Annotated in this window: 109 protein-coding genes, 1 tRNA gene and 1 riboswitch; of the genes, 37 read left to right on the forward strand and 73 right to left on the reverse strand. The window is 69.8% G+C overall.

The genetic code is table 11. From position 1 onward, the window contains the following. Positions 1–404 precede the first annotated feature (404 nt). The 4 genes from ptsP to VPH43_RS13615 form a co-directional block, all read right to left on the reverse strand. A complete protein-coding gene (gene ptsP / locus VPH43_RS13600; RefSeq protein ID WP_328578260.1) occupies positions 405–2,189 on the reverse strand; it encodes a phosphoenolpyruvate--protein phosphotransferase in 1,785 nt (594 codons plus the stop codon). Between the two features lie 106 nt (positions 2,190–2,295). Continuing rightward, complete coding sequence (locus VPH43_RS13605; RefSeq protein ID WP_328578261.1) at positions 2,296–2,565, reverse strand: HPr family phosphocarrier protein; 270 nt, start codon at positions 2,563–2,565, stop codon at positions 2,296–2,298. Further along, entirely contained in the window at positions 2,534–2,983 is a 450-nt protein-coding gene (locus VPH43_RS13610) for a PTS sugar transporter subunit IIA (RefSeq protein WP_328578262.1), read from the reverse strand. The genes VPH43_RS13605 and VPH43_RS13610 overlap by 32 nt, the downstream gene beginning before the upstream one ends. Before the next feature lie 24 nt (positions 2,984–3,007). Further along, positions 3,008–3,532, reverse strand: a complete 525-nt coding sequence (locus VPH43_RS13615) for a hypothetical protein (protein WP_328578263.1) — start codon at positions 3,530–3,532, stop codon at positions 3,008–3,010. Positions 3,533–3,583: 51 nt separating this feature from the next. On the opposite strand from VPH43_RS13615, the gene VPH43_RS13620 reads away from it, so the two are divergent. The 3 genes from VPH43_RS13620 to VPH43_RS13630 all read left to right on the forward strand — a co-directional run bounded on the left by VPH43_RS13620 (position 3,584) and on the right by VPH43_RS13630 (position 6,732). Continuing rightward, a complete protein-coding gene (locus VPH43_RS13620; protein WP_328578264.1) occupies positions 3,584–4,825 on the forward strand; it encodes a CaiB/BaiF CoA transferase family protein in 1,242 nt (413 codons plus the stop codon). Positions 4,826–5,004: 179 nt separating this feature from the next. Continuing rightward, a complete protein-coding gene (locus tag VPH43_RS13625; protein WP_328578265.1) occupies positions 5,005–6,159 on the forward strand; it encodes a hypothetical protein in 1,155 nt (384 codons plus the stop codon). Between the two features lie 57 nt (positions 6,160–6,216). Further along, positions 6,217–6,732 (forward strand): TlpA disulfide reductase family protein, encoded by a 516-nt coding sequence (locus VPH43_RS13630; RefSeq protein WP_328578266.1) that lies wholly within the window; start codon positions 6,217–6,219, stop codon positions 6,730–6,732. A 19-nt stretch (positions 6,733–6,751) separates the two neighbouring features. On the opposite strand, the gene VPH43_RS13635 is transcribed toward VPH43_RS13630, so the two are convergent. The 4 genes from VPH43_RS13635 to VPH43_RS13650 form a co-directional block, all read right to left on the reverse strand. Further along, positions 6,752–7,585 carry a DMT family transporter gene (locus VPH43_RS13635; protein WP_328578665.1) on the reverse strand — a complete coding sequence of 278 codons (834 nt, stop codon included), beginning with the start codon at positions 7,583–7,585 and terminating at the stop codon, positions 6,752–6,754. 102 nt (positions 7,586–7,687) lie between these two features. Continuing rightward, positions 7,688–8,392, reverse strand: coding sequence for an AraC family transcriptional regulator (locus tag VPH43_RS13640; protein ID WP_328578267.1), 705 nt, complete (start codon positions 8,390–8,392; stop codon positions 7,688–7,690). Positions 8,393–8,411: 19 nt separating this feature from the next. After that, positions 8,412–9,482 carry a ribosome small subunit-dependent GTPase A gene (gene rsgA, locus VPH43_RS13645; RefSeq protein WP_328578268.1) on the reverse strand — a complete coding sequence of 357 codons (1,071 nt, stop codon included), beginning with the start codon at positions 9,480–9,482 and terminating at the stop codon, positions 8,412–8,414. Positions 9,483–9,614: 132 nt separating this feature from the next. Beyond that, entirely contained in the window at positions 9,615–9,782 is a 168-nt protein-coding gene (locus VPH43_RS13650) for a hypothetical protein (RefSeq protein WP_328578269.1), read from the reverse strand. A gap of 97 nt (positions 9,783–9,879) precedes the next feature. Here VPH43_RS13650 and VPH43_RS13655 point away from each other — a divergent pair, with 97 nt between their 5' ends. From VPH43_RS13655 to VPH43_RS13685, 7 genes are all read left to right on the forward strand, one after another. Beyond that, positions 9,880–11,259, forward strand: a complete 1,380-nt coding sequence (locus VPH43_RS13655; protein ID WP_328578270.1) for an MdtA/MuxA family multidrug efflux RND transporter periplasmic adaptor subunit — start codon at positions 9,880–9,882, stop codon at positions 11,257–11,259. Then, positions 11,256–14,390: an efflux RND transporter permease subunit gene (locus tag VPH43_RS13660; RefSeq protein ID WP_328578271.1), complete on the forward strand. Its 3,135-nt coding sequence runs from the start codon at positions 11,256–11,258 to the stop codon at positions 14,388–14,390. The genes VPH43_RS13655 and VPH43_RS13660 overlap by 4 nt, the downstream gene beginning before the upstream one ends. Next, positions 14,387–17,632 (forward strand): efflux RND transporter permease subunit, encoded by a 3,246-nt coding sequence (locus tag VPH43_RS13665; protein ID WP_328578272.1) that lies wholly within the window; start codon positions 14,387–14,389, stop codon positions 17,630–17,632. The genes VPH43_RS13660 and VPH43_RS13665 overlap by 4 nt, the downstream gene beginning before the upstream one ends. After that, a complete protein-coding gene (locus VPH43_RS13670) occupies positions 17,629–19,023 on the forward strand; it encodes an efflux transporter outer membrane subunit (protein WP_328578273.1) in 1,395 nt (464 codons plus the stop codon). The genes VPH43_RS13665 and VPH43_RS13670 overlap by 4 nt, the downstream gene beginning before the upstream one ends. Continuing rightward, complete coding sequence (locus VPH43_RS13675; protein WP_328578274.1) at positions 19,020–19,535, forward strand: hypothetical protein; 516 nt, start codon at positions 19,020–19,022, stop codon at positions 19,533–19,535. Before VPH43_RS13670 ends, VPH43_RS13675 begins: the two co-directional genes overlap by 4 nt. Positions 19,536–19,626: 91 nt before the next feature. Beyond that, positions 19,627–20,076, forward strand: a complete 450-nt coding sequence (locus VPH43_RS13680; protein ID WP_328578275.1) for a GyrI-like domain-containing protein — start codon at positions 19,627–19,629, stop codon at positions 20,074–20,076. Between the two features lies 1 nt (position 20,077). Then, a complete protein-coding gene (locus VPH43_RS13685; protein ID WP_328578276.1) occupies positions 20,078–20,935 on the forward strand; it encodes an AraC family transcriptional regulator in 858 nt (285 codons plus the stop codon). Positions 20,936–21,264: 329 nt separating this feature from the next. Here VPH43_RS13685 and lipA read toward each other — a convergent pair whose 3' ends face one another. Genes lipA through VPH43_RS13700 form a run of 3 tightly spaced genes read right to left on the reverse strand, consistent with a single transcriptional unit; the run spans position 21,265 to position 23,632 of the window. After that, on the reverse strand, positions 21,265–22,260 hold the full coding sequence (lipA, locus tag VPH43_RS13690; protein ID WP_328578277.1) for a lipoyl synthase: 996 nt from the start codon (positions 22,258–22,260) through the stop codon (positions 21,265–21,267). Positions 22,261–22,271: 11 nt separating this feature from the next. Beyond that, positions 22,272–22,979 (reverse strand): lipoyl(octanoyl) transferase LipB, encoded by a 708-nt coding sequence (lipB, locus tag VPH43_RS13695; protein ID WP_442909287.1) that lies wholly within the window; start codon positions 22,977–22,979, stop codon positions 22,272–22,274. Next, positions 22,937–23,632, reverse strand: coding sequence for an ArsR/SmtB family transcription factor (locus VPH43_RS13700; protein ID WP_328578279.1), 696 nt, complete (start codon positions 23,630–23,632; stop codon positions 22,937–22,939). The genes lipB and VPH43_RS13700 overlap by 43 nt, the downstream gene beginning before the upstream one ends. A gap of 51 nt (positions 23,633–23,683) precedes the next feature. Here VPH43_RS13700 and VPH43_RS13705 point away from each other — a divergent pair, with 51 nt between their 5' ends. Both VPH43_RS13705 and VPH43_RS13710 read left to right on the forward strand, forming a co-directional pair. Continuing rightward, on the forward strand, positions 23,684–24,706 hold the full coding sequence (locus VPH43_RS13705; RefSeq protein ID WP_328578280.1) for a cytochrome P450: 1,023 nt from the start codon (positions 23,684–23,686) through the stop codon (positions 24,704–24,706). 2 nt (positions 24,707–24,708) lie between these two features. Next, positions 24,709–25,053 carry an antibiotic biosynthesis monooxygenase family protein gene (locus tag VPH43_RS13710; RefSeq protein ID WP_328578281.1) on the forward strand — a complete coding sequence of 115 codons (345 nt, stop codon included), beginning with the start codon at positions 24,709–24,711 and terminating at the stop codon, positions 25,051–25,053. 22 nt (positions 25,054–25,075) lie between these two features. Here the strand turns inward: VPH43_RS13710 and VPH43_RS13715 are convergent, their stop codons facing one another. From VPH43_RS13715 to VPH43_RS13745, 7 genes are read right to left on the reverse strand one after another with little or no spacing between them, the layout of a single operon-like run. Next, positions 25,076–25,348, reverse strand: a complete 273-nt coding sequence (locus VPH43_RS13715) for a YbeD family protein (protein WP_328578282.1) — start codon at positions 25,346–25,348, stop codon at positions 25,076–25,078. A gap of 10 nt (positions 25,349–25,358) precedes the next feature. Next, the gene (locus tag VPH43_RS13720) at positions 25,359–26,249 is read right to left on the reverse strand and encodes a D-amino acid aminotransferase (RefSeq protein WP_328578283.1); all 891 of its coding nucleotides are present in this window, start codon (positions 26,247–26,249) and stop codon (positions 25,359–25,361) included. Between the two features lie 28 nt (positions 26,250–26,277). After that, a complete protein-coding gene (locus tag VPH43_RS13725; RefSeq protein ID WP_328578284.1) occupies positions 26,278–27,426 on the reverse strand; it encodes a D-alanyl-D-alanine carboxypeptidase family protein in 1,149 nt (382 codons plus the stop codon). Positions 27,427–27,434: 8 nt separating this feature from the next. Then, a complete protein-coding gene (locus VPH43_RS13730) occupies positions 27,435–28,070 on the reverse strand; it encodes an alpha/beta hydrolase (protein ID WP_328578285.1) in 636 nt (211 codons plus the stop codon). A 4-nt stretch (positions 28,071–28,074) separates the two neighbouring features. Beyond that, positions 28,075–28,398, reverse strand: a complete 324-nt coding sequence (locus tag VPH43_RS13735; RefSeq protein ID WP_328578286.1) for a (2Fe-2S) ferredoxin domain-containing protein — start codon at positions 28,396–28,398, stop codon at positions 28,075–28,077. Between the two features lie 30 nt (positions 28,399–28,428). Continuing rightward, entirely contained in the window at positions 28,429–29,556 is a 1,128-nt protein-coding gene (locus VPH43_RS13740) for a VanZ family protein (RefSeq protein ID WP_328578287.1), read from the reverse strand. Between the two features lie 12 nt (positions 29,557–29,568). Further along, positions 29,569–30,009 (reverse strand): CopD family protein, encoded by a 441-nt coding sequence (locus VPH43_RS13745; RefSeq protein WP_328578288.1) that lies wholly within the window; start codon positions 30,007–30,009, stop codon positions 29,569–29,571. 444 nt (positions 30,010–30,453) lie between these two features. On the opposite strand from VPH43_RS13745, the gene hemB reads away from it, so the two are divergent. Both hemB and VPH43_RS13755 read left to right on the forward strand, forming a co-directional pair. Beyond that, positions 30,454–31,461, forward strand: a complete 1,008-nt coding sequence (hemB, locus tag VPH43_RS13750) for a porphobilinogen synthase (RefSeq protein WP_328578289.1) — start codon at positions 30,454–30,456, stop codon at positions 31,459–31,461. A 20-nt stretch (positions 31,462–31,481) separates the two neighbouring features. Beyond that, positions 31,482–32,537 (forward strand): magnesium transporter CorA family protein, encoded by a 1,056-nt coding sequence (locus VPH43_RS13755; protein WP_328578290.1) that lies wholly within the window; start codon positions 31,482–31,484, stop codon positions 32,535–32,537. Positions 32,538–32,581: 44 nt separating this feature from the next. On the opposite strand, the gene ybeY is transcribed toward VPH43_RS13755, so the two are convergent. Beyond that, entirely contained in the window at positions 32,582–33,040 is a 459-nt protein-coding gene (ybeY, locus tag VPH43_RS13760) for an rRNA maturation RNase YbeY (RefSeq protein ID WP_328578291.1), read from the reverse strand. After that, positions 33,040–34,008, reverse strand: a complete 969-nt coding sequence (locus VPH43_RS13765) for a PhoH family protein (protein WP_328578666.1) — start codon at positions 34,006–34,008, stop codon at positions 33,040–33,042. The genes ybeY and VPH43_RS13765 overlap by 1 nt, the downstream gene beginning before the upstream one ends. A gap of 95 nt (positions 34,009–34,103) precedes the next feature. Here VPH43_RS13765 and VPH43_RS13770 point away from each other — a divergent pair, with 95 nt between their 5' ends. The 3 genes from VPH43_RS13770 (at position 34,104) to ruvA (ending at position 37,344) form a co-directional block, all read left to right on the forward strand. Further along, on the forward strand, positions 34,104–35,933 hold the full coding sequence (locus VPH43_RS13770; protein WP_328578292.1) for a sensor histidine kinase: 1,830 nt from the start codon (positions 34,104–34,106) through the stop codon (positions 35,931–35,933). 71 nt (positions 35,934–36,004) lie between these two features. Next, the gene (locus VPH43_RS13775; RefSeq protein WP_328578293.1) at positions 36,005–36,652 is read left to right on the forward strand and encodes a response regulator transcription factor; all 648 of its coding nucleotides are present in this window, start codon (positions 36,005–36,007) and stop codon (positions 36,650–36,652) included. 119 nt (positions 36,653–36,771) lie between these two features. Beyond that, entirely contained in the window at positions 36,772–37,344 is a 573-nt protein-coding gene (gene ruvA, locus VPH43_RS13780; RefSeq protein WP_328578294.1) for a Holliday junction branch migration protein RuvA, read from the forward strand. Between the two features lie 3 nt (positions 37,345–37,347). Here ruvA and VPH43_RS13785 read toward each other — a convergent pair whose 3' ends face one another. From VPH43_RS13785 to VPH43_RS13795, 3 genes are all read right to left on the reverse strand, one after another. Beyond that, positions 37,348–37,833 (reverse strand): copper chaperone PCu(A)C, encoded by a 486-nt coding sequence (locus tag VPH43_RS13785; RefSeq protein WP_328578295.1) that lies wholly within the window; start codon positions 37,831–37,833, stop codon positions 37,348–37,350. A gap of 11 nt (positions 37,834–37,844) precedes the next feature. Continuing rightward, positions 37,845–40,103, reverse strand: a complete 2,259-nt coding sequence (locus VPH43_RS13790) for a TonB-dependent receptor (RefSeq protein ID WP_328578296.1) — start codon at positions 40,101–40,103, stop codon at positions 37,845–37,847. An 88-nt stretch (positions 40,104–40,191) separates the two neighbouring features. Continuing rightward, positions 40,192–40,584, reverse strand: coding sequence for a DUF2946 domain-containing protein (locus VPH43_RS13795; protein ID WP_328578297.1), 393 nt, complete (start codon positions 40,582–40,584; stop codon positions 40,192–40,194). Between the two features lie 35 nt (positions 40,585–40,619). On the opposite strand from VPH43_RS13795, the gene ruvB reads away from it, so the two are divergent. Then, positions 40,620–41,678 (forward strand): Holliday junction branch migration DNA helicase RuvB, encoded by a 1,059-nt coding sequence (ruvB, locus tag VPH43_RS13800; protein ID WP_328578298.1) that lies wholly within the window; start codon positions 40,620–40,622, stop codon positions 41,676–41,678. Between the two features lie 9 nt (positions 41,679–41,687). On the opposite strand, the gene VPH43_RS13805 is transcribed toward ruvB, so the two are convergent. The 8 genes from VPH43_RS13805 to VPH43_RS13840 all read right to left on the reverse strand — a co-directional run bounded on the left by VPH43_RS13805 (position 41,688) and on the right by VPH43_RS13840 (position 49,623). Then, entirely contained in the window at positions 41,688–42,095 is a 408-nt protein-coding gene (locus VPH43_RS13805; RefSeq protein WP_328578299.1) for a hypothetical protein, read from the reverse strand. 54 nt (positions 42,096–42,149) lie between these two features. Then, positions 42,150–43,247: a sterol desaturase family protein gene (locus tag VPH43_RS13810; RefSeq protein WP_328578300.1), complete on the reverse strand. Its 1,098-nt coding sequence runs from the start codon at positions 43,245–43,247 to the stop codon at positions 42,150–42,152. A 63-nt stretch (positions 43,248–43,310) separates the two neighbouring features. After that, positions 43,311–43,952: a histidine phosphatase family protein gene (locus VPH43_RS13815; RefSeq protein WP_328578301.1), complete on the reverse strand. Its 642-nt coding sequence runs from the start codon at positions 43,950–43,952 to the stop codon at positions 43,311–43,313. Between the two features lie 3 nt (positions 43,953–43,955). Further along, the gene (locus tag VPH43_RS13820; RefSeq protein ID WP_328578302.1) at positions 43,956–44,579 is read right to left on the reverse strand and encodes a YbhB/YbcL family Raf kinase inhibitor-like protein; all 624 of its coding nucleotides are present in this window, start codon (positions 44,577–44,579) and stop codon (positions 43,956–43,958) included. Positions 44,580–44,588: 9 nt separating this feature from the next. Beyond that, positions 44,589–44,915, reverse strand: a complete 327-nt coding sequence (locus VPH43_RS13825) for a DUF1840 domain-containing protein (RefSeq protein ID WP_328578303.1) — start codon at positions 44,913–44,915, stop codon at positions 44,589–44,591. Continuing rightward, the gene (locus VPH43_RS13830; protein ID WP_328578304.1) at positions 44,912–46,162 is read right to left on the reverse strand and encodes a cyclopropane-fatty-acyl-phospholipid synthase family protein; all 1,251 of its coding nucleotides are present in this window, start codon (positions 46,160–46,162) and stop codon (positions 44,912–44,914) included. The genes VPH43_RS13825 and VPH43_RS13830 overlap by 4 nt, the downstream gene beginning before the upstream one ends. Before the next feature lie 90 nt (positions 46,163–46,252). After that, entirely contained in the window at positions 46,253–48,343 is a 2,091-nt protein-coding gene (locus VPH43_RS13835; protein ID WP_328578305.1) for a putative bifunctional diguanylate cyclase/phosphodiesterase, read from the reverse strand. Further along, positions 48,340–49,623, reverse strand: coding sequence for an HD-GYP domain-containing protein (locus VPH43_RS13840; RefSeq protein WP_328578306.1), 1,284 nt, complete (start codon positions 49,621–49,623; stop codon positions 48,340–48,342). Before VPH43_RS13840 ends, VPH43_RS13835 begins: the two co-directional genes overlap by 4 nt. A gap of 178 nt (positions 49,624–49,801) precedes the next feature. Here VPH43_RS13840 and VPH43_RS13845 point away from each other — a divergent pair, with 178 nt between their 5' ends. From VPH43_RS13845 to VPH43_RS13865, 5 genes are all read left to right on the forward strand, one after another. Further along, entirely contained in the window at positions 49,802–50,488 is a 687-nt protein-coding gene (locus VPH43_RS13845; RefSeq protein ID WP_328578307.1) for a 3-oxoacid CoA-transferase subunit A, read from the forward strand. Beyond that, a complete protein-coding gene (locus VPH43_RS13850; protein WP_328578308.1) occupies positions 50,488–51,135 on the forward strand; it encodes a 3-oxoacid CoA-transferase subunit B in 648 nt (215 codons plus the stop codon). The genes VPH43_RS13845 and VPH43_RS13850 overlap by 1 nt, the downstream gene beginning before the upstream one ends. A gap of 9 nt (positions 51,136–51,144) precedes the next feature. Continuing rightward, positions 51,145–52,347, forward strand: coding sequence for a 3-oxoadipyl-CoA thiolase (gene pcaF / locus VPH43_RS13855; protein ID WP_328578309.1), 1,203 nt, complete (start codon positions 51,145–51,147; stop codon positions 52,345–52,347). 333 nt (positions 52,348–52,680) lie between these two features. Next, complete coding sequence (gene pobA / locus VPH43_RS13860; protein WP_328578310.1) at positions 52,681–53,862, forward strand: 4-hydroxybenzoate 3-monooxygenase; 1,182 nt, start codon at positions 52,681–52,683, stop codon at positions 53,860–53,862. Positions 53,863–53,930: 68 nt separating this feature from the next. Further along, positions 53,931–55,094: an ABC transporter substrate-binding protein gene (locus tag VPH43_RS13865; protein WP_328578311.1), complete on the forward strand. Its 1,164-nt coding sequence runs from the start codon at positions 53,931–53,933 to the stop codon at positions 55,092–55,094. A 14-nt stretch (positions 55,095–55,108) separates the two neighbouring features. Here the strand turns inward: VPH43_RS13865 and VPH43_RS13870 are convergent, their stop codons facing one another. The 15 genes from VPH43_RS13870 to VPH43_RS13940 all read right to left on the reverse strand — a co-directional run bounded on the left by VPH43_RS13870 (position 55,109) and on the right by VPH43_RS13940 (position 70,509). After that, the gene (locus tag VPH43_RS13870; protein WP_328578312.1) at positions 55,109–56,245 is read right to left on the reverse strand and encodes a GGDEF domain-containing protein; all 1,137 of its coding nucleotides are present in this window, start codon (positions 56,243–56,245) and stop codon (positions 55,109–55,111) included. Further along, on the reverse strand, positions 56,245–56,724 hold the full coding sequence (locus VPH43_RS13875; RefSeq protein WP_328578313.1) for an MSHA biogenesis protein MshP: 480 nt from the start codon (positions 56,722–56,724) through the stop codon (positions 56,245–56,247). Before VPH43_RS13875 ends, VPH43_RS13870 begins: the two co-directional genes overlap by 1 nt. Further along, the gene (locus VPH43_RS13880; protein WP_328578314.1) at positions 56,721–57,593 is read right to left on the reverse strand and encodes a prepilin-type N-terminal cleavage/methylation domain-containing protein; all 873 of its coding nucleotides are present in this window, start codon (positions 57,591–57,593) and stop codon (positions 56,721–56,723) included. Before VPH43_RS13880 ends, VPH43_RS13875 begins: the two co-directional genes overlap by 4 nt. Positions 57,594–57,598: 5 nt before the next feature. After that, positions 57,599–58,066, reverse strand: coding sequence for a prepilin-type N-terminal cleavage/methylation domain-containing protein (locus VPH43_RS13885; protein WP_328578315.1), 468 nt, complete (start codon positions 58,064–58,066; stop codon positions 57,599–57,601). Then, positions 58,056–58,475 (reverse strand): pilus assembly FimT family protein, encoded by a 420-nt coding sequence (locus VPH43_RS13890; RefSeq protein ID WP_328578316.1) that lies wholly within the window; start codon positions 58,473–58,475, stop codon positions 58,056–58,058. The genes VPH43_RS13885 and VPH43_RS13890 overlap by 11 nt, the downstream gene beginning before the upstream one ends. A 34-nt stretch (positions 58,476–58,509) precedes the next feature. Then, positions 58,510–61,911 carry a LamG domain-containing protein gene (locus VPH43_RS13895; protein WP_328578317.1) on the reverse strand — a complete coding sequence of 1,134 codons (3,402 nt, stop codon included), beginning with the start codon at positions 61,909–61,911 and terminating at the stop codon, positions 58,510–58,512. A gap of 50 nt (positions 61,912–61,961) precedes the next feature. After that, positions 61,962–62,354, reverse strand: coding sequence for a type II secretion system protein (locus VPH43_RS13900; protein WP_328578318.1), 393 nt, complete (start codon positions 62,352–62,354; stop codon positions 61,962–61,964). A 26-nt stretch (positions 62,355–62,380) separates the two neighbouring features. After that, positions 62,381–62,824, reverse strand: coding sequence for a hypothetical protein (locus VPH43_RS13905; RefSeq protein WP_328578319.1), 444 nt, complete (start codon positions 62,822–62,824; stop codon positions 62,381–62,383). Positions 62,825–62,896: 72 nt separating this feature from the next. Further along, positions 62,897–64,132, reverse strand: coding sequence for a type II secretion system F family protein (locus VPH43_RS13910; protein WP_328578320.1), 1,236 nt, complete (start codon positions 64,130–64,132; stop codon positions 62,897–62,899). Between the two features lie 9 nt (positions 64,133–64,141). Further along, the gene (locus VPH43_RS13915) at positions 64,142–65,851 is read right to left on the reverse strand and encodes a GspE/PulE family protein (RefSeq protein ID WP_328578321.1); all 1,710 of its coding nucleotides are present in this window, start codon (positions 65,849–65,851) and stop codon (positions 64,142–64,144) included. A 333-nt stretch (positions 65,852–66,184) separates the two neighbouring features. Continuing rightward, positions 66,185–67,768: a pilus (MSHA type) biogenesis protein MshL gene (gene mshL, locus VPH43_RS13920; RefSeq protein ID WP_328578322.1), complete on the reverse strand. Its 1,584-nt coding sequence runs from the start codon at positions 67,766–67,768 to the stop codon at positions 66,185–66,187. After that, entirely contained in the window at positions 67,765–68,217 is a 453-nt protein-coding gene (locus VPH43_RS13925) for a hypothetical protein (protein ID WP_328578323.1), read from the reverse strand. Before VPH43_RS13925 ends, mshL begins: the two co-directional genes overlap by 4 nt. Further along, positions 68,217–68,978: a hypothetical protein gene (locus VPH43_RS13930; RefSeq protein WP_328578324.1), complete on the reverse strand. Its 762-nt coding sequence runs from the start codon at positions 68,976–68,978 to the stop codon at positions 68,217–68,219. Before VPH43_RS13930 ends, VPH43_RS13925 begins: the two co-directional genes overlap by 1 nt. After that, positions 68,975–69,628 carry a PilN domain-containing protein gene (locus VPH43_RS13935; protein WP_328578325.1) on the reverse strand — a complete coding sequence of 218 codons (654 nt, stop codon included), beginning with the start codon at positions 69,626–69,628 and terminating at the stop codon, positions 68,975–68,977. Before VPH43_RS13935 ends, VPH43_RS13930 begins: the two co-directional genes overlap by 4 nt. Beyond that, the gene (locus tag VPH43_RS13940) at positions 69,625–70,509 is read right to left on the reverse strand and encodes an agglutinin biogenesis protein MshI (RefSeq protein WP_328578326.1); all 885 of its coding nucleotides are present in this window, start codon (positions 70,507–70,509) and stop codon (positions 69,625–69,627) included. Before VPH43_RS13940 ends, VPH43_RS13935 begins: the two co-directional genes overlap by 4 nt. Before the next feature lie 199 nt (positions 70,510–70,708). Between VPH43_RS13940 and VPH43_RS13945 the strand changes: the two genes are divergently transcribed. Next, complete coding sequence (locus VPH43_RS13945) at positions 70,709–71,611, forward strand: ion transporter (protein ID WP_328578327.1); 903 nt, start codon at positions 70,709–70,711, stop codon at positions 71,609–71,611. Between the two features lie 351 nt (positions 71,612–71,962). On the opposite strand, the gene VPH43_RS13950 is transcribed toward VPH43_RS13945, so the two are convergent. From VPH43_RS13950 to VPH43_RS13970, 5 genes are all read right to left on the reverse strand, one after another. Further along, positions 71,963–72,038: transfer RNA gene (locus VPH43_RS13950), tRNA-Phe, on the reverse strand. Positions 72,039–72,078: 40 nt separating this feature from the next. Further along, entirely contained in the window at positions 72,079–72,816 is a 738-nt protein-coding gene (locus VPH43_RS13955; RefSeq protein WP_328578328.1) for a response regulator, read from the reverse strand. Positions 72,817–72,823: 7 nt separating this feature from the next. After that, entirely contained in the window at positions 72,824–75,142 is a 2,319-nt protein-coding gene (locus tag VPH43_RS13960) for an ATP-binding protein (RefSeq protein ID WP_328578329.1), read from the reverse strand. A gap of 96 nt (positions 75,143–75,238) precedes the next feature. Continuing rightward, positions 75,239–75,823: a DUF4390 domain-containing protein gene (locus tag VPH43_RS13965; protein WP_328578330.1), complete on the reverse strand. Its 585-nt coding sequence runs from the start codon at positions 75,821–75,823 to the stop codon at positions 75,239–75,241. 106 nt (positions 75,824–75,929) lie between these two features. Beyond that, positions 75,930–77,408 (reverse strand): 16S rRNA (cytosine(967)-C(5))-methyltransferase RsmB, encoded by a 1,479-nt coding sequence (locus VPH43_RS13970; RefSeq protein WP_328578331.1) that lies wholly within the window; start codon positions 77,406–77,408, stop codon positions 75,930–75,932. A gap of 103 nt (positions 77,409–77,511) precedes the next feature. On the opposite strand from VPH43_RS13970, the gene folE reads away from it, so the two are divergent. Both folE and VPH43_RS13980 read left to right on the forward strand, forming a co-directional pair. Further along, positions 77,512–78,222 (forward strand): GTP cyclohydrolase I, encoded by a 711-nt coding sequence (gene folE / locus VPH43_RS13975; protein WP_328578332.1) that lies wholly within the window; start codon positions 77,512–77,514, stop codon positions 78,220–78,222. 5 nt (positions 78,223–78,227) lie between these two features. Continuing rightward, the gene (locus VPH43_RS13980; protein ID WP_328578333.1) at positions 78,228–78,653 is read left to right on the forward strand and encodes a BLUF domain-containing protein; all 426 of its coding nucleotides are present in this window, start codon (positions 78,228–78,230) and stop codon (positions 78,651–78,653) included. 7 nt (positions 78,654–78,660) lie between these two features. On the opposite strand, the gene VPH43_RS13985 is transcribed toward VPH43_RS13980, so the two are convergent. The 10 genes from VPH43_RS13985 to VPH43_RS14030 all read right to left on the reverse strand — a co-directional run bounded on the left by VPH43_RS13985 (position 78,661) and on the right by VPH43_RS14030 (position 86,216). Further along, a complete protein-coding gene (locus tag VPH43_RS13985) occupies positions 78,661–79,902 on the reverse strand; it encodes a hypothetical protein (RefSeq protein ID WP_328578334.1) in 1,242 nt (413 codons plus the stop codon). A gap of 88 nt (positions 79,903–79,990) precedes the next feature. Continuing rightward, positions 79,991–80,287 (reverse strand): hypothetical protein, encoded by a 297-nt coding sequence (locus tag VPH43_RS13990; protein WP_328578335.1) that lies wholly within the window; start codon positions 80,285–80,287, stop codon positions 79,991–79,993. A 209-nt stretch (positions 80,288–80,496) separates the two neighbouring features. Beyond that, complete coding sequence (locus VPH43_RS13995) at positions 80,497–81,147, reverse strand: hypothetical protein (RefSeq protein WP_328578336.1); 651 nt, start codon at positions 81,145–81,147, stop codon at positions 80,497–80,499. Positions 81,148–81,163: 16 nt separating this feature from the next. After that, positions 81,164–81,400, reverse strand: coding sequence for a hypothetical protein (locus tag VPH43_RS14000; RefSeq protein ID WP_328578337.1), 237 nt, complete (start codon positions 81,398–81,400; stop codon positions 81,164–81,166). Positions 81,401–81,477: 77 nt separating this feature from the next. Next, a complete protein-coding gene (gene sctT, locus VPH43_RS14005) occupies positions 81,478–82,278 on the reverse strand; it encodes a type III secretion system export apparatus subunit SctT (protein WP_328578338.1) in 801 nt (266 codons plus the stop codon). Then, complete coding sequence (gene sctS, locus VPH43_RS14010; RefSeq protein ID WP_328578339.1) at positions 82,278–82,550, reverse strand: type III secretion system export apparatus subunit SctS; 273 nt, start codon at positions 82,548–82,550, stop codon at positions 82,278–82,280. The genes sctT and sctS overlap by 1 nt, the downstream gene beginning before the upstream one ends. 16 nt (positions 82,551–82,566) lie before the next feature. After that, positions 82,567–83,211: a type III secretion system export apparatus subunit SctR gene (gene sctR / locus VPH43_RS14015; RefSeq protein ID WP_328578667.1), complete on the reverse strand. Its 645-nt coding sequence runs from the start codon at positions 83,209–83,211 to the stop codon at positions 82,567–82,569. A 121-nt stretch (positions 83,212–83,332) separates the two neighbouring features. Continuing rightward, entirely contained in the window at positions 83,333–83,608 is a 276-nt protein-coding gene (locus tag VPH43_RS14020; protein WP_328578340.1) for a GlsB/YeaQ/YmgE family stress response membrane protein, read from the reverse strand. A gap of 166 nt (positions 83,609–83,774) precedes the next feature. Beyond that, entirely contained in the window at positions 83,775–84,980 is a 1,206-nt protein-coding gene (locus VPH43_RS14025; RefSeq protein WP_328578341.1) for an alanine racemase, read from the reverse strand. Between the two features lie 6 nt (positions 84,981–84,986). Beyond that, positions 84,987–86,216, reverse strand: coding sequence for an MFS transporter (locus tag VPH43_RS14030; protein ID WP_328578342.1), 1,230 nt, complete (start codon positions 86,214–86,216; stop codon positions 84,987–84,989). Positions 86,217–86,295: 79 nt separating this feature from the next. Between VPH43_RS14030 and VPH43_RS14035 the strand changes: the two genes are divergently transcribed. Next, positions 86,296–86,961, forward strand: a complete 666-nt coding sequence (locus tag VPH43_RS14035) for a TetR/AcrR family transcriptional regulator (protein ID WP_328578343.1) — start codon at positions 86,296–86,298, stop codon at positions 86,959–86,961. Here the strand turns inward: VPH43_RS14035 and VPH43_RS14040 are convergent. From VPH43_RS14040 to VPH43_RS14050, 3 genes are read right to left on the reverse strand one after another with little or no spacing between them, the layout of a single operon-like run. Beyond that, positions 86,958–87,875: a hypothetical protein gene (locus tag VPH43_RS14040; protein WP_328578344.1), complete on the reverse strand. Its 918-nt coding sequence runs from the start codon at positions 87,873–87,875 to the stop codon at positions 86,958–86,960. The two genes, VPH43_RS14035 and VPH43_RS14040, sit on opposite strands and share 4 nt — an antisense overlap. Before the next feature lie 29 nt (positions 87,876–87,904). Continuing rightward, positions 87,905–88,330 (reverse strand): DUF2147 domain-containing protein, encoded by a 426-nt coding sequence (locus VPH43_RS14045; protein WP_328578345.1) that lies wholly within the window; start codon positions 88,328–88,330, stop codon positions 87,905–87,907. Then, positions 88,327–89,724: a D-arabinono-1,4-lactone oxidase gene (locus tag VPH43_RS14050; RefSeq protein ID WP_328578346.1), complete on the reverse strand. Its 1,398-nt coding sequence runs from the start codon at positions 89,722–89,724 to the stop codon at positions 88,327–88,329. The genes VPH43_RS14045 and VPH43_RS14050 overlap by 4 nt, the downstream gene beginning before the upstream one ends. Positions 89,725–89,878: 154 nt before the next feature. On the opposite strand from VPH43_RS14050, the gene VPH43_RS14055 reads away from it, so the two are divergent. From VPH43_RS14055 to VPH43_RS14065, 3 genes are all read left to right on the forward strand, one after another. Continuing rightward, positions 89,879–92,497, forward strand: a complete 2,619-nt coding sequence (locus VPH43_RS14055) for an excinuclease ABC subunit UvrA (protein ID WP_328578347.1) — start codon at positions 89,879–89,881, stop codon at positions 92,495–92,497. Positions 92,498–92,581: 84 nt separating this feature from the next. Continuing rightward, the gene (locus VPH43_RS14060; RefSeq protein ID WP_328578668.1) at positions 92,582–93,517 is read left to right on the forward strand and encodes an ABC transporter ATP-binding protein; all 936 of its coding nucleotides are present in this window, start codon (positions 92,582–92,584) and stop codon (positions 93,515–93,517) included. 2 nt (positions 93,518–93,519) lie between these two features. Beyond that, positions 93,520–94,281, forward strand: a complete 762-nt coding sequence (locus VPH43_RS14065; RefSeq protein ID WP_328578348.1) for an ABC transporter permease — start codon at positions 93,520–93,522, stop codon at positions 94,279–94,281. A 24-nt stretch (positions 94,282–94,305) separates the two neighbouring features. On the opposite strand, the gene VPH43_RS14070 is transcribed toward VPH43_RS14065, so the two are convergent. Further along, positions 94,306–94,713, reverse strand: coding sequence for a GNAT family N-acetyltransferase (locus tag VPH43_RS14070; protein WP_442909299.1), 408 nt, complete (start codon positions 94,711–94,713; stop codon positions 94,306–94,308). Between the two features lie 264 nt (positions 94,714–94,977). On the opposite strand from VPH43_RS14070, the gene VPH43_RS14075 reads away from it, so the two are divergent. The 4 genes from VPH43_RS14075 (at position 94,978) to VPH43_RS14090 (ending at position 100,113) form a co-directional block, all read left to right on the forward strand. Next, a complete protein-coding gene (locus VPH43_RS14075) occupies positions 94,978–96,522 on the forward strand; it encodes an AMP-binding protein (protein ID WP_328578350.1) in 1,545 nt (514 codons plus the stop codon). A 192-nt stretch (positions 96,523–96,714) separates the two neighbouring features. Further along, positions 96,715–98,274 (forward strand): M28 family metallopeptidase, encoded by a 1,560-nt coding sequence (locus VPH43_RS14080; RefSeq protein WP_328578351.1) that lies wholly within the window; start codon positions 96,715–96,717, stop codon positions 98,272–98,274. Between the two features lie 29 nt (positions 98,275–98,303). Next, entirely contained in the window at positions 98,304–99,317 is a 1,014-nt protein-coding gene (locus tag VPH43_RS14085; RefSeq protein WP_328578352.1) for an esterase/lipase family protein, read from the forward strand. A gap of 52 nt (positions 99,318–99,369) precedes the next feature. Beyond that, positions 99,370–100,113 (forward strand): GDSL-type esterase/lipase family protein, encoded by a 744-nt coding sequence (locus tag VPH43_RS14090; protein WP_328578353.1) that lies wholly within the window; start codon positions 99,370–99,372, stop codon positions 100,111–100,113. A 21-nt stretch (positions 100,114–100,134) separates the two neighbouring features. On the opposite strand, the gene VPH43_RS14095 is transcribed toward VPH43_RS14090, so the two are convergent. Both VPH43_RS14095 and VPH43_RS14100 read right to left on the reverse strand, forming a co-directional pair. Further along, positions 100,135–100,506, reverse strand: a complete 372-nt coding sequence (locus VPH43_RS14095; protein ID WP_328578354.1) for a hypothetical protein — start codon at positions 100,504–100,506, stop codon at positions 100,135–100,137. Positions 100,507–100,757: 251 nt separating this feature from the next. After that, positions 100,758–101,084 carry a hypothetical protein gene (locus VPH43_RS14100; RefSeq protein WP_328578355.1) on the reverse strand — a complete coding sequence of 109 codons (327 nt, stop codon included), beginning with the start codon at positions 101,082–101,084 and terminating at the stop codon, positions 100,758–100,760. Positions 101,085–101,458: 374 nt separating this feature from the next. On the opposite strand from VPH43_RS14100, the gene VPH43_RS14105 reads away from it, so the two are divergent. Then, positions 101,459–102,151: a class I SAM-dependent methyltransferase gene (locus tag VPH43_RS14105; protein ID WP_328578356.1), complete on the forward strand. Its 693-nt coding sequence runs from the start codon at positions 101,459–101,461 to the stop codon at positions 102,149–102,151. 222 nt (positions 102,152–102,373) lie between these two features. Here VPH43_RS14105 and VPH43_RS14110 read toward each other — a convergent pair whose 3' ends face one another. Next, positions 102,374–103,648: a D-amino acid dehydrogenase gene (locus VPH43_RS14110; RefSeq protein WP_328578357.1), complete on the reverse strand. Its 1,275-nt coding sequence runs from the start codon at positions 103,646–103,648 to the stop codon at positions 102,374–102,376. A 153-nt stretch (positions 103,649–103,801) separates the two neighbouring features. After that, positions 103,802–103,900, reverse strand: a riboswitch (glycine riboswitch). A 208-nt stretch (positions 103,901–104,108) separates the two neighbouring features. Between VPH43_RS14110 and VPH43_RS14115 the strand changes: the two genes are divergently transcribed. After that, complete coding sequence (locus tag VPH43_RS14115; protein ID WP_328578358.1) at positions 104,109–104,846, forward strand: hypothetical protein; 738 nt, start codon at positions 104,109–104,111, stop codon at positions 104,844–104,846. 138 nt (positions 104,847–104,984) lie between these two features. Here VPH43_RS14115 and creD read toward each other — a convergent pair whose 3' ends face one another. Beyond that, a complete protein-coding gene (gene creD / locus VPH43_RS14120; protein ID WP_328578359.1) occupies positions 104,985–106,391 on the reverse strand; it encodes a cell envelope integrity protein CreD in 1,407 nt (468 codons plus the stop codon). Between the two features lie 129 nt (positions 106,392–106,520). On the opposite strand from creD, the gene VPH43_RS14125 reads away from it, so the two are divergent. Then, on the forward strand, positions 106,521–106,667 hold the full coding sequence (locus VPH43_RS14125) for a hypothetical protein (protein ID WP_328578360.1): 147 nt from the start codon (positions 106,521–106,523) through the stop codon (positions 106,665–106,667). On the opposite strand, the gene creC is transcribed toward VPH43_RS14125, so the two are convergent. From creC to VPH43_RS14145, 4 genes are read right to left on the reverse strand one after another with little or no spacing between them, the layout of a single operon-like run. After that, positions 106,664–108,127, reverse strand: coding sequence for a two-component system sensor histidine kinase CreC (gene creC, locus VPH43_RS14130; RefSeq protein WP_328578361.1), 1,464 nt, complete (start codon positions 108,125–108,127; stop codon positions 106,664–106,666). The genes VPH43_RS14125 and creC overlap by 4 nt on opposite strands. After that, positions 108,124–108,846, reverse strand: a complete 723-nt coding sequence (gene creB / locus VPH43_RS14135) for a two-component system response regulator CreB (RefSeq protein WP_328578362.1) — start codon at positions 108,844–108,846, stop codon at positions 108,124–108,126. The genes creC and creB overlap by 4 nt, the downstream gene beginning before the upstream one ends. 17 nt (positions 108,847–108,863) lie before the next feature. Further along, a complete protein-coding gene (locus VPH43_RS14140; protein WP_328578363.1) occupies positions 108,864–109,250 on the reverse strand; it encodes a type II toxin-antitoxin system RelE/ParE family toxin in 387 nt (128 codons plus the stop codon). Further along, positions 109,243–109,566: a type II toxin-antitoxin system Phd/YefM family antitoxin gene (locus VPH43_RS14145; RefSeq protein ID WP_328578364.1), complete on the reverse strand. Its 324-nt coding sequence runs from the start codon at positions 109,564–109,566 to the stop codon at positions 109,243–109,245. Before VPH43_RS14145 ends, VPH43_RS14140 begins: the two co-directional genes overlap by 8 nt. Positions 109,567–109,614 lie beyond the last annotated feature (48 nt).

Below are 109,614 nucleotides of genomic sequence, written 5' to 3' on the forward strand. Positions count from 1 at the left end.
CCAGCGTTCAATCTGAGCCAGGATCAAACTCTTCAGTTCGATCTTGATAAATTACTCAAAGAATTGAAGTGAACTTCACTTCTATGAGCGTTTAAGGTCCATCAGACCTCGAGAAACCTTTCGATTCCTCTTGGCCTCTCGCCCTCAAACGCCCACGCTTATCGGCTGTATGTTTTTAAAGAACTTCGCTGCAAACCGTTGCTTGCTGCGCTTGCTGAATTTGTGTTCAGCAGAGAGATGAGATTATGACGCGTTTCTTAAAAACCTGTCAAGCACTTCGGCTCTCTTTTTCGCTGACCGTTTTGTTTGCTGCTGGCCTTGCCCGCGTCAAACGCTGTGATCAGCGAAGCCCTCGACTATAGCACCACGTTTTGCGGCCTGTAAAGCACTCTCGCAAAAATTGTTCAGATCGTCACGGCCGCCGGCTGCTCGCTGCGCTGGAAGGCGAGGCGACACTCAGTCTCCGCATCGTCCGCGGCCAGCACGCGCTGCAGCACGCTGGCATGGCGCCGCGTGTCGGCGCGCAGCACACGCTGCTTGATCGCCGCGATCTGCGCGGGATGCATCGAGAAGCTGCGGAGCCCCATGGCCAGCAAGAGTTCGGTGAACTGCGGGTCCCCCGCCATCTCGCCGCAGACGCTCACGTCCTTGCGCGCCGCGTTGGCTTGCGCAATGGTTTCGGCGATGAGGCGCAGCACTGCCGGGTGCCAGGGGTCGTACAGGTGCGCCACCGCTTCGTCCGCGCGGTCAATGGCCAGCGTGTACTGGATCAGGTCGTTGGTGCCGATCGACACGAAGTCGAAGTAGCGCAGGAACGTGGGCAGCATCAGCGCGGCCGCCGGCACCTCGATCATCGCCCCGACTTCCACGTCGACGAACGGCCGGCCGGCATCCGCCAGCTGCTGCTTGGCGCGGGCCAGCGCCTCCAGGGTGAGGCGGATCTCGCTGAGGTGGGCCACCATGGGCAGCAGCAGACGGACCTTGCCGAAAGCACTCGCACGCAGGATGGCGCGCAGCTGCTGGCGGAACATGCTGGGCTCCGACAGGCTCCAGCGGATGGCCCGCAGACCGAGTGCGGGATTGAGCGCATGTTCGTGGCGCAACTCCTGCACCGACATGCGGTCCAGCGGTTTGTCCGCACCCACGTCCACCGTGCGGATGGTGACCGGCAGGCCCTTCATCGACTGCACCACGGTGCGATAACACTCGAATTGCTCCTCTTCCCCGGGCAGGTCGCCGGTGCGGTTCATGAAGAGGAACTCGGTGCGGAACAGGCCGACGCCCACGGCCCCAGCCTCCAACGCCGCCGGCGCATCGCCAGGCAGCTCGATGTTGGCCATCAGCTGCACCGGCTGGCCGTCCAGCGTGACGGCGGGCGTGTGGCGCAGGCGGTTCAGGCGCGCGCGCTCTAGCTCGCTCTGGCGCTGGCGGAAGCGGTATTCCTCCAGCACGATGGGCGAGGGGTCCACGATCACCAGGCCGGCGTCGCCGTCGATGATGACCCAGTCGTCCTGCCGGATCAGGTGGCTGGCCTCGCGCGCGCCCACCACGGCGGGAATGTCCATGCTGCGGGCGACGATGGCGGTGTGGGAGGTCTTGCCACCCACGTCGGTGACAAACCCAGTGAACACGCTGCGCTTGAACTGCAGCATGTCGGCGGGCGAGATGTCGTTGGCCACCAGCACCAGCGGATCCTCGCCACCGAAATCGCGCGCCTGTGCCGCGGCCGGCACCAGCGCGCTGCCGCCACCGCGCGCCAGCGCCCGCAGCAGGCGCTCCGCCACCTGCTCCAGGTCGGCCTTGCGCTCGCGCAGGTACTCGTCCTCCATCTCGTCGAACTGGCGTGCCAGCACTTCCAGCTGCGCCGACAGCGCCCACTCGGCGTTGTAGTGGCGTTCGCGGATCCAGTGCTTGGTGGCGCCGGTGAGCGTCTCGTCATGCAGCAGCATCAGGTGCACATCGAGCAGGGCCGAGAGCTCGGGCGGCGCCTCCGCCGGCAAGTCGCGCTGCAGCACGGTCAGCTCCCCGGCCACGAGGTCGCGCGCCGTGCGCAGGCGCTCGATCTCACCCTCGATCTGCGATCCGTCGACGAAGTAGTGGGCGACGTCGACACGGCTGGATGCGATCAGCACCGCGCGGCCGATGGCCACGCCCCGGGACACCGGCAAGCCGAACACCTGAATGCTCATGCAAACGACTGTAGCAGCGGGCGCGGCCACGGGCCCTCGGGTTGCACCTCAGCGCGGGCCCACCTGCAAACCTTTGCAGGGGCCGGCAGCCGCTCAGTTCACAGGCTCACTCGCCTTCGCCGAACTTGTCGCTGATGAGTGCCAGCAGGCCGTCCATGGCCGCCTGCTCGTCCGCACCCTCGGTTTCGATCTCCACCTCGGCGCCCAGCCCGGCGGCCAGCATCATCACGCCCATGATGCTCTTGGCATTGACCCGCCGGCCGTTGCGGCTCATGTGGATGTCGCTGCTGAAGCTGCTGGCCAGCTTGGTGAGCTTGGCCGATGCCCGGGCGTGCAGGCCGAGCTTATTGCTGATGGTGATGCTGCGCTTGATCATGGGCTCCGGGGGAAAAAGCCTGGTTCTGCGGCCGGGACACGGCCACCTGCATCACGCCCTGGGTGGCACCGGCCACCGCGCGGGCCACCACCGCGTCCAGCGGCTCGGCGGCATAACACAGCGCACGCCACAACATGGGCACGTTCACGCCGGTGACCACCTTCACCAGCAGGCCGTCGGCCAGGCGCTGGGCCACGTTGCAGGGCGTGGCGCCGAACACGTCGGTGAAGATCAGGGCCTCGGGCTGGCGCACCTGGTTCAGCAGCACCCTCGCCTGGGCCTCGATGTCGTCGGGCGTCATCGCCGGCGCCACGTCCAGCACCTGCAGGGAGGCTGCACAGTCCGGGAACGCATGCTCCGCAACGGCCTTCAGCGAGGAAGCCAGCGGGGCATGGGCAATGATGAGCAGGCCGGTCATGGTGCAATGCAGCGATTATCGAGCTTACGGCAATCGCAGGCCGCCGAAGAAGGTTTCGGTGGCTTCCGCATCCAGGGCCGCGCCAAACATCGTGACCTGGAACACACGGGTGCCTTTCGAGAAGAACGCCAGGCGCTCGTGCACGGCCCGGCCATCGGGCAGGCGCCCCTGCACCTCCAGCGCCTGGGCCTGGGGATTGGGCGTCATGCCGGGCACCATCACACGATGCTCGGACGCCACGGCGCCGTTCAGGTTGGACAACGCCGCCGCCCGCAGCGCCTGCAGCGCCGGCCCCACGCGGGCGGGCTCCGCCACATCGCCATGGCTCACGGCGAACATCACATCGCCGCTGCGGCAGGCCACGATCGCCAGCCGCACCGGGGCACCGGCCAGCGGCACCTGGCGCACCTCATGGCTGGGCTTGCAGGGGAACATGGCCACCGCACCGCTGCCTTCAGGGTGCACCTCGCGCCAGTTGAGTTCGGGCGCGCACGCCGCCAGGGATGCGCAGGCCAGCGCGCCCCACACCCCGCGCAGGAATCTTTGCATCCGGACGATTATCAAGTGGCTGCCGCAAAGGCGCATCGCACAATCGGCGCCATGACCGTGCCTTCATCCGACACTCCGGCCGCGCTGAACGGCGTGCGCGTGCTTGACCTGTCCCGCGTGCTCGCCGGCCCCTGGTGCACCCAGACCCTGGCGGACCTGGGTGCCGACGTCATCAAGGTCGAGCGGCCCGGCTGCGGGGACGACACCCGCGGCTGGGGCCCGCCCTTCCTGAAGGACCGGGACGGGGCCGACACGGCGGAAGCGGCCTACTACCTGGGCACCAACCGCAACAAGCGCTCGATCACGGTGGACATCGCCCAGCCCGCCGGCCAGGCGCTGATCCGCACGCTGGCGGCCCAGTGCGATGTCTTCATCGAGAACTTCAAGGTCGGCGACATGGCGCGCTACGGCCTGGACGCCGCCTCGCTGCGCGAACTGAACCCCCGCCTGGTGTATTGCTCGGTCACCGGCTTCGGCCAGACCGGCCCTTACCGCGAGCGCGCGGGCTACGACTATGCGATCCAGGGCCTGGGTGGCCTGATGAGCGTGACCGGCGAACGTGACGACCTGCCCGGCGGCGGCCCGCAGAAGGTGGGCGTGGCGGTGGCCGACCTGTTCACCGGCCTGTACGCCACGGTGGCCATCCTCGCCGCACTGCGCCACCGCGACGCCACTGGCGAAGGCCAGGTCATCGACATGGCGCTGCTGGACACCCAGGTCGCCATGCTGGCCAACCTGGGCGCCAACTACCTGACCACCGGCGTGGCGCCCCGGCGCATGGGCAATGCGCACCAGAACATCGTGCCCTACCAGGTGTTCGAGGTGGCGGACGGCCACATGATCCTGGCGGTGGGCAACGACGGCCAGTTCGCCAAGTTCTGCGAAGTCGCCGGTCGCCCGGAGCTCGCGCAGGATGTGCGCTTCCAGACCAACGCCGACCGCGTGCGCCATCGTGACGTGCTGGTGCCGCTGCTGGCCGAGGTGATGAAGCAGCGCGGCCGGCAGGCCTGGCTGAGCGCGCTGGAAGCCGCCAAGGTGCCCTGCGGCCCCATCAATTCGCTGGCGGAGGTGTTCAGCGACCCGCAGGTGCAGGGGCGCGGCATGACGGTGCCGGTGCCGCATCCGCTCACCGACGAGCTGCGCCTGGTAGCCAGCCCGATCAAGCTGTCCGCCACGCCGGTGCAGTACCGGCAGGCGCCGCCGCTGCTGGGCGAGCACACCGAGCAGGTGCTGGCCGAGTTCGGGGTGAGCGCTTCCGAACTGTCCGCCTTGCGGCAGCAGCGCGTGGTGTGATGGCACCGCGGCTGGCGGCATGGCCGTTGCCCCCGACTCCGGGGATGGACGCCTGCCTGGGGCGGCGCACAGCATCGACGCCCGCGCAGCCACGGCCGGCGACCCGCCGCAGGCCCTGCCACCGCAGCGGCCGCCACCGGAGCGCCTGATGTCCTTGGCGTCCAGGGAAGTGCACCCACATGTTCGAATCTGACCGCAGCCGCGACGCATCGGCCAACGAGGCCCACATCACCGGAGCGCCCGTGGCGCCGCCAGCGGACGCCGCCGGGGCGGAACGCTGGCGTGCGCTGCTCACCCTGGTGGGCAGCGAGATCGCGGGCCCGCTCACCGCGGCGATGGAACGCATCACCGCCTTGACCACCACCGGCAAGATCGACCGGCAGAGCCTGCGTGCCCTGCGCGACGAGGTCGAAGCCGCGCGCCGGGCCGGCATGGTGGGCCAGCAGCTGGCGCGTTTTGCGTCCGGCCGGGTGCGGCAAAGCCATGAGCGCCTGAACCTCACCCAGCTGCTGAAGGACGTGCTGGTGCAGCGCGGCCGCGACTTGCAGGCCCGCGGCCTGCCGCTGCGCCAGGCGCTCAAGCCGGCCGAAGTGATCGCCGACGCCTCCTTGCTGTTCGCCATGTTCAACGCCCTGCTCGACTGGTGCGCAGAACATGCCCGCTCCACCATCGACCTCCGGCTGGACCACACCACCTGGCCGGTGCAGGCGCGGCTGGCATGCCGCTTCGCCTTCCGCCCGGCCGGTGACCTGCCACCCGACGAACCCTTGCCCTCGCTGGACAGCCTGGCCTGGCACCTGGTGCAGCAGGCAGCGTGGACCATGGGGCTGAAGGTCGAGCGCGAGGAAACCGGCATCGAAAGCACGGCCACGCTGGTCTTCCCGCGCACCGTGAACCGCGAGCTGGAAGGCGTGAGCGCGGTGGAGATCGACCACGGTTTCCCGTCCTCGCTGAACTCCAAGCCGCTGGCCGGCAGCCACGTGCTGGTGGTGGCGTCGCGGCGCGAGGTGCGCAGCCAGGTGCGCGAAGCGATCGCCCACATGGGCCTGATCCTGGACTTCGTCACCTCCATCGACGAGGCGCGCGAGTTCTGCAGCGGCGGCCTGCCGCACGCGGTGGTCTACGAGGCGGTGCTGGGCGGCGAACGCCTGGAGCACCTGCGCCAGGAGATCCAGCAGGAAGTGCCCGACCTGGTGTTCGTGGAGATCGTTGAAGAAGGGGACGTCTTCCAGGTGTCCGGCTTCGGCGGCCCGCCGGTGGCGCGGGTGGGGCGCGAAGGGCTGCACAGCGCCCTGCCCTCGGTGCTGGTCTTCGAGCTCTCCAAAGGCCTGTAGGCGCCCCCAATACAGCGGCTGCCGTAAACTGGCCGGCTGCTGTACAAGGCGTTTCACATGAAGCTTTCTCCCCGCATCCTGACCGCCGCGGCGGTGGTCGTCGCCCTCGGCGTGGGGGGCGCGCTCACCTACAAGTCGCTCAACAGCTACGACCCCGTGCCGGCGGTGAACTACACCCTGCTCGACGGCACCCAGGGCAACACCGCCCAGCTGCGCGGCAAGGTGACGCTGGTGAACTTCTGGGCCACCAGCTGCTCGACCTGCGTGCACGAGATGCCGCAGATCGTGGCCACGCACCAGAAGTACAAGGCACGCGGCTTCGACACCCTGGCCGTGGCGATGAGCTACGACCCGCCGGCGTATGTGGCCAACTTCGCGGAAAGCCGCAAGCTGCCGTTCAAGGTGGCCATCGACAACACCGGCGACATCGCCAAGGGCTTCGGCGACGTGCGCCTCACGCCCACCACCTACGTGGTGAACAAGCGCGGCGAGATCGTCAAGCGCTTCGTCGGCGAACCGGACTTCAACGCCCTGCACGTGCTGCTGGAGCAGCTGCTGGCCGAACGCGCCTGAGAACCGGCAGCGCGCGGCCTCAGTCCGCGCGCAAGGCCAGCCCCGCGGCACCGACGATCATGGCCGCCGCGGCCGCCAGCACCAGCGTGAGCGGCCTGCCGCTGGTCAGCGCCAGCAAGGCGGTGGACGCCAGCGGCGTGAGGTAGCTCAACACGCCGATCGTGCGCGGATCGCCGCCCTTCAAGGCCTTGTCCCAGAGGAAGAACGCGGCGCCCAGCGGGCCCAGGCCCATGGCCGCCACCAGCAGCCCGTCACGCAGCGACAGCTCGGCCGCCGGCTCCAGCGCCACGTGGCAAGCCAGTGACAACACGCCCGACACGGCGCCGAAGAGTCCGATGGCGGCGGTCGGAAACGACCGGCCTTGCTCTGCCAGGCGCCGGGTGCCCAGCGAATAGCTGGCCCAGATGAAGGCCGAGCCCAGCGCCGGCAGATAACCCCAGGCGAGGCCCCCTTCTAGCGAGCGCCCGCCCACGATGGCCAAGGCCGCGCCGGCAAACCCCAGCAGCCCGGCCAGCCAATGCACCGGACGCAGCCGCACGCCGGGCAGCCACAGCGGCGCCATCACCACGATCAGCAGCGGCCACAGGTAATTGACCAGGTTGGCCTCCACCGGCGGCGCATGGCGCAGCGCGATGAACAGCAGGAAATGGAAGCCGAACAGGCCGTACACGCCAAGCGCGAGCGCGCCACGGCTCACCTTCCACGCGCGCCAGTGCGGCCAGGCCGGCACGCTGCCGATCAGCAGGGCCAGCCCGGTGAGCAGAAACGGCGGCACATGGGCCAGCGACACGCCGAGCGAGGCCAGGCTGGCCCACAGGGCGATGGCGCCCAGCGCAAACAGGTTGGCATGCAGGCGCGACGAAGGCAGGGGGACGGCGGACATGCGCCCAGCGTAGCGGCAGCGCGGGCGGCGCGGTGTCGCGCCACACCGGCCGGCTGTCGCGCGACGCCGGTTTCAGCCGGCGCGGCGCAAAGCGGCGATCAGCGCGGATGCGGATCGGTAGCCGCAGCGCGCGGCCACCTCGTCCACCGGCAGGCCTTGCTGGCGCAGCGAGCGTGCGCATGCGAGGCGGCGTTCGCGCACCCACGCCAGCGGCGGCAGGCCGTGCTGCGCCACGCAGCGCGCGGCGAACTGGCTGGGGCTCAGGTGCACTTGCGCCGCCAGCGCGGCGACGTCCAGTGGCAGCGACAGGTGCGAGTCCACCCAGTGCTGCAGCTGCGGCCAGTCGATCCGGCGCCCGCGCGCCGCCCCCGCCGGCGCCGATCCACCTGCCCACAGGGACTGCAGCAGCAGCGGTGTGGCCGCCTGCAGCCAGGCATCGTCGGCCTGCAGCGCCTGCAGGAAACCGAGCAGCCCGGGCAAGCCGGCAGGCGTGTCCAGCACCCGGCCGGCCAGGCGCTCCAGCCGCGGATCGCTGCTGTCCAGCACGAAGCATTGCGCGTGCGGACCGCGTGGCCGGCGGCCGGCCCAGAAATCATGGCGCGCGCCGGGCGGAATCACCGCCACCCGGCCGGCCGTCATGCGCGCCCCGCGGCCTTCGATGTCCAGCTCCAGCACGCCCTGCCAGCCCCACAGCACCTGGAAGTGTTCGTGCGCATGGCTGCCGGGAGATGCGCCGTAGTGGCGCAGGCTCAGGCGAGTGTCGGGCAGCGGTTGCATGGCGCCCAGCATACGCGCCTCACTCACCGCGCTTGGCCCGCAGGTTGGCCCGCCCGGCCCGGCCACGCGCCTTCCATTCGCTGAGCTGCTGGCGCCGCTCCAGCGCGGTGAGGGTGTCGCGCCGCATCTCGCGTTGCAACTTGTGGAAGTTGTTCAGGCGGTCGCCGTCCACCCCCTCGCGCACCGCGCAGCCGGGTTCGCCCCGATGCTGGCAATCGCGGAAGCGGCATTGCAGCGACAGCCGGGCCACGTCGTTGAAGCTGGCCGCGAGGCTGGCCTCACTGGCATCCGGCCGCAAGGTGCGCACGCCCGGCGTGTCGATCAGGCAGGCGCCGCCGGGCAGGCGGTGCAGCGAACGTGACGTGGTGGTGTGGCGGCCGCGGCCATCGCCCTCGCGGGTGGCGCCGGTCTCCTGCACGGCATGGCCCATGAGGGTGTTGGCGAGGGTGGACTTGCCGGCGCCGCTGGAGCCCAGCAGCACCAGCGTCTGCGCCGGCGCGAGCCAGGGCGCCAGCACTTCGGCCGCTGCGGCGTTGCGGCCGTCGAGCACCACATGCGGCACGTCGGCCGGCAGGCGGGCCTGCAACTGCGCCAATGCCCGCGGCATGTCGGCACACAGGTCCGGCTTGCTCAGCACCACCACCGGGCGCACGCCGCTGGCCTGCACCAGCGCGAGGAAGCGCTCGATGCGGCGCAGGCTGAAGTCCAGGTCCAGCCCCATCACCAGCAAGGCGGTGTCCACGTTGCTCACCACGATGTGGCGCAGGCCGTCCCCATCGCGCCGCACCAGTGCGCTGAAGGGCTGCAGGCAGTGGGTGAGCCACCAGTCGCCATGGGCGTCGCAACGCGCCAGGCCCCAGTCGCCCACGGCGACCGCGTCGTCCTGGTCGGCCAGGCCGCGCGCCAGGCTGGGCATGCGGCGCGCGGGGAGGTCTTGTGTGCCGTCGTCCAGGCGCACCGTTTCGCGGTGCACCTCGGTCACCCGCACGGGGATGCAGCCGGGATGCTGCTCCAGCAGGTGGATCAGTTCCTGCGCCACGGCCAAGGTCAGGCCGATGCGGCGCAATGCTTCGAATTGCAGTTTCTGCATGTCAGGTCAATTCCTGGAGAAATCCATCGTGCTGCGCGCGCAAAGGCGGGCAGCGTCACAAGGGTGATGACGGAAGGCTCCCGGAACAACCGGGCAGTCAGAAATGCGAGCCCTGCGTGGCAGGGCGGCTCGTCAAGGCGCGGTGGCCGAGAGCATTCCGGTGAGGCCAAGCTCAGGCGTCGTATAGGCATCCATGGCGGTCCCCTTTCCGGAAGTTGAAGGTTGAAAAAGAGCGCGCAGTGTGGCAGCCGGAGCGGGCGCGGTCAACGCCTGCACAAAGCCGATGCGCAACAGCAACATGCCGGCAACCTTGCCGGGTTGGAATGGTTGAACACAACGACAAGTGGGCGCAACGATTGCCGTTGAGCGCAGGGCGCCGCCGAGAAGGAAAGCCTGAATGGAACAACAGACCCGAGAGCCGGCTGCGCCAGCCGGCCGGCCCCGCCGGAGCCACTGGCTGGGCTCGCTGATCGCACTGGTGGCGCTGCTCGGCGTGGGCGCGTTGGCCTGGCACCTCACGCACCGGCCGGCCTCGGGTGCGCCGGGCGCCGGCCCGGGCCCGGGCGGCGCGGCGCCAGGCGCGCGTGCCGGTGGACCGGGCGGCCGGGGCGGTCCGCCCAGCACGGTGGGTGTGGCGGTGGCGGAACGGGCTGACATTCCAGTGTGGCTGGAAGCGCTGGGCACGGTGACACCGGCCGCCACGGTGACCGTGCGCCCGCAGGTGTCCGGCGTGCTGAAGCAGGTGCTCTACCGCGAAGGCGAAACCGTACGTGCGGGCCAACTGCTGGCCACCATCGACCCACGGCCTTTCGAGATGGCGCTGATGCAGGCACAGGGCCAGCGCCAGCGCGACGAGGCGCAGCTGGAAAACGCGCGCCTCACCCTGCAGCGCTACCGCACGCTGCTGCAGCAGGATTCGATCGCGCGCCAGGATGTGGACACGCAGGCCGCGCTGGTCAAGCAGCTGGAAGGCACCGCCATCACCGACCGGGCCGCCGAAGGCACCGCGCGGCTGAACCTCGCCTACACCCGCATCACCGCGCCGGTGGCCGGCCGCGTGGGCCTGCGCGTGGTGGACGCGGGCAACCTGGTGAACACCGGCGATGCCAACGGCATCGCGGTCATCACACAGGTGGCGCCGATCGACGTGAGCTTCGCGGTGCCGCAGGACCGGGTGCCGGAGGTGCAGGCGCGGGCGTCGCAAGGCGCCCAGCTGCCAGTGACGGCGCTGGACCGCAGCCGCACCGCCGAGCTGGACCAGGGCCACTTCCTCACGCTGGACAACCAGGTCGACGTCACCACCGGCACGGTGCGCGCGAAGGCGCGTTTCACCAACGCGAAGGGCACCCTGTTTCCCAACCAGTTCGTCAACGTGCGCCTGCTGGTGAACACCCTGCAGGGCGCGGTCACCGTGCCGGTGACCGCCGTGCGGCAGAGCCCCAATGGCGACTACGTCTACGTGCTGAAGGAGGACCGCACCGTCAGCCAGCGCAGCATTACGCGCGGCCTCACCACTGCCGAGCGTGCGGTCATCACCACCGGCCTGCAGGCCGGTGAGAAGGTAATCACCGAAGGCGCCGATCGGCTGCGCGACGGCGCCCGCGTGGTGCTGCCGGGTGACCGGCCCGCGAGCGGCGCGGCGATGGGCGGACGCCGGCGCGCATCCGGTGCCGGCGCGGGCGGCGCCAGTGACAGCCCCGCTGCCGCCACACCGGGCGAGCGGCCAGCCTCCGGCGCCTGGGGCCGACGCCAGCGCGCCTCGGCGCCCAGCCCATGAGCCCGTCCCGCCCTTTCATCGAGCGCCCGGTCGCCACGGCGCTGCTGATGCTGGCCATCGTGCTGGCCGGCCTGGTGGGGCTGAAGTTCCTGCCGCTGTCGGCCCTGCCGCAGGTGGACTACCCGACCATCCAGGTGCAGACGCTCTACCCGGGGGCCAGCCCGGAGGTGATGGCGCAAACCGTCACCGCGCCGCTGGAGCGCCAGTTCGGCCAGATGGCCGGGCTGCAGCGCATGAGCTCCAGCAGTGCGGCCGGCGTGTCCATCGTCACCCTGCAGTTCAGCCTCGGCCTTGCGCTCGATGTGGCCGAGCAGGAGGTGCAGGCGGCGATCAACGCCGGCGGCTCGCTGCTGCCGGCGGACCTGCCGGCGCCGCCGGTGTACGCCAAGGTCAACCCGGCCGATGCGCCCGTGCTCACGCTGGCCATCACCTCCACCAGCGTGCCGCTGACCGAAGTGCAGAACGTGGTGAACACGCAGTTGGCGCAGAAGATCTCGCAGGTGTCCGGCGTGGGCCTGGTCACCCTGGCCGGGGGCCAGCGGCCGGCCGTGCGCATCCAGGCCGACACCCAGGCGCTGGCCTCCTACGGCATTGCGATGGACACCCTGCGCAGCGCGATCACCGCGGCCAATGCCAACAGCGCCAAGGGCAGCTTCGACGGGCCGACGCGCTCTTACACCATCAATGCCAATGACCAGCTGCTCACCGCCGCCGAGTACCAGAACCTGATCGTGGCCTACCGCAACGGCGCACCGATCCGCTTGAGCAACGTGGCGCGGGTCGTGAGCAGTGCGGAAAACGTGAAGCTGGGCGCCTGGTCCGGGCTGCAACCCGCCATCATCGTGAACGTGCAGCGCCAGCCCGGCGCGAATGTGATCGCTACGGTGGACGCGATCAAGCAGCGTCTGCCCGAATTGCAGGCCGCGCTGCCACCCGCGCTGCAGGTCAGCGTGCTGAGCGACCGCACCTTCGGCATCCGCGCATCGGTGCAGCATGTGGCGATCGAACTGGTGCTCGCGGTGGTGATGGTGGTGCTGGTGATCTTTGCCTTCCTGCATGACCTGCGCGCCACCGTGATCGCGAGCCTGGCGGTGCCGATCTCGCTCATCGGCACGCTGGGCGCGATGTACCTGCTGGGTTACAGCCTCAACAACCTGAGCCTGATGGCGCTGACCATCGCCACCGGCTTCGTGGTGGACGACGCGATCGTCATGATCGAGAACATCGAGCGCCACATCGAGCTGGGCCTGCGGCCGCTGGACGCCGCACTCAAGGGCGCCAGCGAGATCGGCTTCACCATCATCTCGCTCACGGTGTCGCTGATCGCCGTGCTGATCCCGCTGCTGTTCATGGGCGACGTGGTGGGGCGGCTGTTCCGTGAGTTCGCCGTCACCTTGGCGATCACCATCCTGATCTCGGCGGTGGTGTCGCTCACCCTGGTGCCGATGATGGCGGGCCGCTGGCTGAAAGGCCATGCCGCAGACCACGCGCCACCACGGGGCGTCAGCGGCCGCCTGCAGCGCGGCTTCGAGTGGGTGAACGCCCGCTACGACCGCGGCCTGCGGTGGGTGCTGGCGCGCCAGGGCCTGACGCTGCTGGTGGCCTTGCTCACCCTCGCGCTCACCGTGCTGCTGTACCTGGCGATCCCCAAGGGCCTGTTCCCGGTGCAGGCCACCGGGCAGCTGCAGGGCCGGGTGGAAGCGGCGCTCGATGTGTCCTACAGCCGCATGGCGGCCTTGCAGCAGGCCGTGGTGCAGGCGGTGGTGGACGACCCCGACGTGGAGAGCGTGGCCTCCTTCGTGGGCGTGGACGCGCAGAACAACACCATGCTGCACACCGGCCGGCTGCTCATCCAGCTCAAGCGCACCCGCATCGGCGAGCAGGAGGCCGTCATGCAGCGCCTGCAGCAGCGCGCGCAGCAGGTGGCCGGCGTCACGCTCACGTTGCAGCCCACGCAGGACCTCACCATCGACGCCGAAAGCGGCCCCACGCCCTACCGCGTGTCCATCGAAGGCGCCGACGACAGCACGGTGCGGCGCTGGGCCCAGCAGCTGGCGGGCGCGATGCAGGGCGTGCCGGCGCTGCGCCACATCGTGTCCGATGCCTCGGCGCAAGGCCAGGCGGTGCAGATCGTGCTGGATCGTGACACGGCGTCCCGCCTGGGCATCACCGCCTCCGCAGTGGACGATGCGCTGTACAGCGCCTTCGGCCAGCGCATCGTGTCCACCATCTTCACCGAGACCAACCAGTACCGCGTGATCCTGGAGGCGCGGCCTGACCTGGCGGTCACCCCGCAGTCCCTGGGGCTGCTGCACCTGCGCACCAGCTCGGGCGACGCCACGCCGTTGTCGGCGGTGGCGACGGTGCGCGAGGTGCAGGCACCGCTGCAGATCACGCACGTGGCGCAGTACCCGGCCACCACCATCGGCTTCGACACCGCACCCGGCGTGGCGCTCGGCGATGCGGTGAAGGCCGTGCGCGCGGCCGCCCGCGAGATCGCGCTGCCCGACAGCGTGACCCTGAGCTTCCTGGGCGCGGCCAGTGCCTACGAAAGCTCGCTCAGCAACGAGCTGTGGCTGATCCTGGCCGCGGTGGTGTGCGTGTACATCGTGCTCGGCGTGCTGTACGAGAGCTATGTGCACCCGCTGACCATCCTGTCCACCCTGCCCTCGGCCGGCGTGGGCGCGTTGCTGGCGCTGATGATCGCCGGCCACGACCTGGGCGTGATCGGCATCATCGGCATCATCCTGCTGATCGGCATCGTGAAGAAGAACGCGATCATGATGATCGACTTCGCGATCGACGCGGAGCGCACGCAGGGCAAGGCGCCACGAGAGGCCATCCACCAGGCCGCGCTGTTGCGCCTGCGCCCGATCCTGATGACCACCGCGGCCGCGCTGTTCGCCGCCGTGCCGCTGATGTTCGGCTTCGGCGAAGGCGCCGAGCTGCGCCGCCCGCTGGGCCTGGCGATCTTCGGCGGGCTGGTGGTGAGCCAGCTGCTCACCTTGTTCACCACGCCGGTGATCTATCTGGCGTTCGACAGGATGGGCCGCCGGTTCGGGCGCCGCCCGGCGCAGGGCTCGGCGGACTACCGCGGCCCGAAGGACGCCACCGGGGACGAGCCGGCATGAACCTGTCGCGCCCCTTCATCGAGCGGCCGATCGCGACCGTGCTGCTGACCATCGGCATCGCGCTGGCCGGCATCGCGGCCTTCTTCGTGCTGCCGGTGTCGCCGCTGCCGCAGGTGGACTTCCCGGTCATCTCGGTGTCCGCGCGCCTGCCCGGCGCCAGCCCGGAGACCATGGCCACCAGCGTGGCCACGCCGCTGGAGCGCCGCCTGGGCGTGATCGCCGGGGTGAACGAGATCACCTCGTCCAGCGGCAACGGCTCCACCCGGGTGAGCCTGCAGTTCGACCTGGAGCGCAAGATCGACAGCGCCGCACGCGAGGTGCAGGCGGCCATCAACGCGTCGCGAGCCGACCTGCCGGCCACGCTGCGCAGCAACCCCACCTACCGCAAGATGAACCCGGCCGACGCGCCGGTGATCATCCTCGCACTCACGTCGCGCACGCGCTCGCCGGGGCAGATCTACGACGCGGTTTCCAACGTGGTGCAGCAGAAGCTCGCCCAGGTGGACGGTGTGGGCGACGTGGAGATCGGCGGCGGTTCCCTGCCTGCCGTGCGGGTGGAGCTGAATCCACTGGCGCTGGCGCGTTACGGCGTGGCGCTGGACGACGTGCGTGCCGCCCTGCAGTCGGCCACCGCCAACCGACCCAAGGGCAGCGTGGACGGCCCTGAGCGCCGGCTGCAGATCTACACCGGCATGCCGCGCGACCTGCAGGCCGCACCAGGCAGCGCCGCCATCTCCAGCACCGTGGACCGGGTGGCTGCCGACTACCGGACGCTGGTGGTCGCGTGGCGTGGCAACGCGCCGATCCGCCTGGGTGATGTGGCGGACGTGCAGTCCGGTGCGGAAGACCGGCGCACCTTGGGTTTGTTCAATGGTGAGCCGGCGGTGATCGTGCTGGTGACGCGGCAACCCGGCGCCAACATCATCGAGACGGTGAACGGCGTGCGCGCCCTGCTGCCGCAACTGCGCGCCCAGCTGCCATCGGACATCAACCTGCAGGTCGCCTCCGACAGCACCAACTCCATCCGCGCCTCGCTGCACGAAGTGGAGATCACGCTGCTGATCTCGATCGCGCTGGTCGTGGTGGTGGTGAGCCTGTTCCTGCGCAGCGTGCGCGCCACCGTGGTGCCGGCGGTGGCCACCATCGTGTCGCTGCTGGGCACGTTCGGGGTGATGCACCTGCTGGGTTTCAGCCTCAACAACCTGAGCCTGATGGCGCTCACCGTGGCCACCGGTTTCGTGGTGGACGACGCCATCGTGGTGCTGGAGAACACCAGCCGCCACATCGAGCAGGGCATGGACCGTTTCAAGGCCGCACTGCTGGGCGCCCGCGAGGTGGGTTTCACGGTGCTGTCCATCTCGCTCAGCCTGGTGGCCGTGTTCATCCCGCTGCTGTTCATGGGCGGCCAGGTGGGGCGGCTGTTCCGCGAGTTCGCGGTCACCTTGTCGGCCGCGGTGATGATCTCGCTGGTGATCTCGCTCACCACCACGCCGATGATGTGCGCCTGGCTGCTCAAGCCCGGCCATGCGCGCCGGCCACCAGGCCGCCTGGGGCGCGCCAGCGACTGGGCCTACCAGCGCGTGCTGCGGGTGTACGAACGCAGCCTGGACTGGGCGCTGGACGCAAAGTGGCTGGTGATGCTGATCCTGCTGGCGGTGATCGGGCTGAACGTGTACCTGTTCAGCGCGGCGCCCAAGGGCTTTTTCCCGCAGCAGGACACCGGCCAGCTCAACGGCGGCCTGCGCGCCGACCAGAGCATCTCCTTCGAGGCGCTGCAGGCCAAGCTGCGCCAGCTGGTGCGCATCATCCAGAGCGACCCGGCGGTGGACACCGTGGTGGGTTTCACCGGCGGCGGCCGCGCGGGCGGCGGCTTCATGTTCGTGAACCTCAAGCCCAAGGGCGAGCGCACCGAAGGCGGCCAGGCCGTCATCGCCCGCCTGCGGCCGAAGCTGCAGCAGGTGACCGGCATCAGCCTGTTCCTCAACCCGGTGCAGGACCTGCGCATGGGCGGGCGCCAGAGCAACGCCAGCTACCAGTACACGCTCAAGAGCGACAACCTGGCCGAGCTCAAACGCTGGGCCGCGCGGCTGGCCGAGCAGATGAAGCAGCACACCGATGTGATGACCGACGTGGACACCGACCAGCAGGACAACGGCGTGGAGGCGTACGTGGACGTGGACCGCGACAGCGCGGCGCGCATGGGCATCACCGCCCGCGACGTGGACAACGCGCTCTACGACGCCTTCGGCCAGCGCCAGGTGGCCACGCTCTACGACGAGCTGAACCAGTACAAGGTGATCCTGGAAGCAGCGCCGCAGTACACCCGCAGCCCGCTGGCGCTCAACGACGTGCAGGTGCCCTCCAAGGGCGCCACCGGCGGCACCGGCACGGCGACCAGCAGCAGCCCCAACCCGGCGCTGCGCGACGCCTCCGGCGGCCAGGCGCTGAACACGGCCTCCACCACCATGGTGCCGCTGCCGGCAGTGGCGCGCTTCAGCGAACGTGCCACGCCGACCTCGGTGAACCACCAGGACGGCGAGCCCGCCACCACGGTGTCCTTCAACCTGGTGGAAGGCAAGTCGCTCGGCGACGCCCAGGCCGCGATCGCGCAGGCCGAAGCGGAGATCGCGATGCCGACCCAGGTGCGCGGCAGCTTTCAGGGCACGGCGCGCAGCTTCCAGCAGAACCAGGGCCAGCAGCCGCTGCTGATCCTGGCCGCGCTGGTGGTGATCTACCTGGTGCTGGGCGTGCTGTACGAAAGCCTGGTGCATCCGCTCACGGTGCTGTCGACCCTGCCCTCGGCCGGCGTGGGCGCGGTGCTGGCCCTGCTGATGTTCGACCTGGAGTTCTCGCTGATCGCGCTGATCGGCGTGTTCCTGCTCATCGGCATCGTGAAGAAGAACGCCATTCTGATCATCGACTTCGCGCTCGACGCGGAGCGCGGCCGGGGCCTGACGGCCTTGCAGGCGGTCCGCGAGGCCTGCCTGCTGCGCTTCCGCCCCATCCTGATGACCACGCTGGCCGCCGCGCTGGGCGCCTTGCCGCTGGCCATCGGCTTCGGCGAAGGCGCGGAGCTGCGCCGGCCGCTGGGCATCGCCATCATCGGCGGCCTGATCGCCAGCCAGCTGCTCACCCTGCTCACCACGCCGGTGGTCTACCTGTTGCTGGATCGCTGGCGCCGCCGCGGGCGCGATGAGCGGCACCTGAGCCGCATCGTGGCCACGCAGGAAGCAACTTCATGAACAGATTCATCCCTTTTTTCGTGGCCGCGCTGGTGCTGGCCGGCTGCGCCACGGCACCGCCCTCCACGCCGCCCGACACGCCGATGCAGGTCGCCTACAAGGAAGCGCCGCCCGGCTGGATCAATGCCGCACCGGCGGACGCGCTGGAACGCGGCCCGTGGTGGACGCTGTTCGGCGACCAGCAGCTCAACGCGCTGGCGCAGCGGGTGCAGGTGTCCAACCAGAACATCGCGGCCTCGGTGGCGGCGTATGCCCAAGCCCAGGCACTGGTGCGCGAGCAACGCGCCAGCCTGTTCCCGCAGGTGGGCCTGGACGCCAGCGCGTCACGCTCCGGCGGCAGCGGCGCCAACACCGGCAACCGCCACCAGTTGAGCCTGGGCGCGAGCTGGGCGCCCGACCTCTGGGGCCGGTTGCGCGGCAGCGTCGCCGCGGCTGGGGCGCGTGCCGAAGCGAGCGCCGCTGATCTCGCGTCGGCCCGCCTGTCGATCACCGGCGAGCTGGCGGCCAACTACTTCAGCCTGCGCGAGACCGACGCCGAGCGCGAGCTGCTGCGCGCCACCATCGAGGGCTACGAACGCTCGCTGCAGATCGCGCGCAACCGCTATGACGCCGGCGTGGTGCCCAGGAGCGACTTGCTGCAGGCCCAGACGCAGCTGGCCAATGCGCAGGCCGACCTGGCCGGGCTGGACCGCCAGCGTGCGCAGCTGGAGCACGCCATCGCCGTGCTGGTGGGCGAAGCGCCGGGCAACTTCAGCCTCGCCCCGGCCGCCTGGCGCGCCGAGGCCTTGCCCGCCGTGCCGCTGGGCCTGCCGTCGGCGCTGCTGCAGCGCCGGCCCGACGTGGCGGCGGCCGAGCGCCGCATGGCGGCCGCCAATGCGCAGATCGGCGTGGCGCGCGCCGGCTACTTCCCCGACATCGGCTTGAGCGCCAGCACCGGCTTCAGCGCCGCCCGCCTGGCCGACCAGTTCAGTGCCAACGTGTGGTCGCTGGGCCTGTCGCTGGCGCAGACGGTGTTCGACGCCGGCGCCACCCGCGCCCAGGTGGACCAGGCGCGCGCCGCCTGGGAGCAGGCGGTGGCGCAGTACCGGCAGACCGTGCTCGAAGCCTTCCGCGACGTGGAAGACCAGCTGGCCGCCACGCGGGTGCTGGAGCGGCAATACGCCCTGCGCCGCCAGGCGTCTGAAGCGGCGGACCAGACCGAGCAGCAGGTGATGAACCGCTACCGTGCCGGCCAGGTGAGCTACAGCGAGGTCGTTGCTGCGCAGGCTTCCGCACTCAGCGCGCGCCGGACGCTGGTGCAACTCACCGCCAGCAGGCAGACTGGCGCGGTGGCCTTGATCCAGTCGCTCGGCGGCGGCTGGCAGGCCGACCCCAGGAGCCCATCGCCATGAACCTCCCGACCCTTCTTCGCCTTCGCGCTCCCCTGGTCGCGCTGTTCGCCGCGCTGGCCGCCATCAGCATGCCGGCCGAGGCACAGGCGCTGTATGTGGGTGCACCCCGGGTGTCGGCCTCGCTGAACATCGGCATCGGCTACTACGGCGGGTACTACGGCGGCCATCGCTACCACCGTGGCCCGCGCGGCGGGTTGTGGTGGGGGCCGGTGTGGCCGGGCGCGGTGTGGGTGGTGCCCGGCCCGGTGGTGTCCGTGCCGCCGGCGGTGATGGTGAGCCCGGCGCCGCACGCCCAGGCGAGCGACAAACCGGAGCCGGTGCTGTCCGCGCGGGCCGCGGCACCCGACCCCATCGTCTACCCCCGCAACGGCCAGAGTGCGGAACAGACCGAGGCCGACCAGCGCGAGTGCAACCGCTGGGCCACCACGCAGCGCAATGCGATGAACGACGCCAGCGTCTTCCATCGTGCCGTGCTGGCCTGCCTGGACGGGCGCGGCTACACCGTGCGGTAGCCGCCCCCGCGGTGCGGCACGCAAGTCCGCAAGACTTGTCAAACGCCCCCATGCCACGATGCGTTCACCCCATTACCGCAGGAGCGAACGCATGAAAACCATCGAGCAGACCCAACCGATCACCATCGTGGGCATCGAGCTGCGCACGTCGAACGCCGAGGCCTTCAACACCATCCCGCCGCACTGGCAGCGCTTTACCAGCGAAGGCGTGCTCGCGCGCATCCCGGCCAAGGCGTCGGACGAGGTGGTCGCGGTGTACACCCACTTCGAACACGAAGGCATCGACAACGAGGGGACGTATTCCTTGATCATCGGCGCCCCGGTGGACGGCCTGCGCGAGGTGCCCGCCGGCATGGTCTCCGCGGTGATCCCCCCGTCGCGCCGCGTGGTGTTCCCGGTGGAGCGCGGCCGCCACGACCTGGTGGGCGCTGCATGGCAGCACATCTGGGCCCAACCCGGCCTGGCCAAGACCTTCATTGCCGACTACGAACGCTACCAAGCGAATGGCGACATCGACATCTGCATCGGCGTGCACCGCTGAAATGCACGCGCCCGCGCCGGCCCTCACCGGCCGGGTGGACTACCGCGAGCGCCTGAGGCGCGTCACGCACTACATCCACGACCACCTGGACGACCCCCTGGACCTGAACCGCCTGGCCGACGTGGCCTGCCTGTCGGCCTGCCACTGGCACCGGGTGTACCACGCGGTGCATGGCGAAACCATCGCCGCCACGGTGAAGCGCCTGCGCCTGCATCGTGCGGCCGGTTTCATCGCCCACACGGCACTGCCGATGAGCGAGGTGGCGCGCCGCAGCGGCTATGACAACCTGCAGTCCTTCACCCGCATCTTCAAGTCGGTGTACGGCCTGCCGCCGGCGCGCTACCGCGAGCGCGGCAGCCATGCGGCGTTCCAGTCGGCTGACGGCCACGCCGACGCAGCCCCGGCTCACCCGGTGGCTGTGCGCGAGCTGCCGGCCCTGCAGGCGGTGAGCCGCGACCATCGCGGCGCCTACATGGAGATCGGCCGGGCCTTCGAGCTGCTGTATGGCGAGCTGGCGGCACAAGGCCTGCTTCAGCCACCGTTCCGCTCCTTCGGCGCCTACTTCGATGATCCGGCATCGGTGGACACGGCCGCCCTGCGGTCAACTGCGTGCGTGGTGCTGCCGGCGCACGGCGGCCTGCCCACGACACGCATCGGCGGTGGACCCTACGCCGTGCTGCGCTATCGCGGCCCCTACGCCACCATGCACAGCGCCTACCGCTGGCTGTATGGCCACTGGCTGGTGCAGTCGGGTTACGAGGCGGCCGATGCGCCGGTGCTGGAGGAGTACCTGAACGACCCGCGCACCACGCCACCGACCGAGCTGCTCACGGACATCTGCCTGCCGTTGCGCGGGTGAAGCCCTTTTCGGAGTACGGAGCGAGATCGGGCCGCTGGGGCGCTCTGCTGCGCTCATGTCCCCCGTCTCGGGCTTCGCCCGAGCCTCCTCCTTTACTTCGCTCCCCAGAACGCCCCACCGTCCCGATCGACCACCACCGCGGCTGTTCGACGGTGGAACAACTCCAGCGGGTCCTGCCAAGGGTGGCGTGGGGCCCACGTAGCGAAGTAAAGGAGGAGGGGTGGGCGAAGCCCGCCCCGGGGGACACGAGCGAAGTGGGCCCCGCGCCGCCCTTGGCACGCGCCAGCCTTAGCACGGGCCGTCCGCGGCGCGCACCACCGTTCGCAGTACTACGCCGTCACGTTCGCCACGCCGGCCGCATGCGCCTGCTGGTCCGCGTGGTAGCTCGACCGCACCAGCGCACCGACAGCGGCGTGCGTGAACCCCATCTTGTAAGCCTCGGCTTCGAACATCTTGAAGGTGTCCGGGTGCACGTAGCGGCGCACGGGCAGGTGGTGGCCGCTGGGGGCCAGGTACTGGCCGATGGTGAGCATGTCGATGTCGTGCGCGCGCATGTCGCGCATCACCTGCAGGATCTCTTCATCGGTTTCGCCCAGGCCCACCATGATGCCGCTCTTGGTGGGCACGCCGGGGGCGAATTCCTTGAAGCGCTTGAGCAGGTTGAGGCTGAACTGGTAGTCCGAACCCGGGCGTGCTTCCTTGTACAGGCGTGGCGCGGTCTCGAGGTTGTGGTTCATCACGTCGGGCGGCGCGGCCTTCAGGATGTCCAGCGCGCGGTCCATGCGGCCGCGGAAGTCGGGCGTGAGGATCTCGATGCGGGTCTCGGGCGACAGCGCGCGCGTCTGGCGGATGCATTCCACGAAGTGGGCAGCGCCGCCATCGCGCAGGTCGTCGCGGTCCACGCTGGTGATCACCACGTACTTCAGCTTCAGCGCGGCGATGGTCTTGGCCAGGTTCGCCGGCTCATCCACATCCAGCGGATCGGGGCGGCCGTGGCCCACGTCGCAGAAGGGGCAGCGGCGGGTGCACTTGTCACCCATGATCATGAAGGTCGCCGTGCCCTTGCCGAAACATTCGCCGATGTTGGGGCAGCTGGCTTCCTCGCACACCGTGTGCAGCTTGTGCTCGCGCAGGATCTGCTTGATCTCGTAGAAGCGCGTGGTGGGCGAGCCGGCCTTCACGCGGATCCAGTCGGGCTTCTTCAGCGTTTCGGCCGCCACCACCTTGATGGGGATGCGCGAAGTCTTGGCCTGCGCCTTCTGCTTCGCGGTGGCGTCGTAGTCGGCGCCCGCCTGGGCCTGGTGGACGGTGTTCTCGGTGGGCATCGTGGGCCGTTCTAGGGCGCCAATTGAGACGCGAGCCGCTGTGCCAGCTCCTGCGCCACCGTCGCCCAATCCGTGGAAACCCCGATTTTAGCCAGGTCGACCGTTTCCAGCCCGGCATAACCGCAGGGGTTGATCCAGGCAAAGGGCTGCAGGTCCATTGCCACATTCAGCGCCACGCCGTGGTAGGTGCGGTGGTTGCTGACCTTGATGCCCAAAGCGGCGATCTTGCCCAGGCCGCGGAAGGGTTCGTCGGCGGGGCGTGGGCCGGTGAGTGCGCTGTGGCCGAAGGGATCGTCCAGCTTCACGTAGATGCCGGGCGCGCCGCCCACGCGATGGCCGGTGACCTCGAAGTGCGCCAGCGTCTTCAGCACCGCGTTTTCGATGCGGAACACGTATTCCTTGACGAAGTAGCCCAGGCGCTTCAGATCCACCAGCGGATAGGCCACCACCTGGCCGGGGCCGTGGTAGGTGACCTGACCGCCGCGGTTGGTGGCGACCACCGGGATGCCGTGCGCGGCCAGCACATGCTCCGGCTTGCCGGCGAGGCCTTGCGTGAACACCGGCGGGTGTTCGCACAGCCAGAGCTCGTCGGGTGTGTCCGGCGTGCGCGCTTCGGTGAAGGCGCGCATCGCGTCATAGGTGGCCGCGTAGTCCACGCGCCCCAGGGTCTTGATGATCACGCCGTGCCTTCCATCGCCACGCCCAGCGGCGCCAGCCATTCACGCTCGCCCTTGGGCGTGGGCCGCACGCCGCGGCCTTCCAGGTCCTGCGTGAGCCAGCGCCGGCGCAATGCGGCCTGGAACACGGCTGCGCCCAGTGCGCCGCCCAGGTGCGAGCGGCGCTCGCTCCAGTCGAGGCAGGCGCAGGCAAAACGGCGGCGCTGCGTGCGCACCGCCGCGAGGTCGACGCCCCAGTCGTCCAGCGCACGTTCACCGGCCGGCAGCAGGCGGTATTCACGCGCGCCGTCGGGCTGCAGCCAGCGCGACTTCAGCAGGCGTTCATGCAGGCCGACCGCCAGCGTGCCGGCCAGGTGGTCGTAGCAGGTGCGCGCCAGGCGCAGGCGTTCGGGTGCGCGCGGCCGCGGCGGCTCCACCGGCCGGCCGGCGATCACCAGCAGCGACTCCAGCGCCGCACCCACCTCGTCGCTGGCCAGCGCGTAGTAGCGGTGCCGGCCCTGCGGCACGCAGGCCAGCAGCTGCTGCTCCACCAGGCGGGCCAGGTGCGTGCTGGTGGTGGACGCCGCCAGCTCGGTGGTGGCGCACAGCTCGGTGGCCGTGCGGGCACGCCGGTCCATCAGCGCGCACAGCATGCGCGCCCGTGCCGGCTCGGCGATCGCCGCGGCGATGGCGGCCAGGCGCTGTTCCACATCCATGGTTCGTTCCACATCGAAGCGTGAGATCCGCAGTGTCGCAAACTCCGGCGCATGACGCATCAGCCCTGCACCCTCGCCACCGCCTGCTGGCATCCGGACCCGTATCCCTTTTATGCCGATCTGCGCGCGCGCCACCCCGACGGCCTGTTCTTCGACGAGGAACAAGCGCTGTGGGTGGCCTGCAGTGCCGCGGCGGTGGACGCGGCACTGCAGGCACCGGAGCTGGTGGTGCGCCCGCCTGCCGAAGCGGTGCCGCGCGCGCTGCGCGGCAGGCCCAGCGGGCAGGTGTTTGGCGGTTTGATGCGCATGAACGAAGGCCAGGCGCACCAGCAGCCCAAGGCCGAAGCGCTGCCGTTCCTGGCGCGGCTGGAGGCCGCGCTGCCGGCCGCCGTGCAGCAGGTGATGGCCGCGGGATTCAGCCCGCGCCGGCAACCGATCGACGAGCTGCTGTTCGACGCGCCGCTGGGGCTGCTGGCCGCCCTGCTCGGCCTGCCGGCCGGCCAATGGCGGCCGACGGCCCGCGCGGTGCGCCGCCTGGTGGCCGCCTGGTCGCCGATGGCCGACCACGCGGCGCACCATGCCGGCGACGCGGCAGCCAACGAACTGCTGGCAGCCTTCGACGGCCAGGTGAACCGCATCGGCTTTTTCACCCAGACCTGCGACGCGACCGCCGGGTTGATCGGCAACGCGCTGGTCGCCTGGCAGCGCGACGCGGCTGCCGCCTTTGACGTGCCCTGGCTGCAAGACACCGCCCGCCAGGACCCTGCGGTGCAGAACACACGCCGCTGGGCCACCGCGCCGGTGCGCCTGTGCGGCCAGGCGCTGCAACCCGGCGACGCGATGCTGGTGCTGCTCGCCTCGGCCAACCACGACACCGTGGCGCCCCAGTCCGGCTTCGGCTGGGGCCGTGGCCGCCATGCCTGCCCGGGCGAGCGCCTGTCGCAGGCCATGGCCATCGCGCTGCTGCGCGCCTGGCGCGACGAGGACGAACACGGTCTTCACCAGTTCACCGCACGATGGCACTACCGGCCGTCGCCCAACGCCCGCATTCCCCGTTTCGACCAAGGAGCCTGATCATGATGGCCGTGATCTTCGAAGTGGTGCCCGCCGAAGGCCGGCGCCAGCAGTACCTGGACACTGCGGCGGCGCTCAAGCCGCTGCTGGAGCGCATCGACGGCTTCATCTCGATCGAGCGCTTCCAGAGCCTGGCCGATCCGGGCAAGCTGCTGTCGCTGTCGTTCTGGCGCGATGAAGCCGCGGTGCGCGAATGGCGCGCACAGGAGGCCCACCGTGGCGCCCAGGCCGCCGGCCGCTCGGGCGTGTTCGAGGACTACCGCCTGCGTGTGGCCGCCGTGGTGCGCGACTACGGGCTGCACGAACGCGAGCAGGCACCCGAGGACAGCCGCGGCGTGCACGGCTGAAGGGCGCCGATGGTGCTGCGCGCTACAGCACCACCTTCACCATCGGATGGGTGGACAGCGTGCGGTAAAGCTCGTCGAGCTGCTCGCGGCTGGTGGCGGTGATGGTGACCGTCACCCCCAGGTAGTTGCCGCCGCTGCTGGCGCGCGTTTCCACCGTCCCCGCGTCGAAACCGGGGTCGAACTGGCGTGCGATCGCCACCACCGCGTCGGCAAAACCATCGACATTGGCGCCCATCACCTTGATCGGAAAGGCGCTCGGGTACTGGATCAGCGAATCTTCGGCGGGCAGGGGCATGGCGGGGGGATCAGATCGATTGCGCCAGCTTGGCGCGCTGGTAGGCCTCGTACAGGCGGGCATACACCGGGCCCGGCTTGCCGCGCAGGGCGCCGTGGCCCACGGGCTCGCCGTCCAGCGAGGTGACGGGCAGCACTTCCTTGGTGGCCGAGCTCAGCAGCACCTCGTCGGCGGTGAACACGTCGGCTTCGGGAATCGGCCGCAGGTTGTAGGCGATGCCCACTTCCTCGCACAGCTCGCGCAGCAGCTCCACCCGGATGCCCTCGAGCAGCAGCTCGCTCTTGGGCGGGCCCAGCAGGGCGCCTTCATGCACGATCCACACGTTGCTGGCCGAGGCCTCGCTCAGGTACTTGATGCCGTTGCTCGCCTCGCGGAACAGGATGGTCTCGGTGGCGCCCTTGTCGGCGGAGATCTGGCGTGCCAGCACGTTGGGCAGCAGCGAGGTGGCCTTGATGTCGGCGCGCTCCCAGCGGAAATCCCGCGCGGTGATGCAGGCCACGCCATGGTGGCGCTGCTCCGCCGTGGCTGGCTTCATGGCGCTGCACATCATGAACACCGTGGGCTCCAGGTCCACCGGCATCGCATGGTCGCGCAGCGCCACGCCGCGCGTGACCTGGATGTACACCAGCTGGTCTTCGGCGGAGTGCGCCGCGCTCAGGCGACGCGCCCGCTCCAGCCATTCGGCTTCGGCATGCGGGTTGGGAATGCGCACCTTGGCCAGGCTGCGCGCCAGGCGCGCCATGTGTTCCTCGAAGCGGAACAGTCGCCGGCCGTAGACCGGCACCACTTCATAGATGCCGTCGCCGAAGATGAAGCCGCGGTCCAGCACCGAGACCTTGGCCTGGTCCAGGCGCGTGTACTCACCGTTGAGGTAACACAGGGTGTCGGGTAGGGACTGCATTTCGGACTCCCTGAAGTGGGCGGTCAGCTTACTTGATCCACAGGCGCAGTGCGTCCCAGGCGCGGCCGACGATGCCGGCCTGCTCCACCGGCTCCATCACCACCAGGGGCACCTCGGCCACCGGCACACCTCCGGTCGTGCTGACCTTGATGGTGCCCACGCGCTGGCCCTTGGGCAGCGGCGCCACCAGCGGATCGGTGCGCTCCACTTTGGTCTGCAGCTTGTCGCCTTCGCCCTTGGGCATGGTGACGAACACCGGGCCGGCGGCGCCGAGCTTGGCTTCCTTGGCCACGCCCTTCCACACCGGCACCGTAGCGACCGGCTTGCCGGCGTCGAACAGCTTGATCGCATCCCAGGCCGCAAAGCCCCAGTTGAGCAGCTTCTGGCTCTCGGTGGCGCGCGCCTCGCGCGACGCGGTGCCCATCACCACGCTCACCAGCCGGCGTTTGCCGTTGGGGAAGTCGCGGATCGCGCTGGCCACCAGGCAGTAGCCGGCGGCGTCGGTGTAGCCGGTCTTCATGCCGTCCACCGTGGGGTCGCGGCGCAACAGCAGGTTGCGGTTGTCCTGCTTGATGTTGTTGTACTTGTACTCCTTGATGGAATACAGCGGGTAGTACTCGGGGTGGTCCTTCACGATGTGCATCGCAATCACCGCGATGTCGCGCGCGCTGCTGCGATGCCCCGGCTGCGTCATGCCGGTGGGATTGGTGAAGCTGGTGTTCTTCAGGCCCCAGGCCTGGGCCTGGCGGTTCATCATCGCGACAAAGTTCTCCACCGTGCCGCCCACGGCTTCGGCGATGGCCACCGAAGCGTCGTTGCCCGATTGGATGATCACGCCGTGCAGCAGTTCGTCCACGGTGGGCGTCATCGTGGTGTCGATGAACATCAGCGACGGGTCGCCCTTGCGCTCGCTCCAGGCACGCACCGACACCGGCACCTTCTGCTCCAGCGTGAGCTTCTTTTCCTTCAGCGCATTGAAGGCCAGGTAGGCCGTCATCAGCTTGGTGAGCGAGGCCGGGTCGTTGGGCGCATCGGCCTCGCGCTCGGCCAGCACCTTGTTGCTGGACAGGTCCATCAGGATGTAGCTCCTGGCCGCCACTTCGGGCGGCTGGGGTGCCTGCGCAAGGGCAGACATGCTGCCGGCCACGGCCAGCACCAGGGCAATCAGTCGTTTCATTCGTTGGGTCAGGAAGAAGAGGTGGAAGGGTTCAGGCTCCAGGCGCGCAGCACCAGGGACTTCAGCAGCGCGAGCTGCCCATGGAAGAAGTGGCCGACGCCCGGCACCACCAGCACCGGCAGGTGCTGCGGCCGGGCCCAGTCGAAAGTGGCCTGCAGGGGCACCACCTCGTCGGCTTCGCCGTGGATCACCAGCGTGTCGGCCGGCACGGGCGCCACCGTGAAATTCGAGGTGGCCGGCCCCACCAGCACCAGGCGCTCGGCCTGCTGGCCCTGCGGCAATCGCTGGGCCGCCTGGGACGCCACGTAGCCGCCGAAGGAAAAACCGCCCAGCACCAACGGCAGGCCGGGGTCGCGCAACGCCGCAATCACCGCCAGCGCATCGTCCACCTCGCCGCGGCCCTCGTCCCACTGGCCGGCCGAGCCGCCGATGCCGCGGAAGTTGAAGCGCACGCTGCGGTAGCCGAGCTGGACGAAGGCGCGTGCCAGTGTCTGCACCACCTTGTTGTCCATGGTGCCGCCGTAGACGGGATGCGGATGGCACAGCACCGCCACGCCACGCGGCGCACCCTCGGGCCGATCCACCGCGCACTCGATGGTGCCTGCAGGGCCGGCCACCTGCAGCCGCTCGGTGTGGGCGTTCATCGTGTCAACGGCCCACGTTGGGCGGCAGCAGCAGGCGCTCCACCACCTGGCCGTTCTTGAGATGCGACTCGACGATCTCGTCGATGTCGGCCTGGTCCACGTAGGTGTACCAGACGGCCTCGGGGTACACCACCGCCACCGGGCCGCCGGCACAGCGGTCCAGGCAGCCGGCCTTGTTGACACGCACGCCGCCCGGGCCGGTGATGCCCGCCTGCTTCACCCGCGCCTTGCAGTGCTTGTACGCACCTTCGGCATCGTGTTCGGCACAACTCGGTTCGTCGGCCCGTTCGTTCAGGCAGAAGAAGATGTGGCGCTCGTAATAGCTCATCGGCGGATTGTAGGCAGCGTGGCTCCGAGATCAGGGCTTACCCTCGCTGTCCGCATCGCGTGCGCCCAGGCGCATCAGCAGCCACACGCCGGCGGCATACGGCCACAGCCAGCCCACCCACTGCGCCAGCCCGTTGAAGCGGATGAAGCGGCCCTGCTGCCAGCCCTGCAGGCTTTCGGCGAAATAGGGGTCGGCGGGCGCCTGGGCGACCAGCACCACCAGCGCGCTCAAGGCCACCAGCGCCAGCGCGGCCGCCATGCGCCGCCCCAGCCAGGCGGTGGCCACCGCTGCCAGCAGCGCGGCGCCCATGGCCGGCAGGGTGTTGGGCGTGAGCCAGGTGAACGCATGCGCCGGGCCGAAGCTCAGCGTGGTGGACAAGGTGGTGGTGGCGAGGCCGGCCGCTGCCGTGGCCACGGCCACCGCGATGCGGCGCAGGCCCGGGCGCAAGGCGGAATGGGCCAGCAGGCAAGGCCCGAGCAAGCCCAGCGCGACCGTGAACCATTCGGACAGCGGCGTGAGGGGAGGCACCTCCAGCGCGGGCGCCAGCCAGTCCGCCGCCCGCTCCGCCCAGGGTGTGCCGCTGACGGCCGCCAGCGCGAGCTCGCGCAGCGCATCGCCGACCTGGCCCAGGCCGAGAGGCACCGGCGTCGGGAACAGCAAGGCGGCCGGCCACAGCAGCAACAGGGCCCGCGCGCCCGCGCTGCCGCCCAGGAACCAGCGGTCGCGCAGCGCCTGCCAGCGCGCCAGGTGGCCGCTCGCCTGCAGCAGCGCGGCCAGAGTGGCCCCGAGCAGGGCACCGCCAGAATTCAGCAGCCAGTCCAGCAACGAGGGCACCCGTTCGGGCAGGAAGTTCTGCGTCACCTCCAGCGCGAACGACAGTGCGGCCGGTGCCAGCGTGCCCACCACCAGCGCCGGCAGCAGGCGCCAGCCGCTGTGCAGCGCGGCCACGCAGGCCAGTGCGCCCAGCGGGAAGTAGCCCACCAGGTTGGCAAAGAGGTCGAAGCGGGGAAAGTAGCGCGGCCAGGGCAGCTGCATCAGCTGCTGCAGCTCATGGCCGGGTGGCCAGCGCCAGTCGGAAAACGGATACAGGCTGGCGTAGATCACCAGCGCCGCAAAGGCCAGGGCCAGCGGAACGGCCGAGCTGCGGGCACGGGCCATGCGGCGGTGCTTTTAGAACGGCTTGACGATCACCAGGATCACGATGGCCGCAAACAGCAGCACCGCCGATTCATTGAAGATGCGGAACCAGCGGTCGGTGCGCTGGTTGGCCACCTGCTCGAAGCGCCGCAGCAGGCTGCGGCAGGCATGGTGGTAGCCGATCACGCCCAGCACCAGCAGCAGCTTCAGGTGCAGCCAGCCGCTGTGCGGGCCCTTGCCCACGCCGTAGTAAAGCCACAGCACCAGCCCCAGCGCCAGGGCCGGCACCATCAGCAGGCTGGAAAACCGGTACAGCTTGCGCGCCATGACCAGCAGCCGCTCGCGTTCCGCATGGCTGTCCGGGCTGATCATCGCCAGGTTCACGAACAGCCGCGGCAGGTAGAACAAGCCCGCGAACCAGCTGGCCACGAAGATGAGATGGAAGGCCTTGACCCACAGATAAGCGCTGCTCATGCGCGGGATTATGTGGGCCGCCCACCGCGCGCGCATCGACGCAGGGGCTGGGGCTGGGGCACGGCACCCCCTCCCCCGGCAAGCGCCCGTCCCTCGGGACAGACCGCGCAGCGGTCAGGGGAGCGGCGTGGCAGGCGGGCGGAACGCGGACGGGTTGCCCGGCCGCGTTTCGAGCCCCCACGGGGGGCCGCCGTCCGACGGCGGGGGGCTCACATGAAGAAAAGCCCCGGCCAAGGCCGGGGCTGCAAAGCCTTATCGCTGTCATCACGTTAAGGCGCCTGCTCAGGGAGGAAAAGCAGGGAATGACACCCTTGCGGATATCATTCAACCCCTACTTTAGCAGAGGCTGGGCGTTTGTGACAATTGAGTAACACGCCGGCCGGCCAAGTTTCACGACGAGCGTGAACTATTGCGTTCCGCAACGTCGCAGCCAAGGAACTCCGCGTGCGCACTCCCCCGCCCTTCCCGCTCAGCCGCCCGCGGCGCCTGCGCCGAGACAGTTTCACCCGCGCCCTTGTACGCGAGCACACACTCACCGCCAGTGACCTGATCCTGCCGGTGTTCCTGCTCGACGGCAGCCAGCAGCGGCAGGCGGTGGGCAGCATGCCGGGGGTGGAGCGCATGAGCGTGGACCTGCTGTTCGGCGTGGCCGAGGAGTGCGTGACGCTCGGCATCCCGGTGATGGCGCTCTTCCCTGTGATCGACCCCGGGCTCAAAACCCCCGACGGACGTGAGGCCACCAACCCGGAAGGCCTGGTGCCGCGGGCGGTGCGCGCGCTGAAGCAGCGCTTTCCGCAGCTGGGCCTGCTGACCGACGTGGCGCTGGATCCGTTCACCACCCACGGCCAGGATGGCGTGCTGGACGACAGCGGCTACATCCTCAACGACGAGACCGTGGCCGTCCTGGAGCAGCAGGCCCTGGTGCAGGCCGATGCCGGCGTGGACATCGTGGCGCCCAGCGACATGATGGACGGCCGCATCGGCGAGATCCGCACCGCGCTGGAAGAAGCCGGGCACATCCACACCCGCATCATGGCCTACAGCGCCAAGTACGCCAGCGCCTTCTACGGCCCCTTCCGCGACGCGGTGGGCAGCAAGGGCAACCTGGGCAAGAGCGACAAGAAGACCTACCAGATGGACCCAGGCAACAGCGACGAGGCCTTGCGGGAGGTGGCGCTGGACCTGGCCGAGGGCGCCGACATGGTGATGGTCAAGCCCGGCCTGCCCTACCTGGACATCGTGCGGCGCGTGAAGGACGAGTTCCGCGTGCCCACCTTCGCCTACCAGGTGAGCGGCGAGTACGCGATGGTCAAGGCCGCCGCCGCCAACGGCTGGCTGGACCACGACGCGGTGATGATGGAGTCGCTGCTGGCCTTCAAGCGCGCCGGCGCCGACGGCGTGCTGAGCTACTTTGCGCTGGAGGCCGCGCGCCTGCTGCGCCGCCCGGTCTGACGCAGGGCGCACACCAGCGCATGCGGGTCGCCAGCATCAGCGCGGACAGCGTTGCCGAACTTCCGGCGCCGCCGGACGCGCTGCCGCCCAGCGGTTTTGTCTGGCTGGCCTGCAGCCGGGCGGAATTCGAAGCCCAGGCGGCCGAGCTGCAGGCGCTGCTGCAGCGCTGGACCGGCGGCCAGCTGGTGGACCTGCATGTGTCCGACCTGCTGAACCGGCAGTTGCCTTCGCACTTCGACTACACCTCCTGGTACGACGTGCTGGTGTTCCGGCGCCTGGTGGCGGCCGGGCCGGAAGGCTCGCCGATGACCACCATCGACACCAGCCCGGTGGGTTTTGCGGTGTTCGACCGGGTGCTGCTGACCATCCACCCCGACGACTGCACCGTGCGCGACCACTTCTTCGCGCGGCTGCAGCAGATGACCCAGGGCGCCGATGTGCGCAACGGCTCGCGCCTGCCGGCCAGCCCGGCCGACCTGATGCTGCGCATGGTGAACCACATCGTCGACAGCTACCTCGACCTGCGGCGCCGCCTCACGCGCCAGCTGGGCGAGATGCAGAGCTCGCTGCTGGACCCGAAGAACCGGGTGCATGACTGGCAGGTGCTGCTGGACGCGCGCAATGTGCTGCACGTGCTGGAAGACACCTGCGAGGACCAGCGCAGCGCGGTGCAGGAATGGATAGACGCGGCCGACGAATGGCCGCCCGTGGGGGATGCCCAGGCCATGCGCGAGCGTGAGCTGCTGCGGGTGCGCGCGCGCGACGTGCTGGAGCACATCGAACGGGTGCTCACCCATGTGCGGCGGCTGGAGTCCTCGGCGGAGACCGCGGTGCAAATGCACTTCTCCGCCGTGGGGCAGCGCACCAACGACATCATGCGCACGCTCACCGTGCTGACCGCGATCTTCCTGCCGCTGAACCTGATCACCGGCGTGTTCGGCATGAACTTCGATGCGTTGCCGCTGATCCACCGGGAAACCGGCTTCTGGATCGCCTTTTCGGCGATGGTTGGCGTGGGCCTGGCGTTGGGCGCGTTCTTCTGGCGCAAGCGCTACCTGGGCACCCACCCGCGCTGAGGGTGCTGCAAAAAATCGACCGGCGACCAGCCGCGCGCCCCGCCCTAGCGGCGAGCGGCCGCCGGCCTGTACGGATCGGCAAAGCCCAGCGCAAGCAGCAGCTCGCTTTCGCGCGCCTCCATCACCTGGGCGTCTGCCTCCTCTTCATGGTCGTAGCCCTGGGCATGCAGCGCGCCATGCACCAGCAGGTGCGCATAGTGGGCGTGCAGGCTGATGCCCTGCTCGGCCGCCTCCTGCGCCACCACCGGTGCGCACAGCACCAGGTCGGCCACGACCACCGGCTCATGCTGGTAGTCGAAGGTGAGCACGTTGGTGGCGTAGTCCTTGTTGCGGAAGCCGCGGTTGAGCTCCCGGCCCTCGTCCTGGCCGACGATGCGCACGGTGATCTCGGCCGGCGCCTCCAGCGCCGCGCGGATCCAGCGTGCCACCTTGTGGCGCGGCAGTACGGCGCGATGCGACGGGTCGGCGAACTGCAACGACAGCGTGAGCTCGGGCCGCGCCATCAGGCGTCCGCCTTCTTCGCCTGGGCCGCGTCGTAGGCCTCGACGATGCGCGCCACCAGCGGATGCCGCACCACGTCGGCCGCGGTGAACCGTGTCATCGCGATGCCACGCACCTTCTGCAGGATGCGCTCGGCTTCCACCAGGCCGCTCGCCGTGCCCTTGGGCAGGTCGATCTGGCTCACGTCGCCGGTCACCACGCACTTGCTGCCGAAGCCGATGCGCGTGAGGAACATCTTCATCTGCTCGGAGGTGGTGTTCTGCGCCTCGTCGAGGATCACGAATGCATGGTTGAGCGTGCGCCCGCGCATGAAGGCCAGCGGCGCGATCTCGAGCGCGCCGCGCTCGAAGGCCTTGGTCACGCGGTCGAAGCCCATCAGGTCGTAGAGCGCGTCGTACAGCGGCCGCAGGTACGGGTCCACCTTCTGCGTCAGGTCGCCCGGCAGGAAACCCAGGCGCTCGCCGGCTTCCACCGCGGGGCGGGTGAGCACGATGCGCTGCACCGCGCTGCGCTCCAGCGCGTCCACCGCGCAGGCCACCGCGAGAAAGGTCTTGCCGGTGCCGGCCGGCCCGATGCCGAAGGTGATGTCATGGGCCAGGATGTGGCGCAGGTAGGCGATCTGGTTGTGGGTGCGCCCCACCAGGTCGGCCCGCCGGGTGTGCAGCACGATCTCGCCGTCGGCGCCGGCCGGCGCCGCCGTTGCGGGCGCGGCATCCTGGGTGGCCTCCACCAGCGCGAGCTGGAAGGTCTCTGCCGGAATCGGCTTGCGGGCGCGGTCGTACAGATGCTGCAGCAGCACCACCGCACGCTCGGCCTTGTGCTTCGCCCCTTCGACACGGAACGACTCATTGCGCCGGCTGATGCTCACATCGAAGGCCGCCTCGATCGCGCGCAGGTTTTCGTCCAGGGTGCCGCACAGGTGGGCGAGCCGGTTGTTGTCCAGGGGGATGAAAGCGTGGCGCAGGATCACAGCGGGCTGGCGGGCAAAGCCGCCGGTGAGGACGGGAATACCGCACATTGTGGCGGGATCGCGCGCCAGGGTGCTTCCTGCACAATCCCGGGTCCATGCGCCGCCTGTGCCTCGTCCTGCTTGCCCTCGTGCTGTGGCTGCCCGCCGCGCAGGCCCAATTGACGCAGGCCATCCGCTTCAGCTCGGCCTGGAGCCTGGAATCCCCGGCAGCCCACTTCCCCACCGACGTACCGGCGCGCCTGGTGCCGCTGCCCGACGACTGGGCGGTGTCGCGGCCTGGCCATGCGGGGCCGGTGTGGTACCGGGTGAGCTTCGACGCGCCGGGCGCGCGCGACAGCAGCGAGCTGCTCGCGCTGTACATCGACCGGGTGTGTTCCAGCTTCGAGGTCTACCTCAACGGCCAGCTGGTGCACCGCGACGGCAGCATGACACCGCCAGTGCGGCGCAACTGCCAGCGCCCGCAGCTGATCGCCCTGCCCAGCGGCCTGATGCAACACGGCAACAACACGCTGGACCTGCGTGTGCTGGGCCGGCCGCTGGAACACGTGGCCTCGCACCAGCGCGCCGGCGGCGTGTCGGTGCTGGACCTCGGGCCCTACGCGCAGCTGGCGGAGGTGCACGCCCGCCGCATCGCGTGGCGGGTGACCTTGCCGCAGGTGGTGAGTGCGACCTTGCTGCTGCTGGGCTGCTTCATGTTCGTGATGGGCTGGCGCCATCGCAAGGCCAGCTACCTCGCGTACTTCGGCGCCCTGTGCGCCACCTGGTCGGTGGTCACGGCGCGCCTGTGGTTGCGCAACGTGCCGCTGCCCGCGCCCTGGAGCGAGGTGTTCATCACCGCCCTGCTGCCTTTCGTGGTGCTGTGTGCGGTGCAGTTCCTGCTGCGTTATGCCGGCCGGCGCGACACCCGGGTGACGGTGGCGCTGTGGCTGCAGTGCCTGCTGCTGCCGGCGGCGGTGCTGCTGTTCGGCGAAGAGCATGTGTACCAGGTGGCCAGCGCCTCCTACGGGCTGCTGGCGCTGGAGACCACTACCGTGGTGGCGTTCTACCTGCGTTGGACACGCGCGGAGCGGCCGTCGGAATTCCCGATCATGGTGTTCTGGCTGGGGCTGATGGTGGTGCTGATCGCGGCCGAGTTCGCGTCGCAGCAGGGCCAGGCGATCGGGCTGGCCGGTGACTTCGCTCATGTGGCGATCCCGGTGGTGTTCGTGGCGATCGGCCTGCGCCTGGTGCAGCACTACGCCCGCGCATTGCAGACCGCCGAGGAAGGCCGTGTCACGCTGGAAGCGCGCATCCGCGAGGCCACGGCCGAGATCGAGCGCAACTTCGCCCAGCTGGCCGAACTGCGGGTGGAGCAGGTGACCGAGCGCGAGCGCAAGCGCATTGCCGCCGACCTGCACGACGACCTCGGCGCCAAGCTGCTGACCATCGTGCACACCAGCGAATCGGAGCGCATCTCCACCCTGGCGCGCGAGGCACTGGAAGAGATGCGCCTGTCGGTGCGCGGCCTGACCGGCAAGCCGGTGCGCCTGATCGACGCCCTGGGCGACTGGCGTGCGGAGGTGGTGTCGCGCCTGGCGCAGGCGGGCATCGAGGCGGATTGGAACTCGCCCACCGACGACGTGCCGCAGACGCTGTCGGCGCGCGCCTATGTGCAGACCACCCGCATCCTGCGCGAGGCGGTGAGCAACATCATCAAGCACAGCGCCGCCTCGCACTGCACGGTGGCCTGCACCGTGGCCGAAAGCGACTTCCAGCTGATCGTGCAGGACAACGGCCGCGGCATCCCGCTGGAGCTGGACGGCCGCCTGGACCGCGGGCACGGCATGTCGAGCATGAAGCACCGGGCCAAGCAGTTGCAGGGGCAATGCCTGGTGGAGTCCGGCCCCGGCTATGGAACCGTGATCCGCCTCACGCTTCCCTTGTAGGCTTTGCGGCACGCAGCAGAAGCGGCTGCTAGTATCAGCCGCCCCCTTGTTGCTCGCCCTGCGCCGCCGCCATGAAGAACATCCTGCTGCTCGAAGACCTGCCCGAGATCCGCGCCTGGCTCAAGACGCTGGTGCTGCAGGTGTTTCCCGCGGCCCACATCTCGGAGAGTGCGCGCGTGCACGACGCGCTGGAGATGGTGTCGGCCGTCAAGTTCGACCTGGCCCTGGTGGACCTCGGCCTGCCCGACGGCTCGGGTGTGGACGTGGTGAGCGCGCTGCGCGAGAACCAGCCGGATGCGCAATCGGTGGTGGTGACCATCCATGACGACGACGAACACCTGTTCCCCGCGCTGCAGGCCGGCGCTTTTGGCTACCTGCTGAAGGAACAGGCGCGCGAGCTGCTGATGGAGCAGCTGCAGCGCATCAGCCAGGGCGAGCCGCCGCTGTCCCCCTCGATCGCGCGCCGGGTGATCGCCTACTTTGCCGCTCAGGCCAAGCCGCAGGCGTCGATGATGCCGCACGTGTCGCTCACCGAACGCGAAAGCGAAGTGCTGCTGCGCGTGGCCAAGGGCTTCACCCTGCCGGAGATCGGCGTGCAGCTGAACCTGTCGCGCCACACGATCGCCGACTATGTGAAGCAGATCTACCGCAAGCTCAATGTGAGCTCGCGTGCCGAAGCGGCGCTGGAAGCGCAACGCCTCGGACTGTTCCGACGCTGAGGAATGTTGGCCCCCCGTCGCTGAGTACCGCGACGCGTCCCCCGAGGGGACTGACCCCAAGAGCTCGGGGCGGCCCGGCGCTCTTGGGGACCCCGCTGCAGCGCCCGGATAATCAGCAGATGATCGGTCGCCTCACCGGGCTTCTCGCGGAAAAGTCGCCCCCGCTCGTGCTCGTCGACGTCAACGGCGTCGGCTATGAAGTCGACGTGCCGATGAGCACCTTCTTCAACCTGCCCGGCCTGGGCGAACGCGTGAGCCTGCTCACTCACTTCGTGGTGCGCGAGGACGCGCAGCAGCTGTTCGGCTTTCTCACCGCGGAGGAGCGCAGCACCTTCCGGCTGCTGGTCAAGATCAGCGGCGTGGGGCCGCGCACCGCGCTGTCCATCCTGTCCGGCCTGTCGGTGAGCGAGCTGGCGCAAGCCATCGCGGCGCAGGAAAGCGGCCGCCTGGTGAAGGTGCCTGGCATCGGCAAGAAGACCGCCGAGCGCCTGCTGCTGGAGCTCAAGGGCAAGCTCGGCCCGGACCTGGGCGCCCCGGCCCAGGTGACCAGCGATGCCCAGGCCGACATCGTGCAGGCGCTGGTGGCGCTGGGCTACAGCGAGAAGGAAGCGGCCGCGGCGCTGAAGGCGCTGCCCGCCGACGTGGGCGTGAGCGAGGGCATCAAGCTCGCGCTCAAGGCGCTGGCGCGCTGAAGCTCAGTGCTGGTGGCCGCCGCCGCTGGCCGCGCTGCCGGGCACCATCGACTCCACCTTCACTTCCACCTTCACCTCACCCGCCTTCTCAAACTTCAAGGTGAGCGGGATCTTGGCGTCCGCGGCCAGCGGTGCCTTCAGGCCCACCAGCATCAGGTGGAACTGGCCGGGCTTCAGCTCCACCGTCTGGCCGGCCGGGATGTCGATGGCGGGCACCTCGCGCATGCGCATCACGTTGCCCTCCATGGACATGCTGTGCAACTCCACCCGCTCGGCCGCCGGCGTGCTGCCGCCCAACAGGCGATCGGGCGTGCTGCCGGTGTTTTCCAGCTTCAGGTAGGCGCCGCCGGTGGCCTGGCCCGCCACGGTGGCGCGGGCCCAGGGGTGGCCGATCTTCAAGGCGCCGGCCGTGTAGCCGTGCGCCAGCGCGGCGACAGCGGCACTGCCCAGCAGGGCCGCGGCGCACCAGGTCTTCAGGGTGGTCTTCATGAGGTGGGCTTTCAAAGGTCGAACGCAAGCTCGGCGCTGGTGGTGCGCTGAGGATAGGGGTGGAAGTTCCAGGTGCGGGCGTTGTTGAGGTTGTCGATGCCCAGCGAGGCTGTCCACTGGCGGGCGATGCGGTAACGGACCCGCAGGTCGGTGATCCAGTACTTCGACACGCCCTGGTAGGCCGATCCGTTGACATCGCTGTTGTCCAGCGTGTTGTAGGCCCGGCTGCCATAGCGGGCACCGGCACTCAGCGTCCAGCGCTCACCGGCACGCCAGGTCGCCGACGCACTCGCGCGCCAGCGCGGCACGCGCGGCTGCTGCTTGCCCACGGTGTCACCCGGCACGCTGACGTAGCCCGCGTTGTCCAGGATGCGGGAGTCGGCATAGGTCGCGCTGGCGTTGAGATCCAGGCGCCGGTCCAGCAGGCCATCGATCTGCAGCGCGGCCTCCAGGCCGTTGGTGCGGATGCGGCCCACGTTCTGCACGGTGTTGGCGTTGGTCGCCGGGTTGAGCTGCGAATACAGCGCATCGTGCGTGTTTTCATGGAACGCCGTGGTGCGCCACAGGAGATGGTCCCCGCCCCACTCGGCGGTCAGCTCGCCGGTCCAGGACCGTTCGGGCCGCAGGCCGGGATCGTTGTTGATCGCCTGACCCTGGGCGTTGAAGCCGCCCTGGTACAGCTCGGCCACGGTGGGAAAGCGCAGCGCGCGGCCGGTGGAGGCCTTGAGCACCCAGTGATCCGACACCTGGTGCGACAAGGCCGCCTTGGGCGACAGCGCGGTCAGGCTGCGCTGCGGATGCACCAGCGCACAGCAGGCGCTTTCGGTGAGGCCGCCCCAGGCGCGCCACTGCTCGGCGCGCAGGCCCAGCACCAGCTTCCATTCGGGGGCCATCGCCCACGCGTCCTGTGCATAGGCGCTGCGCAGCTCGGTGTTGCCCTCGAAACGGGAGAGCCGGTCATCGGGCGCCAGCGGCGTGCCGGCCCGCCAGTCGGCCAGCGCGGTGACCCGGCTGCGCAGGCGATAGCGCTCCTGCTGCAGGCCGGCATCCACGACATGCGCACCGCCCTCCGGCCGCCACACCGCCTTGGCCACCAGCGTGGTCCAGCCGGTGCCGTCCAGGCGGGTTTCGCGTCCCGGGCTGCCGGCTTCGGCGGCCGGCATGGCGGTGCCGGGCGTGCGGACACGGTCGGTGCGGTACTGGTAACCGCTGGCCGCCAGTTCCCAGTCGAAGCCGGCGTGGGTGTGGCGCTTGATCGACAGCGCCTGCATGAGGTGCAGCAACTGTTCGTTCGTCGCGCTGAAGTCGCTCACATAGGCGGGGGCGCCGGCGGCATCGCGCAGGTAGGTGTCGGGCCGGCTGCCGGCGTGGTTGCGCCATCCACCCAGCGTGACCGTGGCGCGCACCGCCTCGCTCAACTCGTAGGCCAGCTTGAACTTCGCGTGGTCCTGCACCGTGTGGTACTGCGTGTTGGTGCCCAGCACCCAGACTTCGCGGTCGTTGCGGTCCCGTGCCGGCACCGCACCGGTGCTGCCGGCCGGCAGCTTGTCCGCCGTGCGGGTGACAAACACCTGTGGCGGGCTCTCGCTGTCGAGCCGGTTGAGATTCACCCACCAGGCGCATCCGCCCTGGCGGTCCCCCAGCGACACGCTGGCTTGATGGCCGTCGAAACGGCCGCGCGTGCCGTAGAGGTCGAAGCGCTGGGTGAAGGCGTTCACCTTCGCATGGGCCTCGAAGCGGCGCGGCATGCGGGTGACCATGTCCACCACCGCGCCCACCGAGTTGCCGGCATAGGCGGCGGAGAACGGGCCGTACAGCACGTCCACACGCTCGATCTCCTCGGGCGTCACCAGGCCCCAGCGCGGCGCGAAGGCGGCGCCGTTGCCCAGCAGGTTGGACAGCAGCACGCCGTCGGCATACACCAGCGAGCGCGCGCTGTTGCCGGAGCCGGAGGCGCGAGTGGACAGCACCGCATGGTTGTAGTCGCCCACATAACGCTTGCGCACCAGCAGGCTGGGCAGGTACTTCAGCGCGTCTTCGGCATCGGTAGCGTTGATGCCGTCCGCGATCTGCTGCCGGGTGATGCTTTCGGTGGTGGTCGGTATCTGCGTGGGCAGCGAGCTCGGTTGCGACCCGATGATCGTCACCACGCCGACGGTGCGCTCGGGCGCCGGCACCGGTTCATGGGCCCGCAGCGGCAGGCCAGGGAATGCAGCGGCGATGGCCGCGGCCAGGGGAGCCGCGCGACGCGCGGCGGCCAGAGGGAACATGTTGATCGACTCCCGCCGGACCTGAGCGGCCGGCGCGTGCAAAACAGCAAGCGATGCAGCTGCCACGGCAACTCATCGCAACGGCGTGTCAGGCGACGATCAAGGGTGGAGCCCGCGGCTGGGCGGCCAGCCAGGCAAACAGTGGCCGCGGTGCGGCATAGAACAGGCGCGGCCGGCCTTCGCGGACAGCCGGCGCCGCGACACTGAGCGGTGCTGGCGGCAGGCCGGCGGCGTGGCTGGTCACACTGCACATCGGGCAGTGGTCGAGGTGGCCGGCCCCACTCGAGGCCGGCTCGGGCAGGCTGGCATCGGCCTGCACCGCGCGCGGCACGCCCTGCGCGGAACAGATCTCCGCCCAGCCGGCCGACACCCCGCGCGCATGCGACAGCACCCGCGACAGCCCCGGCACCAGCGCAAACGCCAGCATCGCGAGCAAGGCGAGCCGGGTGAACGAGCGCAGGTGGCGGCGGGAGAACAGCACGGCCGCGATTCTAGTGAGGCCGCGATAATCCCTGGATGGCCATCCAGACCGACGACTTCAGCCCTCCGGCACGGCCCCGCGTGGTGACGGCCACCGCCGCCACGCCGCAGGAAGAAGCGATCGAGCGCGCGCTGCGGCCCAAGGACCTGTCCGGCTACGTGGGCCAGACCAAGGCGCGCGAGCAGCTGGAGATCTTCATCGGCGCGGCGCGCAAGCGCGGCGAGGCGCTGGACCATGTGCTGCTGTTCGGCCCGCCCGGCCTGGGCAAGACCACGCTCAGCCACATCATCGCCAACGAGCTGGGCGTGAACCTGCGCCAGACCTCCGGCCCGGTGCTGGAAAAGCCGAAGGACCTGGCCGCCATCCTCACCAACCTGGAGCGCAACGATGTGCTCTTCATCGACGAGATCCATCGGCTCTCGCCGGTGGTGGAGGAAATCCTGTACCCCGCGCTGGAGGACTACCAGATCGACATCATGATCGGCGAGGGCCCGGCCGCACGCTCGATCAAGCTGGACCTGCAGCCCTTCACCTTGGTGGGCGCCACCACACGCGCCGGCATGCTGACCAACCCGCTGCGTGACCGCTTCGGCATCGTGGCGCGGCTGGAGTTCTACACGCCCGAGGAACTGGCGCGCATCGTGGTGCGCTCGGCCGGCCTGCTCAATGCACCGATCGACGCTCAGGGCGCGATGGAGATCGCACGCCGCTCACGCGGCACGCCGCGCATCGCCAACCGGCTGCTGCGCCGGGTGCGCGACTATGCGGAGGTCAAGGCCGACGGCCGCATCGCCAAGGAGATCGCAGACAAGGCGCTGGCGATGCTCGACGTCGACCCGCAAGGCTTCGACGTGATGGACCGCAAGCTGCTGGAGGCGGTGGTGCACCGCTTCGACGGCGGCCCGGTGGGCCTGGACAACGTGGCCGCGGCCATCGGCGAGGAACGCGACACCATCGAGGACGTGATCGAGCCTTACCTCATCCAGCAGGGCTACCTGCAGCGCACGCCGCGCGGGCGCATCGCCACGCTGGCGGCGTACCGGCACCTGGGCGTGGCACCGCCCAAGAGCGCGGGGGATCTGTTCGAGGCCTGAGCGTTCAGCTCAGGGGATCAGGTCTTCGATCACCAGCCGCCCGTACTTCTCCGCCAGCTTGGCGCCATGCTCGCGCGCCACCGCCACCACCCGTTCGCAGTGGGCCTTGTCCGGCGCATACACCACCAGCCAGCAGCAGCCTTCGTCGGCCAGGGCCTTGTACTGGCGCATCAGGCACACCTCATGGCCGAAGCCGGCGGCGCCGCTGACGCCGTCCAGCATGCGCGACATCTCCTCGGACTCCTCGGCCGCGCTGTACTGCAGCACGTCCTCGTTCTCGAAACCGGCATCGTGCAAGGCCCGCGCGGCCGCATCGGCCGCCTGCTGGTCGGCAAATGCCACCACCACATGCCCCACCGGGCTGAACACCCCGAAGGACAGCGGGTGGTCCTCTTTCGTCAAGCGCTTGATCGCCATGGCCGGTACTCCTGAAAGCCAGACGGGAACCAGTCTGACGCCGTGCCGCGGGGCTCAGGTGCTTGCCCCTGCGGGCGACAGGGCGACCCGGCCGGGAGAACACAGGGCGCCCACGGCCCACAGGCCCGCCACCAGCGCGGCGGCACCGGCGGCCAGCGCTGGCAGCGCCAGCTGGTGCGCATGCCACAGCAGCAGTGACGTGGCGCCCAGCAGGCCGACGAACAGCACCGCGGCGGCAACCTGCCGCCGGCGCGGCAGCGGCGGGTCGTAGCGCTGCACCGCGCCGATGTCGAAACGGTGGCCCCCCAGGCGAACCAGCACGTCGGCCGGCCGCCAGCCCGGCGGCTTGAACCACAGCGCCAGCTTGTCCTGCCAGCGGCTGCACAGCTGCATCTCCTTCCAGAGCCCGGCATACACCTGCAGGTTGGCCCATACCGGGTTCCAGCTGCGCAGCGGGCTGCGGGTGCCGTACACGCACGGTTCGGCGTCGTCCTCCTCGCAGTAGGTGCCGAAGAGCCGGTCCCACACGATCAGGATGCCGCCGTAGTTCTTGTCCACATAGCGGTCGTTCACCGCATGGTGCACCCGATGGTTCGAAGGCGCGCAGAACCAGCGGTCGAACCAGCCCAGGCGCCCGATCTGCTGCGTGTGCACCCAGTACTGGTAGAGCAGGTCGATCAGCGCCACCACGCCGAACACCAGCGGCGGAAAACCCACGATCGCCATCGGCAGGTAGAACACCCAGCCCACCAGCCAGCCGCTGCTGGTCTGGCGCAGCGCGGTGGAGAGGTTGTAGTCCTCGCTCTGGTGGTGCACCGCATGCGCGGCCCACAGCAGCGCCACGGTGTGGCCGAAGCGGTGGTGCCAGTAGTAGAAGAAGTCGTAGGCCACCAGCGCCAGCACCCAGACCCACAGCGCGTCGGTGGGCAGCCGCCACAGCGCCAAGTGGGTGAACAACGCGGTGTACACGCCCACCGTGAGCAGCTTGCTGAACAGCCCGGTCACCTGGCTGAGGATGCCCAGGCCGATGCTGTTGAGCGCATCGTTGAGGCGATAGGTGTTGCGGCCGCGCCGGATGCCCACCAGCAGCTCGATGCCGATGAGCAGCAGGAACACGGGCGTGGCGAGCACGATGATCTGGGGGCCTGTCATCGCCCGAGGATTGCAGAGCCGCCGGGCCGCCGCAAGCGGGACAGCCCGCACTGCGCAGCGCCGCTACAGCGCCTCGTCGAGCGTGTCGCTCTCGAGGTGCAAGGTGTCGCCCCAGCCCACCAGCGTGAAGCCCTCGGCGCTGTAGAGCAGGCGGTTGATGCCCGCGTTGCCGAGCTGCCAGGTGCGCGGCGCCTGCAGCGTGATGCGCGAGCCCGCACGGTACAGGCAGTCCAGCACGCCGCCGTGCGCCACCAGCGCGATGGTCTGGCCCGGGTGCGCGGCCGCCAGCCGGGTGGCAGCGGCGATGCAGCGGTCGTAGAAACCGGCCAGCGTTTCGCCGCCCTCCGGGCCGAAGTGCGGATCGCGCTGGCGCCAGCGTCGGGATTGTTCGGGCCAGCGTTGCTCGATGTCCTTGAAGGTCATGCCTTCGAATATGCCGAAGCCGCGCTCGCGCAGGCCGGTGTCCAGCACCACCGGCAAGCCCGTGGTGGCGGCCAGCGCCTGAGCCGTCTCATGGGCCCGGCCGAGGTCGCTGGCGTAGATGGCGTCCAGCGGCTCATCGGCCAGCGCGCGCGCCAGCCGCCCGGCCTGCCAGCGGCCGGTGTCGTTGAGCGGAATGTCCAGCTGGCCCTGGATGCGGGTGTCGACGTTCCAGGCCGTTTCGCCATGGCGGATGGCGATGACGCGGGTGGCGCTGTCCGGCATCGCTCAGCCGAGGCGTCGGTTGAGCGTGTAGGTGCCCGACAGCGTGGCCTCGCCCAGCACATGGCCGGCCAGTGCCCGGCGCACCTGGTCGCCGGTGAAGGCGCCCTCCACGGCCAGGCGCGGCAGGTCCAGCGCATAGAGCGTGATGACGTAGTGGTGCACCAGCGAATCGTTGAACGGCGGAAAGGGCCCGTCGTAGCCGAAGTACTGGCCGTTGCGCTCGGGGTCGTTGGCAAACCAGCCGGTGTAGTCGTTCAAGCCGTGGCGTGCGCCGTGCAGCGTGGCCGGGCCCTGCTTGCCGCGTGGTGTGAAGCCGCGGCTGTATTCGCCTTCGTCGATCACGCTCACCGACGCCGGAATGTCCACCATCACCCAGTGGAAGAAGTCCACCCGCGGCAGGTCGGCCGGCACCTCGCGGTCGGGCTTGTTGACGTCGTCGCCCTGGCTGGGCACGTCGAAGTCATGGCAGATCAGCACCAGCGACTGCGTGCCTGCCGGCAGGTCGCTCCAGGCCAGGTGCGGGTTCAGGTTGTCGGAGAAGCCCACGCCCTCGCCCGTGAGGCGGCCGCACGCATATTGAGGCGGGATGCGGTCGCCATTGGCCCAGCTGTCGCTCCAGAGTTTCATGGGTTCTCCTCAGACACCCCAGACGACGTCATGCCCGTGCGCATGGGAGCGCTTGAGCATCTCGACCAGCGGCCACACGCGCTGGCGCAGCGACACATTGCCCTCGCGCGGCGCCAGCTTCTCGCCCTTGGCCGCGGCTTCGGCCTCGGCCTCGGCGCGGGCCGCTTCGTCGGCGGCCACGGCCTGCTCCAGCGCCTGGATGGCGGCCGGCATGTCCTTGGCTTCGATGATGCCCTTGGGCGCGGGCTGGCGGCCCAGCAGGCGCATCAGATGGTCGCCGGTGGGGCCCATCATGATCACGTCGCCGGCCGACTTGGATTTGAACTTGTAGATCATCGGTAGATGTAGTCGCGCGTGAACGGATAGGCCGATTGTGCGCCCCGCAGCGCCCCGGCCGATACATCGCCGCTGGGCCGGCTGGCCAGCATCTGGTGCAAGGCGATCCAGCCCCGCTCGAAGGCCATGGCGCTGCCGGCCAGGTAGAGCCGGTAGGCGCGCAGCACGCGCTCGTCCACCACCTCGCGCGCATGGGCCAGGCGCGACTCCAGGTTGTCGGACCAGGCCCAGAGGGTGCGCGCGTAGTGCGGCCGCAGGTTTTCGGTGTCCACCATCTCCAGCCCGCTTTCGGCCATGACGCGCAGCACATGCGACACGTGCAGCAGCTCGCCGCCGGGGAAGATGTAGCGCTCGATGAAGTCGCCCAGCCCGTTGCCCAGCTTCTGGTTGCGCGTGCCGCCGGCGGTGATGCCGTGGTTCATCAGCAGGCCGCCGGGGCGCAGCAGGCGCCCGATCTTGGCGAAGTAGGTGGGCAGCTGCGCCAGGCCCACATGCTCGAACATGCCGATGGAGGCGATCTTGTCGTAGGGCTTGTCCTCCGGCAGGTGGCGGTAGTCCATCAGCTCCATGGTCACCCGGCCGCGCAGGCCGCGCTCGTCGATGAGCCGGTTCACATGGGCATGCTGGTTCTTCGACAGGGTGATGCCGGTGGCCCTGACGCCGTAGTGCTCGGCCGCCCACAGCAACAGGCCGCCCCAGCCGGCACCGATGTCGAGGAAGCGCTCACCTTCGCGCAGCAGCAGCTTGCGACACACCAGGTCCAGCTTGGCCTCCTGGGCCTGCGCCAGGCCCATCGCCGGGTCGCGGTAGTAGGCGCAGGAATACACGCGCCGCGGGTCCAGCCACAGCGTGTAGAAGTCATCCGACACGTCGTAGTGGAACTGGATCTGGCGTGCGTCTTCCTCTGCAGTGTGGCGCTTGCGCGAGCGGCCGTGCCAGGCGAGGGCGCGCCACCAACCGAGCGCGGGCGGCGCGCTGTCGGCCTCGATCGGGTTGCCCATCAGGCCGGCTGCCACCGTCATGATGTCGCGCGGGGTGCCGTGCAGTTCGACCCGGCCTTCCACATAGTCCTCCGCCAGCCGGCCCACCTGCCCGGCCACCAGGTGGGCCAGTGGTGCGTATTCGCGGAACTCCACGCGCACCGGCGCGTCCTGCGGCCCGAGATGCCGCCCGCCCGGCAGGCTGATGGACAACAGAAGTTCGACAGCCGAGAGCTTCTGTTCGGCCAGCGTTTCCAGCGGATTCATGGCCCTCCTCGCGTTGGCAAGCGAGAGGCCAATGTAAGAACAAAACAATGCCCTTCGCAAGCCCAAGCCGAAAGCGGCCGGGCGTGCGATTCAGGAGGCGATGGGGCGCGCCAGCGGCCAGGCCGGCCGCGGACGCGCCGCGCCGGGGCCCAGGCTTGCCTCGAAGGTGGCGCTGTCCAGCGCCGGCGCATGCAGGAAGCCCTGGAACTCGTCGCAGCCGGCATGCACGAGGAAGCGGCGCTGCGACTCGGTCTCCACGCCTTCGGCGATGACACGCAGGCCCAGCGCACGGGCCATCTGGATGATGGCCCGCACGATGCCGGCATCGCTGTCATCGGAGGGCACGCCCTGCACGAAGCTGCGGTCGATCTTGAGCTTCTGGATCGGAAAACGCTTCAGGTAGGCCAGGCTGGAATAGCCGGTGCCGAAGTCGTCGATCGCGAGGCGCACGCCCAGCCGGGCCAGCGCATTCAGCCGTGCCAGCGCCTCGTCCGCGTCACGCACCAGGATGGATTCGGTGAGCTCCAGCTCCAGCAGCCGCGGCGGCAGCTGCGCCTGCTCCAGCGCCGCGGCCACGCGGTCCACGAAGCTGGCCTGCTGGAACTGCAGCGCCGACACGTTCACTGCCACCGGCAGCTCCAGCCCGCGCCGGCGCCAGGCGGCCGCCTGGCCCACCGCTTCGGCGAGCACCCAGTCGCCGATCGGCACGATGAAGCCGCTGTCCTCGGCCACGGGGATGAAGTCGGCCGGCGCGATGTCGCCCAGCTCGGCGTGGTGCCAGCGCAGCAGCGCCTCGGCGCCGATCACGCCGTCGTCGGCCAACGCCACCTGCGGCTGGTAGTGCAGGCGGAACTGGCCGGCCACCAGCGCCTGGCGCATCGCATGGTCCAGCCGCATGCGCGAGCGCAGGTCCACGCCCTGGCGGGCCTGGTGGAAGCGGTAGCTCGCGCGCCCGCCCTCCTTGGCGCGCTGCATCGCGGTCTCTGCATGGCGCACCAGGTCGTCGGCGAGCACGCCGTCCTGCGGGCACAAGGCGATGCCGATGCTGCAGGTCACGGTGAATTCGGCGCCTTCAAGGACGTATGGCCGCGAGGTGGCTTCGATCACGCGGCGCGCGGCCAGCTCGGCCGCACGCGCGTCGCCCTGGTGCACCAGCAGTGCGAACTGGTCGCCGCCCACCCGCGCCACCAGGTCCACCTCGCGCAGGCCGGTGCGCAGGCGTTCGGTGACCTCGCGCAGCACGCGGTCGCCGAGGTGGTGGCCCAGGGTGTCGTTGATGTGCTTGAAGCGGTCCAGGTCGAGGATGAGCAGCGCAAACGGGTCGCCGCCGCGCCGCTGCACCGCCAGGGCATGCGCCATGCGGTCGGCCATCTGGCGCCGGTTGGGCAGGCCGGTCAGGGCGTCGGTGTGCGACAGCGTGGCGATGCGCTCCTCGGCGGCCAGCTGGCGCGACAGATCACGGAAGGCGTACACCCGGCCGATCGGCTCGCCGCGGCTCCACTGCGGCTGCGCGATGCGCTCCAGCACACGCCCGTCCTGCAGCACCAGCCGGTCCACGGTGTTCATCAGCGGCGCCTCGTGGATGGCGGCCAGCCGGCGTTCGTATTCCGCCGGATCGGTGACGCAGCGGCGCATCCAGTCGAACACCGCCGCATCGTCGCCCGCGATCAGCAGGTCCCCCGGCAGGCCCCAGAAGTGCGCGAAGCGGCGGTTGAAGGCGCGGATGCGGCCGGCCAGGTCGATGACCAGGATGCCGTCGGCGGTGGACTCCAGCGTGGCGCGCAGCTCGGCCAGCGCGGTCTCGCGCTCCTGCTCGGCGCGGCGCTGCTCGGTCTGGTCCTGCAGCGCCACCAGGTACAGCGGCTCGCCATGCGGACCGGGCAGCGGGCTGATGCGGCGCAGCGCATGCACCGGGCTGCCGTCGGCCCGGCAGGCCACGATGTGCGAGTGCAGCCGCTGGGCGCCGTGCGGCACCTGGCGCCAGAACTCGGTGTCTTCCGGCGTGGCCAGCAGCCCGGCTGCCGGCTGGCCCAGCACCTGTGCGGCCGGCCGCTGCAGCAGCGCCAGCGCGGCGGGGTTCACGGCCAGCACGGTCTGCCGGGTGCCGTCCACCAGCCAGGCCGCATCGTTCAGGCCATCGAGCAGCGCCTGCCAGGGAAGCGACGGCGCCGTGGCCGTCACGCGCCGGGCTCCTCGGCCGCATCGGCCGGCGCCGGCATGGCACAGGCCGCCGGCTCGAAGAAGTAGGCGATGCGCCGGCCTGGCGCCAGGTAGTCCAGCGCGGCCTGCGGCAGCTGCGCCGCCTTCAGGCTGCGCCGGATGCCGACGTCGGGCGCGTTTTCCAGCTCCACGTACAAGGCGTCGCCGCGCGCCACCTTGGCGTCGTACACCAGCACGCGCGGCTTGAGCGGGCGCGACGAATTGACCGACACCACCATGCCGTAGCGGTCGTCGGTCAGCTGCACCAGCGAGCCGGGCGGGTAGATGCCCATCATGCGGATGAAGCCGTTGAGCATCGCGGAATCGAACTTCTGCTTGCCCTGCGCGAACAGCAGCGACAAGGCCTCGTGCGGCGTGAGCGCACGCGCGGGCGTGAGCGGGTTGCACAGGTTGTCGTAGCGGTTGACCAGGGCCACGATGCGCGCGGCGCCGGACATGCGCTCCACCTGCAGCTGCTGCGGAAAGCCGCTGCCGTCGGCCTGCTCATGGTGCTGCGCGATCACCAGCAGCACACCCGGGCTCACGCCCATGGTGCGGCCGTGGCGCACGCCCATGGCCACGTGGTCGCGGTAGGCGGACTGCTCGGCGCTGGTGAATTCGTCCTGCAGGAAACGCAGGCGGTCGGGCAGGTCCAGCTTGCCGATGTCGTGCAGCATGGCGCCCATGCCGAGGTCCATCATCTCGGCATCCTCCAGGCCGAACACCCGGCCCATCAGCAGGGCCACGATGGTGACGTTCAGCGCATGGGCGGTGGCGCGGTCGCCCGCCCCTTCGGTGAGCAGGCGGATGCACAGCTCCTGGTCGCCCAGCATCTTGTCCAGCAGGGCGCGGGTGAGCGCACGCGCCTGATCGTGCGCCGCCCCGGGGTCGGCCAGCACCGTGTCGCTCACGCTGCGCCAGGCCTGGCTGGCTTCCGCGTACTGGCGTTCGCACAGGGCCTGGGCCGCCCGCTGGGCGGCCAGCGCTTCGCGCCGCGCCTGCTGCTCGGCGGCGCGCTGGGCGGCGAGCTGTGCCACCGACGGGCCCGCGGGCGCAGGCGGCGCCGATGCGGCCGCCCTGGCCATGTCGCTCTTGTCCGGGCTCCAGCGCACGCGGCGCAAGCCCAGCGATCGGATGGTGCTGATCTGCTCCCCGCTGCTGATCTTGAAACTGCTGAGCGGAAACGGGTGCGACATCCAGCCCAGGTCCAGGTGGACAAACATGCCGACCCGCAACTCCTGGACGTCGATCGTGGCGCTCATGTGTGGTGCTTCCCTGCGGGGTGATGCCGGCCTTTGCCGACGTGGCTCCCCCTGACATCGGCACGCCGGGGGCACAACTTGAACCGCCTTGACCGGCGCCGAGCGTGCGCCTATGATTTCGTTCTATCAATGAACACAAGTTCGCAATAAGAACATTCCAACCAGGGAAAACCGCCCAGTGATCAACAAACAGGTGGCTTCTGCAGCCGCTGCGCTGGCCGACGTGCCGGACGGCGCCACGGTGATGATTGGCGGCTTCGGCAGTGCCGGGCAGCCGGCGGCCCTGATCGACGCGCTCATCGCCCAGGGCGCACGCGAGCTCACGATCGTGAACAACAACGCCGGCAACGGCGAGACGGGCCTGGCCGCGCTGCTGAAGGCGCGCAGGGTGCGCAAGATCATCTGCTCGTTCCCGCGCCAGGCCGATTCGCAGGTGTTCGATGCGCTGTACCGCGCTGGCGACATCGAGCTGGAGTTGGTGCCGCAGGGCAACCTGGCCGAGCGCATCCGCGCCGCCGGTGCGGGCATCGGCGGCTTCTTCACCCCCACCGGCGCCGGCACCGCGCTGGCGCTGGGCAAGGAAACGCGCGAGATCGGCGGCCGGCTGCATGTGCTGGAAGCGCCCATCCACGCACACTTCGCGCTCATCCAGGCCGACGCCGCCGACCGCTGGGGCAACCTGGTCTACCGCAAGACCGCGCGCAACTTCGGCCCGGTGATGGCGATGGCGGCCAAGGTGACGGTGGTGGAGGTGAACCGCATCGTCGCGCTGGGTGAACTGGACCCGGAGCAGGTGGTGACGCCGGGCATCTTCGTGCAGCGCGTGGTGCATATCCCGCGCCAGGGGCTGAGGGAGGCGGCGTGATGGGCAGCTACACCCGCCTCACCCGCGAGCAGATGGCCGCCCGCGTGGCGCACGACATCCCCGATGGCGCGATCGTCAACCTGGGCATCGGTCTGCCCACGCTGGTGGCCAACCACCTGCCGCCGGGGCGCGAAATCATCCTGCACAGCGAAAACGGCCTGCTGGGCATGGGCCCCGCGCCGGCGCCCGGCCAGGAAGATCCGGACCTCATCAACGCCGGCAAGCAGCCGGTGACCGCCCTGCCCGGCGCCGCCTTCTTCCACCATGCCGACTCCTTCGCCATGATGCGTGGCGGCCACCTCGACATCTGCGTGCTGGGCGCCTTCCAGGTGTCCGCCGCCGGCGACCTGGCCAACTGGCACACCGGCCTGCCCGACGCGATTCCCGCCGTGGGTGGGGCGATGGACCTGGCCATCGGCGCGAAGAAGACTTTCGTGATGATGGAGCACCTCACCAAGGCCGGTGAGAGCAAGATCGTCGAACGCTGCACCTACCCGCTCACCGCCGCGGCCTGCGTGAGCCGCATCTACAGCGACCTGGCCGTGCTGGACGTCACCCCCACTGGCCTGAAGCTGGTGGACTGCGTGCCCGGCCTGAGCCACGCCGAGCTCCAGCGCCTGACCGGCCTGCCCCTTCTCCTTTCCTGAACCCACACCATGACCCAAGCCTTCATCTGCGACGCGATTCGCACTCCCTTCGGCCGCTACGGCGGCGCCCTCGCTTCCGTGCGCCCGGATGATCTGGGCGCCGTACCGATCAAGGCCCTGATGCAGCGCCACCGCGAGGTGGACTGGGACGCCGTGGCCGACGTGCTCTACGGCTGCGCGAACCAGGCCGGCGAGGACAACCGCAACGTGGCCCGCATGAGCGCGCTGCTGGCCGGCCTGCCCATCGGCGTGCCCGGGGCCACCATCAACCGCCTGTGCGGCTCCGGACTGGACGCCGTGGGCAGCGCCGCCCGCGCCATCAAGGCCGGCGAAGCGCAGCTGATGATCGCTGGCGGCGTGGAAAGCATGAGCCGCGCGCCCTTCGTGCTGCCCAAGGCCGAAAGCGCGTACTCGCGCAGCACCGCCATCTACGACACCACCATCGGCTGGCGTTTTGTGAACCCGGCGATGAAGGCGCAATACGGCATCGACTCCATGCCCGAGACGGCCGAGAACGTGGCCACCGAATTCAAGATCGAACGGGAGGCCCAGGACCGCATGGCCCTGGCCAGCCAGCTCAAGGCCGTGGCCGCGCAGAAGAGCGGCTTCTTCGACAGCGAGATCACGCCGGTGACCATCCCGCAGAAGAAGGGCGAGGCCATCGTCGTGAGCAAGGACGAACATCCGCGCGAGACCTCGCTGGAAGCGCTGGCCAAGCTCAAGGGCGTGGTGCGGCCGGACGGCACGGTCACGGCCGGCAATGCGTCCGGCGTGAACGACGGCGCCTGTGCCCTGCTGCTGGCCAGCGAAGCGGCCGCAGCGAAAAACGGCCTCACGCCGCGCGCGCGAGTGGTCGGCATGGCGGTGGCGGGCGTGCCCCCGCGCATCATGGGCATGGGCCCAGCACCGGCCACGCGCAAGGTGCTGCAGCTCACCGGCCTCACCCTGGCCCAGATGGACGTGATCGAGCTCAACGAAGCGTTCGCTGCACAAGGCCTGGCCGTGCTGCGTGACCTGGGCCTGCAGGACGACGACCCGCGCGTGAACCCCAACGGCGGTGCGATTGCCCTCGGCCATCCGCTGGGCGCGAGCGGTGCGCGCCTGGCCACGACGGCGGTGAACCAACTGCACCACAGCGGTGGTCGATATGCGCTGTGCACCATGTGCATTGGCGTCGGTCAGGGGATCGCTGTGGTGCTCGAGCGGGTTTGAAGACGTGCGTGAGGGAGGCCATGGCAACTCCGCTCACGCCCCCGGTCGAGCGCCATCGCGCCGCCGGGGCGCTCTGCTGCGCTCATGTCCCCCGGCGCCGGCCTTCGGCCGACGCCTCCTCCTTTACTTCGCTCCGCAGAACGCCCCACCGACCCGATACGACACGTTTGCTGACTTCCAGCGCCCCACACCACGAGCGGTGGGGTGGCAAGGGTGGGGTGTGGCCCCGTAGCGAAGTAAAGGAGGAGGCGCGGGCGCAGCCCGCGCCGGGGGACATGAGCGGAGTGGGCCACGCCCCAGCCTTGCCAGGCGCTATCTCACCGGAACACTGACATGACCATCCCCACCCGCACCCAGGTGCTCATCGTCGGTGCCGGTCCCGCCGGCCTGCTGCTAGGCGCCTTGCTGCATCGCTACGGCGTGGACACGGTGCTGCTGGAGGCGCGCAGCGCCGACTATGTGCTGGGCCGCATCCGCGCTGGCGTGCTGGAGCAGGTGGCGGTGGACCTGCTGGACGAAGCGGGCGTGGGGGAACGCATGCACGCCGAGGGCCTGCCGCACGATGGGTTCGACCTGTGCTTCGACGGGCAGCGGCATCGCATCGACCTGCATGCGCTCACCGGCAAGCGGGTGATGGTGTATGGCCAGACCGAGGTCACGCGCGACCTGATGGATGCGCGGCGGGCGGCCGGACTGCCCAGCGTGTATGAAGCGGATGGCGTGAGCGTCCATGGCTTCGATGGGGCGCGGCCGAGCGTGCGCTTTCATCACCAGGGCGCCACGCACGAGATCAAGTGCGACTTCATTGCCGGCTGCGATGGTTTCCACGGCGTGTGCCGAGCCAGCGTGCCGGAAGCGGCGATCCAGCGCTACGAGAAGGTGTATCCGTTTGGCTGGATGGGGCTGCTGGCGGACGTGCCGCCGGTGTCGCATGAACTCATCTATGCCAACCACGAGCGCGGGTTTGCGCTGTGCAGCATGCGCTCGGCCACGCGCAGCCGCTACTACGTGCAGTGCGCGCTGGACGAACATGCCGAGCGCTGGAGCGACGACGCCTTCTGGCAGGAACTGAAGCGCCGCCTGCCTCCGGACACCGCGGCTCAGGTGCACACCGGCGCCTCGATCGAAAAGAGCGTGGCGCCGCTGCGCAGCTTTGTTGCCGAGCCGATGCGCTTTGGCCGCCTGATGCTGGCGGGCGACGCCGCGCACATCGTGCCGCCCACGGGGGCCAAGGGACTGAACCTGGCAGCCGGGGATGTGGGGCTGCTGTCGCGCGCGCTCGCGGAGTTCTCCCGCGGCTCGGCGGCCGGCATCGACAGCTATTCGCAGCGTTGCCTGCAGCGCGTGTGGAAGGCCGAACGCTTCTCGTGGTGGTTCACCTCGCTGATGCACCGCTTTCCGGATACCGGCGAGTTCGGCCAGAAGATGCAGCATGCGGAGCTGGAGTACATCGTGGGCTCCACCGCGGCGCAAACCGCCATCGCGGAGAACTACGTCGGCTTGCCGCTGGGGTGAACCCGGGTTGCAGCCGGCGGGCGGGCGGGCATGCTTGACAAGTAAACCAACGACCCTTGGAGACTTCCATGCGCGCCGCTTTCCGCCTCGCTGCCGTCGCTGCTGCCATCGCTGCCAGTGCTTCCGTCCACGCCCAGGGCCAGCCGCCGCTGAAAGTGGGCCTGATGCTGCCCTACACCGGCACCTACGCCGCACTGGGCAACATGATCGAAAACGGCTTCAGGCTCTATGTGCAGGAGCAGGGCGGCAAGCTGGCCGGGCGCGAGATCCAGTACTTCAAGGTCGACGACGAATCCGATCCGTCCAAGGCCACCGACAACGTCAACAAGCTCATCAAGCGCGACAACGTGGACGTGCTGGTGGGCACCGTGCACTCCGGCGTGGCGCTGGCCATGGCCAAGGCGGCCAAGGACAACAACACGCTGCTCATCATCCCCAACGCCGGCGCCGACGCCATCACCGGGCCGCTGTGCGCGCCCAACATATTCCGCAGCTCCTTCTCCAACTGGCAGCCGGGGTATGCGATGGGCATCGTGGCCGGCCAGCGTGGCCACAAGCGCGCGATGACCATCACCTGGAACTACGCCGCTGGCGCCGAGACGGTGAAGGGCTTTGCCGAAGGGTTTGCCAAGAGCGGCGGCACGGTGGTGAAGGACCTGAACCTGCCCTTCCCCAACGTGGAGTTCCAGGCCCTGCTCACCGAGATCGCGGCGCAGAAACCGGACGCGGTGTACGCCTTCTTCGCCGGTGGCGGCGCGGTCAAGTTCGTGAAGGACTACGACGCTGCCGGCCTGCGCAAGACCATCCCGCTGTACGGTCCCGGCTTCCTCACCGACGGCACATTGGAGGCGCAAGGCGCGTCCGCGCAAGGCCTGCTGACCACGCTGCACTACGCCGACAACCTGGACACGCCGCGCAACAACGCCTTCCGCAAGAGCTTTGCGCTCACCTACAAGGCCAACGCCGACGTCTACGCAGTGCAGGGCTACGACGCCGCGCAGCTGCTGTCAGCCGGCCTCACCGCAGTGAAGGGCGACACCAGCCAGCGCCAGCAGATGCTCTATGCGATGGGCAAGACGGTGATCAACAGCCCGCGCGGCAAGTTCGCGATGTCGGCCGCGCACAACCCGGTCCAGGACATCTACCTGCGCGAGGCCAAGGGCGTGAACAACGAATACCGGGAGGTTGCGGTCAAGCAGCTTGCGGACCCCGCCAAGGGTTGCAAGATGTAGGTTCCCGCAGGCCTTCAGGCCGTGACCACCCGGTTGCGGCCTGCGTGCTTGGCGCGGTACAGCGCCTCGTCGGCGCGTGACACGAGCAGCGCCACCGAGTCGTCGGTCTGCCAGGCGGCCACGCCGGCCGACACGGTGACCTGAAGGCCGGCTGCGATGTCGCTCCAGTCGGTGGCTTCCACGGCGGCGCGCAGGCGGTCCACCACCCGCAACGCCTGCTCGGGATCCACACGCGGCAGCAGCACCAGGAACTCCTCGCCGCCGTAGCGGCCCAGCCGGTCACTGTCGCGCAGCGCCTGGCGCACCACCTCGCTGAAGCGCTTGAGCACCGCGTCGCCGGCCGGATGGCCGAAGCGGTCGTTCACCTGCTTGAAGTGATCCAGGTCAAGCAGGGCCACGCAGAGCCGGCCGGCGCCCGCCTGGGGCGGCGTGAGGTGCCCTTCCAGCAGCGCCCACACCGCACGCCGGTTCAGCGCACCGGTGAGTTCGTCGTGCGACGCCAACTGTTCGATGCGGGCCGACGACTCGGCCAGGCGCTCGTTCTGCTTTTTCAGCCGCACGCGCAGCGAGCTCCCGTACAGGCCGACGATGAGGCAGCGGGCCAGCACGGTCAGGTGCGACAGCCACGCCACCGCCACCTCGCCGCGGGTCTGCGGCAGTGGCGGCTGCGCGGCATGGAACCACATCACCGCACCGACCGACGCACTCAGCACCGCACCGGCCACCAGTGCCTGGCGCAGGTTCAGCCGCAGCGTGGCGAAGGTGAAGATCAGGAGCATCACGTTGTAGAAGTGGAACGACGCGGCCGGCGCCAGCGCGGCGAACACCATGGTGCACAACGAGGTGACGATCAGCTGATAGGCGCTGATGTACGGGTCACGGAAGCGCTCGCTGAAGCCGGTGCGCAGCAGCAGGTACGAAATGAGCAGCAACAACACGGACGACACGCCGAAGGCCACCGGCACCCAGGCCGGCAAGGTCCCCAACGCGCTATAGAGCACCAGCACGCCGGTATCGATCGCGCAGCTCGCGCCGATCCACGGCAGGTGGCGCACACGCTGCAACCGCAGGCGCGTGATCTCCGCGCTGGGCAGCTCGGCAGCAGCGCCCTCGGGCACCGCCGAAGCAAGGAGGGAGGAAGAAGACGACATCATCCGTCGGTGGCGTGCACTTGCCGCCGCCGCTCCACATAGTTGGGTGTCACGGCGCGGCTGGCGTCCGGGCAGGCGGTGGCGGCATTGCAGGCCACCGCGTCGATGGTGTAGAGGCGCCGCTGCTGCGGCGTGCCAGGCGTGGAGGCGGACTCGCCCTCGTTGTAGAGGGTGGAGCTGCAGCTCACCGTGACCCGCATGCCGAGATCGGTGCTCAGGTCCAGGGTTTGCGTGGTGCCGGCGCAGGTGGTCCAGCCGCCGCGCAGTGCCTGGTACAGGCCCCACTCGGCGCCCGCCTGGGCGGCCTGCGACGCGCGCGAGGCGTTGAGCTGCTGCGCGAAACCGTTCTGCTCGGCGCTGCCCAGGCGCACCACCGCGGCCGCCATGGCGGCCATGACCACCAGCACCACGATGGCGGCGATGGCGCCCAGGCCGCGCATGGCCGGCTTGCCGGTGCGATGGGCGGTGCGCTGTGTCATGGCACGTTCACCACATGCGCGCCCAGCAGCAGGCTCGCCGTTTCGCTGTTGCGCGCCAGTTCCAGCTGCATGGAGACAAAACCGCTTTGCTGGGTGGCGCCCTGGTTGGGGTCGTACACGAAGCGGCAGCTCCTGACGTTGGTGGCCAGCACCGCGCCGCCCGCCGCGGACCGGCAGGCGCTGGGGTAGGCCGCGTTGAAGCCGTAGCCGGACAGCCGGTACAAGGTGCCCTTGCCGTTGCCGCTGGCGTCCAGCGTGCCGTCGGCACCGCTGCACACGTAGAACACCGCGTTCTGGCTGTTGGGCACCACCACGAAGCGTCCGCCGGTGTAGCCGGTGGGGAACTGCGTGCTCGCGGTGAGCGTGATTCGGTGCTTGCCGGCCGTGGCAGCCGGAGTGGTGACCGTTTGCACCTGCGCACGGTTGCTGCCGGCGTACACGTCGCCCGGGTTCTGGTTGTCGATCACCACCCAGTCGTTGGCCGCGGGGGTGGTGGACAACGCGCTCAGCACATCGAACTGCGTGGTGGCGGTGCTCACGTCCAGTGGCGCCGAGCAGGCGGTGCCGGCGCACCCCGCATCGTTCACCGTGTCCAGCTCGCGGCGAAAGCGCCCGCCGGTGCTGGTGGGTACCAGCTCGAAACACTGGTCGTTGGGGATGCGTATCGAATTGGGCACCGCGATGCGCACATCGCGCTGCATCGCCCGCAGCGCGGTCACCGCCTGGTCGTGCAGGTCGCCACGCACCCGCAGCGCCAGCCAGCTGTCGAAGGCGGGGCGGAAAAACACCACCAGCGTGGCGGCGATGATGCCGCCCACCACGATGACGAGCACCAGCTCGACGAGGGTGAAACCACGTTGGCGCCGCATGCCGCTCATCCCGCGTAGTTGGTGCGCCAGCCGACCAGCACCAGCGAGTCACCACCGCGCGACACGGTGACGGTGATGCGCCGCGCCTCAACCACCCCGGACAGCGGCGTCGTGGTCACCGCCACGCTGACCGAATAGCTGCTCAGCGCCGCGACGCTGGTGCCGTCCACCGCGCAGATGGTGTTGGACGTGCTGTAGCCGTTGTAGTCCAGCACGTCGTTGTAGGTGTCGCGCGCGCAGCCGCTGGGCGCGGTGTTGGCCGCGGCCGCATAGGGCTTGAGGGACACCTCCTCCAGCATCTCTTCCGCGATGGCGAGCATCTGCTGGCGCACGATCGGATCGGCCGAGCCGCGCACCGTGGTGGAGAAGGCGATCAGCACGCCGGTGATCCCCACCGCGATGACCACGATGGCGATCAGCATCTCCACCAGCGTGAAGCCGGCTTCGGAACCGCGTCGGCGATCAGCGCACATGGCCGGTCTCTCCCACCACCACGATGCTGGTGCTGCCGATGGTGATGCTGCGGTCGCTGGCGGTGCTGCCGGCGCCGTCGCTGGTGACACGGCCGTTGGGCTGGAAGTACAGGGTGCCCGCGGGCGACAGGCTGGCGGTGGTGCCGCCGGTGCTGGTGGTGTAGGCGCTGCCGCCATCCGGCCCTGGGAGGCTGCTGCCGCAGGTGGTCGCCGGGTTGTTGGCCGCGATGGTGAGCGTGACGCTGGTGCTGCCGACCACGGCGCACACCAGGCGCCGGTGCGACACCGCGGTCTGGTGCGCATGGCGCAGCGCGCTCACCACTTCGTCGCGCCAGGCATCGCTGCGCAGGCCAAGCGCCGCATCGAACTTGGGCATCGCCACGGCCGCCAGCACGGCGACGAGGATCATCACCCCGATGAGTTCCGGGAGCGTGAAGCCGATTTCAGAAGATCTCGCGCGCATGGACGGTCTTCTGGGTTTCGGGGCTGTAGATGCCGAAGGAGGCGCGGGCGGATGGGTCGGCGGCCCAGCCGGCGGCGCAGCTGCCGTTGCGTGAGCGCAGCCAGGGCTTGCCGGCGCCCGTGGTCGAAGGATGGGTGGACAGGCACGACTGGTCGGCCGTGGTGCTGCCGAGGTTCAATGCGAGGTCGAGGCTGCCGGTCGCCAGCGGCGCGGACAGGCTCAGCGTGCCGCTGCCGCCCGTGATCGTGATCAGGGCAGGCGTCGTGGTCCAGGTGGCTGCGGCCCCTTTGCCGTCGCGCACGTTGGAGCGTGCCACCGCGGTGGCCGCCACCGTGGTGCAGCTGTCGTCGGCGTTCTTGACCCAGGCGCGCGAGGCGGTGAAGTACTCCGTGGTCGCTTGCAGCTGCAGTGCCTGCTTTTCCGAGCCGAAGCCATTGGCCAGCCGCAGGCGGCCGCTGCGCAGCGGTACCGACGCTTGCACCACGGGCGAGCCGCTGGCGGAGCTGGCATCCCCGTCGGTGGCCCCCACGACCAGCGTGCCGGGCGCCGTCTCCTTCGCGGCAAACAGGTAGGAGGCCGACACGTTGCGGGACAGGCCCGCCACGAACGTGCCCGCCGGTGCATGCGGGCCGCCGCTGAGGCTGCCGCCGAGGGCACTGGCCTCGGTCAAGGTTACGCTGCGGCTCACCGGGCTGGTCAGCGAGCCATCGTAGTTTGCGGTCGTGATGTTGCTGGCGTTGCGTGCCGTCACGTCGACCTGGAAGGCCTGCCCTGCACCGCCACCGGTCCAGCCCGCATAAGTGAAGCTGCCGCAGCCGTGGCCGTTGACAGCTGCCAAGCTCACGTCGAAGTGGTGGGGCACGATCTGGACACCCGCCAGCTTGCCCGCCGGCGCCACTGTGGTGGCGATGGACGACAGGCCGCTGCCGAGGTAGTCGGTCACCGTGGCCGTCACGTCCAACCAACCCACTTCCGGCCAGCGCAGCGTGGCGAGCCCGGCGCCACCGCTGAAGGCGCCCCAGCTGGTGGTGAGGCTGGGGTTGGACACGCCCATGCCGGTGGGCGCGCGCAGGACATGGGTCAGGCTCAACTGCGGGGTCGCCTCCTTGCCGAAGTTTGCCGTCGCCGCGTTGTTGGCATTGCGCGCCTCCACCGTCAGAGTGAACGGGTTGCCTGCGCCAACGGGGTTGACCGGCAGGCCGCTGAGCACCAGCGCTGCCGCGGGCGCGGCCACGAAGTCATCGCTGCCAGTCATCACCAGCCCGGCGTCGGTCCCCGTGGCGGGGTAGCGCGCGGCGAGGGTAACCTTGCCGACATCGGCGTACTGCACTGCGGTGGACGCCATGCCGCTGGCGTTGAAGGCGAGCGAAAGGGAGACGCTGCCCGAACCGCAGCTCACGGCACTGCTGTTCACCCGCACCGGCAGGGTTCCGCTCACCGGATTGACGAAGCTGCAGCTGAAGGCCACCGTCTTCGTGACGCTGGCGAAGGCCGGAACACAGGCGCTGCTGGTGTCGGACTTCTTCACCGCGCTCACCGACACCGCCTGCGGTGTATCAGCTCGGTGATGTGGCACGTCGTACACCAGGCCGCTGTCCGCGGCGGTGTACACACACGCGCCGGTGCCGCCCAGGTTGCAGGTGGTGGTGGCCCCCAGGCCGGTGGGCGCGGGCGCCAGGCCGGTGGTGCCCAGCGTGACGGAGCCGGGGCTGGGCAGCTGCATGCGCAGGTTGGCGGAGCTGCTGCCAGAGGGGATGCTGAAGCTGGCGCCATCGGGCCAGTTGACGCTGCCGGTGGCGGTGAGGGTGCCGGTCACGCCTTCGGAGTAGCGCGTGGCGCAGGCTGCGTCCTGGCAGGCGATGACGGTGAACGTGCTGGGCGTGCAGGTGAGCCCGTCGTCATCGCCCGAGATCTCCACATGGTCCAGCGTGACGCCGCATCCGTGCGTGGTGGCCATGTCGGTGGCGACCTGCGCGGCCCCCACCTCGTAGTTGTACAGCCGCACTTCGTCGATGCGGCCGTTGGCGGAGTTGGTGGTGGCACCGGTCGGCGTGTTGGTGCTGCGGTTGTCGCCGATGAACAGGGTGCCCAGGCTCACATCCAGCGAGCCCAGGGTGGTGCCGGTGGTGGTGGCGGCCTGCACGCCATTGATGTAGATCCGCACCGTGCTCTGGTTGGTGCCTGTCTTGAGCGACCAGGTGGCCGCCACGTGCACCCAGGTGTTCGCCGCAAAGCTCTGGGCGCCGGTGGTGGCCACCAGCGTGGTGCCGGCCAGGTCCGACAGCATGAAGCGCAGCGCCCCGTTGTCGTTGCGCTGCAGATAGAACGGCCGGTTGGCGAGTGCCGTTGCATCGACCAGCATCGCGGCATTGTTGTTGGTGTTCCACCTCACGTTGGCGCGGTACCAGAGCGACACGCTGCCGGAGGACGGGCCGATGGCGGAATCCACGTCGAGCGCGGTGTCCACCGCCGCGATGGTGGTGCTCGTGTTGGATGGCACTTCGAAGGCCCGGCACACATAGCCCCCGCCTGCCGCGGTCGTCTGCGAGCTGCCGCCCACGCGCACGCCGTTGTGCGAGTTGCCGGAGCTGTCCAGCACTTCGCCGACGGTGCCGGTCCAGCTGGTCTCGTCCATGCGGTATTCCGCCACCTTGGCCGGCGTGGTGGAGGCGATGTACCAGCGGATCGCCGTGCCGGCGGCGGTATAGCCGTTGTTGTAGGCGTACTGGGTGTAGTCGGCGCTGGACACCTGGACGCCGATGGTGGCGTTCAGGCCGCTGGTGTTGCCGGCTCCGTACTGGTACTTGAACTCACCGTTCTCGTACAGGATCACCTGGAAGGTGTACGGCTTGGTGGTCGAGTACTGATAGACACCGCTCCACGAGATCACGACATAGCGGTTCGGCGCAGTGCCCTTCTGCTGCCAATAGACCTTGCCGCTACCAGCCCGTGAGGGGTCCAGGTCGGTCCAGTAGGCGGCCAGCACGTTGGTGGCCGGGCCGGCAGTGCAGCCGCTGCGGGTGGGTGCGGTGCCGATAGGCATCGCGTCGTTGGTGTAGTCGCGGAAGAGGCCCGTGTCGCTACCGAACTGCAGCAGGCCGTTGGTGAGCACGCGCACAGAGTTGTAGGCCGTGCCGGCGAAGGTGAAGGTGAAGCCGCCGGTGAAGGCGATGGTCGCCTTGTCGTCGTCACCCGGGTATTGGGTGCAGCTGGTATCCCAGGTGACCTGCGTGGTGGCGGTCTCCCAGGCATAGGCGTCGCTGCGGAAGCTGTAGGTGGCCGCCTGCACGGCAGGCAGCAGCGCCAGAAGGACGAACGCTGCCGTGACCCGGCGCCAGCGCAGGGTCACGGCAGCCAGAAGCCGTGTGAACAGCAGTGTCATCCCGAAGGCGTGGCTGCGGCATCACGCCGCAGCGTCGTCGTCAGTCAGTATCAGGGACCAGCGCGCACACCGGTGAAGGTGGCGGAGCTGGAGTTGGGGCCGGTCAGCGTGCAGGTGGCGGTGGTGCCGGCCGGTGCAGCGATGGCCGCAGCGGTGGCGGTGTAGCCGCTCGGCAGGCCGCCTTGCAGCAGGCCGCCGACGTCGTCGCAGTTGTCCACGGCGACGCACTTGTTGGCGGTGACCACGTTGTTGACCACCGCGCAGCCGGCGTAGTTGAGGTTCATTGCCGAGGTGGCGGCACCGGCGACGCCGGCGATGCTGGCGGTCTGCGCATCGCTGCGCATGTCGATGAACTTCGGCAGTGCGGTGGCGGCAAGGATGCCGAGGATGACGATCACGACAATCAGCTCGATCATCGTGAAGCCCTTTTGACCTTGATTCATGAGGTTAGCTCCTAGGTAAGGTGAGGTCAGTGGCAGGAAGCGTCGACGATGTCGACTTCGGGAACATCGCCCAGGCGCTTCGCCTGGACGTAAACGAACTCGCAGGACTGGTTGCCCAGCCCGATGTAAAGGGCCGGCGTGCCGTTGCGCTCGCCGGTCCGCAGGGTGAAGGCGTCCAACCTTGCCGGCCCCGACGCCGCGGCCAGCGTGGCCGCCCGCGCTATGCCGTCGGAGCTGGCCGCGGGCCAGCCGTGCACGCCGGCGATCACCGCGCCGTCCAGCGCCAGCTGCGTGCAGTCGCCCGGCGGGCTGGCGGCCTGCACCGCTTCGCAGCGCGCATGGAACAGGCTGGCCGCCACGCGGGCCGCCGCAGCGGCCGCCTGCAGCCGCCCCGGGCGGCTGGCCTGGCGCAGCTCGGCCAGCCGCGGCAGCAGCAGCGACATCAGCACCGCGACGACGATCAGGCACAACAGGACCTCCAGGCGCGACACACCCGAACAGCAGGTGGGTGATCGCTTCGCAAGAGGTATCGGCATCGTGGTTCATTTCTTGAATGCCACGCGGCCCAGATCCCACACCGGCAGGAACACGCCGAGCGCGAGGATGAGTACCAGGATGCCGATGAAGACGATCATGATCGGCTCGATCTGCTGGGCCAGGGTCTTGAGCTCGTACTGCACTTCGTTGCTGTAGAGCTCGGCCACTTCTTCCATCAGCTCGTCGACCGCGCCGGTCTCTTCGCCCACGCCGATCATCTGCAGCACCACCGGCGTGAACACACCGGCGGCGATGGCCGCGCGCAGGATGGATTCACCGCGCTCCACGCTGTCGCGCATGCCTTCGATGCGCTTGGCGAGGTAGGCGTTCTCCGCCGTCTGCGCCACCACCGACAGCGCCTGCTCCACCGGCACGCCGCTCTTGAGCGCGAGCGCAAAGCTGCGCGCGAAGCGGGCGAGCGTGGCTTTTCGCACGATCTTGCCGGCGATGGGGATGCGCAGCTGGATGCCGTCCCACTGCAGCTTGCCTGCGGGTGTGTGCTTCCAGTGGTGGAAGGCCGCGGCGCCGATCACCGCGCCGCCCAGCAGCATCCAGCCGTAGTCGATGGTGAAACGCGAAGTGCCCAGCAGGATGCGGGTGGCCAGCGGCAGCTCGGCGCCAAAGGCCTTGAACACGCCGGCGAAGGCCGGGATCACCATCACGTTGATCACCGCGATGGCGCCGATCATCGCGATCATCACGAACATCGGGTAGCGCAGCGCGGACTTCACCTGCTGGCGCATGAACACCTCGAACTCCAGGTGCTTGAACAGGCGCAGGAACACCTCTTCCAGCCGGCCGGTCATCTCGCCCACCCGCACCATCGCCACGAAGAAGTGGTCGAAGATGTTGGCGTGCTGGGCAAAGCTCATCGACAGCTCGATGCCCGATTCGAGGCTGCGCCGCACTTCGGCCAGCGTGTCCTTGAAGGTAAGGTTGGTGGCCGACTCCTGCAGCCCGAGCAATGCGCGCAGGATGGGCACACCGGAGCGCAACAGCGTGTTGAGCTGGCGGCAGAACAGCATCAGGTCCACACCAGTGACCTTCTGCTTGAACAGCGCGCGCCAGTCGATCGAGGGCGAATCGGTCGCAGCGACCACCGCGCCGCCCTCGGCCTGGATCTTCAGCGGCGTGACACCACGCGCAAGCAGCTGGTCCGCCACCGCGGACGCGTTGGGGCCGTCCAGCGTGCCGCTGACGCTGCCTGCTGCCGACCTGCCGGTGTACGCAAAACGCTGCATGGCCTACCGTCAGTCGTCCAGCTGGGTCGAAATGCCCATCGCTTCGTCAATCGTGGTGCGGCCTTCGACCACCAGGCGCACGGCGTCGCGCCGCAGCGTCTCGCCGTTCATCTGGCGCTTGGCCACCTGGGTGAACTGGGCGGCGTCGCCATGGTTCATCGCCTCGACCAAGGCTTGGGTCATCTCGACGAACTCGTACACGCCGGTGCGGCCGGAAAAGCCGGTGTCGTTGCAGGCGGTGCAGCCGCGGCCGTGTTTGTAGCGGTGGCTGTCCACCGCACCGCCCAGCTCCAGGCGCAGCCATTCATGCTCGGCCGGCGTGGGCGCCACCTCTTCCGCGCAATGCGGGCACACCACGCGCACCAGGCGCTGGGCCAGCACCATGCTCAGCGACAGCGCCACCATGTAGCGCGGCACGCCCATGTCGATCAGGCGCAGCGGGGTGGAGAGCGCGTCGTTGGTGTGCAGGGTGCTCAGCACCAGGTGGCCGGTGAGCGCGGCGCGCATGCCGATCTCGGCCGTGACCTGGTCGCGCATTTCGCCCACCAGCACGATGTCCGGATCCTGCCGCAGCGCGGCGCGCAGCACGCGGCCAAAGGTGAGGTCGATCTTGTCCATCACCTGCACCTGGTTCAGGCCGGGCAGGCGGTATTCGACCGGGTCTTCGACCGTGATGATCTTGCGTTCGGTGCTGTTCAGCGAATTGAGCGCCGCGTACAGCGTGGTGGTCTTGCCCGAGCCAGTGGGGCCGGTCACCAGCACCATGCCGCTCGGGCGTGCGATCGCGCGGCGCAGGGCCTTGTCCACCGCCGGCGGCAGCTTCAGCTTGTCCAGCGACAGGTTGCCGCCGCTTTGCGCCAGCAGCCGCATCACCACCGATTCACCATGCTGGGTGGGCATGGTGGAGATGCGCACGTCCACCGTGCCGGTGCGCAGCTTCACGTGGAAGCGGCCGTCCTGCGGCAAGCGCTTCTCGGAGATGTCCAGCCCGGACATCAGCTTCAGGCGCAGCGCCACCGCGGTGGCGATCTTCGAATCGGCTTCGGTCTGCACATGCAGCACGCCGTCGATGCGAAAGCGGATGCGCAGGCTTTTTTCCTGGGGCTCGATGTGGATGTCTGAGGCGCGCGTGCGGATCGCTTCCTCGAACACCGAGTGCAGCAGCCGCACCACCGGTGCGTCCTCGGTGGTGGCGCTGCTCAGGCCGAGCAGGTCGCCAAACTCGTCCTGCACCTGCGCCATCTCGGTGGTGAGCGCCTGCGCGAGGCCGGCGATGGCTTCGGTGTTGTGGTACGAACGGTCGATCGCGTTGAGCAGCTGGCTCTCGGCCGCCACCACCACCTCGAACTCGCGCTTGAGCAGGCGCACGAGTTCGTCGTAGGCGTTCAGGTCCGTCGGGTCGGCCATCGCCACCTTCAGGCCCTGCGGCGAATCCTCCAGCGGCAGCGCGCGCAGGCGGCGGGCCTGCACCTCCGGCAACAGCTTGGCCACTTCCGGCCGGGTGTTGCGCGGATCTATCTCCACGAAATGCATGCGCAGCTGGCGCGCCAGCGCCTTGGCGATCTGCGCTTCGGTGACAAAACCGCTGTCGATGAAGATGCGGCCGAGCTTGCGCCCGCTGCGCTTCTGCTCGGCCAGCGCCAGGCCCACCTGCTCATCGGTGATCAGTTGCTCGCGGACCAGCAGGTCGCCGAGGCGGACGCGTTCGGGGCGGGTCATTTTTTCTTGCCCCCTTGGCGAAGTTCTCGGGTTCTCTCGCTGGCTGTGGCGAGAAGCGGGCCGACGGGGCGCTGTGCGCCGCTCATGTCCCCCGGGCCGTACCGGCCCTCCTCCTTTACTTCGCTCTGCACAACGCCCCGCTGTCCCGCTTCCACACCGCCTGTTTCCCTCGACGAGGACAACACCGGTGGAAGGCCGAGTGCAGCGGGTGACCGGCGTAGCGAAGTAAAGGAGGAGGTCCCGGCCGCAGGCTGGGGCCGGGGGACATGAGCGAAGCCGGTCACCCGCTGCGCTCGGCCCGCTCCAACCTCCGAGTGAAGAGAAGCCTTCATCTCAATTCCCGCCCGCCGTTGCGCCCGGCATCTGGGCTTCCGGCCAACCACCATCGCGGATGACGGTGGGCTTCATCAGGATCACGAGCTCGCGCTTGGTGCTCACCTTGGCGCTCTGGCGGAACAGGCCGCCCAGCACTGGCACGTCCTGCACACCCGGCACGCCTGTGCGCTCGTCGCTGCTCTGCTGCACCATCAGGCCGCCGATGGCGACGAACTGGCCGTCGCGCACACGCACGATGCTGTCGGTCTCGTTGACGGTGCTGGTCGCCAGCGGCAGGCGGAAGTTGCCCAGCGAGCCGAGGTCCACGTTCTTCTGCTTTTCCACCACCGTGCTGATGGCCGGGTGCACATGCAGCATCACCTGGCCGTCCTCGTCGATCTGCGGCGTCACGTCGAGCACGATGCCGCTGAAGAACGGCGTGAGCGTCAACGTGGGGGACGACACGCTGCTGGTGCCGGTGCTGGTGGTGTTGCTGGTGACGCCGGTGACGAAGAGCTCGTCGCTGCCCACCTTCAACACCGCCTTCTGGTTGTTGAGCGTGGCGATGCGCGGGCTGGACAGCACCTGCACGTCACCCTGGGTCTGCAGGAAGTTGATCAGCGCGGCGAAGTTGCTCGCCTGCAGCGCCAGGCCGTAGAAGCCGCGGCCGGTGGCACCGTTCTGCACACCGCCGGGCTGGCCGGTCACCACGGTGGTGTCGCCACTGATCAGCTGGCCGGCCGTCTGCAGGGTGACGTTGGGCGCGCTCACGCCCAGCGCGGCCGTGACGTTGCCGAAGATCTTGCCGAAGGCGCCCCAGTTGACGCCGGCCTGGGCGTCCTTGCTGAGCGACACCTCCACGATCTTGGCTTCCAGCATCACCTGGCGCTCGATGGAGAGTTGCACCGCCTTGAGGTACTGCTCCACCTGGCGCAACTCATTGGGCGTCGCCTTGACCACCACCACGCCGGCCGATGGGTTGAGCACCACGCTGCGGCCGTTGGCCGCGCCCACCAGGGCGTTGAGCGAGGAGTTCACCTCGCGCCAGAAGTCGGCATCGGAGGTGGTGCGCACATGGGCGCTGTCGTCCTGGCGCGGGGTGCTGCCGCTGCTGCCGTTGTTGCCCGACGAGCTGCCGCTGGACGAGCCGTTGCTGCCGTTGCTGTTGCCCGCACCGCTCTGCGTGATGGAGCTGGAGCTCACCCGCAGGTCGCTGGCGCCCTGGCGTCGGCCCGGCAGGTAGCTCACCTTGAACAGCCGGGTCTGCACGGTGTTGGGCTGCACGAAGATGCGGTTGCCTGTGATGCGGAAGTCGTAGCCGAACAGCTCGCGCATCGCCTCCATCGCCTCGGGCAGCGTGGTGTTCTTCAAGGTGATGGACACGTTGCCCGCCACTTCGGGCGACACCAGCACGTTGTAGGGCGTGTTGGCGGCCATCTGCATGAAGACCTGCGCGGCCGGCGCGTTGTTGACCGAGAGGTCGAAGCGGCGCTCGGCTTCCGGCGCAGGGGCGGCCAGGGCGGGCGGCACGTGGGCCAGCAGCGCGGCGCTCATGGCCGCCGCGGCGCCCAGGCGAGCGGCAAGCGTGGCGAGGCGGATCATGGTTGTTTTCCTCCGGCCAGGCTGGCCATGGGGGCGGGCGAGCTGCCCGCAGGCAAGACGGCGTGTTGGGTCATCTGCGCATCGAGCAGCAGCAGGCGCTCCACCGCGCCCTTGGCGCTGCGCACTTGCACGCCCTGCGTGTCGATGGCGATCACCGTGGCGGCACCGAGCTTGTCGCCGACGAAGACGAGGCGGTTGTCGACCAGCGCGTTGGCGCGGCCTTGTTGCGGCACCTGCACCGACTGCACGCGCGGCGGCGCAGCCGGCACGGGTGCAGCCGCGGCCGCTCGCAACACGCTGGACGCGGCACCGGCGGCCACCACGGGCGCGCTCAGCGCGGCGGGCGGCCGGGTGGGGTCGGCCGGTGCATCGGCAGCGTGTGCCGGCACGGCGAGCGCAAGCGCCACGCCGAACAGCGACAGGTGGAGAGGGCTGCGGGGCGGTGTCATCAGATCTCCAGCCAGCCGCCGTCCAGGCTCAAGGTGTACAGGCGCAGGGTGAGCACCACCTTCGGGTGCTGCTCCACCTTCATGCTCATGCCACCCCAGAGCACCCGGCGCGGCATGGTCTCCAGCGCCTGCAGGTAGGCCAGCAGGTCGCCCCAGCCGCCTTCCAGCGTGAGCTCCACGCCCTGGCGGTACACGGTGGGGTTGGCGGACGCAGCGCTGTTGAGCGCGGTGGTGAGCGGCGTGGCGGACGCTGCGGGCAGCGCCGGCGCCACAGCGGCAGCGCCTTCCGCGCGGGCGGCCATCAGGTCGGTGCGGGGCAGCGAGCGCAGCTCGCGCACCTGGATGCGGCCATGGCGCGGCAGCATCTGCTCCAGCAGCTCCACCATGCGGTCGGCAGGCACCAGCGTGTTTTCGTAGTCGCGCAGCATGGCCGCTTCGCCATCGACGCGCTGGCGCCACTGCGCGATGTCGGCGCGCAGCTGGCGGTCCTGCTCCGCGCCCAGCGCCTGCAGCCGCGCGGCTTCGGTGCGCAGGGTGTTGAGTTCGTTCTGCGCCGTGGCCAGGCGCACGCTGGCGGCACGCGAGCGTTCGAAGGCGGGCGTGACCCACAGCTTGTCGGCCAGCCAGAACGCCAGCGCGGCCAGCGCGATGAGCATGACCACGCGCTCGCGCTGCGGCCGCACGTCGAAACGCTGGGTCCAGCGCCGTAGCTGGGTGCGCACGCGCGCCAGGGCGTCGTCGAGCATCACGGCCGGGTTCATCGATGGGCCTCCGCGGCGGCGGCGCCGGGCTGCTGCGAGCGCAGCACGAATTCGGTGTAGGGCGCCACGGCGGTGGCGTCACCCCGCGGGTCCACCACCTTCATGCTCAGCTGGGCGAAGCTGCGGCCCTTGAAGCGCGGCTCCGCATTGAGGCGGCGCAGGTAGTCGGGCAGCACGGCGGCGTCGGCCATGCGGCCTTGCAGCTCCAGCGTCTCGCCATCGGCGCCCACGCCGAAGCCGGTGATCCAGAGCGACGCATGGGCCTGGCGCGACAGCGCCATGAAGTAGGCGGTGTAGCCCTCCTTGCGGCCGGCGACCTGCTGGTCCAGCACGGCATGCACACGGCGCTGGCCGGCGTCTGCCGCGCGCAGGCGCTCCAGCTCGGCAATGCGCTGGCGGTTGGCCTCCTGCAGCGAGCCCGTGCCGCCGTTGCGTGCGGTGAGCGTGCGTTCGGTGGCGGCCAGCTGCTCCAGGCGCTCGGCTTCGGCCAGGCGGCGCTGGCTCACCGCCTGCATCGCGCTGGACAAGGCAAACGCGGCCACCAGCGTGCCGCCCACCACCCACAGGCCGTGCGCCGCGCGCCAGCGCTGGCGCTGCGGCCGCAGGGCTTCGTCGTAGAGGTTGATCTGCTGCACCATGGCCTGCCTCATGCGGTGCGCAATGCGGCGCCAATGGCCAGCAGGTAGGCCGGCAACTGCTCGGGCGCTTGGGCCGGCGCCGGCAGTGCGCTGAAGTCCAGCACCTCGGCCGGATCGGCCGGCAGCACCGGCACATACACCAGGTCGCGCACGTAGTCGCAGAACGCCGGCATGCCAGGGCCGGGCAGCACATGCAGCCGCTCCAGGCTGGTGAGCGTGAACACACGCTCGAAGCCGTCCAGCGTGCGCTGCAGCTCCAGGCCGGCGCGGTCGAAGGCGGTCTGGCGCACGGTTTCGTCGGCGTCGGCGATCTGCGCCTGGGTGACGTCGATCTGGCGCGACAGCAGCAGCTCGCCGGCCAGCGTGATCACCAGCGTGCCGTGCGATTCGCCGATGTGCAGCAGCGCGTGGCTGCGGCCTTCGGTGGCGAACAGCGCCGACAAATTGCGCAGCGCCGTCTCCGGCACGTCCAGCGCCTGCCAGCGCACGCCGGCTTCCTCACCGGCGTCCACCAGCGGGCGCAGCGCGTCTGCCGGCGCGGCCACCGCGATCAGCGAGGCCTGGCGGCGCGAGCTGGCGCTGGCCGGCACTTCGAGCACGTCGACGCCGGCGCCCTCGATGGAGAAATCCACCATGTCCTTGAGCTTCCAGCGCACCGCGGCACGCCATTCCTCGCGCGGCACGTCGGGCGCATCCATTGGCAGCAGCTGGTACTGCTGGCGCTGCAGGAGGGCCACGCAAGCGTGGCGCCCCAGGGCGCCGGCGCGGCGCGCATGGCGCAGCGCGCGGGGCGCGTCGTCCCAGGCTTCTTCGTGCACCCAGCGCACCGCCGGCCTGGCGCCGTCGGCCTGGCGCTCCACCAGGGCAAAGCGGGCCAGTGCACCATTCGGCACACAAGCCACCCAGCCGGATCTCGAAGAGGAACGTTTGAAATGGAGCACGCAGGCCCTCGCTCAGTCTGCCTGTGATGGTGCAGCGGGAGCCAGGGCTCACAAGTGCGGAAAAGCAAGGCGAAATGGCCCCAAAACGTGGCGCTGTGCGGTGTTGCACACGCAGCTGCGCCAGTGGGCGCGGCCGCAGCAGAATCGCGCCATGACCCTCCTGGCTTCGCCCCTGGCCGCCACGCCGGCCCCCGTTGCGACCGACAGCGAGCGCTTCGGCAAGCCGCCGCAAGGCTGGCGCCGAAGCCTGCACGCCGTGGTGTTCGAATCCGACACCCCGACCGGCCGCGCCTTCGACGTGGTGGTGATCGCAGCCATCGTGCTCAGCGTGCTGGTGGTGGTGGTCGACAGCATGGAGTCGTTGTTGATGCACCACCGCCGGCTGCTGAGCGCGGCGGAATGGGTTTTCACGGCGCTGTTCACGCTGGAGTACCTGGCGCGGCTGTGCAGCGTGCGCCGGCCACTGCGCTATGCCACCAGCTTCTACGGCGTGATCGACCTGCTGTCGGTGCTGCCGACCTACCTGGCGTTCTTTGCGCCGGAGGCTCAGCTGCTGATCGACGTGCGCATCCTGCGGCTGCTGCGCGTGTTCCGCATCTTCCGGCTCACCGCCTACATGGCCGAGTTCAGTGCGCTGGGCAATGCGCTCACCGCCAGCCGCCGCAAGATCCTGGTGTTCCTGTGCTTCGTGCTGATGATGGTGCTGGTGATGGGCACCGTCATGTACGTGGTGGAAGGCCCGCGCAACGGCTACACCAGCATCCCGATCGCGATGTACTGGGCGGTGACCACGATGACCACGGTGGGCTTTGGCGACATCACGCCGAAGACGGACATCGGCAAGCTGATCGCCTCGGCCATGATGCTGCTGGGCTGGGGCGTGCTGGCGGTGCCCACGGGGATCGTGACGGCGGAGTTCACGGAGCAGCGAAGGGGGCTGGCGCGGGCCTTGCGGGATTGGCGGTGTGCGGGATGTGGGGCGCAGGGGCACGCGGAGGACGCGCGGTATTGCAGGGTGTGCGGCGCGCAGCGGGCGCCAGCGGGCGGGCCATGAAGCCTTTGCCTCGGCAGCCGTTCCAGCGTGACCTGCGCAGAGGGTCGACTGGTCGGATGGGCGAATCCGCGCCTTGTTCCCTCCTGAGCGGGGCTCCCTGCTAGGGGCGAGGCGGCGGGCGCGCCGGGCGGAACCACAAATACGTTGGTGGTACGCGATGCCAAGGGCGAATGTGAATAACCCGCTTGGGCGGGTTATTCATCCTCCGGGGCGGAAGGCCCCTGCGGACCGTGACTGCGTCACGTCCAAGGCAGTCCACTGGACTGCCTTGAGCGAACCACAAGGTGGTTCTCATCCGTCGCATGATCACCAAACGCAAAACGGCTCCCGCAAGGGGAGCCGTTTTTCGTTTGGTGGCCAAGGGCGGAATCGAACCACCGACACGCGGATTTTCAATCCGCTGCTCTACCAACTGAGCTACTTGGCCAAGAACCCAGGAGTATAGCAGCGTTCCAGGACAGCCCCGCTCACAGGCCGCGTTTGTTGCGCGACAGGTCCACACCCAGCTGCTTCAGCTTGCGGTACAGGTGGGTGCGCTCCAGGCCGGTCTTTTCGGCCACGCGGGTCATGCTGCCGTTTTCCTTGGCGAGGTGGAACTCGAAGTAGCTCTTCTCGAACGCGTCGCGCGCCTCGCGCAGCGGGCGGTCCAGCTCGAAGGTCTGGGCCGATTGCGGGCCCAGCGCCAGCGCGACGGGCGCAATGGCCGGCGAGCCCAGCGCGGGCTCCAGGCTCAGTCCGGGCTGGGCGGCGTGGACGGCGTAGCCGTCGGGTCGAAAGGAAGGCGCCGGGTGGCTGCTGCCATTGCCGTTGGGGGCCGCCGGGCGTGCCGCGCCGGGCGGTGCCGGCTTGGCCAGGCCCTGCTCCACAGCGCGCAGCAGCTTCTGCAAGGTGATCGGCTTTTCCAGGAAGGCCATGGCGCCGTACTTGGTGGCCTCCACCGCGGTGTCGATGGTGCCGTGGCCGCTCATCATGATCACCGGCATGGTGAGCTGGCCGCTGGAGCCCCACTCCTTGAGCAGCGAGATGCCGTCCACGTCGGGCATCCAGATGTCCAGCAGCACCAGGTCCAGGCGCACTCGGTCGCGGGCGGCCCGGGCTTGCGCAGCGTTTTCCGCGAGCTCGACGGTGTGGCCTTCGTCGGTGAGGATTTCCGACAGCAGGGCGCGGATGCCGAGTTCGTCGTCTACTACAAGAATGGTGGCCATGGGAGGGTCAGTGCGCCCGGGAGATCAAGGGAGCCGCCGGGGGCGAGGAGGCCTGCGCGGGAGCGAGATTCGAAAATGATAACGAAACTTGCGCACCGGCCACCGCGGGTTCCCCCGCCGTGCCTTCCACGGCGCGGCCCGGCAGGTTGACGATGCGCACCCGCGCGCCGTGTTCGTCGGCGATCTTCTTCACCACCGCCAGGCCCAGCCCGGTGCCCTTGGTCTTGGTGGTCACGTAGGGTTCGAAGGCCCGTTTGAGCACCTTGTCGGCAAAGCCCGGGCCGTTGTCGGCGACCTTCAGGCGCACCGCGCGCAGCTGGCCATCGTCGGTGCGCGCTGCTTCGGTGGAGATGATCACGCGGCCCTCGGGCTTGTCGGCCACCGCGTCCAGCGCGTTCTGCACGAGGTTGTGGATCACCTGGCGCAGCTGGGTGGCGTCGCCCACGATGGGTGGCAGCCCCTCGCCCAGCGAATGCGTGAGCCTGCCCTGCTCCTGCGCGTGCCCGTACAGCACCAGCACCTCGGCCACCAGCTGGTTCAGGTCCAGCGGCTCCAGCCGCACCGACGGCAGCCGGGCGTAGTCGCGGAACTCGTTCACCAGCTGCTTCATCGACTGCACCTGGGCCACGATGGTGGCCACGGAGCGCTGCAGCATCGCCAGGTCGGTGCCCTCGAGCTTGGCCTCCAGCTTGTGCTGGATGCGCTCGGCCGACAGCTGGATGGGCGTGAGCGGGTTCTTGATCTCGTGCGCCAGCCGGCGTGCCACCTCGCTCCACGCGGCGGAGCGCTGCGCCGACACCACCTCGGAGATGTCGTCGAACACCATCAGCCTGGCGTTGCCGGGCAGCGCGGCGCCCCGCACCAGCAGGGTCAGCGTGTCCTGCTCGCGGCCGCTGCCCGGGCCGGTCTGCAGCTCGAAGGAATCCTGCCAGTGGTCGCGCTCGCCGGCTTCCGGGCTGCTGCCGTGCAGCTCGAAGCGCTGCCACACCGACTGGGCAAACATCTCCAGCCCGGGCACCTCGTGCAGCTGGCGGCCGCGGTAGGCGTACAGCGGCATCTTCAGGATGCGCGTGGCACCGGGGTTCACCGTGTCGATGCGGCGCTCGGCGTTGAACACCATCACCCCGGCGGTCAGGTTGTCCAGGATGGTCTGCAGGTTGGTGCGTGCACCTTCGAGCTCGGACACACCGCGCTGCACCTGCTCGCGCGCCTCGGACAGCTGCTCGGTCATGTCGGCAAAGGTGCGGGTCAGCCCGCCCAGCTCGTCACGCGACTGGTACACCGGCTTGGCCCGCAGGTCGCCGCGCGCCACCTGGCGCATGCCCTCGGCCAGCAGCAGCAGTGGCCGCGCCAGCTGGTGCCCCAGCATGGCCGCCAGCAGCACCGCGCCGAACACCGCCAGCACCAGCACCAGCGTGAGCGTGCCCACGTACATCTGGCGCAGGCCGTCGCGCGCCAGCGCGCGCTGCTGGTATTCGCGGTAGGCCGTCTGCAGGGCGAGCGCATTGGCGGCCACCGCCGGCGGCACGGTCTGCACCACCATCAGGAAGCGGTCGTCCCCTCCCAGGCGCAGCTCCGCGCTGGGCAGCAGCGCAATCGCCCGCACCCGCGCCTGCGGCCGCGCCGGCGCGCCGGAAGCGGCTGCGCCGGCGGGTTCATCGTCCAGCCCTTCGAGCTGGCTCACCACGCGGTTCACCCGGGCCTGGCGCAACAGCTGCATCGCCGGACGTTCGGGCGCAAACGGCGCCGACACCCCGCCGGAAGACAGCAGTACCTGTCCGTTGGCGCCCAGCAGCGCCACGTCGCGCACACCCAGCTGCTCCCGCAGGCGCTCCAGCGCCAGCGGCGGCACGGTGCCCCGGCCGTCGGCCAGGCGCTCGGCCGCCAGGCGGGTCTTGTTGCCCACGTCGTTGACCAGGGTGTCCAACGTGCCGCGGCCCAGCGACAGGCCGGCATTGAGCGCGCCCTCCACCTGCACGTCGAACCAGGCCTCGATGCTGCGGGTGACGAACTGGTAGGACACGGTGTAGATCAGCACGCCGGGCAGCACGCCCACCAGCGCAAAGATGCCGGCCAGCTTGAGCAGCAGCCGGCTGCCGAACTTGCCGCGCCGCATGCGCACCGCCAGCCGCAACGCCGCGCCGATGATCACGGCGACCAGCAGGCCGGCCACCGCCACGTTGACCCAGAACAGCCAGACGAAATTGCGCTCGTAGAAGCCGCGGGTGTGGGTGGCGAAGGACAGCACGAACGCCAGCACCATGCCGAAGCCGGTGGTCGCCACCAATGCGACGATCCAGCCCCAGCGTGTCGCGCGAGTGCTCATGTCAGCCCCTCGGCCGCGGCGTACCGAGGCCGGTCCCCCGTGGGGACCTCGCCCGCCTTGGGGCGGCCCGGCGTCGGGCTCGTGCTCACTTCGCGCTCACTCCACCTTGACCACACGTTCCACGCCCAGCACCCAGTCGGCATGGCCGCCGATGCCGAACTGCATGGGGCCGGGGAGTTGGGAGGTGTCCAGCTTGTAGCTGAATTCGACGTAGTAGCGCTCGTCCGGTTCGATCTGGGAGTTGTCGGCGATCTTCCAGCGGGCGCTGCTGGACAGGGCGGTCACCGCCTCCTGCAAGGTGGCATGGCTTTGGGCCAGGCCGCCGAGGCTGACGCGCCAGCTGTCGCTCAAGGGCTGGTAGCTCAGGCGCCAGGAGCGGGTGGCGCGTGCCACGCGGGCGTCGCGCCAGTACCAGCGGTGGCGGTAGACGGTGGCCTCGGCCACGAAGTACAGCGGCACGCCGCGCTGCAGCGCGTCCTCCACCACCCGCGGCAGGGCCACGCGGGCGCTGAAGTCCAGCGTGAGCCCCGGGTCCAGGCGCTGCAGGCTGAGGTGGGTGAGCTCCACGCCTTCGGCCCGCGCGGGCGCGGCGCCAAGCAGCCCCGCCAGCGCCAGCAGCAGGGCCCATGCAGCAGCCCGGCCCCGCATCGCGGATGGCCAGAAACGCAGACAGGCCGTCACGATGCACCCAAGGAAACGCCGGGCCGTTCCCAAGTTTCCTTGACCCCCTCGGGGGGCCTGACGCGCAGCGGCAGGTCTGGGGGCGCACACCACGGTCAACGACGTCTCAGGTTTTATGGAGAAGGGCGTAGAAGAAGCCGTCGTGCACGGCTTCGCTCAAATTGTCGGCCACGGGAAGCAGGTGGCCTGGTGCGCGCGGGTCCACGCGGGGGCATGCGGCACCCTGCCGTTGCAAAAAAGCGTCGATCTGCGCCTGGCCCTCGGCCCGGAACAGCGAACATGTCACATAGAGCAACCGGCCGCCCGGTTTGAGCAGCGGCCACAGCGCGTCCAGCATGTCGGCCTGGATCTTGGCCAGCGCGCGCACGTCGTCGGCGCGGCGCAGCCAGCGCACGTCCGGGTGGCGCCGGACGATGCCCGACGCGCTGCAGGGCGCGTCCAGCAGGATCGCGTCGAAGGGCCGGCCGTCCCACCAGCTGGCCACGTCGCGCGCGTCGGCGGCTTTCAGCTCGGCGCGCAGCTGCAGGCGGTTGAGCGTTTCCTGCACGCGCTGCAGGCGCACCGGGTCGCTGTCCAGTGCCAGCAGGTCCAGGTCCGCCAGCTCCAGCAGGTGCGCCGTCTTGCCGCCGGGTGCGGCGCAGGCGTCCAGCACGCGCGCGCCCGGCGCCAGCCCCAGCGCGGCGGCGGGCTCGGCGATCGCGGGCGGCGCAGCGAAGGCAGGAGCGGCCGCGGCGGCCTGCGGGATGCCGTGCGCCAGCGCCAGCGTGGACGGCGCGGCCGGCGGCGCGGCGCGCTCGGCCACCAGCCAGGCCGGCAGCGCCCGCCCGAGCAGCAGCGGGGCAGCCAACTGGGCTGCGGCGTCCTGCACCGACACCTCACCCTCCTCGAAGCCGGGCAGTTGGGTCACCGGGCACGGCTGGGCCAGCAGCACCGCATGTTCGTCCAGCGCCTGCGCGGCGCGGCCCTGCGCGGCCAGCCGCTGCACATAGGCCTCGGCCGTGCCGCGGCGGCCGTTCACGCGCAGGGTCATGGGCGGATGCTGGTTGTCGGCGGCCAGCACGGCCTGCCACTGCTGCGGCCAGTCCTGCCGCACCCGTTCTATCCACCAGCCGGGGTGGTTGTAGGCGCCCAGCGGCTTGACCTGGGCGGCGCGCACCAGCTCGTCGCGCTCGCGCAGGAAGCGGCGCAGCACCGCATTCAGAAAGCCGGCGGCCGCCGGCGTGCGCTGGCGCGCGGCAGTGACCGCCTGGTCGACCACGGTGTGATCGGGGTAGCTGGCGCCTTGCAGCGCCTTGGGCAGGGGCCACAGCAGGGCGAGCGCCGACACCAGCAGTGCATCCACGTTGGGCGGCGGTGTCTTGGGCGCCAGCGCCTCGCGCACCACCTGGGCGCCGCCCAGCCAGCGCAGCACATGGAAGCTCAGGGCCTGGGTGCCACCGCGCGCCTCGGCCGGCACGCGGGCCAGCACGTCGGTGAGCGACTTGCCGCCGCGCACCGCCTGCACCGCGTCGGCGGTGTGGTCCAGCAGGCGCGCCAGCGGGAGGGAAAACGGGGTCGTTGCGGCGTTCTTGGACGGGGCATTCACGCGGGGCAGTCTATCCCCTGCTCCCGGGCACGCTTTGCGCCGGCACGCGACAATGAGCCCCTTGCCCACCGGCCACCGCACCACCATGACCCGTACCCCGACGATGCCCATCCTCCGCACCGAAGAGGACCTGAACGCCCTGCCCGCGTCCGAGCGCATCCGTTACCGGCTGGTGGGCGCCGACCGGCGCTACCACGCCAACGACAACATCGCCGCCTTCATCCGCGAGGGCGAGCTCACCGAGCTGAAGGCCGAGGTGGAGCAGCAGCTCAAGGGCGTGCTGCAGGCCCTGGTGATCGACACCGACAGCGACCACAACACCAACGACACCGCCAAGCGCGTGGCCAAGATGTTCGTGGACGAGGTGTTCAAGGGCCGCTACGTGCCCATGCCGTCGGTGACCGAGTTCCCCAACATCGAGCGCCTGAACGAGCTGATGATCGTGGGCCCGATCAAGGTGCGCAGCGCCTGCTCGCACCACCTGTGCCCCATCCTCGGGCGGGTCTGGATCGGCCTGATGCCCAACGAACACTCCAACCTGATCGGGCTGTCGAAGTACGCCCGCATCTGCGACTGGATCATGAGCCGGCCGCAGATCCAGGAAGAGGCGGTCACCATGCTGGCCAACGAGCTGCAGGAACGGGTGAAGCCCGATGGCCTGGCCATCGTGATGGAAGCGGACCACTTCTGCATGCACTGGCGCGGCGTGAAGGACGACGAGTCCATGATGACCAACAGCGTGATGCGCGGCGCCTTCCTGAAGGACGCCAACCTGCGGCGCGAATTCCTCTCGCTGCTCAGCAAGAAGGGGTGACCACCATGCTCGTCCGCCTGATCTACTGCAGCCGCGCGGTGCCCGCGGTGGACGCCGAGGAGATGCACGCCATCCTCAAGACGGCACGCACCCACAACCCCAAGCACGGCATCACCGGTGTGCTGTGTTTTTCCGACGGCTTCTTCATCCAGGTGCTGGAAGGCGGCCGCGTGGCGGTGAACCGTCTGTACCAGAAGATCGTGGTGGACGGCCGCCATGCCGACGTCACCTTGCTCGGCTACGAGGAGATCGGCGAGCGCCGCTTCGCCGGCTGGTCCATGGGCCAGGCCAACATGGCGCGCCTGAACCCGGCGCTGCTGCTGAAGTATTCCGAGAAGGCGAGCCTGGACCCTTATGCGCTCAGCGCCCCGGCGATGACCGCACTGTTCGAGGAACTGGTGGCCACCGCGGCCATCATGTGCGGCACCTGAGCCTGGATCAGTCCACCACGCGCCAGTGCACCCCATCGTCGCTGCGCAGGCAGGCGCCGTCGCGCGCCCCCGGCATCAGGCCCGGGCGGTCGGGCAGCAGCCAGCTCAGGCTGGCGGCATAGCCGAAGCGGCTGTCGTGCACCACGTCCAGGTCGGCCAGCTGGCAGGCCAGGGCCTGCGGCGGCAGGCCCTCGAAGCGCAGCGGCTGCACCGGCGGCAACTCGCCTGATTCCGGCAGCGGCGCCACCGCCAGGTCACCCAGCGCGAGATGGCCCAGCCGGTGGCTGCCGCCGCGCGCCAAGAACCAGCGCCGCTGCTCGCGCCGCGCGGCGGCGCAGCCGGCGACCCAGCGCAGGTCGCTCGCCACGCGCGCGAGTTCCGGCGCCCGGCCCGGCACCCAGTGCGCCAGCACCAGGTCGGCATAGTCCGACGGCGCCGGCGCGCCCAGCAGCCACAGCGGGCTTTCCGGGCTGTAGTGCGCCAGCCCCAGGGGCGCACCCAGCAGCCAGTGGGCGCCCTGGGTGTCCTGCGCATGCGCCAGCCAGGCCTCGATGCCACGCACCTGCTGCTGCAAGGCGCCGGCCGACACGCCGATGGCCGGCGACACCGTCAGCGCCTCCGGCCCGCGATCACCCCCCACCCACCGCAGTGGCTTGAGCTCGAACTGCAGCAGCAGTGCATGGCCGAACTGTTCGTTGCCGGCCGCGTCGGTGTGGCGGCAGCGCATGCCGCACAGCCACACCTGGCCCTCATGTTCCCAGGCGTCGAACACCTGGGCATCGTGCACCGGCGCGGCTTCCACTGCGCGCTGGTCGTCCACCGCGAACACCCGCACGCACGCCCGCGGCCGGCCGTCGGTGCCGATGGCCGCATTGACGAAGAACAGCTGCAGCCCGCCGGCCGACAGCGACACCACGTCGGGGAAGGGTGCGTTCACCGGCCCGCTGGCCGCTGTCCAGCCATGGTGGGGGCGCACTTCCAGCGGACGGTGGCCCTCCACCAGCACCGCCAGGCGGTCGTGCCCGGCCCACCAGGGCAGCGGCTGCTCCGGCGCACTGTGCGCCACGCAGCGCGGCAGCCGGGCCTGCAGCGCAGGCTCCAGCGGCTGCGCCCGCCAGCGCTGCGCGCCGGCAGCGGGCGCGCCGGGCGGCCGCGGCACCGGTTGCAGCAGCAGCGCCTCGCCGGCGGCGCCGCGCAGCACCGGCTGGGCCACGGCCAGGAACAGGGGATCGATCTCGGTCGGGTTCATCGCAGGACGTGCAAACGCCGCCCTGGCGTGGGCGGCGTGGTGGAACGGCGGGCCCGCAGGCCCGGCCGTGGTGGTCGGCTGCAGGGTGTCAGTGTGCCGGCGCGGGGTTCGGGCCACCCACGACGGCATTGAAGCCCGCCTCGCCGGCCTGGGAACCGAGCCAGTAGCCCACCGCGCCCGCGGCCGCGCCAATCACGAAACCGGCCACGTTGCCGAGCCCCGGCACGATGGTGCCGGACACGGTGCCCGCCGCCGCGCCGGCCGCCGCCGCGCCCAGCCAGCCACCCGCGACCTTGGCGGTCTGGCGCTCAGTGTTGGTCCAGTCGCCCGTCTGCAGGCTGGTGCGCGCCTCGCTGACGATCGACGCCCCATCGGTGCTGGGCACCGCGCGCAGCACCTATGGCATTCCGCAGCGCGGGCTCAACGGCGTGCCCAGCGAACTGTTCACCGACTCGCGCATCCGCATCAACCAGTACCTGCAGCCGCTGCAGTCCATTCCCGAGCGCTTCACCGTCACCGGCGCCCGCGCGGCCGACCCGGCAGCCTGGCTCGAAGCGGCTCGCGGCGCCAGCGGCCTCTGCGGGCCGATACGCGCTACCTTACGGGGGGCACCGCGGGCCGCCAAGCTGGGAACGCTCCCAGGCCGGAGCCGCCGTTCAGGGCGGCCAAGCAGCGCGCCACCACCTCAGGCGCGTCCAGCGCCGCCTCCCAGGCATCGGCCAGCGCCAGCACACCCTGGCGGGCGCTGCGCGACCACGATCCGCCCAGCGGATCCTGCGCATCGGCACGCAGCTTGGCGCAGTAGAGCGCACGCGCCGCCGGGTCCGTGCCCACCAGGCGCAGCAGCGGCTGCAGGGCGGCGTCGAAAGCGCTGGCCGACAAGGGCTCGCGGCCGCTGGGCTGCGCATGCCAGGCGCACAGGTATTCGATCGGGCCCAGGCTGCGCGCATGCCCATAACCCCCCTGCGGGCGCAGCGCCCCACCCCAGGCGGCCAGCCGGCCCGAGGGCAGGCGGCCGCTGCCCAGCGCATGCACCAGGGTCTGCGCCACCAGCGCCTGCACCGCCGGTTCGCCGTGGCGCTCGATGTGGCACAGCAGGTTCACGAAGGCCGGGTACAGCGCGTCGCCCAGGCCCTGGCACACCGTTTCCATCAGGGTGATGCGGTCCTGCGGCCGGGGCAGGGCCTCGCAGCCATCGACCAGGGCCTGGGCGGCCGCCAGCCAGTCGGGCTGCGCTTTCAGCACGGGCGCTCGGGCCTGCTCAGCCCGTGAGGTGGGACAGCACGCGCTGAGCGAGGGTGGCCACGTCCGCCGGGCCGGCGGGTGCGCCGCCCAGGGTGATGCGGGCGCCGGCGTCGGCACCACCCCCCAGGAACCAGGCTGCCGCATCGGCCTCCGCCCCGCCGCCGGCCGGCAAGCCCGCGCCCCCGTGGGGGCGCAGCTCCAGCTCGGTGCGCTGGGCGATCGACGGATGGAAGGACGCGGGTGGAAGGTTCATGGCAGCACTCGTTGCCATCTACTCTAGTGGCGCGCTGCGGGTTTGCCAGCTGGGATCGTTCCCATAAGGCGTCGCTGTCAGCCGCCGCCGAACAGCGCCTTCAGCGTGCGCAGCACCACCGCCGGCCGGGCGCTGATGTCGTCCACGATCAGTTGCACGAAGCTGCCCAGCGTCATCAGCAGCAGCACGTTGGCCGCCAGCACCTTCAGCGAAGCCGACAACGAGAACACATTGAGCTGCTGCGCATAGCGGTTCACCAGGCCGAGCACGCCGTCGATCAGGTACAGCACCACCAGCGCCGGCGCGCTGATCAGCATGCCCAGGGCCATGAGCCGCCCGAGCTCCGACTCGAACAGCACCACCCCGCCGGCTTTCAGCGGCGGCAGCCAGGCCGCCACCGGCCAGAGCGCATAGCTCTGCAACAGCGTGCCCACCAGCAAGAGAAAGCCACCGGAGAACATGAACACGAAGCTCGCCAGGCGCGACAGGAAGGCGCCGGTCAGCGGTGTCTGGTGGCCGGACAGCGGGTCCACCACCTGGGCCATGGAGGCGCCGGTTTTCATGTCGATCACCTGGCCGGCGATCTCGAAGGCCCAGAGCACCGAGCCGAACAGCAGCCCGATCGCGCCGCCGAGAAAGGCCTCCTTGGCGAACAGGCGCATCCAGTCCACCGTGCGCAGCAGGCTCACGTCCACCACCGGCTGCATCGCCAGGGACAGCGCCGCCACCGCCAGGAAGATGGCGTTGCGCACCAGCGCTGGCACCAGGTCGCTGGTGAACAGCGGCAGCAGCAGGAAGGCCACCGCCACCCGGGTGGTCGACAGGCCCAGCAGCAAGGCCATGGACTGCCAGTGGTCGCTGGTGAACAAGCCTTCCATCAGCGCTTGACCATGCCGGCAAAGCCGGTGAACACCCGGTCGGCAAACTGGTAGAGCCCGCCGCCCAGCATGGACGCGGTGAGGAAGATGGTGAGCACGATCGCAAAGAACTTCAGCGCGTACTGCAGCGTCTGTTCCTGGATCTGCGTGGCCGCCTGCAGAAAAGCCACCACCAGGCCCACCACCGCCGCCACGATGATGGGCGGCGCGGACAGCAGCAGCACGAACCACAGCGCCTGCTGGGTGAGCTGGAGGACTTCGCTGTTGAGCATGCGACGAAGCTCGGGTTCAGTAAGTGAGCACCAGGCCGTGCGTGAGCTTGACCCAGCCGTCCACCAGCACGAACAGCAGCAGCTTGAACGGCAGGCTCACGGTGGTGGGCGACAGCATCATCATGCCCATGGCCATCAGGATGTTGGAGATCACCAGGTCGATCACCAGGAAGGGCAGGAAGATCAGAAAGCCGATCTGGAACGCGGTGGACAACTCGCTCACGGTGAACGCAGGCACGACGACGATGAAGTCGCGGTCGGTGAGCTGGCCGGCCTTTTCGGGCGTGAGTGTCTTCTGCGCCGTCTTCAGGAAGAAGGCGCGCTCACGCGGCGGGCTGTGCTTGATGAGGAATTCGCGCAGCGGCTCCTTGGCGGCGTCGGCCGCGCTCAGCATGGTCTTGGTGCTGCTGCCGATGTTGCTGATGCCCTCCACGCGGGTGGACATCTCCTGCCCCACCGGGAACATGACGTAGACGGTGAGCACCAGCGCCAGGCCGTTGAGCACCACGTTGGGCGGCACCTGCTGCAGCCCGAGCGCGTTGCGCAACAGGCTGAGCACGACCACGATCTTGGTGAAGGAGGTGACCATCACGGCCACAAACGGTGCCAGCGCCAGCAAGACGACGGTCACCAACGCCGAGGACGGCGAGAACTGGGTCAGGTCCATTCGCAGCAGGACCCGTGTGCTGGAGCCCTATTCCTGGAGGAGCGCCAGTGTGCCGCGGCCCTGGGAGTGCTACCAGCTGGGAACGATCCCAGGCGCACCCCCTAGGTCGACAGGGTCAGCGGTGGCGCAGCAGCGACTGGCGCAGCAGGTTGAAGGCGGTCAGCGCCACCAGCGCGCCCACCGTGGCCAGCACCAGGCCGCCAAAGTCAAAACGGTCGCTCACCGTGCCGCCGGCGCGCAGCCAGGGCGCGAGGAACCAGCCGGCGAGCGTGGCGCTCACCGGGCCGACGGTCAGATTGATGGCGGTGCCTTCGTGGCCGGGCTCGCTGAGCACACGGCTCATCAGCCAGCCGAGCAGGCCGCCGACGGCGAACCACAGCGCAATGTTCATGAGGGACTCACACCAAACAACAGGTGGCAGCTCATTAGAGCAATGGGCGTGCCACGGGTTCCAACGCAGCAGCCCTGCCGGGCGGCGTCACCGGAGGTGTGAAAACGCTACCGGAAGTGTCGGATGCGCGTGCAGGAATGACCGCCTCCTGCAGCGGTGCGGCCGCTCACCCGGGGTCGACCGCGAAACGCTCCACCACCTGGCCTTGGCGCATGCCGAACCAGGCGCCGTGCTGCAGCAGCACCGCCTCGCTCTGCGTGGGCCGCCACAGCACCATGTCGTCCGGCGCGATCGCCACGCCGGCGCCCAGGTTCATCATCTGCTGGTTGGACGACAGCCCGTACAGCGGGTTGCTGGCCAGCCCGCTTGGCCACACCGGCCGGGCCATCAGGCGCCCGCCGTAGAGAAACACCGACTGCTGTCGCCCCGGCCACCAGCGCGCCACCCGGCGCGACAGCGCCGCCACGAACGGAATGTCCAGCCGGGGCAGGACCTTGAGCACCGGGGTGGCCAGCAGCACCGCCGGCTGCAGGGCCTGGAGGGTGGGCACATCGAAATCGGTGGGCTTGACCAGCGCGGAGCCCACCGACAGGTCGTTGAGCGGCGTGTCCGCACCGTGCAACGGGAGCGTGCCGCTGCCCGCGCCGTTGAAACACAGGCTGTCGTGCCAGAGCTCGGGATGGCGTTCGCGCGCCCATTGCTGGAAGCGCCGGTAGCGCGCGTTGGCCACCGCCACCGCGCGCGCCGGCGTGGTCCAGCGCGGCGCCTGCACCGCATGCGAGTCGTAGCCCATGAAACCGGCCCAGCGCAGGTGCTGCGGGTCCGCCGCCAGCAGCGCGAACACCGGCGCCAGCGCCTGGGGATCGGCCACGCCGCCGCGGCACAGGCCGACGTCGATCTCCACGCTCACCTGCAGGCGGATGCCCAGCGTGCGGGCGAGGTCGCGGTATTGCGCCAGGCGCTCGGGCGTGTCCACCAGCCAGCGCAGCTGCTGCGCGGGGTCGAAGGTGCCCCGGGCGGGCAGGTGTTCGTAGAAGCTCCAGGCGGCGGCCGCCGGCAGCGGCTTGCCGAGCAACAGGTCGAATTCCGGCGCCTGCACGGCGCAGTGGTTGAGGAAGGGCCGGTGGAAGACCATCAGCCCCCGCGCGCCCAGGCGCTGCGCCAGCTGCCGCAGCAGCGGCACGGAGGGCAGCGACTTCTGCACCAGGCGCAGCCGCGCATGCGCCGGCACGCCCTGCGTCAGGCGCTCGGCATTGACCTCCAGCCGGTCCAGGTCGATCACCACCGCCGGCTCACCCACGCCGGCGCGGCGCAGGCCCGCGCGCACCTGGTCGTACCAGGCCTGTTCACGCAATTGCTCGGTCAGGCCCATGGCGAATCAGTAGCGCAGCAGGCGCGCCACCACCGCCAGCAGGGCGGCGGCCAGGCCGCACACCACCACCGCGGCCAGCACCCCGGCGGGGCTGCCTTCGGCACCGCGCCCGATGATCCCGGCCACCACCAGCGGGCCGGCACCGCCGCCCACCATGGTGGTCAGGCCGTTGTAGATGCCGGCGCACGGCCCCACCACGGCCGGTGGGAACAGGCGCTGCACCAGCGAGAACTCGGCCGCCGAAAACGCGCTGATGCAGAACACCGCCACGGTGAAAGCCGCCACGCTGGCCGCCACGCCCGGCGCGGTGAGCGCGAGCCAGATCGCCGCGCCCCCGCCCACAAAGCCGAACGCTGCCACCAGCGCACGCCGGTTGAAGCGGTCCCCCAAGGTGGACCACAGCGCCAGGCCCACCACACCCGCCACGTAGGGCAGGCTGGTCGCATACACCAGCTGTTCGTAGGGCAGGCCCTTGGCGGTGACGAAGTAGGTGGGCAGCCAGAGCGACAGGCCCACCGACACCACGTTGTACAGGGTGCCGCAGGCCAGCATCAGCAGCACGCCGGGCCGCGCCATGGTGCGGGCCACCGTGCGCCAGCCGGGCGCGGCGGCCTGTGCCTCGGCGGCGTTGCCACGCTCGATGTAGGCGGCTTCTTCGGCCGAGATGCGCGGATGGCGCTCCGGCGTGTCATGCACATGGCGCCACACCAGCGGCAGCGACACCAGCGGCCCCGCCAGCGCCAGCACCAGGAAGCCGCGTGTCCAGCCGAAGCTGTGCATCAGCGGGATCAGCAGCACCGGCGCCAGGCACACCGCCAGCAGCAGCCCGCCCATCCACACGCTGTTGGCGCGCGCCCGCTCACCGGGCGGGAACCAGCGCTTGGTGAGCATGTTCATCATCGGGAAGTGCACACCTTCGGACAGGCCGAGCAGCACCCGGGTGGCGAGCAAGGCGGTGAGCGAGGCCGACAGCAGCGCACCCATCGCGGTGAACAGCGACCACAGCAGCACCACCGCCATCAGGCTCACGCGCGGCCCCAGCCGCGCGGCCAGCGGAGAGAGGAACAGGTTGGCCAGCCCGTAGCCCACGTAGAACACCGTGAGCAGCTGGCCGCCCTGCACGCGCGTCTGCTCCACGCTCCAGCCATACTGCTGGGCGATCAAGGGCAGCGCCAGGCTGACGTTCATGCGGTCCAGGTAGCCCACGAACAGCGTCACCATCAGCGTCAACGCCACACGCCAGCGGATGTTGTAGCTATCGCTATAATTTGCCGACCGCGCTGCCGCCGCCTGCGCCCACCCTGCCTCACCCTGCATGCCGACCTCCAAGACGCGCCGCACGCCGCCGCCCGCACTGGGCGTGAAGACGCAGCCGCGCCAGCAGCGCTCGGTGGACACCTACGAGCAGATCCTGGCCGTCACCGCGCAGATGCTGGGCGAGGTGGGCATCGAGCGCCTGTCCACCAACCTGGTGTGCCAGCGCTTGGGGCTCACGCCGCCGGCGCTGTACCACTACTTCCCGAACAAGTACGCCATCGTGCATGAACTGGGCGACCGGCTGATGCAGGTGCAGGACAGCGTGGTCGCCGGCTGGGTGACGCCGCAGACCATGAAGCTGCCGGCCGAGCGCTTTCGCCAGGCGCTGGCGCAGATGTTCACCCAGATGTTCCAGGTCACGCGCGACCAGCCCGACGGCGTGTGGGTGCTGCGCGCGCTGCGCGCGGTGCCGGCGCTGCAGGCGCTGCGCCTGGCCTCGCACGAGCGCGTGACGGCGCTGATCGCCGATGCCTTCCTGGCCGCCTATCCGCAGGCCAACGCGGCCCGGGTGCGCCTGACCACGCGGCTGGCGGTGGACATGGGCTCGGCCGCGCTGGACCTGCTGTTCGATGCGCCCGGGCTGGACCCGCAGCAGTTGAGCCGCACCCTCGCCGCGATGATCAGCAGCGAGATGATGGCGATGCGCAAGGGCGGAGGCCACTAGAAGGTCTTGGCGATGGTGAAGACCACGCCGGTGCTGTCCAGCCGCTTGCTGCCGCCGTTGCCGTCGAAGCCGACGAAGAGTTCGCGTGTCTTCATGCGTGCGCCCACCGCCTCCAGCGTCCAGTCCAGGCCCCAGCGCGCGTGCTTGATGCCGGCGCGCCAGTCCCAGCCGTTGGCCTCGCTGAAGTGCTTGACGCGCTGCACGCCGCCATGCAGCAGCAGCCAGGTGCGGCCGTCGATCGCATGCTGCCAGTCCAGGTCCAGCAAATGGCTGCCGCGGCTGCCATGGTCGCCGCGGGCATAACAGTCCAGCCCGCTGGTGGGGTCTTCACGCTGCAGCAGCAAGGTGCCGCACACCATGCCGGTGTTGATGCCGCGGAAGTCACGCGAGATCACGTTGAGGTAACGCGCTTCGATCGCACCGAAGCCGAACTCCAGCACCGCATAGCTGGTGGTGAAGTGGAAGTCTCGCACGCCGGCCGGGGCCAGGGCCGGCATGCCGGTGGCGGGATCGATCACGATCTCGATCGCCGTCGGGGCCTCGAAGTGAGCGCCCGGGAAACGCTCATGCGCCAGGCCCACGCCGAAGTGCCATGCGTCCGGGTTGCCCCATCGGTAGCCGCCGGCGATGAGTGCGTTGTAGCCATCGCTCTCCGGATAGACATGGCGGCTGACCGTGCCGAGTTCGAACACACCCACCAGGCCAGACGCATGCGCGGCCTCCACATGCAGCTCCGCCGCGGGGCGGCGGTAGCTGTCGGAGATGCCGCGGCTTCGGCGGTCACTCATCAGCCGCACCGTGGTGTCGATACTGTACTGCGCGATCACCGGCTCGCCCGGTGCGGCGGCCTGGGCCCAGGCGCCGGTGGTGGTGCAGGCAACGGCCAGGCAGGCCGACCCAAGCAGCTTGTTCATCAGCAGTCTCCCGTGGAATGCAGCGCGCGTCATTTGGCAGCCGGGCAGCCGGGCGGCACGCGGTCCACGCGCGTGAAATCCTCGCTCTTGCCCAGCACCTGCACGCCGATGTAGGCGCGCATGGTCATGCTGTTGCCCTGGGCACGCAGCAGGCCCTTGTAGTTCTTCTTCTCGCGCGGGTCGTGGATCCAGCCGTCGCGCCAGGCGCCGTCCTCGAAGTGCTTGAGCTTGAGGATGCGCACGCCGCAGTCGCCGGGGCGCGGCGGGTCCACCGAGGCGTCCTTGTCCCACACCACCGTGCCGCACAACGCAGACGGCTCCTCCGCGCAGGGCTGCAGCTGCACCACGCCGTCCTTCTGCGCACTCAACCACAGGCCGTGCGCGGGGTCTGCGCCCTGGGCCCACGTGGGCAGCGGCAGCAGCAAGACGGCCCACAGGGCCACACGTGCACTCATGCAGAACCTCCAGGGGCGTTCAGCCCGAACAGGCGGGCCATGTAGGGCGTGAGCAGCCGGCCTCGCGGGTCCAGCTCGGCGCGCACGGCGAGAAAGTCCTTCCAGCGCGGGTAGCGGCTGGCGAGTTCGGTGGCGCTCAGGTCGTGCAACTTGCCCCAGTGCGGCCGGCCGCCATGGCGGCGGAACACCGCGCCCACGTCGCGCAGCAGGTAGTCATAGGCCTCGCCCTGCAGCGCATGCACGGCGATGGAGCAGCTGTCGCGGCCATGGAAGGGGCTCAACCAGGCATCGTCACCCTGGATGAAGCGGAACTCGATCGGAAAGAACACGTCGTTGCGCCGCTCCAGCGTGGCCAGCACCTCGCGCAGGCAGGCCACGCCGCGTTCGCGCGGCACATGGCACTCCGATTCGTTGAAGCGCGTGGGTCGCACGCTGGAGAGCAGCTCGTACGACACGTCGATCGCGTCCTCCGCTTTGGTAGACGCGATCGCCTTGCCGGCCACCCAGCGCCGCAGTGACGGAAAGCGCCCCAGCCAGTCGCGCAGGTGCTTCAGGTCACCCAGCACGTCCTCGTCCTGCGAGGGCGGGCGCACCGGCTTGCCCACCGGCACCTCGTCATGCGCGATCGCGGCACCGTAGCCGGTGAAGGGCAGCAGGTACAGCTCGAAGTGCAGGTGCTGCGCGGCCAGCGCCTCGGCCTGGGCAAACAGCTCCTCGTTGGGCGCCAGCCAGACATGGCGGCGCAGGAAGTGGCGCGGCCGCACCTTCAGGGTCACCTCCGTCAGCACGCCCAGGCTGCCGAGTGACACCTGGGCCGCGGCGAACAGGTCCGGCCGCTGGCTGGGTGAGCAGCTGAGCAGCTCGCCTGCCGGCGTGAGCAGCTTCAGGCCGACCAGCTCCTTGTGCATGGCGCCCAAACGCTGCCCGGTGCCATGGGTGGCGGTGGCCAGCGCGCCGGCCAGGGTCTGCATGTCGATGTCAGGCTGGTTCATCAGCGACAGCCCGGCCTCGTCCAGCAGCCGGGTCGCCACGGCGATGCGGGTGCCGGCACCGAAGGTGGCCGTGCCGGCGGCGCGGTCCACCGCCAGCAGGCCCTGCAGCCGGTCGATCGACAGCAAGGTGCCCGGTGTGGGCACCAGGGCGCTGAAGGAGTGGCCGGCCCCCACGCAGCGCAGCGGCCCGGGGGCGGATTTCACCAGCGCGGCCAGCTCGTCCAGCGTGGCCGGCATCGGCCAGGCCCTGGGCTGGCAGCGCTCGATGCCGGACCAGTTGCTCCAGGCGGTGGCAGCCGCGACAGCGGCCGTGTCCCGCGTGGCGGCCACCGCGCCCGCCGACAGGCGCAGCCCCAGCAGGCTGCCGGCGGCCAGGCCGAGGAAGGAGCGGCGGGGAGTCATCGAGGCGCTTTCATGGGCAAGCGTCAATGTAGCGATGACTAGGTTATAGCGTTAACTATCGGTTTCCCGGACATGGCGTGACGCGCAGCACTGCGGGCCTTTCCAATGGCACGTCGATTGCTCGGCGGGTGCATGCGCACCCTGCTCCACCGCGATGCGACGCGATGACGCGGCCGCCAGCCGCTTCGTGCGGGTGCGCGGGGCGCGCGAGCACAACCTGAAGAACGTGGATGTGGACATCCCGCGCGACGCGCTGGTCGTGTTCAGCGGCGTGTCGGGCTCGGGCAAGTCGTCGCTCGCCTTCGGCACCTTGTACGCCGAGGCGCAGCGCCGCTATTTCGAATCGGTGGCGCCCTACGCCCGCCGGCTGATCGACCAGGTGGGCGTGCCCGACGTGGACACGATCGACGGCCTGCCGCCCGCGGTGGCGCTGCAGCAGCAGCGCGGCACACCCAGCACGCGCTCGTCGGTGGGCAGCGTCACCACCTTGTCCAACCTGCTGCGCATGCTGTATTCGCGCGCCGGCAGCTACCCGCCACGCCAGCCGATGCTCTATGCGGAGGATTTTTCGCCCAACACGCCGCAGGGCGCCTGCCCCGAATGCCATGGCCTGGGCCATGTGTACGAGGTGACGGAAGCCTCGATGGTGCCGGACCCGTCGCTCAGCATCCGCGAGCGCGCCATCGCGGCCTGGCCGCCGGCCTGGCACGGCCAGAACCTGCGCGACATCCTGGTCACCCTCGGCTATGACGTGGACAAGCCCTGGCGCGAGCTGCCGCGCAAGCAGCGCGACTGGATCCTCTTCACCGAAGAGCAGCCCACGGTGCCGGTGTATGCCGGCTTCACGCCGACCGAGACGCGCGACGCCCTGAAGCGCAAGCTCGAACCGAGCTACCACGGCACGTTCATGGGTGCGCGCAAGTACGTGCTGCACACCTTTGCCACCACGCAGAGCGCGCTGATGAAGCGGCGTGTGTCGCGCTTCATGGTGGGCAGCCTGTGCCCGGCCTGCGATGGGAAGCGCCTCAAACGGGAAGCGCTGGCAGTCACCTTCGCCGGCCTGGACATCGGCACCCTGTCGCAGCTGCCGCTGAGCGAGCTGGCGAAGGTGCTGGCCCCCGCAGCGGCCGGCCGCTTCGATGTGCCTGCGCACCAGGACGCGACACTGAGCCGCGCCGACGCGCGCAAGGACACCGCGCGCCGCGTGGCCGCTGGCGGCTCGGCCCATGCGGCGGCACCCGACGTGCGGCGCACCGCCAACCTGTCGGAGGAAAAGCGCATCGCCGCCCAGCGCATCGCGCACGACGTGCTGGAGCGCGTCACCACCTTGAACGAGCTGGGCCTGGGCTACCTGTCGCTGGACCGCAGCACGCCCACCCTGTCGCCCGGCGAGCTGCAGCGCCTGCGCCTGGCCACGCAGATCCGCTCCAACCTGTTCGGGGTGGTGTACGTGCTGGACGAGCCCTCCGCCGGCCTGCACCCGGCCGATGGCGAAGCGCTGCGCGTCGCGCTGGACCGTTTGAAGGCATCGGGCAACACGCTGTTCGTGGTGGAGCACGACCTGGACGTGATGCGCCATGCCGACTGGATCGTGGACGTGGGGCCTGCGGCTGGCGAACAGGGCGGCCAGGTGCTCTACAGCGGGCCGCCCGCGGGGCTGCGCGGGGTGGCCGCATCGCACACCGCACGCTATCTCTTCGCCGCGCCGACACCACGTACCAGGCCGCCCCGGACGGCGCGAGCGTGGCTGCAGCTCGAAGGCGTGAGCCGCAACAACCTGCACAAGGTGGCGGCGAGCTTCCCGCTCGGCGTGTTCACCGCGGTGACCGGCGTGTCCGGCTCCGGCAAGTCCAGCCTGGTGAGCCAGGCACTGGTGGAGCTGGTGTCGGCCGCGCTGGGCCATGAACCGCCGGCGCCGGAGGAAGAGACCGACGACACACCGGCCTTCGCCGGCGTGGCCTCCGGCCACATCGTGGGCGGCCTGCACGGCCTGCGTCGCCTCGTGCGGGTGGACCAGAAGCCGATCGGCCGCACGCCGCGCTCCAACCTCGCCACCTACACCGGCCTGTTCGACCCGGTGCGCAAGCTCTTTGCCGCCACCCCGGCCGCGCGCTCGCGCCGCTACGACGCCGGCCGCTTTTCCTTCAACGTCGCCAAGGGCCGCTGCGACACCTGCGAAGGCGAAGGTTTTGTCAGCGTGGAGCTGCTGTTCATGCCCAGCGTGTACGCGCCCTGCCCTGCCTGCCACGGCGCGCGCTACAACGAGGCCACGCTGAAGGTCGCCTACCGCGAGCGCAACATCGCACAGGTGCTGCAGATGACGGTGGACGAGGCGGGCGAGTTCTTTGCCGACGAGCCGGCGGTGCAGCGGCCGCTGCAGCTGCTGCGCGACATCGGCCTGGGCTACCTGCGCCTGGGGCAGCCGGCCACCGAACTCTCCGGCGGCGAGGCGCAGCGCATCAAGCTGGCCACCGAGCTGCAGCGCACCCAGCGCGGCGACACGCTGTACGTGCTGGACGAGCCCACCACCGGCCTGCATCCGGCGGACGTGGACAAGCTGATGGCCCAGCTGCATGGGCTGGTGGACGCCGGCAACAGCGTGATCGTGGTCGAACACGAGATGCGCGTGGTGGCCGGCGCCGACTGGGTGATCGACATCGGCCCCGGTGCCGGCCAGGAGGGCGGTCGCGTCGTGGCCGCCGGCCCGCCGCAGGAGGTGGCGCAGGCCAAGGGCAGCCGCACGGCGCGCTACCTCGCGCCGCTGGTGCGCTGACGTCCGCTGCCATCGGCCGCAACGCCGAGGCGGCGGCTGACCTGTGACCTGCAAGGTTGCGGCGTGCAAGCTATCCTCGCGCCGATGCAGGACATCCTCTCTGTCTCCAACCTGTCGAAGACCTATGCGTCGGGCTTCCACGCGCTGAAGAACATCAACCTCGCCATCCGGCGCGGCGAGATCTTTGCGCTGCTCGGGCCCAACGGCGCCGGCAAGACCACGCTGATCAGCATCATCTGCGGCATCGTCAACGCCAGCGCTGGCCAGGTCACGGTGGCCGGCCGCGACATCGTGCGCGACTACCGCGCGGCCCGCTCGATGATCGGCCTGGTGCCGCAGGAGTTGACCACCGATGCCTTCGAGTCGGTGTGGAGCACGGTCTCCTTCAGCCGCGGCCTCTTCGGCAAGCCGGCCAACCCGGCCCACATCGAGAAGGTGCTGAAGTCGCTGTCGCTGTGGGAGAAGAAGGACAACAAGATCATGACGCTGTCGGGCGGCATGAAACGCCGGCTGATGATCGCCAAGGCGCTGTCGCACGAGCCGCAGATCCTGTTCCTCGACGAGCCGACTGCCGGCGTGGACGTGGAGCTGCGGCGCGACATGTGGCAGCTGGTGCGCGAGCTGCGCGACACCGGCGTCACCGTGATCCTGACCACCCACTACATCGAGGAAGCGGAAGAGATGGCCGACCGCATCGGCGTCATCCGCAAGGGCGAGCTGATCCTGGTGGAAGAGAAGACCGAGCTGATGCACAAGCTGGGCAAGAAGCAGCTCACCCTGCAGCTGCAGCAGCCGCTGGCGCAGCTGCCTGCGTCACTGAACGGGCGACCGCTGGCGCTGTCGGCCGACGGCACCGAGCTGACCTACACCTACGACGCCCAGGGGCCGCGGGTGGGCATCGCGGAGTTGCTGAAGGACCTGGGCGACGCGGGCATCCCGTTCAAGGACCTGCACACCACGCAGAGCTCGCTGGAGGACATCTTCGTGAGCCTGGTACACGACGAGGGCAAGAGCCGATGAGCATGAACCTGCACGCCGTGCGCGCGATCTACAACTTCGAGATGGCCCGCACCTGGCGCACCTTGATGCAAAGCATCATCTCGCCGGTGATCAGCACCTCGCTGTACTTCATCGTGTTCGGGGCGGCCATCGGCTCGCGCATTCCCGAGGTGGCGGGCGTGAGCTACGGCGCCTTCATCGTGCCGGGCCTGGTGATGCTTTCGCTGCTGACGCAGAGCATCTCCAACGCCTCCTTCGGCATCTACTTTCCCAAGTTCACCGGCACCATCTACGAGCTGCTGTCCGCGCCGGTGTCGTATGTGGAGATCCTGCTCAGCTACGTGGGCGCGGCCGCCACCAAGTCCATCATCCTCGGGGTGATCATCCTGGCCACGGCGGCGCTGTTCGTGCCGCTGCGCATCGAGCACCCGCTGTGGATGGTGCTGTTCCTGGTGCTCACCTCGGTGACCTTCAGCCTCATCGGCTTCATCATCGGCATCTGGGCCGACGGTTTCGAGAAGCTGCAGGTGGTGCCGCTGCTCGTGGTCACGCCGCTCACCTTCCTGGGCGGCAGCTTCTATTCCATCGACATGCTGCCGCCCTTCTGGCAGACGGTGGCGCTGTTCAACCCGGTGGTCTACCTGGTGAGCGGCTTCCGCTGGAGCTTCTATGGCCTGTCGGACGTGAGCCTGGGTGTCAGCGTGCTCATGACGCTGGTGTTCCTGGGCGTGTCGCTGGCCATCGTGGCATGGATCTTCCGCACGGGGTACCGGCTCAAGGCCTGACGTGCACCAGAGCGGCGGAACGGCTCACAGCAGCTTGCGATAGACCACGAAGCCGGAGCGCTCGGCCACCTGGTCGTAGAGGCGCATCGCCACGCTGTTGGTCTCATGCGTCTGCCAGTACACGCGGCCGGTGCCAACGGCGCGGGCGCGCTCGGCCACCGCCTCGATCAAGGCACGGCCCACACCCTGGCCGCGCACGGCCTCGGCGGTGAACAGGTCTTGCAGGTAGCAGGTGGGCGCCACCTGGGTGGTGCTGCGGTGGAAGAGGTAGTGGGCCAGCCCGACGAGCTGGTCGTCCTGCTCCGCCACCAGCGCATGCACCGGCTCATGCACATCGAAGAAGCGCGACCAGGTGGTGTGGGTCACCTCCTGCGGCAACGCCGTCGCGCCCGAGCGGCCGTAGAAGGCGTTGTAGCCGTCCCAGAGTGGCATCCAGGCATCGCGGTCTTGCGGCGTGGCGGAACGGACGAGAACGGGCTGGCGCACCGTGGTCTCCTGAGGTGGCTACCCCGCGCGGACCCGCGGGGCGGCACATGAGAATAGCGGCCAGGGCAAAAGCGTGACCGATCTGGCACCCACCCCGCACCCAGGCGGGTTGTGCCCCTCACCGCATCGCCCTAGATTCGACTGCCGCTACGCGCGCGGGCGCTTGCCACGGCATGCAGAACCCGCGCCGACGGCACCGAGGAGGGAACCATGGCGTTCGAAGACATCCTGCATCCTGCGTTGTCGCTCTACCTGGGCGCACCGCAATGGGTGAAGACCTGCGTGGGCCGCACCTACAGTGCCGTGCCGCGGCGGCTGCGCTATGGCGGGCGCTTCAAGGGCTTCGAGAAGGAAGTGGCCCACTGTTATGGCAACGGCCCCGTGGCCGAAGCCGCGGACGCGAAGCTGGCGCTCACCCTGCGCCATGCACTGGCGCATGTGCCGGCGTTTGCGGCCTACCGTCACCTGCTGGCCCAGGACCGCTCACCCCGCGAGCTGCTGGCGCAGCTGCCGCTCACGTCCAAGCAGGACATCAAGGCGAACCTTTCAGCCTACCTGTCCGAGCGCTACACCGCCCGCAACCGGCTGGAGATGTTCACCGGCGGTTCCACCGCCATCCCGATGCGCTTCTTCTCGCACAAGCACGTCACCCGGCCCAAGGAGGCGGCCTACTACCAGGACTTCGATCGCCGCGCCGGCCTGCTGCACGCCAGCGACGTGATCCTCAGCATGCGCGGGCGTACCGTGCCGGGCGCCGGCCGGCCGGGTGCGCGGGTGTGGGCCTACGAGCCGATCAAGCGCCATCTGGTGCTGAGCAGCGACCACCTCGAGCCGCGCTTCATGCCGCAGTACCTGGAGGCGCTGCGCCAGTGGAAACCCTCGGTGGTGCAGGCGGTGCCTTCGGCGCTGTACCCGCTGGCGTGCTGGCTGATGGCGCATCCGGCGCCGGACATCACCAGCAGGATCCGCGGCATCCACCTCACCTCGGAAACCGCCTACGACTTCCAGATGGAAGTCTTCCGCCGGGTCTTCGACTGCCCGGTGCTGCGCGGTTACGGCCACACCGAACGGGTGGTGCTGGGCGCCACCATGCCGGACGACGACCGCTATTTCTTCTGGCCGCTGTACGGCCATGTGGAGCTGGTGGACGCGGCCGGCCAGCCGATCACCGAACCCGGCGTGCCGGGCGAGATCGTGGGCACCAGCTTCGACAACGAGGTGATGCCCTTCGTGCGCTACCGCACCGGCGACGTCGGCATGTGGGGCGGGCAGCGCCATCCGCTGCTGCCGCACTTTCCGGTGATGGAGCGCATCGACGGCCGGCTGCAGGAGTTCGTGCTGTGCCGCGACGAACGCATCGTCACCGTGGCCACCCTGGGCGCGGCCCACTTCTCTGACCTGGCGGCGGTGGACAGCATCCAGTACGAGCAGCACGAGCCGGGGAGGATCGTGCTCAAGGTGGTCTCCAAGGTGGACCTGGATGCCGCCCAGCGCGAGCGGCTGGCCGCTGCCGTGAGCAAGAAGACGCAGGGCGGCTGCGATGTGGAAGTGCAGCGCGTGGAGCACATCCCGCGCACGGCCCGCGGCAAGCACCGGCTGCTGATCCAGCACCTGGACGTGTCGGGCTACCTCGGCGCGGCCGCGCTCGCCGGCCAAGGCCCGCAGGGGCGCACCGCCCACGAGGCGGGCACCCCGGCAACCACCGCCGCATGGCAACCAGCGCCGGCCTTGCCGGCCTCCGCGCTGAACAGCTGACGCGGCGCGCCCTTACAAGGCGACGCTTCTTGGCCTGCACGGCCATTGTGGGCGCGCGCCCTCGCTCCTAGCATCGGCGCCCTGGCCAGGGATTCGCCATCCGGCCAGACGGCACCGGGGCAGCGCCATGCCGGCCCGCCACGAGCGGGTGCGGCAGCGGCCCCGGCTTCATTCACCGATCAGGGAATCACGATGCGTCTTCACACCATGGCCGCCGCCTGCGCGGCATTGTTTGCCCTTTGCACCACCGCCCAGGCGGGCGACAAAGTCTGGATCAGCCTGGGCGACGCCGCCCTGGCGCAGCTGCAGAAACACACCCCCACCGCCGTGACCGCCAGCGTGCCGGCGGCCCAGGCGGGCCATGCCACGGCAGCCAGCGCATCGCGCGCCGAGCACATCCACCTGGTGCAGGTGGACGAGGACCAGCTGGCGCATCTGTCCGAGGCCGTGCACAAGGCGCTGCGCCGTTGCGGCGGCTTCATGTACCACGGCAGCCAAGCCGAAGGCCTGGCTACGCTGCACCGCCAGTCGGGCCTGGCCCGCGCGACACCCGCCGTGGCCGTCACCCGGCCCAGCTACGTGATCGACCAGCAGAGCACGGTCACGCCCATGCTGGGCCAGATGCAGGCCAGCAACATCGGCCAGACCATCATCGACCTGTCCAACTACGTGAACCGCTACTACCAGACCAGCGGCGGCGTCAATGCGTCGGACTGGCTGAAGCAGCGCTGGACGACGCTGGCCAACGGCCGCAGCGACATCACGGTGGAGCAGTTCACCCACCCCAACTGGAAGCAGAAGTCGGTGATCGCGACCATCCGCGGCACCGACAACCCCAACGAAGTGGTGGTGCTCGGCGGCCACCTCGATTCCATCAACCAGGCCGGCACTGGCGAAACCACCCGCGCGCCGGGGGCGGATGACGACGCCTCGGGCGTGGCCAGCCTCACCGAGGTGTACCGCACGCTGGTGGCCAACGGCTACAAGCCGCGCCGCACGATCAAGTTCATGGCCTATGCGGCAGAAGAAGTGGGGCTGCGCGGGTCGCAGGAGATCGCCAAGAGCTACGCCACCGCCGGCACCAACGTGGTGGGCGTGATGCAGCTGGACATGACCAACTACAAGGGCTCGGCCAACGACATCTACATCTTCAGCGACTACACCGACAGCGCCCAGAACACCTTCGTCAGCAACCTGATCAAGACCTACCTGCCCACGCTGACCATCGGCACCGACCGCTGCGGTTATGCCTGCTCGGACCACGCCTCGTGGAACGCGCAGGGCTACGCCGCCTCCATGCCTTTCGAAGCGGCCATGGGTGAGGACGACCCCTACATCCACACCGCCAACGACACCTACGCCAACACCGGCAGCACCGCGGAACACTCGCTGAAGTTCGCGCGCATGGCCCTGGCCTACGCGGTGGAGCTGGGCAGCGACGGGCCCGGGCTGCCCGACACCGTGGAAACCTTCAGCGGCACGCTCACGCGCGGCCAGACCCGCAGCTTCGGCCCCTTCAAGGCGGGCGCCGGCGGCAGCTTCAAGGCCAGCACCACCGGCACCGGGGACATCGACCTCTACGCCAGGCGTGGCAGCGTGCCCACCACCCGCAGCTACGACTGCAAGTCCGACGGCAGCAGCGCCAGCGAAAGCTGCAGCATCAACATCACCTCCAACGGCGACGTGTACGTGCTGCTCAGGGGCTACACCGCGGGCAGCTACGCCCTCACCGTGAGCTACCGCCCGCAGTGACCCTCCCAGGCGCGGCGGTAGAGTCGGGCATGCAAGACCGCCGCCGCGCCCTTCCTCCCGGCCTCGCGCGGTGGCGTGTGCTCGGGCCGCTCCTGCTCGCAGCGGCCGTGCTCGCCAGCTGCGCCGCCGCGCCGCCGGCCGACCCTGAGCTGCAGTCCATCGCGCCCGGCGCCCTGCCGCTTGCGGACATCACGCTCAGCATCCCGGGCCTGGGCCCGTGCACCGACAACCCCGACCGACGCCTGTCGCTCAACTCGCGCGAGCCGGTGAACGTGCTGGTGCACGGCTGCTTCGGCTCGTCCGGCCGCTTCCGGGGGCTGGCGCAGGTGCTGGCCTTCCATGGCCAGCAGACCGCGTGTTTCACCTACAACGACCGTGACAGCCTCATGCGCAGCTCGGGGCAGCTGGTGGCCGCGCTCGACCAGCTCGGACGTGCGATGGAGAGCAGGCAGCTCACCGTGATTGGCCACAGCCAGGGCGCCCTCATCGCCCGCAGTGCGCTGGTGAGTGACCGGCCCGACCCGATGCGCGAGCTGGGCCTGCAGCTGCGGCTGGTGACCGTGTCAGGCCCGTTCGCCGGCATCGCGGCCGCCGAGCAGTGCGGCAACCCGGTCACGCGGGCGCTCACGCTCGGCCTCATCGGGCCGATGTGCCGGCTGATCACCGGCGACAAGTGGTCGGAGATCACCGCGCACTCGGCCTTCATCCAGCAGCCTGGCCGCCTGGCTGCGCAGGTGCGCGGCTACCTCAAGGTGATGACCGACGAGCGCGGCACCTGCCGGCGGTACGAGGGGGAGCGCTGCACCGAGTCCGACGAGATCTTCAGCCTGGACGAACAACGCCATCCGGTGATCGACGACGACCCGCTGGCCGAGGTGCTGGAGGTCGGGGCCGGACATGTGGAGATCGTGGGCGACGAACGGGTGGCCCCGGTGAAGCTGATCGCGCTGCTGCAGCGCCATGGTGTGCTGAACCCGACCGCACCGCAAAGGCAGGCCGCGCTGTCGCAGCTGCTGGCGCGTGTTTACGGCGCCCAACCTTAGCCCGCGGGCACGGCGCCTGCCGGACCGAGGGGATCGCCACCCCGCCAAGCACATGCCCAGCCCGCAGCCCACCTCTCCCGCTCGTCGCCCAGCCCGTTGGCGCCAGGCGCTCTGGTTTGCCGCCCTGCTGGTGGCTGGATGCGGCGGTGGTGGCAGCGCGCAGGCCGACGCCCCGCCAGCCACCGGGGCGCACGCCTGGGTGGTGGTCGGATCGTCGACCGCGGCAGGCGCGGGCGCCACGGCAGGGCAAGGGTGGGTGGCGCTGATGGCCGCCGAAGAGGCGCCGCGGGGCGTGGTGGTGCACAACCTGGCCCGGCCCAGCCTCACCAGCTACCACGTGCTCTCCGCCGGGTCACAGCCGCCGCCGGGGCGCCCCGCGCCGGACCCCAGCGCGGATGTGGATGCCGCGCTCGCATTGCATCCCCAGGCGCTGTTTGTCTCCCTGCCCACCAACGACACCGCCATGGGCTACAGCGTCAGCGAGACGGTGACCAACCTGCTGGCCATTCGCAGCCAGGCGCTGCAGGCCGGCGTGCCGGTGGTGATGCTGTCGACCCAGCCGCGCGACCTTCCGCCCGACCGGCTGGCCCTTCTGCCGCAGATCGACCAGCAGCTGGCCGACGCCGCCGGCCCCTGCTTCGTGCCGGTGCGCGCGCAGCTGGCCGGGCCGGACGGCCGCATCGACCCGCGCTACGACGTGGGTGACGGGGTGCACCTGAACGATGCGGGGCACCAGGTGGTGTGGCAGCAGGTGCGGGCGGTGTTGCAAAGCCACGCCTGCATCGCGTCGGGCTGAACGCCCTGCCGGCCATCGCGCTCACCCGGCCCCCAGCAGTTCCTTCATCGTCAGCTTGAGCCGCTTGCGGCCTTCGGCGTTGGTGGAGCGCCAGGCCTTCAGCGCCAGGCCGAGGAACTGCTGCTCGGCCGCACTCAGGCCCTGCGGCGCATGCGCTTCATCCAACCATCCGGCCGGGCGTGCGCAGGCGGCCTCGATCTGGCGCGCGAGCTTGTCACCGATGGGCCGGCTGCTCTTGATCTGGCTCCACATGCTGGGGCTCATCTGCAGCTGCTGCGCGAAGGCCTGCTCCAGGCCCTTGGGCGCCACGCCGGCGCGCATCTGCTCTTCGGCGTACTGCTGGAACAGGCTGAGGGCGTTCTGGCGGCGATGGACGGTGATGTTGTCGGGCACGAATGTGGCGCGCTGGAGAAGCGGTCGGCAACCCAGCATTGTCGCACCCGCTTGACCACGAAGTGAAGACTCTTTACGTGCGCTCCTCGCCGCGGCAAGAGGCGCGGTGGTGCGCCCGCTACGGAGCGGAATGTCGCCGCGCTGGACCGTCAGGTGATGAACGGTTGACCCTCAGCAAGGCCGCGCGGGCATGGCAAAGCGGGGGCGCCCGCTGGGCGCCCCCGCTTCTGCACTCCAATCAGCCGTGGCGATCAGCCGCGGTCGGCGCGGGCAGCGCGCGTACTGCGGGTGGACGTGTTCACGTCGGCCGTGCCGCTGGTGTTGCTGCGGTTCGTCACGTTGCTGGCGTCGGTGTTCTTGTCGACGTCAGCGCTGATCACGCCGTTGGACGCCTTGCTGCCGGTGTCCACGTTCACGCCCGGCACACCCTTGTTCATTTCGGTCTGCGAGGTGGACGTGCCGGTGGTGGTGGCGGCAGAGGGGTTCGGCTTGCTGGCGTCGGGCGCCTGCTGCGCTTGGGCCAGGCCGGCCAGCGCGAGGAGGGAAGCGGCGGCGATCGCGGTATGGAGCTTGGTCATGTTGTCATTCCTTTGAATCCGGTTGAAGGGCATCCAACTGCGGCGGTACTGCTGCCGAGCTAGCGCTGACGTGAGCATGGCCGCTCGCACGAGGATTCGCAGTCGGCGTGCGACGCAAAGCAGCGTCAGCGTTTGATGACAACACCGGGGTGGCGTCGCCCCGACCGTAAGGACTTCCGGCTGCCGCGCTGTGCAACGCCAGATCACGCCGTGCCGCTTGGGGGGCCAGCCCTGCTACGCATCGATGCGCTGGACGCTTGTCCGGCCTGGCGCAGGCAGCAAACGGGGTGCCCTGAACGCCCCCTAGCCCATGGGGTGACATCCTGACAACGGAGGTGATCTTCTAGCGTCCCGCACACAAACGGGAGTCGCACATGCCCGTTGCCGACAAACCCACCCAGCTCGCCCGCCTGATCAGGGAAGAAGCTGCGAACGCTGTGAGCCGTCTGCTGGTCGTCGGCTGTGGCGACGGTACCGAGGCCGCCATCCTGTCGCGCGAACTGGGCTGCGAGGTGATCGGGATCGACCTGAACCCGAACTTCGACGCCGCAGCGCGGCAGCAGGTGGACTTGCGGGTGGCCGACGCCTGCTCGCTGCCGTTTCCCGATGGCGCGTTCGACTACGTGTACTCGTACCATGCGCTGGAGCACATTCCGGACTGGCGCTGCGCGCTCAACGAGATGGACCGCGTGCTCACCGAAGGCGGGCACTACTGTGTCGGCACGCCCAACCGCAGCCGGCTCATCGGTTACATGGGGTCGGGCGCGCATTGGAAGAACAAGCTGCGCTGGAACGCCGCGGACTGGAAGATGCGGCTGCAAGGGCGCTTTCGCAACGAGTTCGGCGCACACGCGGGCTTTACAGCGTCGGAACTCGGCAGCGCCTTGAGCGAGGCGTTCGGCTCCCGGCCAGTGGACATCAGCGTGAGCTACTACGAGGCCATCTATCCCCGCCATGCCAGCACCGTCAAGCTGATCTCCCGGATGGAGCTCGGCCGTTTTGCCTGGCCGTCCGTCTACTTCATCGGCAACAAGCCGCCGGCCGGCAAGATCCCGTCCTTCGGGTAGACGGAGGCCCCGTGCGAACGCTCGCGCGGGCCCCCGCCGGCATCCGCCTTGCTGCTGAGCCAGGATGACAACGCCAGAGACCAGCCGCACCTGGCGGTGCGGACAGTGCAAGCTCTTCTACTTCCGCCCCTCGCCGGTGCCCCGACCGGCGCGCTGCCCGCGGTGCGAAAGCGAGGACATGCAACCGGTCGACCTCATGAAGAGCCGGTGAGGCCTTAGGCGTCAGTCCTGCGCGGCACCGGCCCATCGGGCAGGCACGCCGCGCCGGCGGCCGAGCGTGCTGGCCGCCTGCTCGACCGCGCCAGCCACCATGTCCGCCGTCACCGCGCACAGGGTCCAGCCGAGGTGCCCGTGCCCGGTGTTGTAGAAGACGTTGGCCTGCCGGCCGCGGCCGACGCGGGGCATCATGTCCGGCATCATCGGCCGCAGGCCCGCCCACGGCACCACCTGGCGCGTGCTCACCTGCGGGAAGCACAGGTTCACCCAGTCGACCAGCGGGCGGATGCGGTCGGCGCGGATGTCGCGGTTGGCGCCGTTGAATTCCGCCGTGCCCGCGACGCGGAAGCGGTCCGCGCCCAGCCGGCTGGTCACCAGCTTGGTGGCATCGTCCAGCAGGCTGACGGTGGGCGCGCCCTGCTGGCTGGCCGCATCGGCCAGGTGCACCGTGATGGAGTAGCCCTTGACCGGGTAGATGTTCACGCGATCGCCCAGCTGCGAAGCAAACGCCCGGCTGGCAATGCCGGCGCACACCAGCACCGCGTCGAAACTGCTCTGCGCGCGTTCGCCACCGGTGTCGTAGCTCACAGTCGCGCGGGTGCCGTCGCTGCCCAGCCGGCGCACGGCGGCGCCATACAGCGTGCGCACGCCCCGTCGCTGCGCGGCGGCGGCCAGCCCGACGGTGAACTTGTGGATGTCACCCGTGGCGTCGCTCTCGGTGTAATAGCCACCGTGGAAGCTGCCGGCCAGCGTGGGCTCGATCTGCCGCATCTCGGCCGGTGTGACGGCCCGGCGCTCCAGCCCGCCCGCGGCCAGCAGCCGGGACACCTCGCCCGCATGCTCGAAGCCCTGGCGGTCACGGTAGATGTGCAGGATGCCCTCGCGCCGCAGGTCGAAGGCTATGCCCTCGGCCTGCGCCCAGGCGAACAGGTGCTCGCGCGCCGCGACCGCCATGCGAGCGGTGGCGATGGTGTTGCGGCGGTAGTGCGGAATGCTGGCGACGAACTCCGCGAACCAGCTCAGCTTGTGCCAGCTGGGGCGTGGGCTCAGCAGCAGCGGCGCGTCGCTGCGCAGCATCCACTTCAGGCCCTTGAGCAGCGTGGCGGGATGGGTCCACACCTCGGCGTTGGATGCCGACAGCTGGCCGCCATTGGCGAAGGACGTTTCCATCGCCGGATAGCGGTGCCGCTCGAACAGCGTGACCGAAAAGCCCCGCAGGGCGAGTGCATAGGCAGAGGTGACGCCGGTGATGCCACCGCCGATGACCGCGATCGATTTCATGCAAGGTCTCCAAACGTCAAAGGTGGAGTGCGGCGGCACGACGCGCGCCGCACGCCCCCTCTGTTTGGAACCTGAGAGATTCGCGCCTGGCATGAGCCGGCGCTTGCTCCTGCGGTGGGCCGCATGACGAGTGCGGCCGCTCTTCAGAGATGCATGGACTGGCCGGTCCTTTTGCCTGAGAGTTTCCGGGGCGGTTGCTCCTTCGGCGCCACCAGGCGCAGTGCACCTGGCGATCTCTCCCGACCAATGGCGCGATGGTAGCGTGGCGCGTGCGCCCGGTCACCCTGGCGCTTGCAGGCTGTGCCACACCGGGTACGCCAATCGCTCCTGCTTCGGAGCACACCGGCCGGGCTGCAGGGTACGCCCCTTGCCCTGTCCTTCAGTGCTTCCAGCAATCCTGTGCGCCACGCCACCGCTGTCTGCAGCGATGACCTGGCGCACTCCACGAGAGGAGTCAGTGATGAAAGATCGCAGCAACGAGCGCGGTGTCCAGTCGGACAAGGAAAACCATGCAGTCGCCAAGGGCGCCGCGACCGGCGCGGTGGCCGGCGGGGTGGCGGGCGGCGCCATCACCGGGGCCCTGGCCGGGGGCGTCACCGGCCCGGTGGGTGCGGCCATCGGCGCCGTCGCCGGCGCCGTGGTGGGCGCTGTCGCCGGCAAGAGCTCCGACGACAAGGTGGCCGTGGGCTCTGACGTGACGAGCGACGACACCCTCGCCCGGACCGACGTCGACGACCGCGACACCGCCACCGGCGCCGTGACCGGCGGCGCGATGGGCGGTGTGGCCGGTGGTGCCATCGCGGGCAGCCTGGCGGGTGGCGTGACCGGCCCGGTGGGCGCAGCCATCGGTGCGGTGGCGGGCGCTGGCGCCGGCGCCTTGGCCGGCAAGGTGGGCCCCGATGCCGACCACGACACCTACTGGCGCGACAACTGGGTCAACCGGCCCTATGTGCAAAGCGGCGCCAGCTACGACGACTACGCTCCTGCCTATCGCCATGGCGTCGATGCACACAGCCGCTACCCCGGGCGTCAGTTCGACGAGATCGAGTCGGACCTCGGCCGGGACTGGCAGAGCTCGCGCGGCACTTCGTCGCTCGAGTGGGACCATGCCAAACATGCCTCGCGTGACGCCTGGCAGCGGGCCAAGGATGGCATCGAGCGCGCCATCCCCGGCGACTCGGACGGCGACGGGCGCTGACGAGACCGGCCGACACGCAAGACCCGGGACAAGCGCATCAGGCGCGAGCTGATGCCGTCGAAGCAGGTGGGGCGCCTTCCGGCGCCCCACCCCTTTTTTGCAGAACACATGCGGGCAGTTCGTGCTGCCCCGGCAGCGTCAGGCCGCCGCCCTGCCCTCGCTGCGCAGCTGTGCCATCAACGTGTACCAGTTGATGCGCCGCGTGGCCACCATCACACCCGCGAGCACCGCAAAGAGCAGCAGCGAGCCCAGCACCAAGGCGGTCTGCTCCATCTGCAGCAGCGCGTACAAGGCGGCATAGAGCAGCCCCAGCCCGGCCCCGAAGGCCAGCCCCGCGCGCGCGCCGCCCAGCAGGTGCGCGCCGTAGAAGGCCAGCAGCGCCGTGCAGGCCACGCTGGCTGCCAGGTACGCCTGCCAGAACGGCAGGTGCTCGCTCAGGCTGAGCAGCAGCAGGAAGAACACCGTGAGCGCAAAGCCCACCAGCAGGTACTGGATCGGATGCACACGCAGCCGCCGCATCACCTCCACCAGGGCCACGGTCACGAAGGTGAGCACGATGAACAGCATGCCGTACTTGACCGCGCGGTCGTTGAGCACATAACCGTTCACCGGGTCGATGAAGCCCACACTGAACGAATCGACGCAGGGCGTGGCGGTACGCTCGCCGTTGCCGGGGGCGGACGCCACCGCGTAGGCCACGCCATCGTCACGCCACTCGCACAAGGCGCCGCCGTGTTCCACCGCGGCCTGCGCCGTGGTGGCCAGCGCGCTCACCTGCCAACGTGAGCTGAAGCCCTCCGCAGACACCTTGCGCTCCACCGGCAAAAAGCGGCCCGAAAACGACGGATGCGGCCAGGGCGAGGTGAGCGCCACCGTGGTCTCCTGCCCCACAGGCACCCAGCCGATGCTGCGGGTGCCGGCCAGCTCCAGCGCCACCTTCACGTCCAGCGGCGCCTCCACCGCGGCCGGCGGCAGCGTGACATGGAAGCCCTGGGGCTGCGTCTTGAGCAGGCTGCCGGGCTGCACGACGCGCGTTTCGCCGGCGGCCAGCACGCTGGCGCTGCGGATGCCGCGCGCGTCGGTGAGCGCCACCGCCAGCGTGGGCGGCTCGCACAGCATGCGCGCGCCGGGCTGATCGGCGGAGGGGGCCGGGGCGGGCAGTGCGTCGAAGCGCGCGCTCACCGTGCCCTTGGCCAGGTAGCCGTTGAGCTTGAACAGGCCGCGGTAGCGCGGCTCGATCGCGGCCTCGGCTTGTGCCACCAGCGTGCGCGGCCAGGCGGTGAGCACCCGTTCGCGCCGCTCGGTGACGGTCTTGCGGTCCCTGCCGTCACCGTCCGCACGCTCCCAGGTTTCGGTGCAGCGCATCTGCAGCAGCGGGCCCAGCACCGTCTGCGGGCTGGCCAGGCTCTCCTGCAGGTTGGCCTCAGCCTCGCGCTGGCGCATCTGGCGCTCGTAGACCACGCTCTCCACGCGGAACAGCGCTACCGCCAGCACGACGATCACCGCCGCCATCGCGACGGCCTTGCTCAACAGGGGGAATCGCATCTCGCTTCTCGCTCTTGTGATGGAGCGCGCACTGTGGCTTGGCACTGTGAGCTGGCGATGAAGTGTGTGAAGCGAATGTGAAGCCGCTCCAAGCGCTTGCGGCACGCCGGTGCACTGCGCTTTGCCGACATGCCGGGCCTGATCGCCGTGCCCGCGGCGAGCCTGGACGACCCGAGCCGGTTTGTGCCGCAGGCGCTCACCTACCGCGTGCGCGGGTGGGCGTGGGACCCCATCGACCCGTCGCTGCAAACCTTCGCGCGAATGCCGTCCGCCTAAGCCACCCGCAGCACGATCTGCGCGGCCAGCCCCGGCTGTACGTTGGCAAAACGAATGCGCCCACCATGCAGCGCCATCACCTCGCGCACGATGGCCAGGCCCAGCCCGGAGCCCTTGCGCGGCGGCTCACTGGGTGCTGACGGCCGCGGCGTGGAAAAAAAGCGCTCACCCAGGCGCCGCAAGGCATAGTCTTCCACGCCGGGGCCGTTGTCCTGCACACGCAGGTGCGCGCCTTCGGCATCCGCCCACACCGACAGCACCACCGCGCCACCGGCGGGCGAGAAGTCGATCGCGTTGTCCAGCAGGTTGGCGATGGCCAGCTCCAGCAGCTCGGCATCGCCTTGCACATGAGCATCGGCCTCGCGGCGCAGCCACTGCAACAACACGCCGCGTTGCCGCGCCCGCGTTTCGGCACGCGTCACCACCGCGTCCGCCACCGCGACGAGCGCCAGCCGCTGTGGATGCGCCAGCGCGCGCCGCTGCTCGAGCTTGGACAGCTCCAGCATCCGCTCCACCAGCACACGCTGGCGCCTGACCTGCTCCTGGATATCGCGCGCAAACGCCTGCCGGTCGGCCTCAGGCAGCTCGTCCTGCAGCAACTCCGCCGCGGCTGCAATGGCGGTCATCGGGCTTTTGAGCTCATGCGTGAGGGCGCGCACCGTCTGCTCCAGGTGCTGGCGGTCTTCGAGCCGGTCGCGCATCGCGCCCATCGCGGAGGCCAGCTCACCGAGCTCACCGCTCAAGTGCGGCGGCGTGCGGCGCTCGCCCACCTGCACCTCCAGCGCAAAGTGGCGCAGCCGCCGCACCGACCACACCAGCCAGCCGGTGACGGCTACACCCACCACGAGCGACAAACCCAACAGCCACACGCCGCTGAGCAGGATCTTGCGCTCCGCGCGCTCCACGAACGGCTGCACCGTGCGCAGCGGCTTGGCCACCGTGAGCACGCCGATGATCCGGCCGTGCGGCGATTTGATGGGCGCGGCCACGTGCATCACCGAGCTGCTGTCGTCGGCAGGCTGCTCGCGCGTGGCGCGGGCCCCGTATTCACCGCGCAGGGTGAGCCGCACGTCGCGCCAACGCGAATAGTCCTGCCCCACGGCGCTGCCCCCCTGCGGGTCGCCCGAGTCGAACACCACGCGGCCCGTGTCATCGGTGACATAGACGCGGTAGTCCAGCGTCTGCTTGGCCAAGCCCCAGATCTTGGCGTCCACCGGGCGGGCTGCGTATTGCCGCAGGTTCTGTGCAAAGGCCGATTGCTGCAGCGTGCCGCCGGGCGGCATGCGTGCCAGGTCGTCCGCCGCCATCTCGGCCAGGATGTTGGCGGTGTCCACCAACAGGTCCTCCATCACCTCGCGCACGCTGGGCCGCACCTCCTGCACGAACACGCGCAGCACGAAGAACGCCGCGATGCCGGTGATGAGGAAGAACGCGAGCAGCAGGCGCAGGCCGAGTTTCACGGACTGGCCTTGGTGGCAGCGGGCAGCTCCAGCGAGTACCCTATGCCGCGGTGCGTGACGATCAGCTCCAGGTCGGGCTGCAGCTCGCGCAGCTTGGCGCGCAGCGTCTTCACATGCGTGTCCACCGTGCGGTCGGTGCTTTCGATGTCGTCGCCCCACACCTCGGACAGCAGCTGCTCGCGCGACCACACCCGGCCGGGGCGGCGCAGCAACGCGAGCAGCAGGCCGTGTTCGCGACGCGTGAGCTTGAGCGGCATACCGGCCAGGCGCAGCCGGTTGTCGGTGGCGTCGTGTTCGATCAGCGGCAGGGCGGACGGGCTGGGGGCAGGGGCGGCCGCCGCGGGTGCCAACGCGCTGCGGCGCAGGAGGGAGCGCACACGGGCGCAGAGTTCGCGTGGGCTGAAAGGCTTGGTCAGGTAGTCGTCGGCACCGAGCTCCAGCCCGAGCACACGGTCCATCTCCTCGCCGCGGGCGCTGAGGATGATGAGCGGCAGATGGGCATGCCGCTGCCGCAGCTCACGGCACAAGTCCAGGCCGCTGCCGTCGGGCAGGCCGATATCGAGGATGACGGCGGCGTACAGAGAAGTGATGAGGCGCTGGCGGGCATCGCGGATGAGGGCGGCGTGAGCGACGGTGAAGCCTTCGCGCTCGAGAGCATAGGCGACCGTGCGGGCAATGGCCGGGTCGTCCTCAACGAGCAGGAGCGATGGAGGGGCCACGTCGCTTTCCCTTGCGCTCAAAGCGACGCCGGCCAGTGCCGGGCAAAGTCGAACGACAGCTCGCGATGGTGCCGAATGGACAGCAGGTACACCGTGGCATTGAGATCCACAGGCGCATACAGCATCAGGTAGTCACCATGCAGGTATTCGCGCAGTGCGCCGGCCGCCCCGTCCGGCAGCGTGGCAAGTTGTGCCAGCGCCTCCGCCGATTGCGGGGGGTTGGCGAGGTATCGCCGGCCGATGCACGGGAACCGGGCCAGGTTGGGGACCACCGTGGCGCGCAGTTCGGCCAGCAGTTTGTCAAAGGCAAAGCCAGCATCCGCCTCGGACAAGAATGCCTCGATGGCGCCGAGGCGTTCCAGGAAACTCGCCGTCAGCTCGACCCGGTAGACATCCTCAGCCACGCTTCTTGGCAGACTTGCCGGGGGTAGCACCGGCTCGTCGCTGTTGAATCTGGGCGAAAGCCGCATCCGCCGCATGCGTGCGGCCTGCCTCGATGTCGGCCAAGCCCCGCCTCGCGTCGTCGATCAGCAGCAGGTGAATGCGCTCGCGTTCCAGCCGGTGGTAGTAGTCCAGCCGGTCGGCGTCGATCAGAGCGACATAGCTCTCCCCGTTCTTCGTGATGATCTTTTCGGCGCCGGCCTTGGCTTGGTCAGCGAGTTCGGAAAGGTTGGCGCGCGCCTGGGTGAACGGCACGACGTCATGTGTTGAGAAGCCCATGGTTGCCTCCCGAGAGGGCGGGGTGACAGAATTCTGCGCAGTCTATAG

The sequence above is a fragment of the Ideonella sp. BN130291 genome, assembly GCF_036231905.1.
Classification (GTDB): domain Bacteria; phylum Pseudomonadota; class Gammaproteobacteria; order Burkholderiales; family Burkholderiaceae_C; genus CAMLIZ01.

Excerpts from the sequence above, each read along its gene's own strand:
- ptsP (WP_328578260.1), bottom strand. The coding sequence starts at position 2,189 with ATGAGCATTCAGGTGTTCGGCTTGCCGGTGTCCCGGGGCGTGGCCATC.
- VPH43_RS13605 (WP_328578261.1), bottom strand. The coding sequence starts at position 2,565 with ATGATCAAGCGCAGCATCACCATCAGCAATAAGCTCGGCCTGCACGCC.
- VPH43_RS13610 (WP_328578262.1), bottom strand. The coding sequence starts at position 2,983 with ATGACCGGCCTGCTCATCATTGCCCATGCCCCGCTGGCTTCCTCGCTG.
- VPH43_RS13615 (WP_328578263.1), bottom strand. The coding sequence starts at position 3,532 with ATGCAAAGATTCCTGCGCGGGGTGTGGGGCGCGCTGGCCTGCGCATCC.
- VPH43_RS13620 (WP_328578264.1), top strand. The coding sequence starts at position 3,584 with ATGACCGTGCCTTCATCCGACACTCCGGCCGCGCTGAACGGCGTGCGC.
- VPH43_RS13625 (WP_328578265.1), top strand. The coding sequence starts at position 5,005 with ATGTTCGAATCTGACCGCAGCCGCGACGCATCGGCCAACGAGGCCCAC.
- VPH43_RS13630 (WP_328578266.1), top strand. The coding sequence starts at position 6,217 with ATGAAGCTTTCTCCCCGCATCCTGACCGCCGCGGCGGTGGTCGTCGCC.
- VPH43_RS13640 (WP_328578267.1), bottom strand. The coding sequence starts at position 8,392 with ATGCAACCGCTGCCCGACACTCGCCTGAGCCTGCGCCACTACGGCGCA.
- rsgA (WP_328578268.1), bottom strand. The coding sequence starts at position 9,482 with ATGCAGAAACTGCAATTCGAAGCATTGCGCCGCATCGGCCTGACCTTG.
- VPH43_RS13650 (WP_328578269.1), bottom strand. The coding sequence starts at position 9,782 with ATGTTGCTGTTGCGCATCGGCTTTGTGCAGGCGTTGACCGCGCCCGCT.
- VPH43_RS13655 (WP_328578270.1), top strand. The coding sequence starts at position 9,880 with ATGGAACAACAGACCCGAGAGCCGGCTGCGCCAGCCGGCCGGCCCCGC.
- VPH43_RS13660 (WP_328578271.1), top strand. The coding sequence starts at position 11,256 with ATGAGCCCGTCCCGCCCTTTCATCGAGCGCCCGGTCGCCACGGCGCTG.
- VPH43_RS13665 (WP_328578272.1), top strand. The coding sequence starts at position 14,387 with ATGAACCTGTCGCGCCCCTTCATCGAGCGGCCGATCGCGACCGTGCTG.
- VPH43_RS13670 (WP_328578273.1), top strand. The coding sequence starts at position 17,629 with ATGAACAGATTCATCCCTTTTTTCGTGGCCGCGCTGGTGCTGGCCGGC.
- VPH43_RS13675 (WP_328578274.1), top strand. The coding sequence starts at position 19,020 with ATGAACCTCCCGACCCTTCTTCGCCTTCGCGCTCCCCTGGTCGCGCTG.
- VPH43_RS13680 (WP_328578275.1), top strand. The coding sequence starts at position 19,627 with ATGAAAACCATCGAGCAGACCCAACCGATCACCATCGTGGGCATCGAG.
- VPH43_RS13685 (WP_328578276.1), top strand. The coding sequence starts at position 20,078 with ATGCACGCGCCCGCGCCGGCCCTCACCGGCCGGGTGGACTACCGCGAG.
- lipA (WP_328578277.1), bottom strand. The coding sequence starts at position 22,260 with ATGCCCACCGAGAACACCGTCCACCAGGCCCAGGCGGGCGCCGACTAC.
- lipB (WP_442909287.1), bottom strand. The coding sequence starts at position 22,979 with ATGGCTGGCGCCGCTGGGCGTGGCGATGGAAGGCACGGCGTGATCATC.
- VPH43_RS13700 (WP_328578279.1), bottom strand. The coding sequence starts at position 23,632 with ATGGATGTGGAACAGCGCCTGGCCGCCATCGCCGCGGCGATCGCCGAG.
- VPH43_RS13705 (WP_328578280.1), top strand. The coding sequence starts at position 23,684 with ATGACGCATCAGCCCTGCACCCTCGCCACCGCCTGCTGGCATCCGGAC.
- VPH43_RS13710 (WP_328578281.1), top strand. The coding sequence starts at position 24,709 with ATGATGGCCGTGATCTTCGAAGTGGTGCCCGCCGAAGGCCGGCGCCAG.
- VPH43_RS13715 (WP_328578282.1), bottom strand. The coding sequence starts at position 25,348 with ATGCCCCTGCCCGCCGAAGATTCGCTGATCCAGTACCCGAGCGCCTTT.
- VPH43_RS13720 (WP_328578283.1), bottom strand. The coding sequence starts at position 26,249 with ATGCAGTCCCTACCCGACACCCTGTGTTACCTCAACGGTGAGTACACG.
- VPH43_RS13725 (WP_328578284.1), bottom strand. The coding sequence starts at position 27,426 with ATGAAACGACTGATTGCCCTGGTGCTGGCCGTGGCCGGCAGCATGTCT.
- VPH43_RS13730 (WP_328578285.1), bottom strand. The coding sequence starts at position 28,070 with ATGAACGCCCACACCGAGCGGCTGCAGGTGGCCGGCCCTGCAGGCACC.
- VPH43_RS13735 (WP_328578286.1), bottom strand. The coding sequence starts at position 28,398 with ATGAGCTATTACGAGCGCCACATCTTCTTCTGCCTGAACGAACGGGCC.
- VPH43_RS13740 (WP_328578287.1), bottom strand. The coding sequence starts at position 29,556 with ATGGCCCGTGCCCGCAGCTCGGCCGTTCCGCTGGCCCTGGCCTTTGCG.
- VPH43_RS13745 (WP_328578288.1), bottom strand. The coding sequence starts at position 30,009 with ATGAGCAGCGCTTATCTGTGGGTCAAGGCCTTCCATCTCATCTTCGTG.
- VPH43_RS13755 (WP_328578290.1), top strand. The coding sequence starts at position 31,482 with ATGCGGGTCGCCAGCATCAGCGCGGACAGCGTTGCCGAACTTCCGGCG.
- ybeY (WP_328578291.1), bottom strand. The coding sequence starts at position 33,040 with ATGGCGCGGCCCGAGCTCACGCTGTCGTTGCAGTTCGCCGACCCGTCG.
- VPH43_RS13770 (WP_328578292.1), top strand. The coding sequence starts at position 34,104 with ATGCGCCGCCTGTGCCTCGTCCTGCTTGCCCTCGTGCTGTGGCTGCCC.
- VPH43_RS13775 (WP_328578293.1), top strand. The coding sequence starts at position 36,005 with ATGAAGAACATCCTGCTGCTCGAAGACCTGCCCGAGATCCGCGCCTGG.
- ruvA (WP_328578294.1), top strand. The coding sequence starts at position 36,772 with ATGATCGGTCGCCTCACCGGGCTTCTCGCGGAAAAGTCGCCCCCGCTC.
- VPH43_RS13785 (WP_328578295.1), bottom strand. The coding sequence starts at position 37,833 with ATGAAGACCACCCTGAAGACCTGGTGCGCCGCGGCCCTGCTGGGCAGT.
- VPH43_RS13790 (WP_328578296.1), bottom strand. The coding sequence starts at position 40,103 with ATGTTCCCTCTGGCCGCCGCGCGTCGCGCGGCTCCCCTGGCCGCGGCC.
- ruvB (WP_328578298.1), top strand. The coding sequence starts at position 40,620 with ATGGCCATCCAGACCGACGACTTCAGCCCTCCGGCACGGCCCCGCGTG.
- VPH43_RS13805 (WP_328578299.1), bottom strand. The coding sequence starts at position 42,095 with ATGGCGATCAAGCGCTTGACGAAAGAGGACCACCCGCTGTCCTTCGGG.
- VPH43_RS13810 (WP_328578300.1), bottom strand. The coding sequence starts at position 43,247 with ATGACAGGCCCCCAGATCATCGTGCTCGCCACGCCCGTGTTCCTGCTG.
- VPH43_RS13815 (WP_328578301.1), bottom strand. The coding sequence starts at position 43,952 with ATGCCGGACAGCGCCACCCGCGTCATCGCCATCCGCCATGGCGAAACG.
- VPH43_RS13820 (WP_328578302.1), bottom strand. The coding sequence starts at position 44,579 with ATGAAACTCTGGAGCGACAGCTGGGCCAATGGCGACCGCATCCCGCCT.
- VPH43_RS13825 (WP_328578303.1), bottom strand. The coding sequence starts at position 44,915 with ATGATCTACAAGTTCAAATCCAAGTCGGCCGGCGACGTGATCATGATG.
- VPH43_RS13830 (WP_328578304.1), bottom strand. The coding sequence starts at position 46,162 with ATGAATCCGCTGGAAACGCTGGCCGAACAGAAGCTCTCGGCTGTCGAA.
- VPH43_RS13840 (WP_328578306.1), bottom strand. The coding sequence starts at position 49,623 with ATGAGCGCCACGATCGACGTCCAGGAGTTGCGGGTCGGCATGTTTGTC.
- VPH43_RS13850 (WP_328578308.1), top strand. The coding sequence starts at position 50,488 with ATGGGCAGCTACACCCGCCTCACCCGCGAGCAGATGGCCGCCCGCGTG.
- pcaF (WP_328578309.1), top strand. The coding sequence starts at position 51,145 with ATGACCCAAGCCTTCATCTGCGACGCGATTCGCACTCCCTTCGGCCGC.
- pobA (WP_328578310.1), top strand. The coding sequence starts at position 52,681 with ATGACCATCCCCACCCGCACCCAGGTGCTCATCGTCGGTGCCGGTCCC.
- VPH43_RS13865 (WP_328578311.1), top strand. The coding sequence starts at position 53,931 with ATGCGCGCCGCTTTCCGCCTCGCTGCCGTCGCTGCTGCCATCGCTGCC.
- VPH43_RS13870 (WP_328578312.1), bottom strand. The coding sequence starts at position 56,245 with ATGTCGTCTTCTTCCTCCCTCCTTGCTTCGGCGGTGCCCGAGGGCGCT.
- VPH43_RS13875 (WP_328578313.1), bottom strand. The coding sequence starts at position 56,724 with ATGACACAGCGCACCGCCCATCGCACCGGCAAGCCGGCCATGCGCGGC.
- VPH43_RS13880 (WP_328578314.1), bottom strand. The coding sequence starts at position 57,593 with ATGCGGCGCCAACGTGGTTTCACCCTCGTCGAGCTGGTGCTCGTCATC.
- VPH43_RS13885 (WP_328578315.1), bottom strand. The coding sequence starts at position 58,066 with ATGTGCGCTGATCGCCGACGCGGTTCCGAAGCCGGCTTCACGCTGGTG.
- VPH43_RS13890 (WP_328578316.1), bottom strand. The coding sequence starts at position 58,475 with ATGATCCTCGTCGCCGTGCTGGCGGCCGTGGCGATGCCCAAGTTCGAT.
- VPH43_RS13895 (WP_328578317.1), bottom strand. The coding sequence starts at position 61,911 with ATGACACTGCTGTTCACACGGCTTCTGGCTGCCGTGACCCTGCGCTGG.
- VPH43_RS13900 (WP_328578318.1), bottom strand. The coding sequence starts at position 62,354 with ATGAATCAAGGTCAAAAGGGCTTCACGATGATCGAGCTGATTGTCGTG.
- VPH43_RS13910 (WP_328578320.1), bottom strand. The coding sequence starts at position 64,132 with ATGCAGCGTTTTGCGTACACCGGCAGGTCGGCAGCAGGCAGCGTCAGC.
- VPH43_RS13915 (WP_328578321.1), bottom strand. The coding sequence starts at position 65,851 with ATGACCCGCCCCGAACGCGTCCGCCTCGGCGACCTGCTGGTCCGCGAG.
- mshL (WP_328578322.1), bottom strand. The coding sequence starts at position 67,768 with ATGATCCGCCTCGCCACGCTTGCCGCTCGCCTGGGCGCCGCGGCGGCC.
- VPH43_RS13925 (WP_328578323.1), bottom strand. The coding sequence starts at position 68,217 with ATGACACCGCCCCGCAGCCCTCTCCACCTGTCGCTGTTCGGCGTGGCG.
- VPH43_RS13930 (WP_328578324.1), bottom strand. The coding sequence starts at position 68,978 with ATGAACCCGGCCGTGATGCTCGACGACGCCCTGGCGCGCGTGCGCACC.
- VPH43_RS13935 (WP_328578325.1), bottom strand. The coding sequence starts at position 69,628 with ATGAGGCAGGCCATGGTGCAGCAGATCAACCTCTACGACGAAGCCCTG.
- VPH43_RS13945 (WP_328578327.1), top strand. The coding sequence starts at position 70,709 with ATGACCCTCCTGGCTTCGCCCCTGGCCGCCACGCCGGCCCCCGTTGCG.
- VPH43_RS13955 (WP_328578328.1), bottom strand. The coding sequence starts at position 72,816 with ATGGCCACCATTCTTGTAGTAGACGACGAACTCGGCATCCGCGCCCTG.
- VPH43_RS13960 (WP_328578329.1), bottom strand. The coding sequence starts at position 75,142 with ATGAGCACTCGCGCGACACGCTGGGGCTGGATCGTCGCATTGGTGGCG.
- folE (WP_328578332.1), top strand. The coding sequence starts at position 77,512 with ATGCCCATCCTCCGCACCGAAGAGGACCTGAACGCCCTGCCCGCGTCC.
- VPH43_RS13980 (WP_328578333.1), top strand. The coding sequence starts at position 78,228 with ATGCTCGTCCGCCTGATCTACTGCAGCCGCGCGGTGCCCGCGGTGGAC.
- VPH43_RS13985 (WP_328578334.1), bottom strand. The coding sequence starts at position 79,902 with ATGAACCCGACCGAGATCGATCCCCTGTTCCTGGCCGTGGCCCAGCCG.
- VPH43_RS14000 (WP_328578337.1), bottom strand. The coding sequence starts at position 81,400 with ATGAACCTTCCACCCGCGTCCTTCCATCCGTCGATCGCCCAGCGCACC.
- sctT (WP_328578338.1), bottom strand. The coding sequence starts at position 82,278 with ATGGAAGGCTTGTTCACCAGCGACCACTGGCAGTCCATGGCCTTGCTG.
- sctS (WP_328578339.1), bottom strand. The coding sequence starts at position 82,550 with ATGCTCAACAGCGAAGTCCTCCAGCTCACCCAGCAGGCGCTGTGGTTC.
- VPH43_RS14020 (WP_328578340.1), bottom strand. The coding sequence starts at position 83,608 with ATGAACATTGCGCTGTGGTTCGCCGTCGGCGGCCTGCTCGGCTGGCTG.
- VPH43_RS14025 (WP_328578341.1), bottom strand. The coding sequence starts at position 84,980 with ATGGGCCTGACCGAGCAATTGCGTGAACAGGCCTGGTACGACCAGGTG.
- VPH43_RS14035 (WP_328578343.1), top strand. The coding sequence starts at position 86,296 with ATGCCGACCTCCAAGACGCGCCGCACGCCGCCGCCCGCACTGGGCGTG.
- VPH43_RS14040 (WP_328578344.1), bottom strand. The coding sequence starts at position 87,875 with ATGAACAAGCTGCTTGGGTCGGCCTGCCTGGCCGTTGCCTGCACCACC.
- VPH43_RS14045 (WP_328578345.1), bottom strand. The coding sequence starts at position 88,330 with ATGAGTGCACGTGTGGCCCTGTGGGCCGTCTTGCTGCTGCCGCTGCCC.
- VPH43_RS14050 (WP_328578346.1), bottom strand. The coding sequence starts at position 89,724 with ATGACTCCCCGCCGCTCCTTCCTCGGCCTGGCCGCCGGCAGCCTGCTG.
- VPH43_RS14055 (WP_328578347.1), top strand. The coding sequence starts at position 89,879 with ATGCGACGCGATGACGCGGCCGCCAGCCGCTTCGTGCGGGTGCGCGGG.
- VPH43_RS14060 (WP_328578668.1), top strand. The coding sequence starts at position 92,582 with ATGCAGGACATCCTCTCTGTCTCCAACCTGTCGAAGACCTATGCGTCG.
- VPH43_RS14065 (WP_328578348.1), top strand. The coding sequence starts at position 93,520 with ATGAACCTGCACGCCGTGCGCGCGATCTACAACTTCGAGATGGCCCGC.
- VPH43_RS14070 (WP_442909299.1), bottom strand. The coding sequence starts at position 94,713 with ATGCCACTCTGGGACGGCTACAACGCCTTCTACGGCCGCTCGGGCGCG.
- VPH43_RS14075 (WP_328578350.1), top strand. The coding sequence starts at position 94,978 with ATGGCGTTCGAAGACATCCTGCATCCTGCGTTGTCGCTCTACCTGGGC.
- VPH43_RS14080 (WP_328578351.1), top strand. The coding sequence starts at position 96,715 with ATGCGTCTTCACACCATGGCCGCCGCCTGCGCGGCATTGTTTGCCCTT.
- VPH43_RS14085 (WP_328578352.1), top strand. The coding sequence starts at position 98,304 with ATGCAAGACCGCCGCCGCGCCCTTCCTCCCGGCCTCGCGCGGTGGCGT.
- VPH43_RS14090 (WP_328578353.1), top strand. The coding sequence starts at position 99,370 with ATGCCCAGCCCGCAGCCCACCTCTCCCGCTCGTCGCCCAGCCCGTTGG.
- VPH43_RS14100 (WP_328578355.1), bottom strand. The coding sequence starts at position 101,084 with ATGACCAAGCTCCATACCGCGATCGCCGCCGCTTCCCTCCTCGCGCTG.
- VPH43_RS14105 (WP_328578356.1), top strand. The coding sequence starts at position 101,459 with ATGCCCGTTGCCGACAAACCCACCCAGCTCGCCCGCCTGATCAGGGAA.
- VPH43_RS14110 (WP_328578357.1), bottom strand. The coding sequence starts at position 103,648 with ATGAAATCGATCGCGGTCATCGGCGGTGGCATCACCGGCGTCACCTCT.
- VPH43_RS14115 (WP_328578358.1), top strand. The coding sequence starts at position 104,109 with ATGAAAGATCGCAGCAACGAGCGCGGTGTCCAGTCGGACAAGGAAAAC.
- creD (WP_328578359.1), bottom strand. The coding sequence starts at position 106,391 with ATGCGATTCCCCCTGTTGAGCAAGGCCGTCGCGATGGCGGCGGTGATC.
- VPH43_RS14125 (WP_328578360.1), top strand. The coding sequence starts at position 106,521 with ATGCCGGGCCTGATCGCCGTGCCCGCGGCGAGCCTGGACGACCCGAGC.
- VPH43_RS14145 (WP_328578364.1), bottom strand. The coding sequence starts at position 109,566 with ATGGGCTTCTCAACACATGACGTCGTGCCGTTCACCCAGGCGCGCGCC.